111 protein-coding genes and 2 tRNA genes (2 of these 113 only partly in view) are annotated in these 110,827 nt (G+C 64.0%); 58 read left to right on the top strand and 55 right to left on the bottom strand.

Annotated features, from left to right (window positions below; genetic code table 11):
- The 4 genes in view from purQ to ACOZ4H_RS15885 are tightly spaced (at most 55 nt apart) and all read right to left on the bottom strand, a layout consistent with a single transcriptional unit that may run on beyond the window.
- Positions 1-628 carry the 5' portion of a phosphoribosylformylglycinamidine synthase I gene (gene purQ / locus ACOZ4H_RS15900; RefSeq protein WP_424330191.1) on the bottom strand. It extends 50 nt beyond the left edge of the window, so the window shows 628 of its 678 coding nt (coding positions 1-628); its start codon is at positions 626-628; its stop codon lies off the left edge, out of view.
- A 55-nt stretch (positions 629-683) separates the two neighbouring features.
- Positions 684-938 carry a phosphoribosylformylglycinamidine synthase subunit PurS gene (purS, locus tag ACOZ4H_RS15895; protein WP_424330190.1) on the bottom strand — a complete coding sequence of 85 codons (255 nt, stop codon included), beginning with the start codon at positions 936-938 and terminating at the stop codon, positions 684-686.
- Between the two features lie 51 nt (positions 939-989).
- Entirely contained in the window at positions 990-1,655 is a 666-nt protein-coding gene (locus ACOZ4H_RS15890) for a DUF7504 family protein (RefSeq protein ID WP_424330189.1), read from the bottom strand.
- Entirely contained in the window at positions 1,655-2,530 is an 876-nt protein-coding gene (locus tag ACOZ4H_RS15885) for a GAF domain-containing protein (protein WP_424330188.1), read from the bottom strand. The genes ACOZ4H_RS15890 and ACOZ4H_RS15885 overlap by 1 nt, the downstream gene beginning before the upstream one ends.
- Before the next feature lie 120 nt (positions 2,531-2,650).
- On the opposite strand from ACOZ4H_RS15885, the gene ACOZ4H_RS15880 reads away from it, so the two are divergent.
- A complete protein-coding gene (locus ACOZ4H_RS15880; protein ID WP_424330187.1) occupies positions 2,651-3,634 on the top strand; it encodes a formyltetrahydrofolate deformylase in 984 nt (327 codons plus the stop codon).
- A gap of 24 nt (positions 3,635-3,658) precedes the next feature.
- On the opposite strand, the gene ACOZ4H_RS15875 is transcribed toward ACOZ4H_RS15880, so the two are convergent.
- Positions 3,659-4,693 carry a phosphoribosylaminoimidazolesuccinocarboxamide synthase gene (locus tag ACOZ4H_RS15875; RefSeq protein WP_424330186.1) on the bottom strand — a complete coding sequence of 345 codons (1,035 nt, stop codon included), beginning with the start codon at positions 4,691-4,693 and terminating at the stop codon, positions 3,659-3,661.
- A 162-nt stretch (positions 4,694-4,855) separates the two neighbouring features.
- On the opposite strand from ACOZ4H_RS15875, the gene ACOZ4H_RS15870 reads away from it, so the two are divergent.
- Entirely contained in the window at positions 4,856-5,872 is a 1,017-nt protein-coding gene (locus tag ACOZ4H_RS15870) for a sodium:calcium antiporter (protein ID WP_424330185.1), read from the top strand.
- A 125-nt stretch (positions 5,873-5,997) separates the two neighbouring features.
- Positions 5,998-7,350: a 7,8-didemethyl-8-hydroxy-5-deazariboflavin synthase subunit CofH gene (gene cofH, locus ACOZ4H_RS15865; RefSeq protein ID WP_424330184.1), complete on the top strand. Its 1,353-nt coding sequence runs from the start codon at positions 5,998-6,000 to the stop codon at positions 7,348-7,350.
- Between the two features lie 204 nt (positions 7,351-7,554).
- Here cofH and cofG read toward each other — a convergent pair whose 3' ends face one another.
- The 5 genes from cofG to ACOZ4H_RS15840 form a co-directional block, all read right to left on the bottom strand.
- Positions 7,555-8,661, bottom strand: a complete 1,107-nt coding sequence (cofG, locus tag ACOZ4H_RS15860) for a 7,8-didemethyl-8-hydroxy-5-deazariboflavin synthase subunit CofG (RefSeq protein ID WP_424330183.1) — start codon at positions 8,659-8,661, stop codon at positions 7,555-7,557.
- 33 nt (positions 8,662-8,694) lie between these two features.
- The gene (gene cofC / locus ACOZ4H_RS15855) at positions 8,695-9,318 is read right to left on the bottom strand and encodes a 2-phospho-L-lactate guanylyltransferase (protein WP_424330182.1); all 624 of its coding nucleotides are present in this window, start codon (positions 9,316-9,318) and stop codon (positions 8,695-8,697) included.
- Positions 9,318-10,094 (bottom strand): hypothetical protein, encoded by a 777-nt coding sequence (locus tag ACOZ4H_RS15850; RefSeq protein ID WP_424330181.1) that lies wholly within the window; start codon positions 10,092-10,094, stop codon positions 9,318-9,320. Before ACOZ4H_RS15850 ends, cofC begins: the two co-directional genes overlap by 1 nt.
- The gene (locus ACOZ4H_RS15845) at positions 10,072-11,253 is read right to left on the bottom strand and encodes a tubulin/FtsZ family protein (protein ID WP_004518503.1); all 1,182 of its coding nucleotides are present in this window, start codon (positions 11,251-11,253) and stop codon (positions 10,072-10,074) included. The genes ACOZ4H_RS15850 and ACOZ4H_RS15845 overlap by 23 nt, the downstream gene beginning before the upstream one ends.
- Positions 11,254-11,390: 137 nt before the next feature.
- On the bottom strand, positions 11,391-12,290 hold the full coding sequence (locus ACOZ4H_RS15840; RefSeq protein WP_424330180.1) for a complex I NDUFA9 subunit family protein: 900 nt from the start codon (positions 12,288-12,290) through the stop codon (positions 11,391-11,393).
- 140 nt (positions 12,291-12,430) lie between these two features.
- Between ACOZ4H_RS15840 and tmk the strand changes: the two genes are divergently transcribed.
- Positions 12,431-13,018 carry a dTMP kinase gene (gene tmk / locus ACOZ4H_RS15835; RefSeq protein ID WP_424330179.1) on the top strand — a complete coding sequence of 196 codons (588 nt, stop codon included), beginning with the start codon at positions 12,431-12,433 and terminating at the stop codon, positions 13,016-13,018.
- Here tmk and ACOZ4H_RS15830 read toward each other — a convergent pair.
- Both ACOZ4H_RS15830 and ACOZ4H_RS15825 read right to left on the bottom strand, forming a co-directional pair.
- A complete protein-coding gene (locus tag ACOZ4H_RS15830; protein ID WP_424330178.1) occupies positions 13,015-13,335 on the bottom strand; it encodes a hypothetical protein in 321 nt (106 codons plus the stop codon). The two genes, tmk and ACOZ4H_RS15830, sit on opposite strands and share 4 nt — an antisense overlap.
- A gap of 52 nt (positions 13,336-13,387) precedes the next feature.
- Complete coding sequence (locus ACOZ4H_RS15825; RefSeq protein WP_004593871.1) at positions 13,388-13,618, bottom strand: Lrp/AsnC family transcriptional regulator; 231 nt, start codon at positions 13,616-13,618, stop codon at positions 13,388-13,390.
- 140 nt (positions 13,619-13,758) lie between these two features.
- On the opposite strand from ACOZ4H_RS15825, the gene ACOZ4H_RS15820 reads away from it, so the two are divergent.
- Complete coding sequence (locus tag ACOZ4H_RS15820) at positions 13,759-14,445, top strand: potassium channel family protein (RefSeq protein ID WP_424330177.1); 687 nt, start codon at positions 13,759-13,761, stop codon at positions 14,443-14,445.
- Positions 14,446-14,447: 2 nt separating this feature from the next.
- The gene (locus ACOZ4H_RS15815) at positions 14,448-14,678 is read left to right on the top strand and encodes an Lrp/AsnC family transcriptional regulator (protein ID WP_424330176.1); all 231 of its coding nucleotides are present in this window, start codon (positions 14,448-14,450) and stop codon (positions 14,676-14,678) included.
- A gap of 39 nt (positions 14,679-14,717) precedes the next feature.
- Here the strand turns inward: ACOZ4H_RS15815 and ACOZ4H_RS15810 are convergent, their stop codons facing one another.
- Positions 14,718-15,230, bottom strand: a complete 513-nt coding sequence (locus ACOZ4H_RS15810) for a DUF5813 family protein (protein WP_424330175.1) — start codon at positions 15,228-15,230, stop codon at positions 14,718-14,720.
- 390 nt (positions 15,231-15,620) lie between these two features.
- Positions 15,621-15,705, bottom strand: a tRNA-Leu gene (locus tag ACOZ4H_RS15805).
- 208 nt (positions 15,706-15,913) lie between these two features.
- Between ACOZ4H_RS15805 and ACOZ4H_RS15800 the strand changes: the two genes are divergently transcribed.
- The 5 genes from ACOZ4H_RS15800 to ACOZ4H_RS15780 are packed head-to-tail and all read left to right on the top strand — an operon-like array spanning position 15,914 to position 22,057.
- Positions 15,914-17,566: an ABC transporter substrate-binding protein gene (locus tag ACOZ4H_RS15800; RefSeq protein ID WP_424330174.1), complete on the top strand. Its 1,653-nt coding sequence runs from the start codon at positions 15,914-15,916 to the stop codon at positions 17,564-17,566.
- A gap of 25 nt (positions 17,567-17,591) precedes the next feature.
- Positions 17,592-18,590, top strand: a complete 999-nt coding sequence (locus ACOZ4H_RS15795; RefSeq protein WP_424330173.1) for an ABC transporter permease — start codon at positions 17,592-17,594, stop codon at positions 18,588-18,590.
- Between the two features lie 2 nt (positions 18,591-18,592).
- The gene (locus ACOZ4H_RS15790; RefSeq protein WP_424330172.1) at positions 18,593-19,627 is read left to right on the top strand and encodes an ABC transporter permease; all 1,035 of its coding nucleotides are present in this window, start codon (positions 18,593-18,595) and stop codon (positions 19,625-19,627) included.
- 2 nt (positions 19,628-19,629) lie between these two features.
- Positions 19,630-20,745, top strand: coding sequence for an ABC transporter ATP-binding protein (locus tag ACOZ4H_RS15785; protein WP_424330171.1), 1,116 nt, complete (start codon positions 19,630-19,632; stop codon positions 20,743-20,745).
- Positions 20,738-22,057, top strand: a complete 1,320-nt coding sequence (locus ACOZ4H_RS15780; protein WP_424330170.1) for an ABC transporter ATP-binding protein — start codon at positions 20,738-20,740, stop codon at positions 22,055-22,057. Before ACOZ4H_RS15785 ends, ACOZ4H_RS15780 begins: the two co-directional genes overlap by 8 nt.
- 34 nt (positions 22,058-22,091) lie before the next feature.
- On the opposite strand, the gene ACOZ4H_RS15775 is transcribed toward ACOZ4H_RS15780, so the two are convergent.
- Together ACOZ4H_RS15775 and ACOZ4H_RS15770 are read right to left on the bottom strand one after the other, a co-directional pair.
- Positions 22,092-22,433, bottom strand: a complete 342-nt coding sequence (locus tag ACOZ4H_RS15775) for a ferredoxin (protein WP_424330169.1) — start codon at positions 22,431-22,433, stop codon at positions 22,092-22,094.
- Between the two features lie 57 nt (positions 22,434-22,490).
- The gene (locus tag ACOZ4H_RS15770) at positions 22,491-23,276 is read right to left on the bottom strand and encodes an MOSC domain-containing protein (protein WP_424330168.1); all 786 of its coding nucleotides are present in this window, start codon (positions 23,274-23,276) and stop codon (positions 22,491-22,493) included.
- A 271-nt stretch (positions 23,277-23,547) separates the two neighbouring features.
- On the opposite strand from ACOZ4H_RS15770, the gene ACOZ4H_RS15765 reads away from it, so the two are divergent.
- On the top strand, positions 23,548-25,878 hold the full coding sequence (locus tag ACOZ4H_RS15765) for an amino acid permease (protein ID WP_424330167.1): 2,331 nt from the start codon (positions 23,548-23,550) through the stop codon (positions 25,876-25,878).
- Between the two features lie 24 nt (positions 25,879-25,902).
- Here the strand turns inward: ACOZ4H_RS15765 and ACOZ4H_RS15760 are convergent, their stop codons facing one another.
- The 3 genes from ACOZ4H_RS15760 to ACOZ4H_RS15750 form a co-directional block, all read right to left on the bottom strand.
- Positions 25,903-26,451, bottom strand: a complete 549-nt coding sequence (locus tag ACOZ4H_RS15760; protein ID WP_424330166.1) for a peptidylprolyl isomerase — start codon at positions 26,449-26,451, stop codon at positions 25,903-25,905.
- Between the two features lie 166 nt (positions 26,452-26,617).
- Entirely contained in the window at positions 26,618-27,550 is a 933-nt protein-coding gene (locus ACOZ4H_RS15755) for an alpha/beta fold hydrolase (RefSeq protein ID WP_424330165.1), read from the bottom strand.
- 58 nt (positions 27,551-27,608) lie between these two features.
- Positions 27,609-28,694, bottom strand: coding sequence for an anthranilate phosphoribosyltransferase (locus ACOZ4H_RS15750; protein ID WP_424330164.1), 1,086 nt, complete (start codon positions 28,692-28,694; stop codon positions 27,609-27,611).
- A gap of 109 nt (positions 28,695-28,803) precedes the next feature.
- Between ACOZ4H_RS15750 and ACOZ4H_RS15745 the strand changes: the two genes are divergently transcribed.
- The 3 genes from ACOZ4H_RS15745 (at position 28,804) to mptA (ending at position 31,542) form a co-directional block, all read left to right on the top strand.
- Positions 28,804-29,841, top strand: coding sequence for an Lrp/AsnC family transcriptional regulator (locus ACOZ4H_RS15745; RefSeq protein ID WP_424330163.1), 1,038 nt, complete (start codon positions 28,804-28,806; stop codon positions 29,839-29,841).
- Between the two features lie 74 nt (positions 29,842-29,915).
- Positions 29,916-30,515, top strand: coding sequence for a response regulator (locus ACOZ4H_RS15740; protein ID WP_424330162.1), 600 nt, complete (start codon positions 29,916-29,918; stop codon positions 30,513-30,515).
- A gap of 97 nt (positions 30,516-30,612) precedes the next feature.
- Entirely contained in the window at positions 30,613-31,542 is a 930-nt protein-coding gene (gene mptA, locus ACOZ4H_RS15735) for a GTP cyclohydrolase MptA (protein WP_008310878.1), read from the top strand.
- A 91-nt stretch (positions 31,543-31,633) separates the two neighbouring features.
- Here the strand turns inward: mptA and ACOZ4H_RS15730 are convergent, their stop codons facing one another.
- Positions 31,634-32,440 (bottom strand): TrmB family transcriptional regulator, encoded by an 807-nt coding sequence (locus tag ACOZ4H_RS15730; RefSeq protein WP_424330161.1) that lies wholly within the window; start codon positions 32,438-32,440, stop codon positions 31,634-31,636.
- Between the two features lie 76 nt (positions 32,441-32,516).
- Entirely contained in the window at positions 32,517-34,130 is a 1,614-nt protein-coding gene (locus ACOZ4H_RS15725) for a DUF255 domain-containing protein (RefSeq protein WP_424330160.1), read from the bottom strand.
- 81 nt (positions 34,131-34,211) lie between these two features.
- On the opposite strand from ACOZ4H_RS15725, the gene ACOZ4H_RS15720 reads away from it, so the two are divergent.
- The 4 genes from ACOZ4H_RS15720 (at position 34,212) to ACOZ4H_RS15705 (ending at position 37,485) form a co-directional block, all read left to right on the top strand.
- Positions 34,212-35,588, top strand: a complete 1,377-nt coding sequence (locus ACOZ4H_RS15720; RefSeq protein ID WP_424330159.1) for a cytochrome P450 — start codon at positions 34,212-34,214, stop codon at positions 35,586-35,588.
- Between the two features lie 74 nt (positions 35,589-35,662).
- Positions 35,663-36,220, top strand: coding sequence for an FxsA family protein (locus ACOZ4H_RS15715; RefSeq protein ID WP_424330158.1), 558 nt, complete (start codon positions 35,663-35,665; stop codon positions 36,218-36,220).
- Between the two features lie 81 nt (positions 36,221-36,301).
- Positions 36,302-36,375: transfer RNA gene (locus ACOZ4H_RS15710), tRNA-Ile, on the top strand.
- Positions 36,376-36,627: 252 nt separating this feature from the next.
- The gene (locus ACOZ4H_RS15705) at positions 36,628-37,485 is read left to right on the top strand and encodes a hypothetical protein (RefSeq protein WP_424330157.1); all 858 of its coding nucleotides are present in this window, start codon (positions 36,628-36,630) and stop codon (positions 37,483-37,485) included.
- A gap of 74 nt (positions 37,486-37,559) precedes the next feature.
- Here ACOZ4H_RS15705 and ACOZ4H_RS15700 read toward each other — a convergent pair whose 3' ends face one another.
- Entirely contained in the window at positions 37,560-37,976 is a 417-nt protein-coding gene (locus ACOZ4H_RS15700; RefSeq protein WP_424330156.1) for a low molecular weight phosphatase family protein, read from the bottom strand.
- A 264-nt stretch (positions 37,977-38,240) separates the two neighbouring features.
- Between ACOZ4H_RS15700 and ACOZ4H_RS15695 the strand changes: the two genes are divergently transcribed.
- Positions 38,241-38,402 carry a DUF7560 family zinc ribbon protein gene (locus ACOZ4H_RS15695; protein WP_424330155.1) on the top strand — a complete coding sequence of 54 codons (162 nt, stop codon included), beginning with the start codon at positions 38,241-38,243 and terminating at the stop codon, positions 38,400-38,402.
- An 87-nt stretch (positions 38,403-38,489) separates the two neighbouring features.
- Here ACOZ4H_RS15695 and nreA read toward each other — a convergent pair whose 3' ends face one another.
- On the bottom strand, positions 38,490-39,779 hold the full coding sequence (nreA, locus tag ACOZ4H_RS15690) for a DNA repair protein NreA (protein WP_424330154.1): 1,290 nt from the start codon (positions 39,777-39,779) through the stop codon (positions 38,490-38,492).
- A gap of 100 nt (positions 39,780-39,879) precedes the next feature.
- Here nreA and ACOZ4H_RS15685 point away from each other — a divergent pair, with 100 nt between their 5' ends.
- From ACOZ4H_RS15685 to ACOZ4H_RS15675, 3 genes are read left to right on the top strand one after another with little or no spacing between them, the layout of a single operon-like run.
- Positions 39,880-40,275, top strand: coding sequence for a hypothetical protein (locus tag ACOZ4H_RS15685; protein WP_424330153.1), 396 nt, complete (start codon positions 39,880-39,882; stop codon positions 40,273-40,275).
- A gap of 47 nt (positions 40,276-40,322) precedes the next feature.
- Entirely contained in the window at positions 40,323-40,919 is a 597-nt protein-coding gene (gene rnhA / locus ACOZ4H_RS15680; RefSeq protein ID WP_424330152.1) for a ribonuclease HI, read from the top strand.
- Positions 40,912-41,466: a DUF7108 family protein gene (locus ACOZ4H_RS15675; RefSeq protein WP_424330151.1), complete on the top strand. Its 555-nt coding sequence runs from the start codon at positions 40,912-40,914 to the stop codon at positions 41,464-41,466. The genes rnhA and ACOZ4H_RS15675 overlap by 8 nt, the downstream gene beginning before the upstream one ends.
- 84 nt (positions 41,467-41,550) lie before the next feature.
- On the opposite strand, the gene ACOZ4H_RS15670 is transcribed toward ACOZ4H_RS15675, so the two are convergent.
- On the bottom strand, positions 41,551-41,910 hold the full coding sequence (locus ACOZ4H_RS15670) for a PadR family transcriptional regulator (RefSeq protein ID WP_424330150.1): 360 nt from the start codon (positions 41,908-41,910) through the stop codon (positions 41,551-41,553).
- Positions 41,911-42,207: 297 nt separating this feature from the next.
- Here ACOZ4H_RS15670 and ACOZ4H_RS15665 point away from each other — a divergent pair, with 297 nt between their 5' ends.
- The 3 genes from ACOZ4H_RS15665 (at position 42,208) to ACOZ4H_RS15655 (ending at position 44,432) form a co-directional block, all read left to right on the top strand.
- A complete protein-coding gene (locus ACOZ4H_RS15665) occupies positions 42,208-42,741 on the top strand; it encodes an inorganic diphosphatase (RefSeq protein WP_004593839.1) in 534 nt (177 codons plus the stop codon).
- Positions 42,742-42,875: 134 nt separating this feature from the next.
- A complete protein-coding gene (locus ACOZ4H_RS15660) occupies positions 42,876-43,001 on the top strand; it encodes a hypothetical protein (RefSeq protein ID WP_424330149.1) in 126 nt (41 codons plus the stop codon).
- Between the two features lie 87 nt (positions 43,002-43,088).
- Entirely contained in the window at positions 43,089-44,432 is a 1,344-nt protein-coding gene (locus ACOZ4H_RS15655; protein ID WP_424330148.1) for an alkaline phosphatase family protein, read from the top strand.
- Between the two features lie 126 nt (positions 44,433-44,558).
- On the opposite strand, the gene ACOZ4H_RS15650 is transcribed toward ACOZ4H_RS15655, so the two are convergent.
- Entirely contained in the window at positions 44,559-45,632 is a 1,074-nt protein-coding gene (locus tag ACOZ4H_RS15650; protein ID WP_424330147.1) for a tubulin/FtsZ family protein, read from the bottom strand.
- Positions 45,633-45,732: 100 nt separating this feature from the next.
- A complete protein-coding gene (locus ACOZ4H_RS15645) occupies positions 45,733-46,008 on the bottom strand; it encodes a MarR family transcriptional regulator (RefSeq protein ID WP_424330146.1) in 276 nt (91 codons plus the stop codon).
- 142 nt (positions 46,009-46,150) lie between these two features.
- Between ACOZ4H_RS15645 and ACOZ4H_RS15640 the strand changes: the two genes are divergently transcribed.
- On the top strand, positions 46,151-46,681 hold the full coding sequence (locus ACOZ4H_RS15640; protein WP_424330145.1) for a type II toxin-antitoxin system RatA family toxin: 531 nt from the start codon (positions 46,151-46,153) through the stop codon (positions 46,679-46,681).
- 15 nt (positions 46,682-46,696) lie between these two features.
- Here the strand turns inward: ACOZ4H_RS15640 and ACOZ4H_RS15635 are convergent, their stop codons facing one another.
- Positions 46,697-47,356, bottom strand: coding sequence for a halocyanin domain-containing protein (locus tag ACOZ4H_RS15635; protein ID WP_424330144.1), 660 nt, complete (start codon positions 47,354-47,356; stop codon positions 46,697-46,699).
- Between the two features lie 128 nt (positions 47,357-47,484).
- Between ACOZ4H_RS15635 and ACOZ4H_RS15630 the strand changes: the two genes are divergently transcribed.
- Positions 47,485-48,234, top strand: a complete 750-nt coding sequence (locus ACOZ4H_RS15630) for a hypothetical protein (RefSeq protein WP_424330143.1) — start codon at positions 47,485-47,487, stop codon at positions 48,232-48,234.
- Positions 48,235-48,461: 227 nt separating this feature from the next.
- On the opposite strand, the gene ACOZ4H_RS15625 is transcribed toward ACOZ4H_RS15630, so the two are convergent.
- Complete coding sequence (locus ACOZ4H_RS15625) at positions 48,462-48,647, bottom strand: DUF7333 family protein (RefSeq protein WP_424330142.1); 186 nt, start codon at positions 48,645-48,647, stop codon at positions 48,462-48,464.
- Between the two features lie 383 nt (positions 48,648-49,030).
- Positions 49,031-49,780 (bottom strand): hypothetical protein, encoded by a 750-nt coding sequence (locus ACOZ4H_RS15620; protein WP_424330382.1) that lies wholly within the window; start codon positions 49,778-49,780, stop codon positions 49,031-49,033.
- 78 nt (positions 49,781-49,858) lie between these two features.
- On the opposite strand from ACOZ4H_RS15620, the gene ACOZ4H_RS15615 reads away from it, so the two are divergent.
- The gene (locus tag ACOZ4H_RS15615; protein ID WP_424330141.1) at positions 49,859-50,164 is read left to right on the top strand and encodes a MazG-like family protein; all 306 of its coding nucleotides are present in this window, start codon (positions 49,859-49,861) and stop codon (positions 50,162-50,164) included.
- Here ACOZ4H_RS15615 and dnaJ read toward each other — a convergent pair whose 3' ends face one another.
- Both dnaJ and ACOZ4H_RS15605 read right to left on the bottom strand, forming a co-directional pair.
- Complete coding sequence (dnaJ, locus tag ACOZ4H_RS15610) at positions 50,165-51,319, bottom strand: molecular chaperone DnaJ (RefSeq protein WP_424330140.1); 1,155 nt, start codon at positions 51,317-51,319, stop codon at positions 50,165-50,167.
- A gap of 105 nt (positions 51,320-51,424) precedes the next feature.
- A complete protein-coding gene (locus ACOZ4H_RS15605) occupies positions 51,425-51,724 on the bottom strand; it encodes a hypothetical protein (protein WP_424330139.1) in 300 nt (99 codons plus the stop codon).
- A 177-nt stretch (positions 51,725-51,901) separates the two neighbouring features.
- Between ACOZ4H_RS15605 and ACOZ4H_RS15600 the strand changes: the two genes are divergently transcribed.
- The gene (locus ACOZ4H_RS15600) at positions 51,902-52,417 is read left to right on the top strand and encodes a hypothetical protein (RefSeq protein ID WP_424330138.1); all 516 of its coding nucleotides are present in this window, start codon (positions 51,902-51,904) and stop codon (positions 52,415-52,417) included.
- A 77-nt stretch (positions 52,418-52,494) separates the two neighbouring features.
- Here ACOZ4H_RS15600 and ACOZ4H_RS15595 read toward each other — a convergent pair whose 3' ends face one another.
- On the bottom strand, positions 52,495-52,803 hold the full coding sequence (locus ACOZ4H_RS15595) for a HalOD1 output domain-containing protein (protein WP_424330137.1): 309 nt from the start codon (positions 52,801-52,803) through the stop codon (positions 52,495-52,497).
- A 630-nt stretch (positions 52,804-53,433) separates the two neighbouring features.
- Here ACOZ4H_RS15595 and ACOZ4H_RS15590 point away from each other — a divergent pair.
- Positions 53,434-54,243, top strand: a complete 810-nt coding sequence (locus ACOZ4H_RS15590; RefSeq protein WP_424330136.1) for a TrmB family transcriptional regulator — start codon at positions 53,434-53,436, stop codon at positions 54,241-54,243.
- A gap of 38 nt (positions 54,244-54,281) precedes the next feature.
- Here ACOZ4H_RS15590 and ACOZ4H_RS15585 read toward each other — a convergent pair whose 3' ends face one another.
- From ACOZ4H_RS15585 to ACOZ4H_RS15545, 9 genes are all read right to left on the bottom strand, one after another.
- Positions 54,282-54,599, bottom strand: a complete 318-nt coding sequence (locus ACOZ4H_RS15585; protein WP_424330135.1) for a DUF7344 domain-containing protein — start codon at positions 54,597-54,599, stop codon at positions 54,282-54,284.
- Between the two features lie 459 nt (positions 54,600-55,058).
- Positions 55,059-56,963 carry a molecular chaperone DnaK gene (gene dnaK / locus ACOZ4H_RS15580; RefSeq protein WP_424330134.1) on the bottom strand — a complete coding sequence of 635 codons (1,905 nt, stop codon included), beginning with the start codon at positions 56,961-56,963 and terminating at the stop codon, positions 55,059-55,061.
- Positions 56,964-57,127: 164 nt separating this feature from the next.
- Entirely contained in the window at positions 57,128-57,808 is a 681-nt protein-coding gene (locus ACOZ4H_RS15575; RefSeq protein ID WP_424330133.1) for a nucleotide exchange factor GrpE, read from the bottom strand.
- A 75-nt stretch (positions 57,809-57,883) separates the two neighbouring features.
- A complete protein-coding gene (locus ACOZ4H_RS15570) occupies positions 57,884-58,075 on the bottom strand; it encodes a DUF1328 family protein (protein WP_424330132.1) in 192 nt (63 codons plus the stop codon).
- 44 nt (positions 58,076-58,119) lie between these two features.
- Positions 58,120-58,740 carry a hypothetical protein gene (locus ACOZ4H_RS15565; RefSeq protein ID WP_424330131.1) on the bottom strand — a complete coding sequence of 207 codons (621 nt, stop codon included), beginning with the start codon at positions 58,738-58,740 and terminating at the stop codon, positions 58,120-58,122.
- 52 nt (positions 58,741-58,792) lie between these two features.
- Entirely contained in the window at positions 58,793-59,683 is an 891-nt protein-coding gene (locus tag ACOZ4H_RS15560) for an RNA-guided pseudouridylation complex pseudouridine synthase subunit Cbf5 (RefSeq protein WP_424330130.1), read from the bottom strand.
- A 4-nt stretch (positions 59,684-59,687) separates the two neighbouring features.
- Positions 59,688-60,266, bottom strand: a complete 579-nt coding sequence (cmk, locus tag ACOZ4H_RS15555) for a (d)CMP kinase (protein ID WP_424330129.1) — start codon at positions 60,264-60,266, stop codon at positions 59,688-59,690.
- A gap of 45 nt (positions 60,267-60,311) precedes the next feature.
- Complete coding sequence (locus tag ACOZ4H_RS15550; RefSeq protein WP_424330128.1) at positions 60,312-61,202, bottom strand: DUF106 domain-containing protein; 891 nt, start codon at positions 61,200-61,202, stop codon at positions 60,312-60,314.
- Between the two features lie 87 nt (positions 61,203-61,289).
- Positions 61,290-61,940 (bottom strand): adenylate kinase, encoded by a 651-nt coding sequence (locus ACOZ4H_RS15545; RefSeq protein ID WP_424330127.1) that lies wholly within the window; start codon positions 61,938-61,940, stop codon positions 61,290-61,292.
- A 105-nt stretch (positions 61,941-62,045) separates the two neighbouring features.
- Here ACOZ4H_RS15545 and ACOZ4H_RS15540 point away from each other — a divergent pair, with 105 nt between their 5' ends.
- Together ACOZ4H_RS15540 and ACOZ4H_RS15535 are read left to right on the top strand one after the other, a co-directional pair.
- Complete coding sequence (locus ACOZ4H_RS15540) at positions 62,046-62,498, top strand: peroxiredoxin (protein ID WP_424330126.1); 453 nt, start codon at positions 62,046-62,048, stop codon at positions 62,496-62,498.
- Positions 62,499-62,810: 312 nt separating this feature from the next.
- Positions 62,811-65,252, top strand: a complete 2,442-nt coding sequence (locus ACOZ4H_RS15535; RefSeq protein ID WP_424330381.1) for a BGTF surface domain-containing protein — start codon at positions 62,811-62,813, stop codon at positions 65,250-65,252.
- 103 nt (positions 65,253-65,355) lie between these two features.
- On the opposite strand, the gene ACOZ4H_RS15530 is transcribed toward ACOZ4H_RS15535, so the two are convergent.
- Positions 65,356-66,231, bottom strand: a complete 876-nt coding sequence (locus ACOZ4H_RS15530; RefSeq protein WP_424330125.1) for a homoserine kinase — start codon at positions 66,229-66,231, stop codon at positions 65,356-65,358.
- Positions 66,232-66,353: 122 nt separating this feature from the next.
- On the opposite strand from ACOZ4H_RS15530, the gene ACOZ4H_RS15525 reads away from it, so the two are divergent.
- Entirely contained in the window at positions 66,354-68,582 is a 2,229-nt protein-coding gene (locus tag ACOZ4H_RS15525; protein WP_424330124.1) for a histidine kinase N-terminal 7TM domain-containing protein, read from the top strand.
- An 11-nt stretch (positions 68,583-68,593) separates the two neighbouring features.
- Positions 68,594-69,952 (top strand): NAD(P)/FAD-dependent oxidoreductase, encoded by a 1,359-nt coding sequence (locus tag ACOZ4H_RS15520; protein ID WP_424330123.1) that lies wholly within the window; start codon positions 68,594-68,596, stop codon positions 69,950-69,952.
- 39 nt (positions 69,953-69,991) lie between these two features.
- Here the strand turns inward: ACOZ4H_RS15520 and ACOZ4H_RS15515 are convergent, their stop codons facing one another.
- Positions 69,992-70,600, bottom strand: coding sequence for a DUF6149 family protein (locus ACOZ4H_RS15515; protein ID WP_424330122.1), 609 nt, complete (start codon positions 70,598-70,600; stop codon positions 69,992-69,994).
- Between the two features lie 131 nt (positions 70,601-70,731).
- On the opposite strand from ACOZ4H_RS15515, the gene ACOZ4H_RS15510 reads away from it, so the two are divergent.
- From ACOZ4H_RS15510 to ACOZ4H_RS15460, 11 genes are all read left to right on the top strand, one after another.
- Positions 70,732-71,982: an NAD(P)/FAD-dependent oxidoreductase gene (locus ACOZ4H_RS15510; RefSeq protein WP_424330121.1), complete on the top strand. Its 1,251-nt coding sequence runs from the start codon at positions 70,732-70,734 to the stop codon at positions 71,980-71,982.
- Between the two features lie 48 nt (positions 71,983-72,030).
- Positions 72,031-72,258 (top strand): hypothetical protein, encoded by a 228-nt coding sequence (locus ACOZ4H_RS15505; protein WP_424330120.1) that lies wholly within the window; start codon positions 72,031-72,033, stop codon positions 72,256-72,258.
- Between the two features lie 52 nt (positions 72,259-72,310).
- Positions 72,311-72,727, top strand: a complete 417-nt coding sequence (locus ACOZ4H_RS15500) for a DUF7124 domain-containing protein (RefSeq protein ID WP_424330119.1) — start codon at positions 72,311-72,313, stop codon at positions 72,725-72,727.
- A gap of 74 nt (positions 72,728-72,801) precedes the next feature.
- The gene (locus ACOZ4H_RS15495; RefSeq protein WP_424330118.1) at positions 72,802-73,650 is read left to right on the top strand and encodes a hypothetical protein; all 849 of its coding nucleotides are present in this window, start codon (positions 72,802-72,804) and stop codon (positions 73,648-73,650) included.
- A gap of 98 nt (positions 73,651-73,748) precedes the next feature.
- On the top strand, positions 73,749-74,528 hold the full coding sequence (locus ACOZ4H_RS15490) for a hypothetical protein (RefSeq protein WP_424330117.1): 780 nt from the start codon (positions 73,749-73,751) through the stop codon (positions 74,526-74,528).
- Positions 74,529-74,582: 54 nt separating this feature from the next.
- Positions 74,583-75,116 carry a DUF5815 family protein gene (locus ACOZ4H_RS15485; RefSeq protein ID WP_424330116.1) on the top strand — a complete coding sequence of 178 codons (534 nt, stop codon included), beginning with the start codon at positions 74,583-74,585 and terminating at the stop codon, positions 75,114-75,116.
- A 49-nt stretch (positions 75,117-75,165) separates the two neighbouring features.
- Complete coding sequence (locus ACOZ4H_RS15480; RefSeq protein ID WP_424330115.1) at positions 75,166-75,927, top strand: hypothetical protein; 762 nt, start codon at positions 75,166-75,168, stop codon at positions 75,925-75,927.
- A gap of 87 nt (positions 75,928-76,014) precedes the next feature.
- Positions 76,015-76,245 (top strand): hypothetical protein, encoded by a 231-nt coding sequence (locus tag ACOZ4H_RS15475; RefSeq protein ID WP_049943992.1) that lies wholly within the window; start codon positions 76,015-76,017, stop codon positions 76,243-76,245.
- A gap of 156 nt (positions 76,246-76,401) precedes the next feature.
- Entirely contained in the window at positions 76,402-79,698 is a 3,297-nt protein-coding gene (carB, locus tag ACOZ4H_RS15470) for a carbamoyl-phosphate synthase large subunit (protein WP_424330114.1), read from the top strand.
- 108 nt (positions 79,699-79,806) lie between these two features.
- Positions 79,807-82,827, top strand: a complete 3,021-nt coding sequence (locus tag ACOZ4H_RS15465; RefSeq protein WP_424330113.1) for a PAS domain S-box protein — start codon at positions 79,807-79,809, stop codon at positions 82,825-82,827.
- A gap of 221 nt (positions 82,828-83,048) precedes the next feature.
- The gene (locus ACOZ4H_RS15460; protein ID WP_424330112.1) at positions 83,049-83,675 is read left to right on the top strand and encodes a hypothetical protein; all 627 of its coding nucleotides are present in this window, start codon (positions 83,049-83,051) and stop codon (positions 83,673-83,675) included.
- Between the two features lie 291 nt (positions 83,676-83,966).
- Here the strand turns inward: ACOZ4H_RS15460 and carA are convergent, their stop codons facing one another.
- Positions 83,967-85,013 carry a glutamine-hydrolyzing carbamoyl-phosphate synthase small subunit gene (gene carA / locus ACOZ4H_RS15455; protein WP_424330111.1) on the bottom strand — a complete coding sequence of 349 codons (1,047 nt, stop codon included), beginning with the start codon at positions 85,011-85,013 and terminating at the stop codon, positions 83,967-83,969.
- Between the two features lie 102 nt (positions 85,014-85,115).
- On the opposite strand from carA, the gene ACOZ4H_RS15450 reads away from it, so the two are divergent.
- The 4 genes from ACOZ4H_RS15450 to ACOZ4H_RS15435 all read left to right on the top strand — a co-directional run bounded on the left by ACOZ4H_RS15450 (position 85,116) and on the right by ACOZ4H_RS15435 (position 89,065).
- Positions 85,116-85,529 (top strand): Lrp/AsnC family transcriptional regulator, encoded by a 414-nt coding sequence (locus ACOZ4H_RS15450; RefSeq protein WP_004593789.1) that lies wholly within the window; start codon positions 85,116-85,118, stop codon positions 85,527-85,529.
- A gap of 150 nt (positions 85,530-85,679) precedes the next feature.
- On the top strand, positions 85,680-86,555 hold the full coding sequence (locus ACOZ4H_RS15445; RefSeq protein WP_424330110.1) for a mechanosensitive ion channel family protein: 876 nt from the start codon (positions 85,680-85,682) through the stop codon (positions 86,553-86,555).
- Between the two features lie 88 nt (positions 86,556-86,643).
- Complete coding sequence (locus ACOZ4H_RS15440; RefSeq protein WP_424330109.1) at positions 86,644-87,744, top strand: AI-2E family transporter; 1,101 nt, start codon at positions 86,644-86,646, stop codon at positions 87,742-87,744.
- A gap of 217 nt (positions 87,745-87,961) precedes the next feature.
- Entirely contained in the window at positions 87,962-89,065 is a 1,104-nt protein-coding gene (locus tag ACOZ4H_RS15435) for a sensor histidine kinase (protein WP_424330108.1), read from the top strand.
- Between the two features lie 26 nt (positions 89,066-89,091).
- Here ACOZ4H_RS15435 and ACOZ4H_RS15430 read toward each other — a convergent pair whose 3' ends face one another.
- From ACOZ4H_RS15430 to btuC, 3 genes are all read right to left on the bottom strand, one after another.
- Positions 89,092-91,551, bottom strand: a complete 2,460-nt coding sequence (locus ACOZ4H_RS15430; RefSeq protein ID WP_424330107.1) for a DEAD/DEAH box helicase — start codon at positions 91,549-91,551, stop codon at positions 89,092-89,094.
- A 70-nt stretch (positions 91,552-91,621) separates the two neighbouring features.
- Entirely contained in the window at positions 91,622-92,836 is a 1,215-nt protein-coding gene (locus ACOZ4H_RS15425) for an ATP-binding cassette domain-containing protein (protein WP_424330380.1), read from the bottom strand.
- Between the two features lie 53 nt (positions 92,837-92,889).
- Positions 92,890-93,960, bottom strand: a complete 1,071-nt coding sequence (gene btuC, locus ACOZ4H_RS15420) for a vitamin B12 ABC transporter permease BtuC (RefSeq protein WP_424330106.1) — start codon at positions 93,958-93,960, stop codon at positions 92,890-92,892.
- A gap of 58 nt (positions 93,961-94,018) precedes the next feature.
- On the opposite strand from btuC, the gene ACOZ4H_RS15415 reads away from it, so the two are divergent.
- The 3 genes from ACOZ4H_RS15415 (at position 94,019) to ACOZ4H_RS15405 (ending at position 97,885) form a co-directional block, all read left to right on the top strand.
- Positions 94,019-95,113, top strand: a complete 1,095-nt coding sequence (locus tag ACOZ4H_RS15415) for a PGF-CTERM-anchored ABC transporter substrate-binding protein (RefSeq protein ID WP_424330105.1) — start codon at positions 94,019-94,021, stop codon at positions 95,111-95,113.
- A gap of 4 nt (positions 95,114-95,117) precedes the next feature.
- The gene (locus ACOZ4H_RS15410; RefSeq protein ID WP_424330104.1) at positions 95,118-95,846 is read left to right on the top strand and encodes a 5-formyltetrahydrofolate cyclo-ligase; all 729 of its coding nucleotides are present in this window, start codon (positions 95,118-95,120) and stop codon (positions 95,844-95,846) included.
- Positions 95,847-95,932: 86 nt separating this feature from the next.
- A complete protein-coding gene (locus tag ACOZ4H_RS15405; RefSeq protein ID WP_424330103.1) occupies positions 95,933-97,885 on the top strand; it encodes an ATP-binding protein in 1,953 nt (650 codons plus the stop codon).
- On the opposite strand, the gene ACOZ4H_RS15400 is transcribed toward ACOZ4H_RS15405, so the two are convergent.
- From ACOZ4H_RS15400 to ACOZ4H_RS15390, 3 genes are all read right to left on the bottom strand, one after another.
- Complete coding sequence (locus ACOZ4H_RS15400; protein ID WP_424330102.1) at positions 97,886-99,286, bottom strand: dihydrolipoyl dehydrogenase family protein; 1,401 nt, start codon at positions 99,284-99,286, stop codon at positions 97,886-97,888.
- Between the two features lie 94 nt (positions 99,287-99,380).
- Complete coding sequence (locus ACOZ4H_RS15395; RefSeq protein ID WP_424330101.1) at positions 99,381-101,897, bottom strand: efflux RND transporter permease subunit; 2,517 nt, start codon at positions 101,895-101,897, stop codon at positions 99,381-99,383.
- 3 nt (positions 101,898-101,900) lie between these two features.
- Positions 101,901-103,826, bottom strand: coding sequence for a COG1361 S-layer family protein (locus ACOZ4H_RS15390; RefSeq protein ID WP_424330100.1), 1,926 nt, complete (start codon positions 103,824-103,826; stop codon positions 101,901-101,903).
- Between the two features lie 201 nt (positions 103,827-104,027).
- On the opposite strand from ACOZ4H_RS15390, the gene ACOZ4H_RS15385 reads away from it, so the two are divergent.
- Positions 104,028-104,648 (top strand): TetR/AcrR family transcriptional regulator, encoded by a 621-nt coding sequence (locus ACOZ4H_RS15385; protein WP_424330099.1) that lies wholly within the window; start codon positions 104,028-104,030, stop codon positions 104,646-104,648.
- On the opposite strand, the gene ACOZ4H_RS15380 is transcribed toward ACOZ4H_RS15385, so the two are convergent.
- Positions 104,645-105,229 carry a response regulator gene (locus tag ACOZ4H_RS15380; protein WP_424330098.1) on the bottom strand — a complete coding sequence of 195 codons (585 nt, stop codon included), beginning with the start codon at positions 105,227-105,229 and terminating at the stop codon, positions 104,645-104,647. The genes ACOZ4H_RS15385 and ACOZ4H_RS15380 overlap by 4 nt on opposite strands.
- 82 nt (positions 105,230-105,311) lie before the next feature.
- On the opposite strand from ACOZ4H_RS15380, the gene ACOZ4H_RS15375 reads away from it, so the two are divergent.
- Together ACOZ4H_RS15375 and ACOZ4H_RS15370 are read left to right on the top strand one after the other, a co-directional pair.
- Entirely contained in the window at positions 105,312-105,920 is a 609-nt protein-coding gene (locus ACOZ4H_RS15375; RefSeq protein WP_424330097.1) for a hypothetical protein, read from the top strand.
- A 76-nt stretch (positions 105,921-105,996) separates the two neighbouring features.
- On the top strand, positions 105,997-106,284 hold the full coding sequence (locus tag ACOZ4H_RS15370; RefSeq protein WP_004593774.1) for a hypothetical protein: 288 nt from the start codon (positions 105,997-105,999) through the stop codon (positions 106,282-106,284).
- On the opposite strand, the gene ACOZ4H_RS15365 is transcribed toward ACOZ4H_RS15370, so the two are convergent.
- A complete protein-coding gene (locus ACOZ4H_RS15365; RefSeq protein ID WP_424330096.1) occupies positions 106,281-107,132 on the bottom strand; it encodes an NAD(+)/NADH kinase in 852 nt (283 codons plus the stop codon). The genes ACOZ4H_RS15370 and ACOZ4H_RS15365 overlap by 4 nt on opposite strands.
- A gap of 109 nt (positions 107,133-107,241) precedes the next feature.
- Here ACOZ4H_RS15365 and ACOZ4H_RS15360 point away from each other — a divergent pair, with 109 nt between their 5' ends.
- Positions 107,242-108,363: a KaiC domain-containing protein gene (locus tag ACOZ4H_RS15360; RefSeq protein WP_424330095.1), complete on the top strand. Its 1,122-nt coding sequence runs from the start codon at positions 107,242-107,244 to the stop codon at positions 108,361-108,363.
- Here ACOZ4H_RS15360 and ACOZ4H_RS15355 read toward each other — a convergent pair.
- Positions 108,360-109,073, bottom strand: coding sequence for a DUF4013 domain-containing protein (locus tag ACOZ4H_RS15355; RefSeq protein ID WP_424330094.1), 714 nt, complete (start codon positions 109,071-109,073; stop codon positions 108,360-108,362). The genes ACOZ4H_RS15360 and ACOZ4H_RS15355 overlap by 4 nt on opposite strands.
- Before the next feature lie 154 nt (positions 109,074-109,227).
- On the opposite strand from ACOZ4H_RS15355, the gene ACOZ4H_RS15350 reads away from it, so the two are divergent.
- Positions 109,228-109,671 (top strand): universal stress protein, encoded by a 444-nt coding sequence (locus ACOZ4H_RS15350; RefSeq protein WP_424330093.1) that lies wholly within the window; start codon positions 109,228-109,230, stop codon positions 109,669-109,671.
- A gap of 2 nt (positions 109,672-109,673) precedes the next feature.
- On the opposite strand, the gene ACOZ4H_RS15345 is transcribed toward ACOZ4H_RS15350, so the two are convergent.
- Both ACOZ4H_RS15345 and ACOZ4H_RS15340 read right to left on the bottom strand, forming a co-directional pair.
- Positions 109,674-110,105, bottom strand: coding sequence for a universal stress protein (locus ACOZ4H_RS15345; protein WP_424330092.1), 432 nt, complete (start codon positions 110,103-110,105; stop codon positions 109,674-109,676).
- Between the two features lie 69 nt (positions 110,106-110,174).
- On the bottom strand, positions 110,175-110,827 hold the 3' end of the coding sequence (locus ACOZ4H_RS15340; RefSeq protein WP_424330091.1) for an ATP-binding protein. It continues 1,186 nt past the right edge of the window; only the last 653 of its 1,839 coding nucleotides appear in the window; the start codon falls outside the window, past its right edge — the gene reads right to left on this strand; it ends in the stop codon at positions 110,175-110,177.

Raw genomic sequence — 110,827 nt, 5'->3', positions numbered from 1 at the left:
CCGAAAGCGTCGCCCGCTCGGGGTGGGGCATCATGACGGCGATGTGGTCGTCCCCGCCGGTGACGCCGGCCACGCTGTGTTTCGAGCCGTTCGGGTTCGCCTCCGGCGTGACCTCGCCGTTCTCGTCGCAGTACTTGAACAGGATACGGTCTTCGGCTTCGAGTTCGTCCAGGCGGTCGTCGGAGATCTCGTAGCGACCCTCGCCGTGGGCGATGGGGAGTTCGACGACCTCGCCCTGCTCGTACTGGCTGGTCCAGGGTGTCTCGGCGTTCTCGACGCGCAGGTGGACGTGTTCACACTGGAACCGGGCGCTCTCGTTAGTCGTGAACGCGCCGGGGGTCAGCGACGACTCACAGCCGATCTGTGCGCCGTTACAGATGCCAAGCACCGGCGTTCCGTCGCTTGCGGCTTCGCGGACTTCCGCCATGATGGGCGAGTGGGCAGCCATCGCGCCGGCACGGAGGTAATCGCCGTAGGAGAACCCGCCGGGGAGGACGATGCCGTCGACGTCCTCGGGGAGGCCGTCCTCGTGCCAGACGAGCTCGCCGTCGAAGCCGAGTGACTCCAGAGCCTGCACGGAGTCGCGGTCGCAGTTCGAGCCGCCGAACTGGATGACGGCGATGGTCACGCGGGCCCCCTCCGTGAGACAGCACTGACCATTGCCGTCAGTTTCGAGGCGATGGTCATTCTGCCTGTGCCACCTCGATGTCGTAGTCGTGGATGGTGGGATTCGCCAGGAGCCGCTCGGCCATCTCCTCGGCGCGCTCGGCCGCGTCCTCGGTGCTGTCGGCGTCGAGGTCCAGCTCGAACACGTCCGCCGAGCGGAGGTCGTTCAGGTCGAAGCCGAGGCGTTCCAGGGAGCGCTGTGTCGTCTCGGCTTCGGGGTCGAGGACGCCCCGCTTGAGCCGGACAGTGACGGTCGCGGTAAAGGCAGTCATTACTGGCAAGCGAGCGGGCAGCGGAGAAAACGCTTGTGTTCTCCCGGCAGGTCACGTCCCGGCGCCGACCGGCGTCCAATCGGACGGCTGGTCGCGCAGGCCGGCCACACGGAGATCGAGGTCGCCCGCGTCGGCACGAACGTCGACCCGGCCGTCGAAGAACCGTGCCACGCTTTCGACGACCTGCTCCTCGTGGGCGTTCGGATCGAGCACGCAGACGCCGAGGCCGTCCGCGGTACCGATACGACCGGTGATGGTGTTGAGAAACCGGTACACCGCCCTGACATCGTCGTTGTAGACGAGCAGCGGCGTCAGCGTGATGATGCCGGACCGGACCCGCGTGTAGCCGCTGGCGTACGTCGACTCGTAGTGGCCCGAGTACTCGATACCGATGCCGGTCAGGTCCGCCGGCGTACTGACGGTAGACACGCTGTCTTCCGGCAGGTCGCCGCTCTCCTGTGCGCAATCGATGACACGGACTCTTCCGCGGTCGAGCACGCCGCCGTGGCGCTCGAAGTCCTCTAGCAGCGTCGTGGCATCGCTGTCCGTCGCGACGAGGACGGTTCCGCCGTCGGCGTCGGAGCTACAGAGCAGTCGCAGCCCCATCTCCCGCGCTCCGCTCAGAACAGGGCCGGTCACGAGCAGATTCGTCCCCGGTTCGACCGGATTCAGCGGCAGGCCGTCGAACGTGTATCGGTCGTCTCGTCGCTGTGACATCAGGTATCCCTCTGGAGCCGTCGTCGCAACAGCAGCTGTTCCTCGACCTCGTCGGCGAACCGCTGGAGGTCGTCGAGTTCGGTCCGCGTGTAACGCCGCGGCTCGCCGTCGGTGCAACAGACTGCACCGATTGCATTCCCCTCTTTGTCCGTGATTCGCACGCCGGCGTAGGACCTGATGTCGAGCTGTTTCAGCGCATCGACCTCGGCAAAGCGGGGGTCCTCGTGGGTGTCCTCGACGACCATCGTCTCGTCCGAGAGAATCGTGTGGGTGCAGATGGAGTCCTCGCGGGAGAGGGTCCGCCAGTTGGCCCCTTCACACGCCAGGAACCGCTCCTCGTGTTCGTCCATGAGGCCGACAAAGGCCACGTCGATGTCGAAGTGGCTGGTCATAAGCGCCGTCAGCCGGTCGAACGCGTCGATTGCCGCCAACTGGTCGACGTCGTACCGCTGGACGGCGGCCAGCCGCTCCGTTTCGGCCTCCGGAACGGGATAGGCCGCCTGCGTTACCTCCGCGGCAGCCATGGCAGCGACATCCGCGAGTCGCTCCCGGGACTCCGGGACCGTCCGCGGCACGTACTCGACGACCTGCTCTGGACCGCCGCGCGGGAGGTCCGAGGGCGCGTGTTCCGTATAGAGGATCACCACGCACTCCGGGTTCACATCACGGACCGCATCGACCACGTCGAACCCGTCCCCGTCCTCGAGGTCGAAGGCCGTCACAACGCAGTCAATCGACCGGTCAAGTGCCGCGTCTAACGTATCGACGGACCCGACTTCCTCCACAGCGAGTCCGGCGTCGGCAAGCGCGTCGGCCGTCTCCGCGCGCTCGTCGGCATCCGGCTGGGCACAGAGAACGGTCGGCGAATCACTCATCACGGCCGTACATACACGGACCGATACACAAAGCGTTGGCGTCCACCCTAGGTGGAAAACGAAGGCTTTTGCCGTGGGACTGCCGACTCTGGGGCAAATGAATCACGACGCTGTCCGGTGGTGGGTATCGTGACACGTGGTCTGACCGAGATTACGGTCGTCGGCGAGGACGACACGGGCCTCATCGCCGAAGTGACCTCGCTGCTGTTCGAGCGCAGTATCAACATCGAGGACCTCGACCAGGCCGTCCGAGAAGGCGTCTTCCGGATGACCATGCGCGTCGACACATCCGAGATGGTGACGACGGAGGAGAAGCTCCGCGAGGACCTCACCGAACTCGGCGACGAACTCGGCGTCGACGTGCAGGTCCGGTTCCCCGCCGACCGCGAGACCCAGACCATCGCTGTCCTCGTCACGAAGGAATCACACTGTCTGGAGGCGCTATTCGAGGCCTGGGCCAACGGCGACCTCGGGGCCGACATCGAGGTGGTCATCGGGAACCACGACGACCTCGAACCGCTGGCGGCCAAATACGACGTTCCGTTCCACGACATCGGCGACGAGAAGGGCACGCCGGACGAGCAACAACTGCTCGACCTGCTCGCACAGTACGACGCCGACCTCATCGCGCTGGCCCGCTACATGCGCATCCTCTCGCCGGATGTCGTGTTCCGCTACGAGAGCCGGATCATCAACGTCCACCCGAGTCTGCTGCCCGCCTTCCCCGGCGCGTCGGCGTACATGCAGGCCATCGAGGAGGGCGTCCGCATCGCCGGCGTCACCGCCCATTACGTGACGACAGACCTGGACCAGGGGCCGATCATCACTCAGCGAGCGTTCAACGTCCCCGACGACGCCACCGAAGAAGAGCTCCAGCAGATCGGTCAACCGCTGGAAGCCGAGGCGCTCATCGAGGCCATCAAGCTCCACCTCAACGACGAGGTGAGTGTCCACCGCGGCCGGACGAAACTGCGGGACCCCGAGGAGACCTCGGCCCAGCTCGGCGCACCGGAGAAACTCGACCAGTTGAACCCCGACCGTCCAATCGACGGCCTCGGCGAGTTCGTCGCCGAGGACGACGGTGAGATCGAGGCTGACGACTGAAAACGCGCTGTACTTGTAACTCTCTCAGAGTTCGCTAGCGGCGCTGACGGCTTTGTCGAGCGATGGCGCGTCGAACACGTCACCGCCGACGTAGGCGTTCGTGCCGGCGCAGTAGAGGTCGCGAGCGACCTGGATTACGTCCTCATCGAGCGGTTCGGGCGACTCCGCACAGAGCGATTTCCAGTCGGCGACCCCCTCCGCGTCGGCCCGCTGTTTGGCCTCGCTCACGGCGTCGACCCACTCGGGCTGGGTGCGCTTGTGGTACTGTCGGATGACCTCCTTCGAGACCTGCTGGCCCCGGTAGGAGAAGCGGTTCTCGTCGAACGTGCCGACCACGTCGGCCACGCGTATCTCCCCGTCGTAGTACAGGCACTCGATCTTCCCGTCCTCGTGGACCAGGTCGGCCTCGGCGGCCTGCTGGGTGACGATGTGGTTGACCGCGCGAGCCAGTTCTTCGAGGCGGTCGATGCTGGCCGTGCCGGCGATCCGGTCGGCTGCCTCCCGGTCGAGATACCGGTCCTGCTCCTCGTATTTCGTCGAGAACTCGACGATGGGCTCGTCGAGGTCGACGACTTCCTCTGGCCAGGCGTCATAGTCGAGGCCGTGGTCGGCCGGCTCAGTTCGGGACCGCAGCGACGACCCGACGCCCACGCGGTTCCGGAAGACGATTTCCAGGGGAATGAGGTAGTTCTCGTCGGCCCCCCGGTGGTAGGCGTCGTAGTCGTAGCTACCGCCCTCGAAGGGGAGGTCCGGGACCTGCGTGAGTTCGATGACCATCTCTTCGGGGGCGGTGTCGGCAGACAGCGCCTCGCCGAGGTCTACCACTTCGTCGCTGTCGGGGAGCCTGACGCCTTCGTAGTGTGTCGGGACGTGGTTCTCCTCCAGCAGTTGGAAGTTGTACGCGCCCATCGTACACAGGGACGCGCCCTTGTCGGGGATCTGGTCCGGCATCTTGCCCCAGTCGAACACGGAGTAGTCGTCCGTGAACACGAACGCGCCGCGGCCGAGCCCCTCGGCCGTCGCCGGTTCGTCCACACGGAATTCCTTGACGCTCGTCATTGTGCCCGCCTTTCGCGCCGGGGACAAAGACGTTTCTCATACTGTCGGCTGTAAGTCTGTAGAGAATGTCGCCACCGCGAGTATCTTACGATAGTTACAGCCGACAGTATCACTCGCGCTCGGAGGGCAACGTTTTCCGTCGGGCTGTCGACTGACCTCCTGATGGCGGCTAACCTGCTGGCCGAGGTCGTAATCATCGTCGCCGCGACGGTAGCGATATGGAAAGGGAGCGACTGGCTCGAGTCCTCGAGCGAACGGCTTGCGACGCACTACGGCCTCCCCGAAGTGGTTCAGGGAGCGATCATCGTCGCTGTCGGCTCCAGTTTCCCTGAGGTCGCAACCGTCGTGGTCGCGGCGCTCGGCGGGTCGATGCCACTGGGTGTCGGCACAATCGTCGGGTCGGCGATTTTCAATATTCTCGTCATCCCCGCAGTCGCGGGCGTCGCGACTGACGACGAACTCGAATCGAGTCGGACGCTCGTCTACAAGGAAGCACAGTTCTACATGCTCGCCGTCTCAGTCCTGCTCATCACGATGGCGCTTGCAGTCATCTACTACCCCAGCGAGGCGACGCTCACGGGCGTCATCACGCGGCCGCTGGCGGCGATCCCGCTCGCACTCTACGGGCTGTACGTCTTTATCCAGTACCAGGACACGGCCGACCACAATCCGGGAGCGGACTGGACCACCGGAATCTCGGTCGGGCGGCAGTGGCTCTTCCTCCTGCTGGGTCTGGCCGTCATCCTCGTGGCGGTGGAGAACCTTGTCCATGCTGTCGGCGTCATCGGACGCGCCGCCGGCGTCCAGGAGTTCCTGCTTGGCGTGACGATTCTGGCGGCGGCGACGAGCCTCCCCGATACGCTCGTCAGTGTCAGGGCGGCCCGCGACGACCGCGCGGTCACGTCGCTCGCGAACGTGCTCGGCTCGAACACCTTCGACCTGCTCGTGGCTATCCCGCTTGGCGTCCTCATCGCCGGTGCGTGGACCGTCGACTTCGCGATGGCCGTGCCGATGTTCGGCGTCCTGACCGGCGCGACGATTCTCCTGTTCACCGTCCTCCGGACCGACCTCGTGTTGAGCGAACTCGAATCCTATGCGCTGCTCGGCGCCTACGCGGTATTCGTCGCCTGGATTATTGTCGAGACCGCGGGCTGGATCGGCGGCGTGTTGCCGACCTGATGCGTCGCCCCGTGGCACTGCGGCCGTCGGTACCCGTTGCCGTCCTGCAACAGGGGGACCTGTCGACCCTGTGGGCCGTGTGTGGACCCATACGCTTTTGACCGTTCTTTCCCTCCTGTCCAGCAATGCCGGACGTCCCAGAGACCGTCGGTACACCGGACGGGTCCGTCGAGTTCGAACACCGTCCGACGACTGACCAGTCGTTCGAGAACGCACTCGCCAAGGCGAGAAACGGGACGCGACTGACGGTCGACGACGCAGTCGAACTCTTCACGACGGGCACCGACCGGGACGGCATCGACCACTACCGGAAAGAGCAGGTGCTCGAAGCGGCCGACCGACGCCGGGCCGAGGTCGTCGGCGACGAGGTCACCTTCGTCGCGAACCTCAACAACAACGTCACGACGGCCTGCAACACCGGCTGTCTCTTCTGTAACTTCAAGGACCGCTCCGAACAGTTCCGGAGCCAGTATCAGGAGGACCACGGCGGCTTCACGAAGACGCCGAGTGAGTCCCGCGAAATCGTGCGCGACGCCCTCGACCGCGGCATCTACGAGGTCTGTTCGGTGTCTGGACTCCACCCCGCGCTCGCGTTGGACGACGAACACAGAGAGATACTGGAGACCAGCGACCGCGGCGACCTGAACTACCGCTCGCCGGCGGAGTACGAAAAAGACCCGGCCACCTACTGTGAACAGATTCGAGCGATGCACGTCGGCGGCGTCCACGTCCACTCGATGACGCCGGAGGAGGCCTACCACGCCCGCCGTGGCACCGACTGGTCCTACGAGGAGGTGTTCACTCGACTGCAAGACGCCGGCCTCGACAGCGTGCCCGGCACCGCCGCGGAGATCCTCGTCGACGAGGTCCGGGACGTCATCTGTCCGGGGAAGATCCGCACCGACGAGTGGCTCGAAGCCATGGAGGCGGCCGCGTCGGTCGGCCTCGACATGACCTCGACGATGATGTACGGTCACGTCGAGAACGAGCGCCACCGCGCGCTGCACCTGAAGCGAATCCGCGACCTGCAGGACCGGACCGGCGCGATCACCGAGTTCGTCCCGCTCTCGTTCGTCCACGAAGAGACGCCGCTGTACGAGCGTGGCATGGTCGAATCGGGTGCGACTGTCGACGAGGACGAACTGCTGATCGCCGTCTCGCGGCTCTTCCTCGACAACGTCGACCACATCCAGTCCTCGTGGGTCAAATACGGCGACACGCAGGGACTGAAGATGCTTACCTGCGGCGCGGACGACTTCATGGGAACCATCCTCTCCGAGGAAATCACCAAGCGTGCCGGCGGCGACTACGGCGAGTTCCGGTCGTTCCAGGAGTACGCCGACATGATTACCGCGATCGGGCGGACGCCGGTCGAGCGGTCGACGGACTACGAACAGCGCCGCGTCATCGATCCCGACGCCGACGCGCTCGGGCCGCAACTCGGGCCACAGGCTGACGGAACGCCGTTGCTCGAGTAAATTAGTGGACCACGGCTGGGCACTGGCCGTGGCCGACGTGGTAGAGTATTCCGCCTGGAACTGCTGTCAGAGGCACGTCCAGGCATGATATACATTGGTGCGCCAGTGTATGTGTAGATACAGCCTAGAGGACTAGGTGGTTAATAGTCACAGTGCACAGCCCGACGGTGACAACTGCGCATACGCGGAGGCTGGTCGCCAGAGTCACACGCTCACCGGGTTCACGCCCCGGTCCAGTATCGACCGGAACCGCTCGCCAGCGTCGTTCTCGGCCTCAAGAGCCGCCTCGATGGGCTCCGAGAGCCAGCCGTCGTCAACGAAGCGGTCGTAGACGGGCAACCGCTCCGTCAGGGGCACCTCGGCGGCGTCGGCGACGGCCGTCAGTTCCTGCAGGGCCGGCCACTCGTACTCGGGGTTGATGTGGTCGACCGTGACCGGGGAGACGCCGCCTAGGTCGTCGATGCCACAGTCGGTCAGGTCCCGGGCGGGCGCGAGGTTTGGGGGGACCTGCACCGATACTTCCTCGGGAAGCGCCGCCCGGGCCATCGCTGTCACCCGGCGCATCGTCGCCAGATCGGGCGAGCCGCTCCGCCAGCGCTCGTTCTCGACGACGGGCTGGACGATGACCTCCTGGATGTGGCCGTAGCGCTCGTGCATCTCGCGGATGGCGAGCAAACTCTCGGCGCGGTGGTGCCAGTCCTCGCCGATGCCGACGAGGATGCCCGTCGTGAACGGGACGCCGAGCTCACCGGCCACGCGGAGGGTGTTCAGCCGCTGGCCGGGGTTTTTCGCCCGCGGGCCGCCGTGAGCCTGCACCTCAGTGGTCGTCTCCAGCATCACGCCCATCGAGGCGTTCAGATCGGCGACGTGAGCCATCTGCTCGCGGGTCTGATCGCCCGGGTTGGCGTGGGGGAGCAACCCCTCCTCCAGCGCGATTTCGCAGGCCTCCCGGAGGTACTCGTGGATCGAGTCGTGTCCCCACTCGGCGAGCGTGTCGTGGATCGCGGTGTAGCGGTCGTCCGGGTCGTCGCCGAAGGTGAACAGGGCCTCGGTACAGCCGGCGTCGGCCCCGCGGCGGCAGGTCTCCCGGATTTCCTCGCGGTCCATCAGCTCCGCCTGCCCCGGCGGGTCGTAGTACGTGCAGTACGTGCAGGTGTACCGGCAGGCGGTCGTCAGCGGCAGGAACACGTTCCGGCAATAGGACAGCGCCGACGCGGCCTCGACGTCCTCGGGCATCACCGACAGCAGTCGCTCGATGTCGGCGTCCGGAACCTCGATGTCGATGTCGTACGCGTCCGTGCCGGGTATCACGTCCCGGGGTCTGCACCCCACGGACAAAAACCTTCACTCGCGGCTCACGGTGACACGGCCGTCTGTGAGCGACAGACTGAAACCGGCGTCAGTGAGCCAGTCGGCGGCCGCGCCGTCGCTGTGTAACAGCACCTCCGCGAGGTCGCCCGGTTCGTCGATGTCGGTCGCGAGTCGCCGGGAGTCCACCTCGACAATTTCAGCTTCCACTTCCCGGGCGATCCGCCGGTGGTCGCGTATGGATGCGCCGTGGTAATCGACCCTGAACTCGGGATGGCGACAGACGAAGGCGTTCGTTCCGCCGCCCAGGCCTGGGGCCAGCACTACGTCGGCATCGGGAGTGAACAGCCGCTCGATGCTTTTTGTCGTTGCGAGCGGGAGGTCGGCCATCACGACAGCGAGTGCGTCATCGCTGTCGGTCACTGTCGACGCGAGCAGGTCGTTGACGAGCGGGTCAAGCCCGCGGTCGTCGACGGTAACCGGCGCGGCACAGTCGAGCGGCGCTGTCGAGATGACCTCGGGTTCGTGGCCCGTCGCGATCACCGCGTCGACGACATCCGCGAGCATTGCTTCGGTAAAATCGCGTCGCTCGTCGGGAGACAGAACAGTTGAAAGCCGTGTTTTGGGGTCAGACCCCGAGACGGGGACGACGATGCGCATTACAGCTTGGAGTAGTCGTCCTCACCCATCTGGGTGTACGCGTAGTAGCCGCCACCGACCAGCAACAGGAGGACGACGAGTCCGCCACCGACCAGCAGGAGTGTTCGCTGGGTCTGGGCGCTCTGCTGTGCCTGCTGTGCCTGACTCTCGGCCTGCCCGGCGAGGTCCTGGGCGTTCTGGAAGTTGCCGTTCTCGTATGAGGAGATGGCGCTACTGATCAGTTCCTCGGCGTTTTCGTTCCCACCGGCTGCGTCGATTGCAGCCTGTGCGTCGTCGATCGCCTGTCTGGCTGCCTGGCTCTCTTCGGTGTAGTGGTGGGCGGTGTCGTTGCGGAACTCGTCCTCGTTGTTCCCGCTGACACGATTGAGGGAGGCGACCTGGTAGTTCTGCGCCGGGTCGTACGTGTAGTTCGAGATGCCCGGCGTCGTGCCGACGAGCTCGATGCGAACCTGGTCCCCGTTGTCGTCGATGTCCAAGTCCTGCTCGAAGGACTGGTCGCCGTAGGTCTCCTGATTCACTTGGTTACCAGCACGCAACACGGTGACCGTCCAGCTGACGTTCTGGAGTTCGGTCGAGCCGGCGAGCGTCCACTCGTTCGGCGCGTCGGTGAACGGGTCGTCTATCGTGTACGTCACCGATACCTCTTCGTTGACAGCCGTCTCGGTCGGGACCCCGTCGGCAGAGACAGAGAACGCACTCGCTGTGCCGGCAGTCGCGAGCAGCGCGACAACACAGAGGAGTGCGGCGGTCTTGTTAGAACAGCGGATCAAGTTCATCTTCGTCGTCTTCGACCAAGTCCTCTAAGTTATCTTCGCTTTGGTTACGGATATCGTCGATGTTGTCCTGTGCCTCGATAGCGACCTGCTGGAGTTCCTTGATCCGCGGAACGTTGTGGACGCCGGCCAGCAGGATCGATGCGGCCACTTTCGGGGCGTTGGTCGGATAATCGCCACCGCGGACCTCCATCGAACCGGTCTGCTCCTCGAGCCACTTCCGCCCGCGCTCTATTCCCTTCCGGTTCAGGTGCTCCGGCGGACCTGCCATCACGAGCAGGGCCCGCTCCGCACCTTCGATCTCACAGGGGAGCGTCAGCCGGCCGAGCGCGGCTTTCCGGACGAGTGACGTGATGCGGTTCGTCGTGTTCGCCGTGTCCATCCCGTCGTCAGACGAGTCGTCGCCCTTGAACCGCGAGAGCAGACCGCCGCCGCCAGAGGACACCTCGACGTCCTCGGAGGCGTAGCCGACGGTGGACACGCCGCCGCCGTCGAGCGTGTTGATGATCTCCGAGGAGTCGACGACGCTCTCGGCGACGTTGTCGCCGGCCTCGATCTCGCCGGCCCCGAACAGCACGCCGAAGCGCCGGACGATCTCCTCGTTGATGTGATCGTAGCCGCCCTCGACGGACTCGCCGGTCTGTCGCCAGGCGTCGTTGTCGAACACCATCAGGTTGTCCACCTCGCGCACGAACGTCTGGAACGAGCGGGCGGCGTTGAGGGTGTAGATGCCACCCTCGTCGCTGCCCGGCAGGACGCCCAGGCCGTACACCGGTTCGGTGTAGATGCGTTTGAGGTGCTTCGCGACGACCGGCGACCCGCCCGACCCCGTCCCGCCGCCGAGACCGGCGACGATAAGGAAGGCGTCGACTTCGTGGACAGGGATGTTGTCGATCGCACCCTGAACCTCGTCGATGTCCTCTTCGGCGATTTCCGCGCCGAGTTCGTTGTCTGCGCCCACGCCGTGGCCCTTGACGCGGGCCTGGCCGATGAGCACTCGCTGTTCTTCCGGAATGTGTTCTAGCCCAAGCAGGTCTGCTTTCGCTGTATTGACTGCAACAGCCGAGCGGACGATTCCCGAGCCGGTCTCCTTGTCGTACTCGAGGAATTTGTCCACAATTTTGCCACCGGCCTGCCCGAAGCCGATCATCGCCAGTTTCATTATATGGTTCTCCGCTTAAAGGGTCAAAGAGCGATAGCGAGTATAAGTGTTTTGCCCGGCTCTCAGCCCTGAAACTCAGGCTTGAAAATTAATACTGTCTAACACGACTCTCTGTAGGGGGAGGCTACCGTCGGGACTTATCCGCGGAGGTATCCGCTGAGTGTGGTTAAAGAGTCACTACTGACGCCGAACGCGTCGATATCGTTCGTCGCCGGACTGTTATCGAATTTGAGTGAGCGGTACTGGTCGGCACCCATCGGGAACCCGAAGCTCCCCAGGACAGAGAGACCGACCTTCGCCAGCGGCATCGGGAGCGGGACGATGCTTACCGACGACCCCTCAGCATCGTACACCTGATTGGTCACATCTCTGAGCGTCAGTACTTCCGGCCCACCGATCTCGTAGGTCTCGCCGACGTGTTCCTCGGATTCGATACTGTCGACGAGCATCGGCACAAGGTCACCGACCCAGATGGGCTGGAATCTGGTCTGTTTTCCGCCGCCGGGGAGCGGATACAGCGGGACGCCCGGCGCGAACATCCCCTTGAGACGCTTCGTGAAGGAGACGAACTCCCCGCCCTCGCCGAAGACGACCGACGGCCGGAAAATGGTCCAGTCCAGCGAGGACTCCGTAACGACCTGCTCGGCCCGGCCCTTCGACCGGATGTAATGCGTGTCGCCATTGGGGTCTGCACCCAGCGCACTCAACTGGACGAACCGGTCGACGCCGTGTTCTTCGGCAGCCTCGACGCTGTTTTCGGTCCCGCCGAGATGGATCCGTTCGTGCATCTCGTCGCCGCCGTCCGGCTTGAACAGGGGCGACAGTGCGACCAGGAAATACACCGCGTCCTGCCCCTCGAACGCGCTCTCGATGCTGTCGTACTCCGTGACATCTCCGGCGACGGTTTCGACACCGCTGGGAAGCGTCGCATCCTCCGGTGACCGGGACAGTGCAGTGACAGTGTGTCCCTGGTCGTCGAGTGCACGGCACAGGTGTTGCCCGATGAATCCAGTCCCGCCGACGACAAGTACATCCATAGATCACAATACGGTCGGTAGAACCGTAAAGGTGGGCGTGTTTGTTCGGCTCATCGGCCCGCAGTCCGGTCACTTGTGTCAGCCTACGGATGAACTGTCCAGGTCGGGGCGCTTACGTCCCCCCACGCGGATTATGAGGTATGCTCGTCACGCTCGAAGGACTGGACGGGAGCGGCAAGACGACCGTGTGGGAACGGCTCCGAAGCGACGACGCGGTCCCCGATGACGCCGTGTTCACGCGCGAACCGACCGACACCTGGTACGGGGACGCCGTCCAGCGCTCTATCGACGACGACGACGCGGATTCGCTGGCCGAACTGTTTCTCTACACGGCTGACCACGCCGCACACCTCTCGAATACGGTCCGACCGGCGCTCAGCGAGGACCGGCTTGTTGTCTCCGACCGCTACAGCGACTCGCGGTACGCCTATCAGGGTGCGACACTCGCAGCTAGCGAGACGCTCGACGACCCGCTGTCGTACGTCCGGGAGGTCCACGCCCCATGGACCCGGCCGCCGGACCGGACCGTGTATCTCGATCTCGATCCCGAAACCGCCGCACAGCGCAGCGGCGCGACGAACAAGTTTGAAACCGCCGACTATCTCGCAACGGTTCGTGATAACTACGAGCGACTCATCGACGCCGACCCGGAGCGGTTCGTTCGCGTCGACGCGACCGCCGACCCGGACACCGTGTACGAACGGGTCCGAGCAGCGATTCTCGACTAGTCCATCGACGCCGGCAGTTCGACCTCGTCGGGAGCAGGCATCCAGAAGTAATCGAACGTCATCCCGATAGCGAGTGGAATAATGACGGTCACGAGGATGACGGCCGTCTGGCTCCCGAGGTTCGCGCCGAGTCTGAACACACCGCTCAATACGAGAAGGATGACGACCATGACCACCGGACAGAGGAGCAGCGAGTAGACGAGGCTCCCCCATCGCGTGTGCAAGCGGACGCGGAAAAAGCGCGTCATGAGCGCCGTCACGGCACTGTTGACCAGCACGATGACGAGCAGGCCGATTATACCGGCGACACTGACCATACCTGCCGTAGGGCGGCGAGTCCCTTTGCCGTGTCGAAACAACGCGGCTTGCTCACTCTAAGCAGATGTACGTGCGCGTGTCGGCGACGCCGTTGAGGTCCCGGACGTGACCCGAGACGGATTGCATGATGTCGTACACCTCCGTGCCCGTCGCTTCGGCGATGATGTCGTACTGCCCGGCGACGATGTGCGCCTCGGTGATACCCTCGGCGTCACGAACTGCCGCAAGGAGTTCTTCGGATTTGCCGGCAGCCGTCTTGATCATAATGAACGCGCTGACCATATTATGGTATGTCGTATCATAGCACGAAAAAGTTTCCGTCACGAGACAACAACCGTCCTATTGTTTGACAGCGCGGTCAAGACGTCCGGTGGTTCCGCCGGGTGGGTACTTTTATTCACCCCCGTCCCATAGGGGAGTGTATGCGATTCGTTATCGTGGGTGCAGGTCGTGTCGGACTGCGGACGGCTCGCGTCCTGCAAGAGAGTGGCCACGAAGTTGTCCTCATCGAGCGCGATGAGAACGCGGTCGAGCGCGCACGGACGGCTGGCTTCGAGGTGATCGCGGGCGACGGCGCTATCGAGGAGACACTCGGCGACGCCGACCTCGAAGCCGCCGACGCGCTCGGCGCGCTCACCGGCGACCTGAACGACAACTTCGTCGCCTGTATGATCGCCAAGGAACACGGCTGTCGAACCGTTATGCGTATCGACGAGGACTACCGCGAGGAGATTTACCGACGCTACGCCTCCGACGTCGACGAGATTATCTACCCGGAACGGCTGGGGGCCATCGCGGCGAAGAACGCCCTGCTGGGCGGGAACATCCGTGCGGTCGCCGACATCGCACAGAACCTCCAGCTCGTTGAGTTCACCATTCAGAAGCAGTCACCGATGGAGGGGTACTCGCTGTCGGAACTGGAGCTTCCGTCGGACTCTCGGCTGATGGCGCACGGGAAAGGCGAGGCCCCGCTTGCTATCCCGAACCCGGACGAAACGCTGGAGGCCGGCGACCGAGTCGTGATACTCGCGGACTTCGAGACGCTCTCGGACGTCCGCAGCATCGTTGTCGGTGAATCAGGTCGTGCAACCGCGCTTGGAGGTGCCTGAACATGGTCATTGCCTACGTGATGGTCAAAGCCCACACTGGTGATGCGGACCGCCTGAAAGACGACATCGAGGCCGTCGATGGCGTTGCCGAGGCCCACATCGTCGCCGGTGACGTCGACTTCATTGCGAAAGTGAACGTGGAGACGCCCGCTGAGGTCAAGGACGTGGCGGCGACGCACATCCAGGAAATCCAGGGCGTCGAAACCACGCAGACCTATATTGCGATGGATTGAACGACGCGGCCACGGTTTTCAGCCCTCAGACCACGACAGCTACAGCGGCGTGCCGCCGCGCGTTCCCTCGCTCCCGCCGGTACTCGCGGAATCGAGCAGGTCAGCCACGACGCCGACGTAGTCGTAACCCGGGATGACGCCCTCGACGTACGTCCCCTCGACGTACTCGACGAAGGTCTTGGCGACGTCCGCGGCCTGCCGCTCGCCACCCATCGTGTACTCGAACGTGACTACGACCTGCTCGCCGTCCTCGACAACGCTGTAATCGTCCAGTTCAACGGCTGTCCGGGTCGCTTTCGGCGCGTCCTCGAGCCGCCGCTCCAGCGTCTCGAACCAGCCGTCGATGACGGCGTCGCCGACCTCGTCGCTTGTCGCGGCCTGCAGGGACGGTGCTTTGACCGTGACCTCGTAGTTCGTCCGCCACTCCTCCCCTTCGGTCGCAGTCACACGGCCGTCGAAGTTCGTTGTCTCGACAGCGTAACTGTCCCCGGCCGGGACGAGCGCATCGTGTCGGTCGAACGCCTCGGCAACGTCGTCTGGCACGTCAGTCATTACGCCGGTATAGGCCGCAGACGTGCAAAAACGCGTCGTGTCCGGACCGCCTCCGTTCGAATCGCCTGCCACCCGACACTGCCGTCTGAGCACCGCACCCGAATCTGTGGTCCACACATCTGTGCCACATCTGGCGTACGCCGGACTGTCGAGTGTGTCACAGACAGACCGGTCAGGGGCACATCCGACACTGTGGCTCACGGTCCGTTCGCTACAAACGATATGGCTGGGAGCCAAATCGCGCTCACATCGATCCTCGTGTCCACTCGTCGCAGAATGCGAGGGATGGGATTCGAACTCGAATGCAAACGCTCACGCTGCTCGCGTTTCCGTAGTTAGAATCGCCATCCGAACAATTCACACGCTCTCACGGTCGTTCGAGCGGATCAATGCGAGGGATGGGATTCGAACCCACGGACCCCTACGGGAGCGGGTCTTAAGCCCACCGCCTTTGGCCAAGCTCGGCTACCCTCGCGCAGATTGAACTCTGCGGGGGCTGATGAATGGTCCTTTCGATATGCCTGTGATAACTATGGCAAATGTGGCACACCCACGCTATAACTCAGACCGCTGCTTTGGACGGATTATACGCCTTCTGCATCAGGTTCTGTGAAAGTATTACCCGAAAACAACCACTGGATTTATTATAGCTACACTTCACGATAGCGGTGTGTTACGTTAGCATGACGCTTCCAGAGTCCTCCAACCGACCCGGCGTATCACGACGAAAACTGTTACGGGCGCTCGCGGGCGGCAGCGCGGCCGCAGTCCTCGCTGGCTGTCAGGGACCGACTGACGGTGGAGACGGCGGCGGCCAGACCGGTGCGGATAGCGGTGGCGGCGGCAGCGACGGTGAAAGCGGTGGCTCGCGACTCCGGCTCGCCCAGGCGAAATCGCCGGTAGAGTTCGACCCCGTCGTTCTCAACGACGTCCCGTCGCTCGAAGTGGCGATGATGATCTTCGACCCGCTGTACGCGTACAACGAGGACGGGACCGAACTCGTCCCGAAAGTCGCGGCGGAGATGCCGACGATCGAGCGGGACGGCCAGCGGTGGATCGTCCCGCTAAACACCGACGTGACGTTCCACAACGGGAACACCGTCACTGCTGAGGACGTGAAACACACGTTCCTCGCGCCGGTCGAGGAGGAGACGGAAAACGCCGGCGAGGTCAACATGATCGACTCGATCACCGCCGTCGACGAGGAGACGGTGCAGTTCGACCTCAAATACCAGTTCGGCGCGTTCAAATACTACACGAACCGCAATATCGTTCCCAAGAGCGTCCGGACGGAGGACCGAGAGGCGTTCAACAAGGAGGACCCCGTCGGCTCCGGTCCGTTCACTCTGGAGAACTGGACCGAAGGCGAATCCGTAGTGCTCTCCCGGTGGGACGACTACTGGGGCGAGCCGATGCCGAACCTTTCGACGCTCGAGTTCGTCCCCGTCGAGGAGCCGACCACTCGCATCACGACACTCAAAAACGGGAAAAACGACGTTGTAAAGAACATCCCACCGAAGTCCTGGGGAACGGTCGAGGGGATGGACAGTGCGAGCATCGAATCCGCGCTCGGGATGAGCTACTTCTATCTCGCGTTCAACTGCAACGAAGGCCCGACCGCCGACCCGGAAGTCCGGGAGGCCATCGACTACGCTTTCTCGATGCAGACGGCCGTCGAACGGTTCGTCGAACCCTCGGGCGTGCGTGCCGTCTCGCCGATTCCCAAAACGCTCGCGGAAGCCTGGGACTTCCCGCAGGACGACTGGGCCGACATCACCCACGAGCAGGACATCGACCAGGCGAAGTCGATGCTCGACGACAGCGACAACGTCCCCGACGACTGGCAGCCCCGCATCATCGTCCCGCCGGACGAGAAGCGCGAGCAGATCGGCACCTCGGTCGCAAACGGCCTCAGCGAAGCCGGCTACGACGCCTCCGTCCAGCGCCTCGACTGGGGCGCGTTCCTCGACCAGTACGTCTCGGGGAGCGCCGACGACTACAACATGTTCACGCTGGGCTGGTCCGGGTCGCCTGATCCTGACACGTTCATGTACTTCCTGTTCGCCCAGGAGCAGATCGGCGTCACCAACGGGACGTACTACCGCAACGACGAGGTCGACTCGGCTATCATGAACGCCCGCCAGGAAACCGACCGCGAGACGCGCCGTGAGCTGTACATCTCTGCGGTGGAGACGCTCATGCAGGACCGACCACACATCCCGTCGTACACGCTGAAAAACAGCTTCGGCGTCCGCGACCGGGTGCAGGACTTCACGGCCCACCCCATAGACCAGTTCTCGCTCGTCAGCGACTTCAACAACGTCTCCGTCCAGTAGGCAGTTCGTGTTGTTTTGAATACATATGAGCCTGTTACGCTATTCAGGGAGACGGGTCGTCCAGGCGGTTCCTGTACTCCTCGGTGTCGTCGCCATCACGTTCGCGCTCGTCAACGCCGCGCCGGGCAACCCAGTCGAGATCATGCTCGGACCGTCGCCGAACCAGGCGGCCGTCGAGACGCTCAAGGCCAAGTACGGGCTCGACCAGCCGCTGCACGTCCGCTTCTGGAAGTATCTGGTCAACCTCGTCCAGCTCGATATGGGGCGGAGCATCTACTACGACGCGCCGGTCACGACGAAGATCGCCCAGCGGCTCCCACAGACGATACTGCTGATGGTGTCGAGTTTCGCCTTCGCCATCGCGACGGCGGTCCCGCTCGGTGTCATCTCGGCCAAGCGCCGGAACAAGCCGACCGACCACGTCACCCGCATCGTCTCGCTCGTCGGCGTGAGCACGCCGTCGTTCTGGATCGGGCTGATCCTGATCATCCTGTTCTCGTACAACCTCGGCGTGTTACCGGCGACGAACCTTGTCATGCCGTGGGCGCATCCCTCGACCGTCACCGGCGCGAGCACCCGGCTCGGCGTGCTCTACGTTGCCGGTGCGCACCTCCTCTTGCCGATGTTATCACTCGGGACGCTCCAGATGGCGGCGATAACGCGCATCGAGCGGTCGTCGATGCTGGAGGTGCTCTCCGACGACTACGTCCGACTCGCGCGTGCCTACGGCGTCAAGGAGCGGACGATTCTCCGGAAACACGCCTTCCGGAACGCGCAGTTGCCGGTCATCACCATCATCGGTCTGCAGCTGACGACCGCTATCGGCGGCGCAGTGCTGACCGAGACAGTGTTCGAGATCAACGGGATGGGGCGGCTCATCGTCAGTTCCATCTCGCGACAGGACTTCCCGGTGGTGATGGGGACGACGTTCGTGTTCGCGCTCGTGTTCGTCGTCGGCGTCATCATCACGGACATCTCCTACGCGTACATCGACCCACGGGTCTCATACGGTGATCAGGAGTAACTATGGCTACGACACATTCGGATTCCGAGACGATTGGCAGCGAATCGGTAGATGACGCCGAGCAGTCCGTCTCCTCCGTAGAGGCCCGGGTCGGCTGGCGCTACACGCTCGCCCAGGTGCGGAAAGATCCGACGGCCTTCGCCGGGTTCATCATCATCGCCGTCGCCTCCGTCGTCGCGGTGGTGACGACTATCGACGCCGTCGTCTTCGAGTATCTGGCCCAGTATCAGGTGTTCGCCCAGTTCGGCGTCGAGAAGTACTGGCTCGCCAAGACGGTCTGGATGAGCCCGACCGCGGAGCCGGCCGGGACGCCGACGCTGCTGCCGCCCGTCGGCATGGAGAACACGTTCGGTCAGGGGACCTGGGCGCACCCGCTCGGCACCGACGACCGCGGCCGGGACATCTTGCTCCGCCTGATATACGGGACCCGCATCGCGATACTCGTCGGCGTGCTAGCGACCGCTATCGGCCTCGTCGGCGGTATGGTCATCGGGGCCGTGTCGGGCTATTACGGCGGCTGGACCGACGACGTGCTGATGCGGTTGGCCGAGACCCTGTACGCGATTCCGTTCCTCGTCCTGGTGCTCGCGTTCATCGCCGCGTTCGGGCGGAGCATCACCTTCGCGATGATCGGCGTCGGCGTCGCATCGATACCGAAGTTCGCGCGCCTCATCCGATCGCGCGTCGTCAGCGTCCGCGAAGACGAGTACGTCGAGGCAGCGAAGGCCGCCGGCGTCCGTGACCGGAACATCATCCTCCGGCACGTCATCCCGAACAGTTTCGCGCCGGTGCTCGTCCAGGCGACGCTGCAGGTCGGGACGGCCATCATCATCATCGCCGGCCTCTCCTTTCTCGGGTTCGGCATCCAGCCCCCGACCCCGTCCTGGGGGCAGATGCTGTCGGTCTCTCGTAATTACATGATCCAGAACCCGTGGTTCAGCGTCTGGCCGGGGCTGTGCATCCTCATCACGGTAGTCGCGTTCAACATGTTCGGTGACGGTCTCAGAGACGCGCTCGACCCCCGACTCAACAACTAACCATGTCTGCTCCACTCCTCCGCGTTGACGACCTCGAAGTCCAGTTTTTCACCGAAGACGGTGTCGTCCGGGCCGTCGACGGCATCAGTTTTGACGTTCGCGAGGGCGAATTGGTCGGCCTGGTCGGCGAGTCCGGGGCCGGCAAGAGCGTCGCCGTCTCGGCGATCATGCGCTTGGTGGAGTCGCCGGGCCGAATCGTCGGCGGCCGCATCGAATTCAAGGGCGAGACGCTCATCGAAGTCGAACGGGACGACGACGGCGAGCCCTACCGCACCGACGCGACGATACCGGACGGCGAACTCCGTGAGCGGATCCGCGGTCGGGAGATCGCGATCATCTTCCAGGACCCGATGGAGTCGCTCAACCCGGTGTTTACCGTCGGCGGGCAGCTCCGGGAGTTCATCGAACTCAACCGCGACCTCTCGGAGCGGGAGGCACGGGAAACGGCGGTACAGATGCTCCGCGAGGTCGGTATTCCCGAGGCTGCCGCCCGATACGACGACTATCCCCACCAGTTCTCCGGCGGGATGCGCCAGCGCGTGCTCATCGCGATGGCGCTGGCCTGCGAACCGTCGCTAATCATCGCAGACGAGCCGACGACGGCGCTGGACGTGACCGTCGAGGCCCAGATTCTGGACCTCGTCGACGAGCTACAGGAGCGCTACGACACCAGTTTCGTCTGGGTGACCCACGACATGGGCGTCGTCGCCGAAATCTGTGACCGGGTGAACGTGATGTACCTCGGTGAAATCGTCGAGCAGGCCCCCGTCGACGACCTGTTCTACGATACGCAACACCCCTACACCGAAGCCCTGCTGGACTCCGTTCCGCGGCCCGACGAGACAGTCGAGGAACTGAACCCAATCAAGGGGGTGATGCCCGAGGCGATAAACCCCCCCGCAGGCTGTCGGTTCCACACGCGCTGTCCGGCGGCCCGCGAGGCCTGCAAGACGACGAACCCCGACTGTCGAGACGTCACCGACGGCGTCACGGAGCACCGGGCCGCCTGTATCAAACACGACGCGTTCGAGACGGCGTACGAGGGGTCTCCGCCGCTTGAGACCGGGGCCGGCGGCGGGTTCGACGTGTCCCTGTCGGGCGGTGAGACCGATGACTGAACGCGCCAGCTCGGTGTCCGACGGCGCGGACACCGCCGGCTTCGGCGAGCCGCTCGTAGAGCTACGGAACGTCAGCAAGTACTTCGCGAACGAGGAGGGAATGTTCTCCTGGCTCTCCTTCGACCGCGACGCCGACGGGCTCCCGGTCGAAACCGGCCGCGAGTGGGTCAGAGCCGTGGAGGACGTTTCCTTCACCATCCGCAAGGGCGAGACCCTGGGACTGGTCGGCGAGTCGGGCTGTGGCAAGAGCACGCTCGCACGGACGATTCTGCGATTGCTGGAGCCGACCGAGGGGAGCATCTACTTCAAGGGGACCGACCTGGCCGACCTCTCTGGCGAGCGGCTCCGGAACACCCGCAAGGACATCCAGATGATCTTCCAGGACCCCCAGTCGTCGCTGGACCCCCGGATGAAAGTCGGGAAAATCGTCGAGGAGCCGATGCAGGCCCACGGGATGCTGAACAGCGAGGACCGGGCCGCTCGGGCCCAGGAACTGCTGGAGAAGGTCGGTCTGGACCCGCAACACTACAACCGCTACCCCCACGCTTTCTCCGGCGGGCAGCGCCAGCGAATCAACCTCGCTCGGGCGCTGTCGGTCAACCCCGACTTCATCGTCTGTGACGAACCGGTCAGCGCGCTGGACGTGTCGATCCAGGCGCAGGTGCTCAACACGATGCGGGACCTCCAGCAGGAGTTCGGCCTCACCTACCTGTTCATCGCCCACGACCTCTCCGTCATCAGACACATCTCCGACCGCGTGGCGGTGATGTATCTGGGACAATTGGTCGAACTGGCCGACAAGCGGGAGCTGTTCGAGAACCCGACCCATCCGTACACGCAGGCGTTGCTCGACTCGATCCCCGTACCTGACCCGCGGGCCGACGGGCACCGCGGCGTGCTGGAAGGCGACGTCCCCTCGCCAATCGATCCGCCCTCAGGCTGTCGGTTCCGGACCCGCTGTCCGGAACTCATCGCCCCCGCGGAGTACGACCTGACCGACGGCGAGTGGGAGCGCGTGCGGTCGTTCGTGCGCCACGTCAAGCGCCGCGATTTCACTGAGACGGACCCCGACACGCTCCGAGAGCGGTTCTTCGACGGCTCGCTACCTGGCGGCGGTGCCGGGGTTCTCCTGTCTGACGCGATAGCGGACATCGCCGCCGATGACTGGGAGGCGGCGTCAGAGCGGCTGCTTTCGGGGTTTGCGGAACAGAGTGTTTGCGCGCGAGAAGAACCGGACTACGAGGTGGAACCGGAGCAGGGGACCGACCGCCATACGGTCGCCTGCCATCTCTGTCGGGACGGGCAGGACTGACCGGTGCCGGTTTCGGTCCGATTCCAGGCGGTCGCTACCAGTCGACGGAGAGGGACCCGTCGCCGTTGGGGTCCGGAGCGATTTCCTCGTTCGTCCGCCGGTCGATCACGTGGATGATGCCCCGGTCTTTCTTCGCCGGGCAGGCCTCCGCGGCCGCGATGTTGTGGTCGAGATCCTCCTCGTCGATGAAATAGGTCTCGGGCTTGGCGATGCCGGTGTCCAGGTCGAGCGTCCAGTTGCGCGACTTCTCGGCGCACTTGCCCGCGCCGAAGCACTTGTTGGCCTCGAAGATGATCTTGTAAGGCTTCTCCTCGACCGGGGGGCCGTCCTGTTCGCCGAACTCGCTCGGGTCGACGGGGTCGTCCGCGTCTGCCATTACTCCTCGTTCGAGACGGACCGTCTTTCGATTGTCGGTCTCGCCGTCGTTCGCCCGCTACGGCTCGGCCCCCGAGACGACCTCGACGGGATCCCCGACGGCGAGGTCCGCACCGCGGTCGCCCTCGGGAACGCGGGCGATGAGCATCAGGGTGTAGAAGTGGTCGAAGGCGTCCCGGTCAGCCCACTCCGGAAACGTCTCCCGCCGGCGTTCGATGAACCGCTCCCGGAACCCCGGCGTCTCCTCGCCGGTGTCGGGGTCCCGCTGTGGGACGACACAGCGACCGCAGGGGGTCACACCTTCGAAACGAACGCCGCCGACCCGGAAGGCAGGAGCGTCCGCGCCGACGAAACGGTCCTCCCAGAACGCCGGGACCCCGCCGATTTCGACGTTCGCCCGGAGCCGCCGGCGCAACCCTTCGACGGTCACGTCGTCGAACCACGACGCCACGGTTTCAAGCGTCGCGGTGCTGATGACCGACGGACCCATCTCCCGCCGGTCGACGTATCCCAGCGTCTCGTCGCGTTCGACGGTCAAGTCCACGTCGAAGAACGCGCTGAGCCACTCGGCTGCTCGGGTGCGCTCACCTGCATCCCGGAGTTCGAACGACGCGCTATCGCCGTCGGTGGTGACTGACACAGTCCTCGTGTCGGGGTCGTAGCCGGTGTCGATGTCGTGGACGCGGTCGGTCCGCTTCCCGTTGACCACGTCGCCGTCGGCGTCGAACATGGCGAACTCGCGGTCGTGGGTCAGCGTCCCACCCGGGCGGATCGATACCGATTCGCAGTCCATGCCGTCCAGTGCCTTGACGGGGTAGACGGTGAGTCGTTCGACGTGTGCCACTGTTAGTGGTTTCAGCGGCCGGGCCTATAGCAGTGTCTTGTTCTGGGACATCCCGGTGGCGTATCGATCCGGCACGATGCGAGGACACGGCTTGCGAAACTGTATCCGGGTCGTTCCGGGTCCCGCTCCCGGTCGTAAGCGAAGACGAGCGAAAACGACACGAAGCGGTCGCTCCCTCCACGTACCGTGGAAAATGAACATAAGGCGGTATTCGGATAATCGGCTAAGCGATACTATTAGGTAGCGACTGGGGTAATCAGTTGCCAGACGAATGGTCGAACACACTCGAACGCTGGACTTCAAGATCGCGTTCGCAATCGGGCTGGGGACGATGATCGCAGCCGGGATCTTCTCGCTGTCCGGCACCGCCGTCGCAGCCATCGGGTCGAGTGCCGTCATCGCGTTCGTCATCGCCGCCGTCATCGCGGGCGTCACCGCCGCCGCGTACTCCGAATTCGCATCCGTCTACTCCGAGAACGGCGGCGGCTACCTCTTCTGTTCACGGACCTTCGAGGACCGAGACCTGCTGACCTACAGCATCGGCATGTCGCTGTTTCTCGGCTACACCGGTACGACGGCGTTCTACCTCGCGACGATGGACGAGTGGGTCGTCCGCTTCATCCTCCCTGAATCGCTCCACTTCCTGCCCCACGGAACCGCCGGCGTGGCGACGGCGCTCTTGCTTGGGATCCTCAACGCGCGAGGGACCGAAGAGAGCGGGAGCTTTCAGCTCATCGTCACGGGCGCGAAGGTTGCCGTCCTGCTCGCGTTCATCGGCGGTGCCTTCGCTTTCCGCGGCCCCTCGGTGGCCGTCGGGAGGTTCGCGGGGAACTTCGGCGGCGGCCCCGTCGACATCCTCACCATCTCGGCGCTTGCGTTTATCACCTTCTTCGGCTTCTCGGCTATCGCGGCCAGCGCGGGCGAGATCATCAAGCCCAAGCGGACCGTCCCGCGCGCTATCGCCGCGAGCATCCTCACAGTCACCGTTCTCTACGCGTTCGTCATCGTCGCGATGGTGAACTCCCCCATCCCGGCCGAGGTCATCGCACAGGAAGGCGAGACAGCGATGGGTCGGGTCGCCGCCTCGTTCCTCGGCAGCATCGGGGAGAGCCTCATCGTCGCCGGCGCGATTTTCTCGATGGTGTCGGCCTCCAACGCGTCGATCCTCGCCGCGAGTAGTATCGGCTCGCTGATGGGGACTCGGGGGCAGGCCCCCCGGCGGTTCTCGCGCATCCACCCCGACTACGGGACGCCGTCCTGGAGCGTGACGACCGCGACAGCGACCATCGTCGCGCTTATCGTGGTCTTCATCGCGCTGTTCCCCGCCGAGGGCGGCCTGCTCGCCGGGCTCGGCCTCCACCTGGGGCTGAACGCTTTGACCGGCTTCGCGACGCTGAACCTCCTGTTGCCGCTTGCCGTCGTCAACGTCGCGCTCATCTACTCGCGGCGGCGGTATCCGGATATCACGCGCGGCTTCCGCGTCCCGGGCGTCCCGGTCGTCCCAGTTATCGGCGTGCTCGCGAACCTCGGCCTCGTCTACAACCTCCCGCCGAAGGGCGTCGTGACCGGGCTCGTACTGACCGGCGCGATGGTCGTCGCGTACCTCATCTGGGGTGGCGCGCCGGAGGCCGAGGAACTGTTCCGTGAGGTGGTCTCGGAGACTCCTCCGACGACTGCCGCAGCAAGCGAAGCTGAAGCGGCTCCCGAGGCCGGCGGCTTCCGCGTCCTCGTCCCCATTGCACGTCCGGACCGGGCCGCTCGCTACGTCGAACTCGCGGCGGCGCTCGCGAAGGTGTCCGACGAGGACCCCATCGTCCACGTCCTCAACGTGACGCAGGTTCCCGACCAGACGCCCTGGGAATCCGTTCAGGACACTGCGAAGGGACGAACCGAACGCATCCGGGCAGAACTAGACGAGAACGGGTACGGCGTTGATCTCCTCATCGAGGGCCACACCTGTCGCGACGTGGCCTTCGATATCCTCCAGACGGCGCGCGACGACGACGCCGACCTCATTCTCATGGGGTATCCCGAGCGCCACCAGAGCGTGACCGAGACTGTCGAGCACGAAGCGCCCTGCGACGTGTTCTTCGCCGACAAGACCACGTCTGCGGACGACCTCGACGTGATCAACATCGGCGCAGGCGGTGGCCCGCACCATCAGGCAGTGCTCCCGCTCGTGAACGCGCTCGGTCAACTGGGGAGCGACCTCCACCTCATCAACGTCAGCACTGAAAAAGAGGGGACCGACGAGGCCTCGGGCACCACGCTCGATGCGCTCGAAAGCGTCGAGACGACACAGGTCCACAACGTCCGGGCCGGGACCGTCGCCGACGGCCTGGTTGAGACTGCAGCGGAGAACGGCGGTGTGCTGGTCATCGGTGCGTCGCGGGACCGCTGGCTCAGGCAAGCCCTGTTCGGCAGCACCCCCGATGAGGTCATCGCCCTCGCCGCCGAACGGGACGTACCGGTCCTCGTCTACGCCAGCCAGACCGGTGTTTCCGGTCGGCTGAGCGAGCGGCTGTTCCCGGTCGCACGCTACCTCAGAAAGCGGCTATCGCGGTCCGGCCTGAAACAGGGGTCGAGCCCGGACTGGAACTAGCTCGGTTTCGGGGTCGACGGCCGGTTACCGGTGGATTTCGACGGATTCGAGCAGCATCTCCTCGGTCGGCGCGTCGTTTCGGTCGGTGTCGACGCTACCGATGGACTCGACGACCTCCATCCCGTCGATGACCTTCCCGAAGACGGCGTGTTTGCCGTCGAGGTGGGGCTGGGCGTCGAGCGTGATGAAGAACTGCGAGCCGTTGGTGTTCGGGCCGCTGTTGGCCATGCTGAGGACGCCCGGGCCGTCGTGACTGAGTTCGTCGTGGAACTCGTCGTCGAAGGAGTAGCCGGGGCCGCCGCGGCCGGTGCCGGTCGGGTCGCCCATCTGGATCATGAAGTCCTCGATGATGCGGTGGATGTCGATATCGGTGTACAGCGGATCGATCCGCTTCTCGCCGGATTCGGGGTCTTCCCACGCACCGGTCCCCGGGCCGATTTCGGTCCCGTCGTAGTCGTCGGCACCTTCGGCCAAGCCGACGAAGTTCTCGACGGTGGTCGGCACGCGCTCGTCGTACAGTTCGACTTCGATTTCACCCTCTGTCGTGTGGAGGGTCGCAGTCAAGTCGCTCATACTCAGTCGGAGGGAAGCCCGGCAGAAAAGCCTGCTTACTGACCGAGGGTTCAAGTACTGTAACGAGGCCATCGCCGCCATGGTTTGAGTAGCCGCCGCGTGGCGGGTCGCGGGAGCCCGACACGTCGCCACGCGGACGGAAGTGTCGGCTGTTCGCCATTCCGGGCTACGACAGGTGTGTTAGCAGGTGGTCCGACACTTGTTCGGGGGCGTCGAACTGGACCCAGTGGCTCGCTGCCGGGAGCCGCTCGACCCGACAGTCCGGAACCCACTCGTCGAGGTCCTCGGTCAGCGAAAGCGACAGCGCGTCGTCTTGCACGCCCCAGACGAGGAGCGTCGGCGCCGCCACCGGTCGGTCGCCGACGCCGCCCTCCGTGAGCGTCAGCTTTGCGTTCCGCCGGGCAAGCGCCCGGTAGTAGTTGACCGCGGCCGTGAGCGCGCCCGGCTGTCCGAGGGCTCGCTTGTATCGCTCGATGTCCGTCTCGGTGAAGGCGTCGGGTCGGGTCGGTCCTTTCGTCAGCATCCGCTCTAGCAGGGTGAAGTCGTTCCAGCGGAGGCCAGTTTCCGGCAGGACCGGGAGCTGGAAGTACAGCACGTACCACGAGCGCAGAATCTGGTCGAGCGAGCGGCGGAGTTCTCGCTCGTAGGCCGACGGGTGGGGAGCATTCAGGACCGCTAGCTGGTCGACGACATCGGGACGGTCAATAGCGGTCTGCCAGGCCACTAGGCCGCCCCAGTCGTGACCGACCACGTTGGCCTGCTCGCGGTCGAACGCCGAAACGAGGCCCGCGACGTCGGCGACCAGTTCGTCAATATGGTACGCCGCGACGCCGCTGGGTTTGTCGGAGTGGTTGTACCCCCGGAGATCCGGAGCGACCACACGGTAGCCGTCGTCGGCGAGCGCCGGTATCTGGTGTTTCCAGGCGTACCAGAACTCCGGAAAGCCGTGCAGCAGGACGACGAGGTCGCCGTCCGGCGGCCCAGCGGTCACGGCGTGAAGCCTGATACCGTTGGTGTCGACCAGCTCGTGGATACCGGCCGTCTCGGATGCGGGTACCGTCCACGCAGTGCTGTCGCGAGCGCTGGCGTGTTGTCCCATCGACACCTCTTCGCCCGCTCGGTAGAAGTGGGTTCCGCTCTTCCGGCCCTGTCGTCGATTAGAAGGCCTGGAGATCGTCGAGCGTGTCCGCCGCACTGCCGTCGGCAATCGCGTCACGGGCCTGCTCGAGGCCGTCCTGGATACTGTCGGCGTCCTCGCGGGCATAAATGCGGAGGGCGGCGTTGAGCGCGACGGCATCAGCGAACCCGTCCTCGCGCTCGCCGGTCAGCACGGCTTCGGTTATCTCCGCCGATTCCTCGGCCACGTCATCGACCTGCAGATCCTCGCTCTCGATGTCCATCCCGTACTCGCCGGTACGGATTTCGAAGTCCGCGATGTCCTCGTCGTCGGACTCCTCGCCGGTGACGGGCCATTCGGCCACGACCGTCTCGCCGGGGCGAACGTCGTCGTAGCCTTCCATCCCCTGGAAAAACAGGGCGCGCTCGACGCTGCTGGTCTCAGACCGGGCAAGCGTTCGGACCATCTTCTTCGCGAAGGCGAGGTGGTAGAAGCTGCCCAGATGCACGCTTGCATTGGCCGGGTTCGCGAGCGTCTCGACAGTGTTGACGAATGTCCGGACGCCCATGTTGTCGCGGCGCTCGAACAGGGCGTTGATGCCTGGGTTGAACGCGGGCTGGTAGTAGAAACCGAAGCCGACCTCGTCGACCATATCGGCGCTTTCGCTCGGTTCGATTTCGGTCCGGACGCCCAGTTCGTCCAGCACGTGCTTGTAGGCGTCCTGCTTCTGCGTCGGGACGCGGTCGCCGGAGTGAACGACAACGGGCGTGCCGGCGGCGGCGGCAACGACACCCGCGCCGACGCCGAGAATCGCGGACCGGCCCTTGCCGTCGTAGTTGGCCCCGCAGTCGACCGGGTCGGCTTCCGGAGTAGCTGTCTCGACTGATTCCTCGGCCATCACGTCGACGTACGCAGCCAGTTCCTCTGGGGTGTTGCGTTTCCAGCGGTTGGCGAGCCAGAACGCGCCAAGCGTCGTGTGGTCGGGTTCGCCGCCGAGGATGCGCTGGAACGCCTCCCGGGCCTGTGTGCGGGACATGTCGTCGGCCGATTTGTGGCCAGAGCCGACGACTTCCGTCATGAGTCGTTTGAGCGGCCATTCGCCGTACTCCCGGGTCGCTTGCGCCATGGAAACGTGTTCGGGCCAGAGTTCAAAAGCCCCTGCGTTTCGTTCTCAATTTGCGGGAACTGGCCGGGGTCCCGAAAGGGATACACCATTACACTCCCAATGAGAATCAATGAGTCTCCAGTCGGGCGAGTGGCGCGAGCGCATCGACGAGGTAGACGCCGCGCTCATCGACGAGTTCCAGAGCGACTTCCCGATTCAGGAACGCCCGTTTGAGGCTGTCGGTGACGCGTTGGGGGTCTCGGCAGAGACAGCACTTGACCGGGTCAAGACGCTCCGTGACGACGGTATCTTCCGTCGGTTCGGCCCGGTTCTGAATCCGCCGGTTATCGGCTCTTCGACGCTGGCTGCTGTCAGTGCTCCAGAGGACCGATTCGACGAGGTAGCCGAGATCATCAACGAGTACCGGCAGGTGAACCACAACTACGCTCGCGACCACGAGTGGAACATGTGGTTCGTTGTCACCGCGGGGTCCCGACAGCGACGCGACGAGATTCTGGCGGACATCGAGGAGCGAACCGGCTGCTCGGTGCTCGTCCTGCCGATGTTGACCGACTACTACATCGACCTGGAGTTCCCGGTCGTCAACGGTGACCGGTTCGCGCGGGAGAGCTTAGAGACGACTGACGCCAGTGCAACTCGAATCAGCGAAGACGCCGCCGCCGACCTCTCGGAGCTAGACCGGCGACTGCTGCTCGAAATCCAGACTGGCTTCCCGCTCGTCGCAACGCCTTACCGGGAGGTGGCAGCGGCCGTCAATGCCGACGTGTCCGAAGTACTTTCAGCTATCAAGCGGCTCAAGCGAACCGGTTGTATCAAGCGCATCGGCTGTGTCGTCAACCACATCGTCACCGGGTTCGACAACAACTGCATGGTCGTCTGGGACGTACCGGACGACGCCCTCGACGAGCGGGGACAGGCGGTCGGCGAACTCCCCTATGTCACGCTGTGCTACCACCGGCCACGCCGCCCGGACCAGGACTGGCAGTACAACCTCTTTACCATGATTCACGGCCGTGAAGCAACCGTGGTCGACCAGAAAATAGACGAACTCGCGACCGACCACCTCCCCTACGACCACGACCGGCTCTACTCGACGGCGACGCTCAAACAGACCGGAGCACGGTACGACGACATTGTCGGCCAGTAGGGCTTGGTAAATAAGGCAGATCGGTATAAGGCAGCCGGAACCCTTTTGAAATTCTGCTATAAACATGCTAGCTAATGACAAAGGGTCGGCGTGCGACAATCCTCGTCGTTGACGACGAGCCAGCGGTGGCCGACATGTACGCGGAACAGTTGCGGGATCGGTACACAATCGAGACGGCGTACAGCGGTGAGGCCGCCCTTTCGAAACTGGATTCGGCGGTCGACGTTGTCTTGCTAGACCGACGGATGCCGGATCTCTCCGGCGACGAGGTGCTGTCGGCGATCCGTGAGAAACGCTACGATACGCGCGTGGCGATGGTGACCGCAGTGGATCCCGATTTCGACATCATCGAGATGCCCTTCGACGATTACGTCATCAAACCGGTGTCGAAGGAGGACTTATTCCAGACAATCGAACAGTTGCGCCTGTACGCCGATTACGAGGAACGCCTGCGTGAGTGCTACTCGCTCACGGCGAAATACGCCGCACTGGAATCTTCGAAACCACAGAGCGTCCTCGACGAGAGCGAGGAGTTCACTGAACTGGAGGCTGAGCTGGCGGAGGTACGAGCGGAGCTTGACGAGATCACCGATTCGTTCGACGCCACTGACTTCGAGTTGCTGTTCCGGGACTTCGAGACGGGTGAATCGATGCCGGACAGTACACAGCTCTGATCGAGTTTGGAGCGGGTAGTTTCTGCGGTGGCGATGCTCACGGCGACCTACCCACCCTTTCGAAAGCACTAACCGATTCTCTTCCATAGAGGGGGCAATGAGTCAGCAACTCCCGGACGTGCAGGCGTCGAGTCCGGACGTAACGGTCGGTCTCAATCGCGTCGGTGTGACGGGCGTCGAAAAACTCGTCAAACTGGGGCGTCGTGACCGCGACCCCATCGTACTCATGGCGGAGTTCGAAGTGTTCGTGGATCTGCCGTCCTGGCGAAAGGGGGCGGATATGTCCCGCAATATGGAGGTTATCGACGAGACGTTGGAAACCGCCGTGTCGGAGGAAGCCTACCGCGTTGAGGACGTCTGTGGCGACGCCGCCGAACTTCTGCTGGAGAAACACGACTACACGACGAAGGCGGAGGTCCGGATGGAAGCGGAGTACGTCACCCACGAGTCCACGCCGGCCTCCGGGATGCCGACGCAGTCGACTGCTGATATCATCGCCTCGGCGACGGCGACCGAAGACGGGACGAGCGAGGAAATCGGCGCTCGTGTCACCGGGATGACCGTCTGCCCGTGCTCACAGGGGATGTCAGCCTCTCGTGCCCGCGAGACGCTCCAGCAGCTAGATGTCGATGACGACGTCATTGAGGAGTTCCTCGAAACGAACCCGCAGGCCGGCCACTCACAGCGGGGCCACGCCACGCTCACCGTTCAGAGCGAGGGCGCGCCCGAAGTCGACCTGAACGAACTCATCGAAGTCGCCCGCGACTCGATGAGTGCCCGCATCTACAACCTCGCGAAGCGGCCCGACGAGGACCACATGACCTACGAGGCCCACAAAGACGCCAAGTTCGTCGAGGACTGCGTTCGCGCGCTCGCCGAAGGCGTCGTCGAGACGTTCCCGGACCTTCCGGACGATGCCGTTGTGACGATGAAACAGTCCAACGACGAGTCCATCCACCAGCACAACGCCCACGCCGAGCGTGTGGCGCAGTTGGGCGATCTGCGGCAGGAAGTTAGCGAGGACTGAGCGCAGCGAAGTCCTCGGGACGTTGAGCGGGGAGCGTAGCGACCCGCGATATCGCGGTCGCTGGCTGTGATTCTAGCTCTCTGATTACCAGTTACGGCGGCCCGACCGGCGTCGCTTCGGCCCAGTGTTCTTCAAAGGCCTTGTTGATATCGGCAGTGAAATCCGAGTCTTTCATGTCGATGACGCCGAAGGTCTCCTCCCGGCCGAGGGGATGTGGGACCTCGATACAGACTTCGACGCCGTCCAGTAGCTCGAACGTGGTCCTGATGTTCGGGCTGGCGCGGGCGCTGTAGTTGTCGTAGTGGAAGAGGCGCTCGTAGTACTCCCGGTTGGCTTCCTCGGGAAGGCTCTCGAACAGGTCCGGTCTGACGAGCAGGGATACGTCCACGCCCCGCTCTAACGCCGCTTCGAGTTCGTCGACGATCCGCTCGGTGCCGGAGAGAATGTCCACCTGCCGGGCGGGTGCCGAGCCGACCATGATGATCTCGTCGTCGGCGGCGGCCAGCCGTTCAAGCAACAGGTCAAGCGAGTCGTTGGGGCCGACGGCGGCCGTCCAGAACGGCTCCTCGACGGGATCTGCCGACTCCAGTTGCGACGAGAGGTCGTCGACGATGTCCTCGTACTGGCCCACCTTCTCCTGGAGTTCGCGTTTCTTGTCCTCGAGCAAGCGGTCGAGGGCCGTATCCGGCTCGACCGCGACGTATTTCTTGGGTCGGCTGGCGGTCTGGCTGCGGACCAGGTTGTACGTTTCGAGGCTGTTGAGCACGTCGTAGATGCGGCCCATCGGCACGTCGCTGGCCCGGGATAGTTCCTTGGCCGTTGTCGGCCCCGTTTCCAGCAGCGACCGGTACGCTCTGGCTTCGTACTCGGAGAGTCCGAGGTCTCTGAGACTGGACATACCCGTACATCAGGGTACGCGTGCAAAAACTTATCGGGCGTTTACCGTTTGTCCACGTTTGCTGCCGTTGTTCCTGTCAGTGTTCGCCGGTCAGCGCGCCTTCGAGTTCGGATGGTGTCGCGCCCTCGGCGACTATAGCGTCGCCGTCGAGGAGCCGCGCCGTGCCGTCGCCGTCCGGCTCCGGAACGACGGTGGTTTCGTGGTCGGCCAGCCGCAGCGCCGCGCGGTGGAGGTCCGTTCCGGCTTCGGTGCCGACCGTGAGCGTCTGGGGCTGCTGGAGGCGGGCTGCGACGGTGGCGTAGCCGGCTACCTCGACGCCCATCCGTTCGGCCGCGCCGGCGAAGGACTCGACAGCTGAAAGCGCCGCGTTACGGTACCGGTCCTCGCCGGTGAGCGCCGCGAGGTCGACCAGTGCGTCGGCCAGCTCCACTGTCGCGTCAAGCGGATGGAGCGAGCGGTTACAGAGCCCCGCTCCGCTGGCGGGGCCGTCGCGGAACGCCCCGCCGTCCTGCCGGCGGTTTTCGATGGTCCAGTCGGCGACAGCTCTGGCTGGCCCCGGCTCGCCGAGGACCTGCCAGCTCGTCGTCAGGCCCTGGAGGAGCTGGGCCTGGTCCAGCAGCAGGCCGGTGTCGCTGTCCGCGCCGTCGTAGTGGGCCACCTCGCCGCCGTCGACGAGCGACTCACAGACGGCGTCGCGGGCGCGACTGGCGTACTGCCGGGCGCGCTCGTCGTCGGTGTAGGCAGCGACCCACAGCAGGGCATCGATGGCGAGCCCGTTGCGGTCGGCGAACACCGTCTCGTCGACGTTCGGAGACACCGTCCCCTCGCGCTCGCTCGGCTCCAGCCGGTAGTACTCGTCCGAACCGGCTTGACTCGCCGCGAACGCGTCGTCGGCCCACAGCGTCATCGTGAGGTAGTCGACGGTCCGCTGGGCGGCGTCCCGGTACGCCTCGGTTCCTGTGTAGCGGTAGCCGTGCGCGAACGCCCGTACCAGGGCGGCGTTCTCGTCCAGCAGTTTCTCTCGCCGGGGGTTCCCCCAGTTGCGCTCCGTCGAATACCGGAAGAAGCCGCCGTCGTAGGTGTCAAGCAGGTGCGTGCGGATCGCTTCAAGTGTCCGGGTGGCTTGGTCCCGCGCCCGGACGAGGGCGAACTCGACAGTCCGCGGGAGCGGGAACTTCACGTCGGTTCCCCAGCCGCCGAACTCGTCGTCGAACGCACCCAGTAGTTGCTCGACCATGTGCTCCTCGATGCGCGGGCGGAGCTCGCCGGCCGGCGGCGATTCGTCCTGTAACTGCCGGGGGACAGAGCCCGCCGCCGCGCCCTGTGCGTCCCACGATTCTCGCACGGAGTCTAGAATACCGCGGAACCCGTCCGGTCCGAGGAACGTCGCCCCGGTGATGACCTCGCCCTCGGGGGTGAGAAACACCGTCGATGGGAACCCGCCCATCGTGTACCGCTCTCTGACCCGCGGATTGCGGTCGGCGTCGACCCGGACCGGGACGAACCCGTCGTTGATGTTGGCCGCGATGCGTGGCTCGCCATACGTGCCTCGGTCCATTGCCCGGCATTCGGCGCTCCACGGGACCGTCAGCGCCAGCAGTACCGGCTTCCCTGACTCGGCGGCGTCCTCGAACGGGGCTGTGCCCCATTCGCGCCACTCGACCTTGGTGTCGCGTGCGTATTCGTCCATACCAGGTCTGGGCGGTGGGCGTACAAAGGCCCTCTCACTCTCGGCGAAAGACCGATTGGCGGGGCGGCACAAGCGACGACGATGGATACCCAGCAGGCGATTCCCGAACTACCGGAGCCGGTCACACCGGGTGACCAGCCGCCCAGTCTCGGTCGCATCCCGTTCGTCGACAACACCGTTGCGATGTTGCGCGACCCGCTGGGGTTCTATGACCGTGCCGGCGCTCACGAGGCCGACGTGGTGGGGTACAACGTCGCCGGGACGACGGGCTGTTTCGTCTGCCATCCCGATCTCGTCGAGCAAGTGCTGGTAACCGACGCTGATGCCTACGAGAAGGGGCGCCTCCTCCAGGATACCCTCGGGCAGTTCATCGGTGAGGGGCTGTTTCTGCTGGAGGGCGAGGAGTGGCAGCGCCAGCGGACGGCGCTCCAGCCGGCGTTCTACCGGGAGCGCATCGCCGCCTACGGCGACACGATGACCGCGTTCGCCGACCGGACGGCGACGGGCTGGGCCGACGGCCAGCGCATCGACGTGCGCCCGCACATGCAGTCGTTGACGCTGAACATCCTCGGGAAGACGCTGTTAGACGTGGACATCGAGACCACTGCGGACGCGCTGGAGCCGCTGCTGGACGCGCTGCGTAAGCGGCTGGACCCGCGGTCGCTGTCGGCATACCTCCCGCTGTGGGTCCCGACGCCGACGAACCGGGCGGTCAATCGCTCGCTGGCCGAGTTCCAGTCCACGCTCGACGACGTTATCGCCGCCCGCCAGCGCGAGGACGCGAGCGCCCGCGAGGCCCGCGACGACGTGCTCTCCCTGCTGCTCTCGCTCGACGACGAGACGATGGACCGCGAGCGGCTGGGCCACCAGCTGCTGACCTTCCTCGTCGCCGGGCACGACACGACGGCGCTGACGCTGACCTACGCCTGGTTCCTGCTGGCGAACAACCCCGAGCGCCAGCAGCGCCTGCACGAGGAACTCGACGCGACGCTGGGGGACAGCCGGCCGACGCCCGAGGACCTGTTCGAACTGCCGTATCTCGACGCCGTGCTGAACGAGGTGCTCCGGCTGTACCCGCCCGCTTTCACCGTATTCCGTCAGCCGACGGAGCCGGTGACACTCGGCGGGTATGAACTCTCCCCGGACGCACAGCTCACCCTCCCGCAGTGGCTCGTCCACAGGGACGAGCGCTGGTACGACGCGCCCGACGCGTTCCGCCCTGAACGGTGGAACGACGACCTCGAAGCGTCTCTCCCGGATTACGCCTACTACCCCTTCGGCGGCGGCCCGCGCCACTGTATCGGGATGCGCTTCGCCCGGATGGAGGCCAAACTCGCGCTGGCGACCATTGCCCAGCAGTACGCTGTCGAGGCGGTCACCGAACCCCCGCTGTCGCTGGCGATGCAGATTACGCTGAGTCCCACAGAGCCTATCGAGGTCCGACTGCGGGAACGCTGACCCGCTACCCCGGTCGGCCAACAGCCCGGTCCCGCTCTCGAAAGGCGTTTGGGGGCGGGCCTGCAAGCAGTGGTATGCTCCGGGTCATCGGGCTGTTGCTGCTCATCCCGCTGTTCGACATCGTGTTGCTGGTGACGGTCGCGATACCGTTCCTCGGCGCGCTCGTGACGGTCGCGCTCGTCGTCCTGACGGCGCTGGTCGGCATGCTGCTGGTCCGCGCCGAAGGCCGTGCGACGCTCCGGAAGATCCAACAGCGGCTCGCCGTCGGCGAACTCCCGACCGACGAACTCATCGACGGCGGTCTCCTCATCGCCGCCGGCGCGTTCTTCCTCACCCCCGGTCTGGTGACGGACTTCGTCGGCCTCCTGCTCGCGGTGCCGTTCACCCGGTACCCCGTCCGCGCCGCCACGCGCCGCTGGGTCGTCCGGCCCTACATCGACGCCAAGACCGGCGGCTTCGCCAGCGGCCAGGTGTACATCGGCGGCTTCCCCGACGACGACGGCGGCCCGACTGGCCAGGGTCCGACCGGCCCGAAGGACGGCCCCGGCCCGGGCTCCGGTTCCGGCTCCGGAACCTCTTTCGATCCCAACGACGCCACCGATGTCGACTTCGAAGACAACGACGAAAACTGAAGCCCTGACGCGGTTTCACATCCCCAACCGGCCGCGAAACGTTACCCTTTTCAATACCCCTCGGGTACAACTGAATGCGTTGGGCCAATAGCTCAATCAGGTTGAGCGCTCGGCTGATAACCGGGAGGTTCGCGGTTCAAATCCGCGTTGGCCCATACCGAGTTCTTCCCGTTCCTGGCTTTACCAGAATCGGATCCACAGCGCCATAGTTCGACGATTTCGACGGAATAGAAAAATTCTGTTGAGAGGAGTATTTGTCAACTCGCAAGGGGACCTTGCGGACCCTACCGCCGTCTGGCGTTTACTACGACTCAGGCTGTTCTCACGAGTGAGGCGTGTCTGCACGATTCCGACCACGAACAAACACACCCAGAAAACTTTCCTTCCGGTTGCCTGTCAGTAGCTGTATGCGACGACGTCAGTTCCTCGCGGGCGGAACGACCCTCCTCGCTACGGCCGTCGCCGGCTGTGGCCATCCCTCCGTCGTGCTGGATATGGACGAGGCGACAGCGGCCGATATCGCCAACCAGGTTTCGATCTCGCCAGAGCCCGGGTCGGCGGAATACACGGTCGTCTCGGCGGCCATCGAAAACGCCTCTTCGACGCGCCGGGGTCGATCCGAGTTGTTCGACCGTACCGATACGGTCCGGATCGGCGACTCCTTCTACGAGGTTTCGGAGACGCCACTCGAGAGCAGCGAAGTGACGGTGTACGAGGTGCGACTCGATTTCGATCCGGCTGATTCGACGGCTGAAATCGGCGAAATCGCTTACGAGGAGCTACCGGCAGCGGACCGCCAGCGCCTTGATCCGATCATTTCAGACGACAACCCGCCCAGCGGAGACGGGTACGACGTGGGTATTGGGTACGGTACCACCCAGGAAGTGGGTGACGGGTCAGTGTTCGTTCCGGAGCAGCAGTACGATATTATCGTCCACAACGGCGACCGATATCGGGTTGGAGTCAGTACGCGAACGACAACAGAGACCGAATACCGATACGAGGCGACAGCGGTTACGTCGGGCGTCGACTCATTCGCCGACCGGGTTCGAGATCAGTACCTGTTCACGCTCACGGGCCTTTCCGAAGCCGAGCGGGAAGTGGTCGAAGAGGCGATTGACGGCGGGTATTTTCAGGATGACGAGGCGTTCCGGTCAGTAACTAACCGCATTCGGGAACACGAGGGACTCGATGTCACGGATAGCTACGGAACGTGGCTACTGGAGTACGAACAGGTCGAGTATCTCACGTACGTCGAGTGGTAACCAGTGGTCAAGGGCCGGGGCTGCTCGGTCGACGCGCTGGGTCCCGCTGACTCCAGCGCCCGGTCAGATATCCGTTAGTCGGTGTATTCGTCGAACAGGTCGGCGACACGTCCTTCTATCTCGTCCCGGATTTCTCGCACCCGCTTGACGGACTGCCCGTGTGGATCGTCCAGCGCCCAGTCACGCACCGCGACGTCGGCGTCGAGTTCGAGCGTCGAACACCCCATCGTCGCAACGACGGTGCAACTGTTGAGTTCGTCGTCCGAGACCGCTCGCGGGACCCGGCCAGACAGGTCGATGTCACGTTCTGCCATAGCCTCGACGACCTCCGGATGCACTTCGTCCGCGGGGTCTGTGCCGCCGGTCAGGATCTCGACCGCGTCTTCGAGTCCACGACGCGTCCGTTCTCGTTCGGCAAACGCTGCGGACATTTGACTTCGGCCCGCGTTCTGAACGCAGACGAATCCGAACTTCAGGGGCGTATCAGTCATCGCGTACTAGTTCCGAGCGAGCGGAATAACCCTTCCTAAGACCGCTATTGTGGTCTATATAGTCCTGATCCTCTCCGGCTACGTCAGTGGTATTCCGGGCCGGCTATCGATTATGCGCTCGTTGGGTTGAGGCGGTATGTTTGAACGACTGTGAGGCGGTAGTACGGGGGAAGCGTTCTTCAGGCGGTACGACATCAGACCACCTATATTCCCTCTAGATTGAGGGGGCAGTTCCTTCAGCTATCCCAGTCCGTGCCTGAGTACATGCCGGAGTACCGTTTCACGTGTCCGAACTGTGATGCGTGTGCAACGGTTGACGGCGGTGTTCGAGAGCGTCTACTGGTGGTTGGGTGCCCAGTTTGTGCGGGAGCAGTTGATGCCGCGGCGTTCGTCGAAATCCCGACACACAACACCGATGGTACCTGAGCCGTCCCGTCGACCTGACGAGCAGTGATGGCTGGCGGTGCCGACGGCAGGAACTTGAGCGGCCGTTTTTGTCGAGTTCGGTCGCCGTTAGAAATCGCTTAACTGTGACTGAAGCCCGGCGACGAGTTCGGACTTGCGCCGTAACTGTCCGAGACTGACGGGAAGCTGGTCGGCGATAGCCGTCAGCGTCTCCCGGAAGGACTGGGCGGTTCCAGGCTCGCCGTCAAAGGCATTGCGGACGCCCTCACGTACCTGCCAGACGCCGACCGGCGCCCAGTAGTTCTCGGTGATCTCCCGCAGCACCAGACACTTCGCCTGTTTGCCACGCTCCTGGAGGTGTTCGAGGACGCCGAGCCGTGCCGCGTAGTACGCCCCCGCAGTCTCCTCGACGTAGGCGGTCCGGCCATCGTAGCCCTCGTGAGCACTGGACATGTAGTAGCCCGTCTCGGGGCGTGGGTTCCAGACGCTCTGGGGGGCTTTCATTTCGACGAGTTCGAACTCCCAGCGACCGGGCGCGAGCACGACCCAGTAGCGGTTCCCCATGTACTCGTTGTACCACAGTTCCGGCTTGTCGATGGTGTCGGCGTTGCGGAGCGTGCCGCGGACGTACTGCCCGACTGTGTCGTCGACGGCGGTGATCGACCACCGCGTCGGCACCAGCGACCGCTCGCTGGCCTGCCCGAGCGCCCCGGCTGAGAGAATCGTATTGATGTCGTACACGTCGAACCCACGGCGGTACAGGTACGCCATCGCGCCCTCTGCGCGCCAGTCGTCGTCCGACAGCGTCTTTTCGACGGGGCGGGCCACGTGGGGATTCTCTGCCAGGTCCGCACCAGTCGCGTGGGCCCGCGGCCCCGTCGGCGTCCCAACGTCGTCGAAACTCACGTCCATCTCGGGAGTCCCGTCGAGACCCACCTCCACGTCAACGGGATGGTCCGCGATAGCGACTTCACGCTGGACGCCGACGAAGCCGTTCCAGACGTCGTGAACCCCGCTACTGCCTCTTCCGCCCCCGGCGCTGACCGAGTCGACCGATGTTGTCTGGGTGGAATTGACCATTCCGGTCCGGCGCTGGAGGACGTCCTCGATGCCCAGCCCCTCCTGGTACCAGTCGCCGCTGGTCGCGAACCCGGCAGCGGCGGCGTCGGTATCGACCGGGGAGAGCAGTCCTGTCGAGACGTTGGGATACCCCGACCGGCCGACGAATATCTCCGGGGCCGTCGATCCGAACAGCGAATCCCCTTGCACCGCGGCCTCGAGCTGCTGCTCGATGTCTTCGAGGTGGTCCGTGATGGCGTAGGATTTCTCCGCCGCGAGGCGGCGCCGCTGTGCGGCTTCGTCCTCCTCGAACCCCTCGATGAACTCGTCGAGTTGCATCTGTCACGCTTTCGGCCCTCCCCGATAAGAACCTTTCCGGCGGTTCGTGGGAGAGTAACTCTTACGGGGTTGGGTTGAGTAACAACAGGTGTTATAAATCATGGTAGATACAACAAAGTGGTTCCTGCTCGGTGCAACGCTGGTCAGCATGGTCGTCATATTCGTCTCGGCGATCATTCCGGTCGCGTACCAGCAGGCCCTTGTCAACCTTCTCGTCGGGGAACTCGCGGCTATCGCACTCGCTCACTCTACCTACCGCGTCTCGTCCGGTAAACAGGTTAGCCCCGTCGCAGCGGCGATAGCCATCTTGTCCGGTGTTTTCCTGTTTCTCTCTCCGATCTTCATCGAGCCTGTCGACCCCATCCTGTCGGTGATGTTCGCAGCCGGGGCGGTTATTGCCGTCGGCGGGTTGGTCGGTGTCCTGGGACGGGTACTGGGCGGTGAAGAGGGTCGACAGACCGGTGCCGAACGAATCAGCCGGAACGCCGGGAACTGACAGGCCGACCACAACGTCTATACCGACGGGTCAGCCACCCTCGGACAATGCCGGTCATCGAATGCGACGAGACGACGGCCCGCGAGCGTCTGGCGGACGCGGGAGTCGACATCCAGCAGGGAAACACTGACCACGAGCGCTGGCGCGTCGAGTACGGCGACGCGACGGCAGTCGCCTACGACGGAAAAGTCGTCGTGCAGGGTGAGGGGACCGCACAACTTGAGGCGCTGTTGCGTGGCAATGACGGTGGGCGCGTCCACGCGTACTTCGACGGCGCGTCACGGGGCAACCCGGGTCCGGCCTCGGTCGGCTACGTGCTGGTCGACGACAGCGGGATCGTCACGGAGGGCGGGGAGACGATCGGAACGGCGACGAACAACCAGGCGGAGTACAAAGCACTCATCCGAGCGATCGAAGTGGCACGCGATTACGGGTTCGACGACATCCACATCCGGGGTGACTCGGAGCTTATCGTCAAGCAGGTTCGGGGTGAGTGGGATACGAACGACCCCGAACTGCGGGAAAACCGCGTCCGCGTGCGCGAACTGCTGACCGACTTCGACGACTGGCAGATCGAGCACGTTCCGCGGGAAATAAACGATCGTGCGGACCAACTAGCCAACGACGCACTCGACGATGACTGACCTGCCGACAGACGTGACCGAACGGGCCGAACGGCTGACAAGACTCGCTCGCGAGGCGGTCGACGATGCCGAGGCGGACGCCTACAGAACCGAACGCGACGAAATCCTCGCCGAGTACGACTACACTGCCCGCATCCGGAACGACGAGACGGGTGACGTACTCGTCTGCCATCCCGTCGAATGGGTCGACGACGGCGTCATCCGTCCGGAGCGAGTCGACGACATCGACCGCGGCGTGGAGATACGGCTCTCGGGTCCCGGTGACCCGGACGAGTGGGCGGAGATCGACGCTGCAAACCGAGCTGTCGTCGAGGCTATTACCCAAGCACACGGCGAGACACACGGAGCCAACGCGGAACTGCTCGCCGATTTCATGGGCAACCACTACGCGAAACCGATTTCGGAGGCGACACCGGACGAAATCCAGGAGTTTCGGGACGACTACGTCCGCCGGAACGCCTGGCCAACTGAGGAACAACAGTCGGTCCTCGAACAGTCGATTCGTCTCACTGTCGAAGAAGCCGGTGGCCGTGTCCCCGACGTGTAACTGCTCAGTACACCCGTCGGTATTCGATGTTTGTTTCGCGTTAGGAATGGATTAACAGTAGTTCGCAGGTGCCCAGGTGCGAATCTACTGCTGCGCCGCGATCAGATCACGGAGTTCGTCGGCTCGACCGTCATCGGAAATGAACTTCCCGAACACCCATCCAAGCTGGTCGAGGACTGCGTCCTTGCCCGACTCTGTCAGGGAGTACTGGTTTGTTCGCTTGTCGAGTTCGCTCTTCTCGACGAGGCTCATCTCGACGAGGTCGTCGAGGTTCGGGTACAGGCGACCGTGGTTGACTTCGTCGTTGTAGTATTCTTCCAGTTCGCGCTTGATAGCGAGACCATACCGCGGCTCCTCAGCAAGTATTACTAGGATATTCTGCTGAAAAGCGGTAAGTTCTTTTGCGATGCCCGGACTGTCAGTAACTGTTTGTGCCTCTGACATAGTTGGGTAAATGTCAGCAAGCTATTTAACACTTGTTAACTCCGGCGCACAACGCCTTCTGTGGGGCATTAACCACCACACAACTAGCGGTCGCAATAGTATAAAGAAATTTATACTTGGTGGGCTAAGGCGAATTGAGTTCCCGATTAATCTGCTTTCAGATTGTCGTTTTCAGGTAGTAAGTGTAATCTAAGAATATATCTATAGTTAGATATTATTGGGTTATATAGCGCATAATACCGAATAGCTGTGGCTATTACGAAAGGATTTTTTGACGGCGTCGCGCAGTCGGCGGTGATGACGAACCTCTGGGAAGACCTCGAAACTGGACCGAACCCCCCCGAAGAAATCTACGCTGTTGTTGAGTGCCTGAAAGGCGAGCGTAACAAGTACGAGTACGAGAAGGACATCCCCGGTGTCGTCCTCGACCGCGTCCTTCACTCGAACGTTCACTACCCGTCTGATTACGGCTTCATTCCGCAGTCGTACTACGACGACGAGGATCCGTTCGACGTGCTAGTCCTCGTCGAAGACCAGACGTTCCCCGGCTGTGTCATCGAGGCCCGTCCCGTCGCCCTGATGAAGATGGACGACGACGGCGAGCAAGACGACAAGGTCATTGCAGTCCCGATTGAGGACCCGCGCTATGACCACATCGAGGATCTCGACGACATCCCACAGCAGACCCTCGACGAGATTGACGAGTTCTTCTCGACCTACAAGAACCTCGAAGAGGGCAAGGAAGTCGAAACGCTAGGCTGGGAGGACAAGGAAGCCGCGAAGGACGCCATCGTCCACGCCCAGGAACTGTACGACGAAGAGTTCAACTGACGCTCCCGGGTCCACCACCTTTCGCGATTTTTCCTCCGCCGCCGGTGTATTTCCCGAAGTAATACCGGCAGGTGTCTCCGATTATGTATGAGCATGGGTAATCTTTTGACCGTGTAGCCGCTATCGCTACGCGTATGGCTACTGATGACACCGATGCGGCGCTGGACCACACGACTGTCGTTCCGCGAGTCGAACGGCGGTCGACACCCGGAATCGCACATCTAACCGTGGTTCCGGAGAACGCGGACCGGTCGTCGTAACCGTCGGGCCGTGACGATGATATTGCCGCTTTCGGTGACGCGGCAGCGAAAAGAAGTTTCTTGTTCCTGACCTGACTAACGGGTCGTATGGGATTATTCGACCGATTGAAGGGAGACGACGCACCGCGTGTTGCCTTCTTCGGCATTGACGGCGTACCGTTCAGCCTCATCGACGAACACCCCGACGTGTTCCCGAACCTCACGGAGATGGCGGCGGAGGGCAGCGCCGGCCCCATCGATAGTATCGTCCCACCGGAGTCCAGCGCCTGCTGGCCGGCGCTGACGACTGGCGTTAACCCCGGCCAAACGGGCGTCTACGGCTTCCAGGACCGCGAAGTCGGCTCCTACGACACCTACGTCCCGATGGGGCGTGACGTGCAGGCGACGCGGCTCTGGGACCGCGTCACCGACGAGGGCCGCAACGCGACGGTGCTGAACGTGCCGGTCACCTTCCCCCCGCAGCGGAACGTCCAGCGGATGGTGTCGGGCTTTCTCTCGCCGGGCGTGGACAAGGCCGCTTACCCGGACGAACTCCGTGACCATCTCCAGGACAGCGACTACCGCATCGACGTCAACGCCAAACTCGGCCACGACGACGACAAGAGCGATTTCGTCGAGGACGCCCACAAGACGCTCGAAAAGCGCTATGAGGCGTTCAAGCATTACGTCGACCAGGACGACTGGGACCTGTTTTTCGGCGTGTTCATGACCACGGACCGGGTCAACCACTTCCTGTTCAAGGACTACGAGCGCGACGGCGAGAACCAGGAGGCGTTCTTCGAGTTCTACAAGCAGGTCGACGCCTATCTCGGTGACCTACGCGACCGACTCCCCGACGACGTGACGATGGTCGTCGCCTCGGACCACGGCTTCACCTCCCTCGACTACGAGGTTCACTTCAACGAGTGGCTCCAGCAGGAGGGGTGGCTCGACTATGCGACCGACGACCATTCCGAACTCGGCGACATCAGCGAGGACACGAAAGCCTACTCGCTCATCCCCGGCCGCTTCTACATTAATCTGGAGGGCCGCGAACCGAACGGCGGCGTCCCCCAGGACGAGTACGAGTCCGTTCGCGCGGACCTCAAGGAGAAACTCGAATCGCTCGAAGGACCGGACGGCAAGCCGGTCGCCGACCGCGTCGTCACTAAGGAAGACGCCTACCGCGGCGACCACGACGATATCGCACCGGACCTCACTGTCGTCCCGAACCACGGTTTCGACCTGAAGGCCGGTTTCAAGGGCTCCGACGACGTGTTCGGCGTCGGGCCGCGAAACGGGATGCACAGCTTCGACAACGCGACGCTCATGGTCGACGACCCGGACGTTCGCATCGAGGACGCCGACCTCTACGACATCGCGCCGACCATTCTCGACCTGCTCGACCACGACTTCGACCGCGCGAAGTTCGACGGTAGCAGTCTCGCCTGATACGGGCTGTCGCGGATCGTTTCCGGATAGTGCCGTCCCCGGGCCCACAGCGATTAATCGCTACAACAATGCGTATGCGCCTCTTACCTAGTTGAGAAACTCCGCTATTTTCGCCGAAAATAGCGCCTAAAACAGGCCGTCCAGGTCGTCGTTCGTGAACTCGTCCGGGTCGGTCGTCCCACCCTGAGAGCTGGCCGCCTCGCGGGCGCGGTTCATGAATTCGTCGACCCGCTCGGACCGTTCGACGCCCGAGAGGACGATGAGCGAGGCGATCTTATCGGACCCGAGCGGGAAGTCTCCGCCCCGGACCTCCATGCTGCCGGTCTGGTCTTCCACCCAGCGGCGCGCCCGCTCGACGCCTTTCCGCGAAAGGCGTTCGGGATCGCCCGCGACGACGAGGAGAGCGGAGTCGGCCTTGACCGCGTTAGGCAGGCTCATGCTCGTAAGGAGGGCTTTCCGGGTGACGCTGGTGATGGTGTTGACGTTCTCACCGGCCTCCTCGCTGGCCTCGGCGCTTGCGTAGCCGATGGAGGCGATGCCGCCGCCTCTGAGCGTGTTGATGATCTCCGAGGAGTCGACGACACTCTCGCCGACTCCCTCGACTGCCTCGCCGGAGGCAAACAGCAGGCCGACCCGCTGGGAGATGGCGTCGTTAACGCGTTCGAAGCCGGCGGCGACGCTGTCGCCGCTACCCCGCCAGGCGTCGTTGTCCACGAGCAGGAGGGAGTCCGCCTCGCGGGCGGCGGTCTTGAGCGAGCGACCGGCGTTGGCCTGGTACAGGCCGCCCTCGTCCCGGCCGGGGAGAATGCCGAGGACGTACACCGGCTTCTCGTAGATACGCTTGAGTTCGCGGGTGAGCATCGGTGCGCCGCCGGAGCCGGTGCCGCCGCCGAGTCCGGCGACGACGACGATAGCTTCGGCCTCGGTCGTGATGCGGCCGTCGAGCTCGTCGAGCACCTCGGTGGCGTTCTCCTGCATAATCTGGGCACCGAGCTCGTTGTCACCGCCGACGCCGTGACCTTTCACGCGGTCCTGTCCGATGAGGGCCGTATCGATATCGAGGCTCTGGAGGTCGGCCCGTGCCGTGTTGACGGCGAGGGCACCCCGGACGGCGTCGAACCCCATGTCGTAGTCGAATTGGGCAAGAGACTGGGTTACTTTCCCGCCAGCCTGCCCGACACCAATCAGGACGACTTTCATACCAGATGTCTTGTGAGGCTGACTAATCAACGTTGTCCTCACACTGGAACGGGCGGCAAGGGGGAGTGAAACGGGTATCGGCGCAGGAAGCGGGCGCCGGTTACTCGACCTGGAGCGTGTAGATCCGTTTGCGCGCGTCGGCGAACGAAAACCGGGAGTCGATGACGCCGACATCTTCGAGGCGGGAAAGGGCGTACCGGACCGTCCGCGGCGGCAGCAGCGTCTCCTCGGCGAGTTGGCTCTGGGTCAGGGTATCGTTGTACTCCAGGACTTTCGCGACGAGTTTCGCGCTCGGCGGGAGGTCGCGAACGGCTTCCCACCCGCTGGTCTCGTGCTCGCTGTCGGTATCAGCGGATTGGATATCGGATGCACTCATGGTACTTCCCCTATATCCAATACAGAGTGATAATATTTTCTGTTCGTGATTATGCCCTGTGGAAATCTTTCGGCAAAAAACGCGGCCACGGATGGGGTGCCAGGCCCGAAAGTTTACCTTCAGTACATCCGGTGTCACAGACGTGGACGAAGTCGAGGTCAGCACGGTCGTGTACGTTCCACCCGAAGAGGTGTACGAGTTTCTGCTGGACTTTCCGGGGTACGCACGATACTCGGAGTACCTCGACCGAGTGATGCAGGACGGCGACGGAACGCCGGGCACGAACTACGACCTCGTGTTCTCGTGGTGGAAGCTCTCCTACACCGCTCGGTCGGAGGTGACCGACGTGTCGCCACCGACGCGAATCGACTGGCGCATCGTCAAAGACATCGACGCCGATGGGTACTGGGCGGTCGAGCCTGATCCGGACGGCGTCCCGGCGGACGTGGAGACGGCGTCACGGGTGCGGTTTCACGTCGCGTTCGACCCCGGGTCGGCCTCGGACAGCGCCATCGACCTTCCACGCTTGGTCTCGATGGACTGGGTTATCGAGAAAGTCAAGCCGCTCATCCGAAAGGAAGCGACCAAAATCGTCGAACGCGTCGTCGAGGACCTCGAAGGACAGGAACGGGACGTTGATCTGAAGATTCACACGGGTCCGGATTCGGTGTAACAGGGCGACGACCCGCTACTCGGGCGTCTCGTAGTCGCCGCCGTACCGGATGAAGAAGTACGCGAGTCCGAGCGTCGCGACCATCACGAACGAGGTTGCCACGCCGAGCGTTTTCGCGCTGTTTGGCACTTCCGGCGGGCCGGAGCTTCCGCCGCCGCCACCGCCGCCGCCGGTGGATTTCGTCGGGTAGTCCGTTCCGACGACAACGGCCCCCTTCATCCCGAGTCCTTCGTGTGGCACGCAGACGTAGGGGTAGATGCCGTCTTCCTCGAAGGTGTACTCGTAGTTGACGCCGGCGCTAGAGACTGGGCTGCCCGAGTCCAGCGGCCCGTCACCGTCCGAGACGACGTTGTGGCCGCCGCCGTTGCCCGTCCACTCGAACTGGACGGTCGCGCCGTTGTCGACGTGAATCGCGGGCGGGCCGAAGCCGAAGGCCCCGCCGTTGGCCTGCACGCCGACCTCCACCGTCGCCGTGTCCTGTCCGGTCGCATCAGCGACTGAGCCGTCATAGTTCCCGACCTGGTCGAGGAACCCGCCGAAATCCGGCGGCCCGCCGCCGCCACCTTCGGTGCCTTCCTGTGCGGTCGCGGTGCCTGCAGCGGCCGACACAGCCGTGGCTCCGGCCGCTGTCCGTAAGAAGCCCCGACGGGACACGTCCGCTCTACCGTCTGTCATACCTGACCGTTTGGGACTCCCCGTCCTGAATATGTCGGTTTCGAATAGAGGCAGTCGTCCGTGCGGCGACAGCGCACCAGTCCCCGGTGCCGTGAAACATTTAACGCCGGTAGAACGAAACCACCGGTATGTCTACCGGAAGCCACGGGGTCGTCGGCGGGATCCGCATCGACCTCAACCGCTTACACGAAACGTGGATGGAAATCGTGTATCCACGCCAGCGAAACGCTGACAACACCGTCCTCGGGACGTGGACACCGGACTCCTCGGTCGGAATGGCCCTCTACCGCCTCTGGTCTGCGATCGGGGTGCCAGTCATCGCGCTGGTCTATCCACTGGTGCTGTGTGGCGTCGTCCTGCGGTACCAGACCCGTCGTATCGACGGCACGGCGACCCGTCTGGGCGTTGTCGGCGTCGTTCTACTCTCTGTGCTCGTCTGGGGCGGCCTGGCGGCTCTCGCGCGGTTCGAACCGGGGAGTATCGACCTGGTGTCGGGTGGGTTCACCGCTGTCGCTGTCGCCGGCGGGGTTGCGACGCTGTCGGCCGCACTCGCCGTCACCTTCCGACGGGTCGGTGGTCGCGGAACGACGGTCGCACTGGCGTACCCGTTCGCCATGACGGCTATCTTCCTGCCGCCGGTCGTCGCGGCGCTGTACTCGACGACGGTCGCCTCGGTCGTCATTCCAGCAAGCGATTCGCTGTCCCGGTGGTTCCTCTATGAGGTGCTGGCTACTGTCGGTGCCGCCGAGTTCTTCATCCAGAACTTCGACCGGGAAGGCATCGCCTACGTCATCATCTGGCTCGGTATCTCCATCCCGCTGGGGTGGGTGCTCGGCCTGCTGGTGACGCTTGCGGACCTCGTTCGACCGACGGAGTGACCGCAAGGCCAACGTTTAGACGACCCTGGCTCCAGTGACAGACCAGTATTGAATCCGACAAGGCACTTACCGGACACGGTGAAACAGAGTCACCTGACAGGAGAGTTTTCACGCAGATCTAAATCAGTCGACACAGAGCACGTACCGGTCACCGAGTGCACCCGGAATCGGAACAATTCAGGGTAGTGGTGCCTTGACCTCGCGGACCTTTGGACCGAGATGGACTGCTACGGACTGGCGCGGAACTCACCGTGTTTCATTCCGAAGAAGAACGCAATGACCGAGAATACGATCATCGAGGGCAGCACCATCATGAACACCGTCGAGCGACCCATCATAGATGTGAGCGCGACCGTCGCGACGGCGACAATTGCGACGAGTGGGGCTACTGCGGTCACGAAGTCAAAATCCATACGTCTGCTTGTAGCCGGACAGATAAATTCTTTAAGAAAGCAGAGCAACTGCCGAACCCATTGGTCGGTGCTAGTATGAAACCAACAGCGACCAAGTGCTGGATAGTCCCTCTCTATTCATGATGCCAAAAACAGCTCTCCCAGGGATTGAGACACCGTTTCACCAGATTAGACGTCCCTTCGACGAACGCAAAACGGCGGTCGTCTGTACTGTTCGCTTCGGTGTCCTCGCCGTCAGAACGTTCATGGGTCGATGCCTATAGGCACTATTTTGACGAGCATGGTTGGCCTACTCGTGTTCTGATCACGCTTCCCATCGGCGTCACACACGGCGAGTACCGCGCGACTCGCTAAACGCCTCCGTAACGGACGTTTGACAGACGCTACGACGGTGTCGCGTCGTCCGGCCGAACAACGGTTTCTTCGGGCGCATCCCCATCGGCAACGGCGATATCCGCAATCTCGTCGCCGCCGAACACCACTGTCGCGCCGGCCCGCATTGGCGCAAGCAGTCCGGCGACGACCGCGCCCGCTGTCGTCATCGGTGCCCGGAGCGCGACGGTCGTCTCCGCGTCGATGTCGTAATCGGCGACGACGCGGCCGCTTTCGGCCATGAGTTCGCCGTGCGTGTACGTTCTGTCGGCCGCCAACACGTCGTCCTCGGGCGAAACTTCGCCCGGTGGCTGGAGCGGGTTTTCGCTCCACAACTCCCGCTCGAACTGGGCGATGGTGGGGTCCTCGACCGGGCCGCCGTATGCCAACCCCTTCGTCCCTGGCCCCTGCGTGTAGCGGTCGAGCCAGGCCGCTGGCGCGATAAGCGCCGTCGCATCGACCGCATTCGGCGGGTCCATATCCACGACCGCGCCGTCGAGCGCCGCTGCGAGGAAGGCAAGCAGTGCGTCCGGGGCGTCCCGAAGGTAGCCCGGTCGGTCCTCGTCCGTCGGCTCTTTCGGACCGACGACGACGGCGACCCGCGTCCCGTGCCGGACACCGTAGTGTCGCAGCAGATTCCCGCCTTTCCAGGCGTTCGTGGCGAAGTCGGAGTAACTGTACGGCGTCGACCGCTCCGGCGAACGAAAGAGCACGCCGTCGCGATTGCGCGCCTGCGCGACGAGATCACCGAGTACCTGCATGTGCCGTCGTTCGGTCCCGGTGATGAAAAACAGCGCGGCCACAAAGCCGATGTAGGTGGCCTCCCCCACGCTCTAGAAATGAAAAGACAGCAACAAGTTGCCGACGTACTCAGGCACAACGACATCGACACGCCGCCCGCCTACCGGCTGCTCGATGTGGTGGCTGAACTCGGCGACATCGCGGCCGAAGTCAATGAAACGACCGGCTACGGCACCGACTCGACGGCGCTGTCGATACGGGAGGACGAACTCGGCGACGCCCTGTTCGCACTGCTCGCGCTGTGTGAACAGCTCGATGTCAACGCCGATGCTGCGCTCTCGGCGGCGCTTGCCAAGTATGAAGGACAGTCTGGCTCAGACGGGACGCCGGCGAGCGGCGACTGACTACAGCGAGTTCTTCAGTTTCTCGAAGAAGCCTTCCTCGACATCGACCTCTTCGCCGCCGGCCTCCGCGAACTGTTCGAGGGCCTCCTTCTGTTCGGCGTTGAGGCTGTCGGGCGTGACGACCTGTACCTGTACGTAGAGGTCACCCCGGCCGCGGCGGCGAAGGCGGGGCATTCCTTTCCCCTCCAGCCGGAACACCTCGCCGCTCTGGGTCCCGCTGGGCACGTCGACTTCGACTTCGCCGTCCAGCGTCGGGACGGTGATGGTGTCACCGAAGACGGCCTGCGGGAACGAGATGGCCTGCTGGTGTTGCAGGTCGTCGCCGTCGCGCTCGAAGTCCGGGTGGTCGCGGACGCTCACCTCGATGAGCAGGTCGCCGTTCGGGCCGCCGTTCTCCCCGGGCGCGCCCTCTCGCTCCATCCGGAGCGTCTGCCCGTTGGCGATTCCGGCCGGTATTTCGACTTCGAGGCTCGCGTCGTTCTGGACGACGCCGTTGCCCCGACAGGTCGAACACGTCTCGTCGTACAGCGTCCCCTCGCCGTCACATCGGCGACAGGTCGTCCTCTGCTGGACGCGCCCCATCGGCGTCTGCTGGACCTGCGTCGTCTGGCCCTGGCCGTTACACTCTGGACAGGTCTGAGAGTCGGCCCCCGGCGGATGCCCGGCCCCGTCACAGTCGTCACAGGTTTCAGGTCTGGTGACGTTCAGTTGCTTCGTCGCGCCGTTGTACGCCTCTTCGAGGTCGATCTCCAGTCGCGTCTGGAGGTCCTGCCCTTGTCGCCGGCGGCTGCCACCGCGCCCGCCGCGGCCACCGCCGCCGAAGAACTGGTCGAAGATGTCCTGCATATCGAAGCCACCAGCGCCGCCGCCGAACGGGTCCCCGCCCATCCCGCCGCGGCCGCCGCCACCGCCAGCGCCGCCGCGCTTCTCGGCCTGCTCGAAGCGCTCGTGGCCCATCTGGTCGTACATCTGGCGCTTCTCCTCGTCGGTAAGGACCTCCTTGGCTTTCTTGGCTTTCTTGAACTTCTCCTCGGCGTCGGGGTCGTCGCTCACGTCCGGGTGGTATTCCCGGGCTTTCTCTCGATAGGCCTCCTTGATCTCGTCTTCGGAGGCGTCCCGAGAGACACCCAGTATCTCGTAGAAATCCTGACTCATTCGTTGTAGGATGGGTAGACGATTGAGACACTTCAAAAGAACGGGTTCCCGACCACCGGTACCGCTGTCTCGAACAGTTTGATACCGGAATCACGCGGACAGACGTCACACGATACCGAGTTCCGGGACGAAGACGGTGGCAGCGAGCACGGTCCCGAATACGAGAATCGCCGCGACACGGAGGACACCGGCTCCCCGTCGGTGCCGTTTCGGGAGCGCTTCGGCAACGCCGGACAGGGCGGCCCCGACCGCCATTCCGAGCAGCCAGCCACTCGAAGCGGCGTCGCCGACGCTCCAGGCGTACGCGTAGAGACTGAGAAAGACGAGTGCGCCGGAGAACTGGACGAGTGTCTGCGGTCGGCCGGACGGCTCGCTGAACACAATTTCGGAGACGACGGGGGGCATCAGACGGATACTCTCACTCGGCGTACAAATAGAACGGTGCCAATTCGAACAGCCGGAACCGCGGGCGACGACCGTGACAGTCTCGCTGCTCGTGGGAAGACAGCGACACGGGCCAGCTACGCCGGCGTCCGGACCGTACCGGGGCGCTTATTTCCGTCCCGCGGGAGAGTTCGGGCAATGAGTCCTGAGTCGTCGCGTGGTCGAGGTCTCGTCACGGTCGAGCGGGTCGCCGTCTGGGGACTCGCGGCGCTGGCCGTCGCCGGACTGGTCGCGCTCGTCGTCGGTCCCGGCGCGGACCTGCGGACATCGGCCCCGTCGGTCACCATCGACGGCGAGTTCGACGCCGAGACAGGGACGGTCACGCTTACCCACGCCGGCGGGGACAGACTCACGGAAACCAGCACGCACGCGCTGGAGCTCGTCGTCACCGACGCCGACCGGAACCGCTCGACCACGCTGACGTGGGCCGAGGCGGACCAGCTACCCGTCGAGTCTGGCGATACAATCGTCCTTGACGACCCGGGCGTGGATTCGGACGATGACGGTAGCTATCTCGACGGCGATGTCTCAGTCGGCTTCTTCCTCGACAGCGCCGACACCGTCGCGGTCCGCTGGACCGGACGCCCGCTCGGTGCACCGGGCGAGCGGACGACGACGCTCGGCACTGTCAGGCTCGGTAATGCGACCGGCTGACTGTTAGGTAGCAAGGCTCCCGCCGGACCGCCTCCGGTAGCCGGCTGGCGACGGCGGCACTGCTGCCCCGTGGCCGGTCACGAATGGACGTGCTTGGTGCGGACATACACGTCACCGGTTCCGGTCACGGTCACCGCGTAATCGCCCAGCCGAAACGAGAGCGATACGGCGCTGTCCGGGCCTGACGCATGCATAATCAGTTCGTCGAGTGCGTCCGGATCGAGCGTCTCGATGAGCGGCGATAGCTCTATTGCCTCCCGGTCGGCCGCGGTTGCGACCGTCTGAACGACGGCCACCGACGGTGAGGCGACTTCCCAGTCGAACTCCGCGTGGAGGATGTCTGAGCCGTCGGATGGCCGCCCGGGCCGCTTGTCGGACCCACTCATTAGTAAAAATATGTCTATCTACCATATTAATCCTACTGTCAATTTATTAGTTAGCATTATGATCTACAAAATGACTATCTGATATCCGAGTAAATTCCGGTGAAAGACCGACGACACCCAGTAATGATCTAAAATTATAAAAGCATATTGACACACTAACTGTCTAATACACTTGCCTTTTCAGGTAAACAGTTCAGCCCGAGAAGTGATATTGCAGCCGAAACACGGTCAGTAACGTACTGTTGTGGTGCATTTGACAGCAACGGTCTTCGATGAGATTGCGGCCGAGACGCGCTATTTCCGTCTCTAGACACGGTTTTGTGAAAGTAGCACGCAGCAGATGTGGTTGGGACACATAGAGTGCTGCGTGCCAACTACTCATAGTCCGGACCCATGTATAACAGTTGTGTGATTAATTGAGTAAACGAAGGTGTAGTGTTGAAATAACTTCGGTACAGATCGTCGATTACAACCGCTGGAGGCCCGTTCTGTCACAATGCGCCACCGACCGTTCGCCGAGCAACGCTCACTGAGACGAGAGCCGACAGTGTGACAGTAACAACGTCTTTTACCTGTGGGCGTCATCTCTCCACATATCCTCGGTTTCCACCGAGATGAAGGTTGGGACACATGACATCTGATGCAACACACGAAGAGGCGGTTAGTTTACTCCAGGAGTTGGGCTTGAAAGAGTATGAGGCGAAGTGGTTTGTCGGACTCTCTCGGATGTCCAGCGGCACAGCGAAGGGACTGAGTGAAGTGACAGAGGTCCCGAGAACGCGCGTCTACGACGCCGTCCGGATTCTCGAAGCGAAGGGGCTGGTCGAGGTCCAGCATTCGAGCCCCCAGCAGTTCCGGGCTGTCCCGCTCTCCGAGGCCACCGAAACGCTCCGCGACCAGTACGAAGAGCGCGTCGAACGCCTCCAGTCCGCACTGCGCGAGATGGGAGGCATCGAATCCGACGACGACGAGGCCGAGCTACAGGAGGTCTGGTCGCTTTCCGGGTCCGACGCTATCGAGAACCGTGCCGCGGCAATCATCGAGGAGGCCACTGACGAAGTGGTCCTCGTCATCGGTTCCGACGCGGTCCTCACTGAGCCGCTGATCGAGCAACTCAATTCGCTCGATACGGACACCGACCTCATCGTCGGGACCGGGTCCGCTTCGATACGGGACCGTGTGGAACAGGAAATCCCACGCGCTACCACGTTCCTGTCGGAACTGGACTGGCTCCACGGTGAGATGACGCCCGAGGAGGACGCCGCCGTCGGGCGACTCCTGCTCGTCGACCGGTCGGCGTTGCTGGTCAGTTCAATCGACCCGCCGACGGGCGACGAACAGGCCATCTTCGCGACCGGACTCAGAAACGGACTCATCGTCATCGCGCGCCGCCTCCTCTCGCAGGGCGTTGTCGAAATGACACCAATAGAACAGGATTAGCGAACAACCCAGTTCGGGGTTTTCGTCGCTCCCATTTTTCACTCGCAGTAATTCTCGGAGAGGAACGCGAGTAGCGGTCGGACCCGCTCGTACTCCGAGCCACGCGTTACCCAGTGGGTTTCCCGATCCCATTCGATGAGCCCCATCTCCGCCAACTTCGGGAGATGCCGGTGATAGAGGGCCGCCGGGATCGCCGGCTCTCCCACTGGTGTCCGACCGCCGTCAAACTCCGAGACGGATGGCCGCCACCGCTCCGCGTCACGTAACGCGAATAGTATCTGACGGCGGTCCTCGTGTCGCACCGCGTCGAGTTGGGCGCTCAGACACTGTGGCTGGATTCGCTCCTGATTGCTCACTGCGCGGCCATACGCCCGTCTATCTGATATATATGCACTATTTTCATTATCACTGACTGTTTTGATTATCAGAGTAACTAATGCGAGGATACATCTACTAATGCTTCGAATATAGCTGTATCAGCATCGGAACAGCGATGTACCCACTGTTAGCGATGATCACCTCAACATGATGGATATCAGCCATGCACTGAATTGATAATATTTCTGACCCAATTCGACCACTTCGCGAACCCGACACCACTCCGCAGGCCTGTGGACTCGGCTTCAGTACTCTTGTCCGGTTAAAAATTCGTGCCGCTCGCTCTGTGAGAGTCCGTCAGATCACGTCTGACAGGGTGGTGAAAACGACTTATTCTTTTTTTCGTCGCCTTCGAGACGTGAGCGGAGCGAACGTCTCGAAACACCGGAAGATATCGCTTCGCTCATCTTCCGAGCCGACGACTCGGCCTCGTCCTGCTAGTCCTCGTCCTCGTCGTCGACGTCCTCGAAGTCGGCGTCGACGTACTCCTCGCCCTGCTCGGCCGCGCCGCCTGCTGCGCCACCTGGCCCGGCAGCTCCGCCGGGACCGGCTGCGCCGCCCGGACCAGCGCCCGCAGCGCCGCCGGCGGCCTGCTGGGCCTGCTCTTGGTACATCTGCTTGCCGATCTCCTGCAGTTCCTCGCTCAGGGTCTCGGTGACTTCCTCGTAGTCCTCCTTCGTAGCGTCCTCGTCTTCGAGGACTTCCTCGACGTCCTCGATCTTCGCCTCGATGTCGGACTGGAGGTCCTCGTCGATCTCCTCCTCGTTTTCGTCGAGGAGCGTCTCGGCACGGCGGACGGAGGCTTCGGCCTCGTTGCGCGCCTCGATGCGTTCCCGGCGCTGTTCGTCCTCTTCGGCGTGCTGTTCGGCCTCCTGTTGCATCTCCTCGATCTGGTCGTCGGAGAGGCCGGCACCGCCCTCGATGGTGATGTCCTCCTTGTTGCCCGAGCCCTTGTCCTCGGCTTCGACGTTGACGATGCCGTTCTCGTCGATGTTGAACGACACCTCGATCTGGGGCGTGCCCGCGGGGGCCGGCGGGATGCCGGAGAGCGCGAACGCGCCGAGCAGTTCGTTCTCCTCGGCGATCTCACGCTCGCCCTGGAAGACGCGGATCTGGACCTGCGTCTGGTTGTCCTGGGCGGTCGTGAAGATCTTCGACTCCTCGGTCGGAATAGTCGTGTTCTTTTCGATGAGTCGCTCGAACAGGCCGCCCTTGACCTCGACACCCAGCGACAGCGGCGTCACGTCGAGCAGGACGATGTCGTCCACGTCGCCCGAGAGGACGCCGGCCTGGATGGCCGCGCCCAGCGCGACGGCCTCGTCGGGGTTGACGTTCTTCTTCGGCTCCTGCCCGGTCATCTCCTCGACCTGGTCCTGCACCTGGGGCATCCGCGTCGAGCCGCCGACGAGGATGACCTCGTCGATGTCGCTCTTGGTGTAGTCCGCGTCAGCAAGCGCTTGCTCCGTCGGCCCGACGGTTCGCTCGATGAGGTCCTCGGTGAGCGATTCGAACTTCGCGCGCGTGATCTTCTGTTCGAGGTCAAGCGGCCCGTCGTCCGTGGTCGCGATGAACGGGAGGTTGATGCGGGTCTCCTTGCGCGAGGAGAGTTCGATCTTGGCTTCCTCGGCGGCCTCGGTCAGCCGCTGGAGGGCCTGCCGGTCGTCGCGGAGGTCGATGCCGTGTTCGGCCTCGAACTCGTCGGCGAGGTAGTCGATGATGGCGTGGTCCCAGTCGTCCCCACCGAGGTCGTTGTCCCCGTTGGTCGCGACGACCTCGTAGACGCCCCCGCCCAGGTCGAGGATGGACACGTCGAAGGTCCCCCCGCCCAGGTCGTACACGAGGACGGTCTGGTCGGATTCGTCGTCGAGCCCGTAGGCCATCGCGGCCGCGGTCGGCTCGTTGACGATGCGCTCGACCTCGAAGCCGGCGATCTCGCCGGCGTCCTTGGTCGCCTGGCGCTGTCGGTCGTTGAAGTACGCCGGGACCGTGATAACGGCCTTTTCGATCTCGTCGCCGAGGTACTCCTCGGCGTCGTGTTTGATCTTCTGGAGGATCATCGCCGAGACCTGCTCGGGCGTGTACTCCTCCCCGTCCAGTTCCACCGTGTAGTCGTCTTCGCCCATGTGGCGCTTGATCGACTGGATGGTCTGATCGGGGTTCTTTACGGCCTGATTCTTCGCCGGTTTCCCGACAAGCCGCTCGCCGTCGTCGAACGCGACGACAGAGGGTGTCGTCCGCTCGCCTTCGCCGTTGACAATGATTTCGGGGTCGCCACCTTCCATGACCGCGAACGCGCTGTTCGTGGTCCCGAGGTCGATACCCAGAATCTTGTTGCTCGCCATCTTACCCGCTCATAGCGGATTGGGCCGGTTAAAAGTTGCTAGATGTACTGATTAGAAAAACGGTCAACAACCCCTCCTCCGGGCGGTTTCATACCCAGTTGCGTTCCCTGACCGGTGATTATTTAATGTACCGCAATACGACCGCTATACCGCCGGGTTGCCCGCTACTCCTCGCTCTCGCTGACGGTCACCTGTGCCTCTCGCAACACTTTGTCGGCCATCTCGTAGCCCGGACGGTGGACGTCAGCGATGGCTCCGTCCGGCTGGTCGCTGTCGACGCGGGCGAGCACCTGATGCTGTGTCGGGACGACGTCTCCGCCCGGCTCGGGGTCGATAACCTCGACGTTCTCGGCGTCCAGCACGTCGTCGAGCTGGCGGAGGGTGGACTCGACCCCGCCCCTGATATCCGTATCCTCGTCCTGTTCGAGCGCCCGCTCCAGATTGTCCCGGACGTCGAGCAGGCGCGTCACGAGGTCCTCGGTTGCGCGCTTTTGCTCCTGTTCCCGGCGCTTGTCCATCCGCTTCTTGTAGTTCTGGAACTCCGCCTGCTTGCGCTTGAGCTTCGACTCCAGTTCTTCGATGTCGTCGTCCTGTTGTTCGACCTGCGACTCGAGACTGTCAACGCGTGTCCGCAGCGCGGAGAGTTCCCGAGCGATGTCATCGGGGTCCGATTCGGCGACCCGGTCGACCAGGTCGTCGTCGACGTCGAACTCGCCCAGGTCAACCTCATCTGCGGAGACATCCTCGGGCGCGTCCTCGAAACCCGCGTCGCCGTCCGCTTGCGCCTCGCTCGCGGTCGACTCCTCCGTCGCGGCCGTGTCGTCGGTTGCGTCCTGCTCGGTCATACCCGATAGAAGTCGTCACGTGGATAAAAGGATTCAGAAACGGTGCGGCGATGACACTGCCCACCGAAATCGGCGTCACAGGAGGAAGCTGACGACCATCAGGACGAGGAACACGACGACGAGTATCTTCGCGATTCGCATGCTGAGCCCCGCCACGCCCCCCAGGCCGGCCAGTCCGCCGACGACAGCGAGGACGAGAAACAGCAGCGCCAGTTCGAGGAATCCGCCACCGGGCTGGAGCGGGACCGCAGTTAGTAGGTGGTTCATGTCGTTGTGTACCGCCTCATCCCGGTTTATTATAGATCCACTAATCAGGGGCCGATGGCGAACGCGCCGGGGTCGTACTGGAACCGTGTTCGATAGGCCCCCCATTCCCCGAGTTCCTCTAGTCGGTACTTCGCAAAGGGCGGGTTCCGAACCAGTTCCAGCTCCGCGAGCCGCTCCCGGACCGGGTCGAAAAGCGCCGCCCAATCGAGCTCCCGGAGTGATTCGTCCGGGTTCTCCTCGCTCGCGGTGAAGGTTAGTCCGTCGTCTGTTCGCTCGATGGTCCCGTACTGGTACCGGCTCCAGACGGTGTACTCCCCGAACGGCACGCTTTCGGTGGGGGGTGGCGAGCGACGGTACTGCGCCTGGAACCGCTGATGTGTCTCGTCGCCGCCCCATAGCACACCGCGAGTAAGGAGCTTGATTCGGCGTTTTGCGTCCACGCCGCTGTTGTAGACGATACGTGCGTGTTCGTACTCGCTGGATCGGAACTGCTCAGCGACGCCGTCGGTGTGGTGGATATCGATCTCGTACTGATACGGTAGCGGCGTCCGGCTCGCGCGTTCGAGTACCGAGACCGTCTCCCCGCCCCGACGCAGGTCGTCGTGCGGCCCCGTTCCACGCCACTGCGCCGGATCGGCCTCGTCTGGGTCGACCCACCGGTCCATGCTAGCAATATGCAGGAAATCAACTTAGCTTTTCGCGCGGTTACGGTCCGACTCAAACTAACACGCGGTCGAGTTCGACAACGAGGCCGCGCTCGGCGTCCAGGTCGCCGACGAGCGTCCCCAGACAGACCGCAGTGCCGTCGGGTGTGACACAGACGACTTGGGAATCTATCTCGGGCGTCGCTTCGCCCACTTCGGCCGGCCCGGCTCCGATAACGCCCGGCGCATACACCGGCGCGCCCTCAGCGACTTCGCGGGCCGCACTCGGTGCAATCGTGACCCGCGGCAGGTGGCCCAGCGCGCGCTCGGCCGGCTGGATGATCTCGCGCACCCGCGACTCGTCACCCTCCTCGGCGAACGCCAGCGCGTCGACGAGGTCGTGCATCGTCGAAAGCGACGCATCGTCGAAGGTGCCGGTCGCCGTCCGGCGGAGGTCGCCCATGTGTGCGCCGGTCCCCGCCGCCAGCCCGATGTCGTGACACAGTTTCCGGATGTACGTGCCCGAAGCGCACCGGACCCGCAGCAGCAGTCTACGGTCCCCTTGTTCGAGGATGTCCAGCGAGTGAATCCGTCGGGCGCGCAGTTGTCGCTTGACCGCGCTCTTCCGCGGCGGCTTCTGATAGATGTCGGTCTCGAACTCGGCGACGATGTCCGCAATGTCGGCCGGGGCCTGGTCGTGGAGTTCGAGCACTGTGACGTACTCCTTGACGGCGTCGTCGAACACTTGCGCCATCCGGGCGGCGTCGCCGAGCAACACGGGGAGACAGCCGGTCACCTTCGGATCGAGGGTCCCGCCGTGAGCGACCCGGTCCTGGCCGGTGGCGTCCCGAATCCAGGCCGCGACCTGGTGGGCCGAGGGTCCCGGCGGCTTGTCGAGGTTGACGACGCCGAAAGAGCGAAGCGAATCGAGATCCCGTTCGTCGGGCGGGGCACGGAGCGTCATCTGCTCAGAACTCGTACCGGATGTTCTCGACCGGTGCCTTCCCCTCGTCGCCATCGGGACTGTAGGACTCGACGGCGTGCAGGGTGACGCTCAGAACGCCCTGTGGGTCCCAGCGGGCGGTGTTGACCGACAGGTCGTAGATAGAGAGGTCGTCGAAATCGATGTCGTAGTAGTCGCTGTAGCGCTGGGCCTCGCTGTCACCGCGTTCACGCGTCTCTGTCTTGGCCTGCTCGAAGGGCTTGTTCTCCCGCGTCGCGATGCGGTCGGCGCGCACGTCGAGCGGCGCGGTCAGCCACAGTTTCATGTCGGCGTACTCGCCCGCCATCCAGCCGGCAAGACGGGACTCCAACACGAGGTCGTCGCGCTCGGCGGCGATGTCCCGGAGCCGGCGGTCCAGATCGCGGTCGATCTGGTCGTCCTCCTCGGCGGCTTTGTTCAGTTCGAGCGGTGTCATCCCGCGTTCTTCGGCCAGCGAGCGGAAGATATCGCCGCCGCTGACGTGCTCGTAGTTCAGGGCGTCGGCCAGGCTCTTGGCAAGTGTGCTCTTGCCGCTGCCGGCCGGGCCGGAGACGGTAATCAACATAGAGGTGTTCGGGGGGCCCCGATAGAAAGGGCTGTCTCTTCGCGCCTACCCGGTCGGCGTCGTCTCGACGTTGAGCGCCTTCCGGATGATCTGGGTGAACGATAGCGAGCACAGGAAGTACCAGACAATCCAGGCCTGAATCGGGCCGGCGACGCTGTTGCTCCACGCTTCGACCTTACCGAAGATGGGGAGCGTAATCACCGGACTCGCGTCGACGCCGGCTCCGAAGACGATCCAGTAGAGCCAGAGGAACAGCGGGATGTTGACCAGCATGATCCACACCATCGGGCGGAACTGCTGTTTGAACATGCCCATCTGGTCGGTCATCAGCTCCATCTGCTCCTCTTCGAGCCGGTCCAGTGCCTCCTGGTCGTCGCGTTCCTTTGCGGCTTTGCGGCGTTCTTTCAGGTCCTCCATCTTCTCCTGGTGGTCGCCCATCCCCGACATATCCATGAGGTTGTCCTGCAGAATCGTCGAGGTAGTCCCGGTGATGATCGCCAGTACCAGGATAACGACGTAGAACGGCAGCATGTCGTTGAGCGGCCCGAGGAAGATGTCGATGAACCCGCCCGCGATGACGTCGCGGACGGAGGTCATGGAGTAGCCGGCGAACAGGCCGAGCGTCCCGAGGCCGGCGAGCTTGTCCCACTTCGACCAGCCGCTGTCCTCGTCACCGTCGCTCGGGGCCGCGTCGGACTCTTCGAGCGCCTCGCGGACGCCCTCGGGGTCGTCGATGACGAAGCCCTCGCCGTCGGCGTCGATGAGCAGGCCGGACTCGATGAGTCGGCCCCATTCGCCGCTCGTGAGGTCGTCGCTCACGTCGCTCCAAGTGACGGTCCCGTTCTCTTCGGCCGCAGCGAGCACCGTCGAGAGCGCGTCGGTCATTGCCTCGCCGTCTTCGGCGAGTCGTTCTACCTTCGGCGCGGTACGTGCCATTGTGTGTGCTTGAGGTGCGACGGCATATCAACGTTTTACTCTGGCTGTCTCGCCGGCATCGGCCTCGAACGGCGGTCCCGGCCGGCTTCAGGCTGTCTGCGCGTCGACGGCGTCCCGGATGTCGTTCCAGACCCCGTCGGGCGTCTGCTCGCCGTCGATGGCGACGAAGCCGTCGTGGTCCTCGTAGTGGTCGATGACCGGCGCGGTGTTGTCGTCGAACACGTCCAGTCGGTTGCGGACGGACTCCTCGTTGTCGTCGTCGCGCTGGATGAGTTCGCCGCCGCACTCGTCACAGACGCCCTCATCTTCGGGCTGGTTGAACTCGACGTGGTAGTTCGTTCCGCAGTCGTCACAGACCCGCCGTCCCGTGAGCCGGTCGACCAGTTCCTCGCGGGAGACGTCCAGCGAGAGGATCACATCGAGGTCTGTCATCCCTTCGAGTTCCTCGGCCTGGTCGAGATTGCGCGGGTAGCCGTCGAGCACGAACCCATCGGCCTGGGAAAGCGCCTCCTCGACGATGGCGTTGACGACCGCGTCCGGAACGAGGTCGCCCGCTTCCATGTACTCGCGGGGCGTGTCGTACTCGGTGTCCATGTCGCTGATGTCCATGTCCTTGTTCGCCCGGAGCGCGTCGCCCGTCGTGACGTGTTCGACGCCGTACTCCTCGGCGAGGTTGGCGCTCTGAGTTCCTTTACCGGCTCCCGGCGGCCCGAGAATCAGGATTCGCGGATTCGACATAGGCAGGGTTTCCCAGGGGTCCGTTAAATGGTTGTCCAAATCCTGCCGGCGGGTCGCGCTGCCGCCACCCAAAGGCGTGTAGGCGTGCCGGGCCAACACGGAGTCATGCTCGAACCCGGAGCGCCAGCCCCCGACATCAGCGCACAGAACCAGTTCGGTGAAACCGTCTCGCCCGACTTCGAGGAGCCCACCGTCGTGTATTTTTACCCCGAGGACTTCACCGGCGGCTGTACCATCGAAGCCCGCGACTTCCAGGAACACCTCCCGCAGTTCCGCGAGGGCGGTATCACCGTCTACGGCGTCTCGATGGACGACGTGGCGACCCACGAGGAGTTCGCAGAGGAGGAAGGCCTGCTGTACGACCTGCTGGCCGACCCTGACGGGACCGTCGCCGAAGCGTTCGGTCTGGACACGAGCGGCGGCCGGACGGCCCGCCGGACGTTCGTGCTGGCCGACGGCGAAGTGAAGTCCGTCTACGACCCGGATCTCTCGGACCCCGAGGGCCACGCCAAGGAAGTGCTGCGTGACGTTCGCAACGAGTACGTGCAGGGCGGATAGGCGGCTGTTGACTACCAGAGAGCCAATCCCGGCGTACTGACGAGATGATACGCGACGGCCCTTCTGTTTTGACGCACCTGAACCGGAACGCCTAAATTTATTAGGCCGGCCTAAAATAATGGTGGGCTATCCGGTAGTATAAATATCACATTTTTTGGCTAGCCTAAAATACGGAATCTATTTATCGCAGTTTAGGCTTGCCTAAAATGCATGCTTCGTAATGCCGACAGTTCGAACAAGTCGACTCAATGGGAGTACGCTACGAACGCGCGTTGCGAACGTGGGGCGTCGCTACTCTCAATCGAGACCACGTTGTCGGGTACAGGAACGTCAAATAAACTCCGCAACCTGTTCCTCACCGCGCTGGTGGTGGCCTCTGTGTTCGCTGGGACCGTCGCCTTCTCCGGTGGTGCGGCCGCCGCGGGTAACGTGAGCGTCGAACAGGCCGTAGAATACTCCGCCGCCGATGACGGAAGTACAGTCGAACTAGCACTGAACGACACCGTAACGGACGGACTCGACGGGACCGGCGAACTCGAAGTCTACCTCGACGGGAACGAGGTGACCGACACGCTGGTTGCCGGCATTGACGAGGACGGCACCAGCGGACGTGTCGAAATCGACCTCTCGAGAGATGTGACGCCGAACCGGAACCTGACGGTGAAACTCACCGACTTCGGCGGCGGTTCCATCACTGCAGTGGATATCGATGTCACTTCACAGACGATAACGCCCGTGTCGGGTAGCCAATCAGATGTGAACGTCTACCAGGGTGGGGACCTCGCCGTTGAGGACACGGACGCTGATGCCGACACCGACATCCTGGTCGAGGACGGCGACGGGGCCGTCGTTCTCGCCAGCAGTTACGCCGACAACAGCGAGGTCTACCTCTTCGACACCGACGACCTCGACGCGGGCCAGCGCTACGATGTCACCGCCGGCTCCGACACGGCCGGCTTCCGGGTCAATGACCTCGACCTCACCGTCGAGGCGGACACCGACATCACCGATGAAGACGATATCACCGCCGAAGTGACGGCCATTCGAGGCGGTACCGCGGCAACTGCGACACTGTCAAACAGCGACGGCGACGAGGTCGGCTCCGCGGTCAAGACGCTCGACGGCACCGAGGCCATCGAGTTCGACTTCGGGAGCCGTACTGCCGACAACGCGCCGTACACCGTTGCAGTCACGGACAACCAGACCGGCGTCACGGCCACCTCGGCGGATATTAACGTCTCCGAAGCCCGAGACGGCGACGTGAGCTTCGAGGAGCGTGTCGTCTCAGACGAGCGCGGTGACGTAGTCAGCATCACGTACCATCTCAAGAACACCGACGACGCCTACGTCGTCATCGGTGACGAGAGCGAGGACAACTACGCTATCGAGGGCCAGATCACCGACGACGACGGCGACGGCGAGGTCACCGTCGAATTCAACAGCTACCTGGCCGGCGTTCCGAACAGCGGGAACGGAACCATCGCCGCGAGCGACGTTCTCGGTGCCTCCGGTGATGACGAAATTAGCGGTGTCAGCGAGAGCGGGTCGTTCGCGCGGAGCGATCTGACAGTCGAGGCGCTGGACGCGGCTAGCTACGACACGAGCGTCACCGTGGGGACGAGCAAGAGTGACGATCCCGACGCTGTCGGGACGCTTCGCCTCGAACCCCGTTCCACCGAGCGCATCGAAAGTTGGGTCGCCCCGAAGGACGCCGACCTCGCGGACGAGGGCACCGATATCTACGACCGTGTCGGTTCGAACCTCACGCAAGCGAACGAGATCGCAAACGGCGACGTCGTCGTCCACCGAATCGCCGTCTCCGGTATCGAAGGGGCACTCGACTACCGGACGGATGTCGAGGACGCGAGCGACACCACAGCCGCGTTCCTCCAGGCTACCGGAGACGGTGGTGCGCTCAATCTCTGGGCTAATCGGACGAACGTGGGCGCGAACGCCGACGAGGACCCGCTACAGCTCAACGATAGTAACGCGGTCGTTGTCGACGACCCCGACAACGACACGTACTTCGTCGCAGTCGAACTCGACAACGCGGACTATCAGAGCGGAGCCTCGATACGCGAACGCAGCGACGACGCAATCACGACAGAATTCGCCGTCTCGGATACTACCGGAGTGAGTGACGCCGACGACGGAGCGACGGTCAATTACACGCTCGTTGCGCGCGACGCGACACTCGACACGACCGCGGGACCCGTGTCCGTTCAGCCCGCCGCTGACCAGCCAGTGACCGGGACGACAACGGCTGCACCCGGATCGGCACTCAAGATCCGTCTCAGTTCCGAGAGCGACGCGAACCCGTTCATCCGCCGTCCCGAGGGGACCGTCTCGCCGAACGGAACCGTCACCGCGACGGCAGATCTGAGCGAGTACGCCGCCGGCACGAACTTCACGGCACAGATACTCGACGTGGACGGCGACGAACTCGGAAACGACGAGAGCGGTCGTATCGTCACAGCGGACACCGCGAACAGTACCACCAGGTCCGCGAACGCGAGCGCGAACTCCGGGGTGACGACAGCGGAACCGACCGAAGAAACGACGGAACAGCCGACGGTGACGGGCCGGGGTGACGAATCAACGCCGGTGTCGACCGAGGAACCAACCACGATGGCGACCACCGACGAGCCGACGGAACACGGAACAACCCCTGCCTCCGGTCCCGGATTCACGGCGGTCATCGCCCTTGTTGCGCTCGCTACCGTAGCGCTCCTTGCTGTCCGCCGCGACGGGTAACCCCGCTCCGCTCGCTGTACCGTTCTTTTTTACAGCAAAGCGATACGTTAGTGCCACAGAAATTCGACGAGTGACCGGCGGCGCGAGAGTCAACCACGGACATTCAGAAGATCTCCGCACCGCCGCCGATTCGGGTCTGGTACACGCGGGCATCGACGCCGCGCTCGCCGAAGGCGTCGAGCATCGTACTCGCGATTTTCCGCCGGTCCTCCTCGGCACAGGCGGCGATAACTGTCGGGCCAGCCCCGGAGATAGTGACGCCAGTCGCACCGGCCGCCAGGGCGGCCTCGCGGACCTGCTCGTAGCCGTCGATGAGTTTCGCGCGGGCCGGCGTCACGACGGTATCGTGCATCCCTCGGCCGACGAGTTCGGGGTCGTCGCGGTGCATCCCCGTCGTCAGCGACGCGGCGTTGCCAACCGTCTCTACCATCTGATCGACACGGGCGGTCTCGGGGACGACGTTGCGCGCGTCCCGCGTGGAAACGACGATGTCGGGGAGACACGCGACGAGGGGAATGTCGGCGTCGATCTGCGTGACGCCCTTCTCGGTCGCGATGGTGAACCCGCCCATTATCGAGGGGGCGACGTTGTCGTCGTGGGCGTCCCCGGAGACGACGGCCTCGCCCTTGGCGGCGATGGGGACCAGTTCCTCGCGGGAGTAGCCGCGGTCGTACAGTTCGTTCAGCCCGACAGCCGCCGCGGCGGCGCTGGCAGCGGAGGAGCCGAGCCCCGACGCGGGACGGACACCCTTGTCTATCTGAATGTGGGCCGGCGCATCGAGCGCCTCGGCAACCGCGCCGACGGTGTTTTTGTCGGGGTCCTCCGGGATGTACTGGCTGCCAGCGCCGGTCATTTCGATAGTGACCCGGTCGGCCTTCTCCAGGCGGACGACGTCGGCCGGACGCTCCAGTGCGACGCCGAACACGTCGAAGCCGCTCCCGAGGTTCGCACTGGTAGCCGGCGCCCGGACTGTCAGCATGCCTGCGAATTTCAGCAGTGTAGGCAAAAAGGTAGCGAACCGACACCGGGAGCTTTCGCAGTACTGAGAACCCGGCCCAAAGGCATAATACGGGGAAACCTGACGTTGGAGTAGGTATCGATATGGATGTCGACATCGCCACAGTCGCCATCCTCGGGAACGCGGGTGGGGCGCTCATCGGTTTCGCAGTTGCGGTTGTCGCCACCCGACATCAGGATGCCCCCGGCGCACGCCAGTACGGCTGGCTCGCGCTGGCCGGGGGGTGCTGGTGCGCTATCTCTCTCGGACAGGTCGTCGCCACCGGCCCTGACGTCGCAGAAACGGTGTATGTGCTGGCACGAACCACTTCGGCGCAGCTAATCGGGATCTGGGTCGTTTTCGTGCTTGTCTACACCGGCCGACGCTCGTGGCTCCGACCGTCGCGTCTCGCCCCGCTTTTGCTTGCGGCGAACGCAGACGTGCTGCTACTGCTTGTCGGCCGGGGACGCTTCGTTGAGGCAACGGCTGTCCCCATCACTCAGAACGGCGCGACGCTGTTCGCCGTTCAACGTGGCGCCGCCTACTCAACTACTCTTGCAGTCTCGTACGTCCCGTTACTGCTCGGATACGCGCTCCTGATCGAATTCCTGTTTCGGTCACAGAACATCTACCGCCGCCAGACTGCGGCCATCGTCATCGGAACCATTCTCCCGATGCTTGTCGCCGTGCTGTACGATTTCGGCTACACGCCGCACCCGGCCATCGACTTTACGCCGATGGCGTTCTCGATGAACGTACTGTTCGTCGGCTGGGTACTGTTCGAGGACGAGTCGCTGTCCGTGACGACGCTGTCGGGTGGCACCCTCGTCGACAATCTCCCCGACCCGGTCATTGCCCTCAACGACGACTGCGTCGTGATTGATTGCAACGCAGCAGCGTCGAGCGTATTGGATCACCCGAACCCTGACGGGGAGCCGCTCGAGGACCTCGTCCCGGGTCTTTCGGACCACATCGAGCATGGCGAGGTGTTCTCGTTCGGGGATTCGTTCACGTACTACAACCCACAGACGACGAGCCTCACCGATCAGTCCGGGACGGAACGCGGTCGGCTCGTCGTTCTCAGGGACGTGACCGGACAGCAGCGTCGTCAGGACCGACTCGAGGCGCTGCAGGCCGCGACCCAGCAGTTTATCGAGGCCGAGACCGCCGAGGCAGTCGCGGAGATGGCTGTCGAGTTCGCGACGGCCGTCCTGGACCAGAACGCGGCAGGCGTGTTCCTCGAAGACGACAGCGTCCTCGAACCGGCCGTCATCAGCGACTCGATTGCGGAACACGTCGAGGAAGAACTGCTGTATGCCTCGCCGACGGACGAGCCAGAGAGCAAACTCTGGCGGACGTACGAAACCGGTGAGATACAGGCCGTCTCGCTGGACCGGGACGGACTCGCCCCCCTCGACAACGCCCTCATGCTGCCGCTTGGCTCCCACGGCTTGATGGCGATTACGTCACACGACAGCACCTTCGCCACGGAGGACAGGCGGTACGCGGCGATTCTCGCACAGACGACGCAGGTGGCCCTCGATCAGGTCGAACGCGAGCGCGAACTCCGCCAGAGCCGCAGTTCGGTCAAACGACGCCGCGAGCAGATAGCGTTCTTCAACGGCGTCCTCAGGCACTCGCTGCACAACGCGATGGTCGTCATCCGCGGCCGCGCGGAGCACATCAGAGACGAGGTACCGCCGCGGAAACAGCGGCACCTCGACAGCATCAGCGACTGGTGCGGGAAGCTCACGGAGATGAGCGAGACGATACGCGACATCAACAACACGGTGACGGCGAGCGAAGCCGAGCGGTTGGACACCGTCGATCTCAACACGACGCTCCGTCGCTCAATCGAGTCGCTCCGGGTCGAATACGACGCGGTATCGGTCTCCTGCGAACTGGACGGTGATTACAGCGTGCAGGCGAACGAACTGCTCGAAGAAGTCCTCCTGAGCATTCTCCGGAACGCGGTCGACCACAACAACGCCGACACCCCGAAGGTGACTGTGTCGGTCCAGCAGGCCAGCGACTGGCTGCAGGTCCGCATCGCCGACGACGGCCCTGGCATGAGCGACGAGCTGAAGACGACGGTGTTCGAACGCGACCTCTCGCCCGACCAGACCGCCGGCGGCTTCGGCCTCTACTTCGTCTCGGTCATGATGGAGCTGTACAGCGGGACGCTCTGGTTCGAAGACAATCACCCGACCGGGACGGTCGCTGTTCTCGAATTCCAGCAGGCGGTGACATCCGGCGAGACAGAGGACGACCTCCAGTCTGGCGACAACGCGACGGCGGCGACCGAAGCGCAAACTAAATCCCACAACCGCTGATAGGTCGGGGTATGATTGGCGTCGTCGGTGGCGGTATCGCCGGCCTCTCGGCAGCGTACCGGCTCCAGCAACGCGGCCACGAGGTCCGCGTGTTCGAGGCGAGCGAGGACCTCGGCGGCCTTGCAGCGACCTACGAGACGGCCGGGGACCCCATCGAGAAGTTCTATCACCACCTCTCGAAATCCGAGGAGACCATCGTCGAACTCGCCGAGGAACTGGGCCTCGGTGACGCGGTCGAGTGGCACATCGGGGAGAACGCCTACTACGTCGACGGCGTCGTCCACCCCATGGACAAGCCCTGGGAAATCCTCTCGTACCCGCACCTCTCGCTGTACGACACGTTCCGGCTGGGGATGCTCGTCCTCGACATCGACGTTCGCGGCGGCGTCCCGTCGTTCGATACGTACGAGCGACTGGAAGACTTCGAGGACGTGCCTATCGAGGAGTTCGTCGTCGAACACACCACACGGGGCGTCTACGAGAACTTCTTCGAGCCGCTGCTCGACGCGAAGTTCGGCGACCGGAAAGACGACGTGAGCGCCGCGTGGCTGCTCGGCCGTGTCAAGTTCCGCGGCGAGCGGGACATCCTGAACGGCGAGATCCTGGGCTACTTCGACGGGGGTTTCGGCCAGCTGCTCGACGCGCTGGTCGACGCCGTCGGCCGCGAGAACATCGTCACGGGTACGCGCGTCTCCGAGGTCGATACGAGCGCCGGGGCGGTCTCGTCGCTGACGGCGACCGACGGAACCGAGACGGCGGTTCACGAGGTCGACGGCGTCGTCGTCGCGACGATGCCGAACGTGCTCGAGGAGCTGACCGGCTACGCCTGTGACATCGACTTCCAGGGGACGGTGTGCTCGGTCATCAGCATGGACGAACCCCTGCTGGATACGTACTGGCTGAACATCGCCGACGACGCTCCCTTCGGCGCGCTCATCGAACACACGAACTTCGTCTCCGCCGAGCGGTACGGCGGCGAGCATCTGCTGTACGTCGCTCGCTACATCCAGGACGAGTCCGAAGCCATCTGGCAACAGACCGACGACGAGGTCGCCGAGACGTGGCTGGGGGGCATCGAATCACTCTTCCCCGAGTTCGACCGCGACACTGTCAACTGGATCCGGACGGGCCGCAACCCCCGGACGGCGCCGGTCTACGAGCGCGGCTATCTGGAGATGGTCATCCCCTACGACCTGGGCGACGCCGTCGCGGACGGCCTCTACTACGCCGGGATGGCCTCGCGTGCACAGTACCCGGAGCGCTCGCTCAACGGCGGTATCGTCGCGGGCTTCGAATGCGCCGACCGGATCGCAAGCGGACCGACAGCGGCGACGGACCACGATTCGCCGCTTTCGGAAGCCCAGCGCTGAGAGCGTCCTGCCGAAGAAACCCTGTAATCGCCGCCCGAATCAGTCGCCAGCCGCGCCTTCCACGTCGTCCTCGTCGACGACCGGCGCGTCGGTCGGGCTCACGTCGTCCGGTTCCTCCCGGCCGCCGCCGACAATCATCTCGCCGTCCTCGGTCTCGACGTACACGTCGTCGGCGAAGCCACCGACGGCGTGGGGGTGCTCGGGTTCGTCCAGCCGCTCTAGCGTCGACGGCGCGTCGGCGATACCGCCTGCCGGTCGGAACGTCCCGAGCGGGTCGTCGATGGTGATGCCGTGGGCGTCGAAGAACTCCGCGTACCGCTCGTAGTGGGCTTCGAGTTCGTCGGCGGGGAACTCCATCATCTCCGTCCAGCCGTGGTTGTAGAAGTCGAAGTTCGCCTGAATATGGGTGATCTCTCGGGCTTCGGCTTCCGAGTAATCGGCTTTGAGCGCAGCCACGTATGTGTCCATCGTGGCGTCGAAGAAGTCATCGAGGTGGTCACGCCGCTCCTCCCGGTGGGCCTCGTCTGCCTTCCCGAGGAAGATTTTGGTGTGGAGTTTCACCAGCCCGTAGTTGGCCACCGACCGGACACCGGGCGTGGTCAGCGCCTTCTTGCTCGCCCAGTGGCGCGGGTTCTGGTATATTTTCATTTCGATCACCGATACGGGCCCCAGCGCCTTCAAATCCTCGACTATCGGCGTCCTTCGCGGTGTTCAGCGCAATATCGCAAACGATACGCAGATAGCAATCCACATTAAGCCCGATTTCGTATCGGCCGTACATGAGCACGTCGCACGTAATCATCGGTGACGGCATCGCGGGTGCGTCCGCAGCCGAGACAATCCGGGAAGCGGACCCGGACGCGTCGGTCACAGTCCTGACCGACGAGGGGGAGGCACTGTATAACCGGATCCTCATCAAGGAGTTCGCCAAGGGGAAGCTGCCGGAAGCGCCGATCTCGATCCACGAGCCGGAGTGGTACGACGAGCGTGACATCGACCTCCAACTGAACACCCACGTGACGGACATCGACCCCGACGCTCACGAGATCCAGACTCACGAGGGCGACACCTACGAGTACGACAAACTGCTCGTCGCGACGGGTGGGACGCCGGCACAGCTCCCGGTCGAGAACAGCGACGCCGACGGTATCCACCACTTCTGGACGTTCCAGGACGCGCGCGGCATCCGCGAGCACGCCGACGAGGCCGACCAGGGCATCATCGTGGGGGCGGGCCTGCTCGGTATCGACCTCGCCGCGGTGTGTGCTGCCCAGGGCATCGACGCGAAGTACCTGATGCGCGGGAACCGCTGGTGGCGCTACGCGCTCTCGGAGGACGGCGCGGAAATCATCCACGAGGCGCTCGAAGAGAACGGCGTCGAACCCGTCTTCGAGTCCGGCGTCGACCACTTCGAAGTCGACGACGACGGCAAGGTCACCGGTGCAGTCGACCCCGACGGCAACCACTACGACGGCGAGTGGGCCGGCGTCGCCATCGGCCTGAACTTCAACACCGAGTTCCTCAACGGAACCGGGCTCGAACTCGACGACGGCGTCGTCGTCGACGAGTACATGCAGACCAACGTCGAGGACATCTACGCCGCGGGCGACCTCACCCAGTTCTACGACACCATCCTCGACTCTCGGGCGCAAAACGGCGCGTGGGGCTCGGCCAAGGAGCAGGGCTCGGTCGCTGGGGCCAATATGGTCGCGGACGCCGAGGAGAAGGAGTTCCGCTGGGTCTCCTCGTACTCCATCACCCACTTCGACTTCCCGTTCCTCTCCTTCGGGCATCCGACTCGCGGCGACGACGAGGCCGAACGGAAGTACTCCGACAGCGAGTGGCGGCGTCTCGCCTTTGAGGACGGGCAGCTCATCGGGGGCGTGCTGATCGGCGACCTCTCACAGCAGTCGACGTTCAAGAAGCTCATCCGCCAGGAGCGCCAGGTCGCAGACAAGAAGGAACTGCTGCTGGAGAAGGAAGTGGACCTCGAAGAAGTGAAGGCACAGACGCCTGCGCCGGCCGAATAAGACCCGTCGACACTGATATTTTTAGGCGTTGTGGACGTAGCGGCGCGTATGCGTAACGCCCTCTCCCGCGCAGTTGCCTGGCTCACCCGTCGCGACGGCCAGTCGGATGATGCAGACGCAACAGACGATGACAGCGGCAGCTTCGCCGGCTCGCTGCTCGATGCGTCGGTCAATCGCGGGCACGGTCAGGGCGACCCACGGGCCGACAGCGAGATGGCGGCGGTGCGAGAGGAGGCCGACCGGCTCGCACAGCAGGACCAGCACCGCGAGCGGTGACCGCCCGCGGGAGAACGACGCTCTTTTTTCGGCCTAAAGCGGAGAGTCGCGTATGGATGGCGGCAGCGGCGATATGACCCTCGCGTTCGACCTCGACGCCCTCAAGCAACTGGCCTATCCCGATAGCGTGTTCAACGACGCGCGCCAGTGGTCCGAGTACGTCGGCGTCATCTCCGAACAGCCCACCTACGTCGTGACCAACTTCACCCGGAAACACCGGATCAGACAGGACTTCTTCTCGGGGCCGCGCGGCCGCGAGGAGAGCCTCGAAAACGTCAAAGAGCAGTTCGACACCGACCGGCACGTCTTTGTCGGCGCGAACGACGAGGACGCCGACCTCGCCGAGACGGCAGGCTGGGAGTACCTCCCCGTCACACAGGCCGCGGAGGCGGCCGACTGGGACCTCGGCGAACCGGAGACGCCGGACGCAACGACCGACGAGGACGAGGAGCGCGACGACTGGCCGTAGGCGGCACAGCCCCGCTGTCGGTGGGAGTCTACGCTTCGACTAGTTTTATATTTTCCCGGAGAGCGACTGGATATATGGCCCTCCAGATCAGCGATGCCTTGCGTAGCGGTATCGATACCCTTCTCAGCGAGGACGGACTCCTGATTACCGGCGTCTTCCTCCTGTTCAACCTCGGGAACACTGTCGCGAGCTCCACGTTCACAGAGGCGCTGTTCGACGATGTGATCGACATGGGCGGCCCCGGTGGGCTGGGGGGCTCCGCTGGAGCAGGTGCACCGGGGTTCTCGATGGCGGATTTCACTGGTCCGTTCAGCCTTGATGTTGCGGTACCGGTCGCCATCGCGATGGTACTCCTGCTTCTGGTCATCGGTCAGCTCATCAAGTTCTGGGGGATCAGGCTGTTCGCGGAGCCACAGGAGATCATGGACGAGAATACGTCCGAGCGGGCCGTTATGGCCGTCGTTCTCGGTGGCGGCGTCGCGGTTCTCACGTTCGCAGCCTCGATGAGTTCGACCGCGCTGAACGTCAGCGGGCGTCCGCTGCTGGGAGGACTGGCCGGGCTCGTTAGCGGTCTCCTCTCCCTGATCGTCGGTCTCGCCTTCGTCTACCTGCTGCAGTCGATCGCCCTGTACGACGGCGGCTACGTCGACACGCTCAAGCACTCCGTGGCACGGTTCATGGACGCCCCGGCACAGATCATCGTGCTTCTGTTCGTCCTGTTCCTTCTCGGTCTCATTCCCGCGATTCCCACGATGGCGTCCGTCGTGTCGATGGTCCTCCCCGGCGCGTTCGACCTGCCCTCCCAGTCGATCCTGCAGGTCACGTCGATGGTGCTGAACGCGCCGGTAAAGGCGTTCAGTCTCGCCGTGATTACGGACGCATACCTGCAGGTGCGGGCGGACCAGGATGACGACGAGTTCTGAGAACTGGGCTTGATTGTTCGCCGGTCACTGCTTCCGGGCCTTCCGTCACCGGGAAACATTCCTTCAGTTTTATATCTCGGCCGATAGGGCTGATGTGTATGGCCCTCCAAATCGGCCGTGCCTTCCAAGACGGTCTCGACGAGTTTCTCAGCGAACGCGGTGCGGTGTTCGCTGGCGCATTCATCGTACTCGGGTTAGCCAACGGCATCGTCTGGGCGTCGCTGTCCCAAGGTCTGCTTGACATGTTCCTGGAAATGCTGCCATCCAGTGCACAGGCCAATCAGGCGTCGATGGGCAGTAATACGGCGTTAGCCCTCGATATCCCGGTTGCCGTGGCCGCCGTCGGTGCGCTCGCACTGTTCGTCGTCAGCGAGGCGCTGAACATTGTTGCCATCCGGGCGTTCGCCAGCGACACTACCGATCCGATTCCGGACAGCGTCGGTCGGCGACTCGGCAAGACTGTCGCGGTCGCCATCGGGGCCGGCGTTTTTACCGCCATCGCTGTGGGTGCCGGCTTCCTCCTGCTCGTCATCCCCGGACTGGTACTCGCGCTCCTGTTTTTCTTCGTCCGACAGGAGATCGCCCTGAACGACAGCGGAGTGTTCGAGTCCATCAGCAACAGCATCAGTATCGTCACTGACAACCTCCTCGCCACGTTCGTCTTAGCTATTGTGCTCGCGGTGCTCGGACTCGTTGTCGGGCTCGTCTTCAGCTACCTTCCGGTATCCCTGCCACCGATGGTTTTGACGACGGCATCGACGATCCTCTCCAGCGTCGTCGGCGTGTTCTCGATTGCTGTGACGACTGTCGCATACCTCCAGGCGACTGAGTCCGACCACGACGTCGCTCGCGAGACCGAGTCCCTCGGCGGACTGTAGGCCGCTGCGGTTCGTATCGCGGCCTTTAACCACGCGAGCGACCAATCACGGATAATGGCTGAACCGCGCGTGCCCGGCGGGCGCGAGTCCGAACTCGAACTGCCCTGTGGCGAACGCGTCGACACGCATGACCTCCATCTGGGTATGCGGGAGTTCGAATGCGACTGCGGGAAGACACACGCCGTCGTGCTCGACCCGCACCCGCTGGCACGCTTCGTTCCGGAGTTTCTCACCGAAGTGCTGCACGCGACCATCGAGACCAACGACGACTACGACGAGTTCACCACCGTCCACCTGATGGGCGTCGTCATGGAGGAGTTCCCGGAGAAAGTCGTCGCCGCCGACACCAGCGAGGACGGGTCGGTCGGCTTCTCGCTGGCGTGGGTGAGCGACTTCGACTCCCGCCGTCTCCACGAGATCGTCGTCGAACTGCTCGTGGAACTGATGGAACACGCCATCAGCCACGCCGAGGACGACGACGTGATGGCGGAGTTCGAGGAGCAGATGCTCCAGTTCGACGTCGACGCGTTCGTCGAGCAGTACCGCGACGAGCGGAACTTCGACGGCCGGTCGGACACCGCGATCTGAGGTCGACTGCGACCTGAGTACTTAGTGGGTCTGGCTCGCACAGTGAGGTATGGCGGGTCGCGCGGCGGTCCTGCTCGTGCTCTTGCTTTTTGCGGGCTGTGGAGCCTTCGGCGGGGCGGAGCGACAGACAGTGACACCGGTCCCTGTCCCCGAGGGGTCCCAGGACGACCGGGTCGAACCCGCCGTGACAGAGGACGCCGTCGACGCCAGGCGACTCGCGGCGGCCCACCGGCGTGCGACGCGGAACCGCTCGTACGTGCTGGGGATGCGACTGTCGCTGGAATGGGGCACGCAGATCGTCTCGCTCGTCGTCGAAGACAGGTATCACTACCAGTATCGGACCGAAATCCTCGACCAGAACTACACCAAGCGGGTGTACAACAACGGGAACCGACGCTATGTCTACGACAAGCGAGCACAGGGGGCCTGGACGGCAACGAGGCGGCCAACCCCGGTCAGCGGGGTACTCGACCCTGACCCCGCGCGACTCATCGAAGCCTACCTCGCAACGGACGTCAGCGTCGAGCGCCCGAGGGATAACTGCGACACCTGTCGCGTGACGCTCACAGCCACGGAGCCGCCGGCGGCGTTCGAACCAGCTGACAATTACAGCGTGCAGGCGATTGTGCGGCCGGACGGACTCGTCCAATCGCTGACGGTATCGTACTGGGACCGCTCCAGAAACTCCCTGGTCAGCTACGAAATCCGGTACTCCGCAGTCGGCGAGACAACCCTCTCCCGACCGACGTGGGTCACACAGCGCTGGGCAAACGCGACAGACAGCGGCCCCGAACTGTCCGACAGCCACTGACACGACGCCGTCCGTTGGTTTCCCGAAATCAGCCGTCTGACTGCTGTCTGACGGTGTTATATGGTGGAAGCGGTGTTGTACCTGTGTATGGCTATGCGTGAGGGTGAGTTCGAGCGCATCCTGACAGTGCTCGAAGAAGCCGACGCGGACGGCACACTGACGGCCCGCGAGATCTGTGATCTGCTCGAAGAGCACGACGAGGCGTTCGGGAGTGCCCACCGGGTAGCGACTGTCCTCGGTCGACGTGCCCAGTCCGGCGAGGTCGAGGTCATTCAGGGCCAACCCTACCGGTATCGCGTTCCCGACCGCGACAACTGACTGTTCTCAGCACCGCTGCCGTCTGAATCCTAGCTTGAGGCTCCTATATCAGATGTCCCACCGTGTGACGCTCCCGCATTACGATATTCGAAATTAGGCTTCGAGCTTCGCATTGTTTCGCCGGGCTTATTACGATGTGTAGACTCCGCTCGTACAATGACAGCGGACGAGGACCGTACAATCCTGCTCATCGGCAGCGGACCGATCAAGATCGGACAGGCCGCCGAGTTCGATTACTCCGGCGCACAGGCGTGTCGCGCCCTCCAGGAAGAGGGTGCCCGCGTCGTGCTCGTGAACTCGAACCCGGCGACGATTATGACTGACCCGGAGATGGCGGACAAGGTGTACCTCGAACCCATCAACACAGAAGCCATCTCTGAAATCATCCGGAAGGAAGACCCCGACGGCGTCATCGCCGGCCTGGGTGGCCAGACCGGCCTGAACGTCACGGCCGAACTCGCCGAGGAGGGCGTCCTCGACGAGTACGACGTGGACGTGATGGGGACGCCACTGGACACCATCTACGCGACGGAGGACCGCGACCTGTTCAAACAGCGGATGGAGGACATCGGCGAGCCGGTGCCGCGCTCGACGACCATCACGCTCGACGAGGGCGAGTCGGTCACCGATCTGGACGAGGAATCGCTCGTGGACCGCGTCGAAGCGGCCGTCGACGAGGTCGGCGGGCTCCCCGTCATCGCACGCACGACGTACACGCTCGGTGGCTCCGGCTCCGGCGTCGTCGACGAGATGGACGAACTCATCGAACGCGTCCGCAAGGGCCTGCGCCTCTCGCGCAACAACGAGGTCCTCATCACCGAGTCCATCTCCGGCTGGGTCGAACTCGAATACGAGGTGATGCGCGACGCCGACGACTCCTGTATCATCATCTGCAACATGGAGAACATCGACCCGATGGGCATCCACACCGGGGAGTCGACCGTCGTCACCCCCTCGCAGGTCATCCCCGACGAGGGCCACCAGGAGATGCGCGACTCCGCGCTGAAAGTCATTCGCGACCTCGGCATCCAGGGCGGCTGTAACATCCAGTTCGCCTGGCACGACGACGGCACGCCCGGCGGCGAGTACCGCGTGGTCGAGGTGAACCCCCGCGTCTCCCGCTCCTCGGCGCTGGCCTCGAAGGCGACCGGCTATCCCATCGCCCGCGTCACCGCGAAGGTCGCACTCGGCAAGCGACTCCACGAAATCGAGAACGAGATCACCGGCGAGACGACCGCCGCCTTCGAGCCGGCTATCGACTACGTCGTGACGAAGGTGCCTCGCTGGCCCATCGACAAGTTCCGCGACACGGAGTTCGAACTGTCGACGGCGATGAAATCCACCGGCGAGGCGATGTCCATCGGTCGGACGTTCCCGGAGAGCCTGCTGAAGGCGCTTCGCTCCTCGGAGTACAACCCGGCCGCTGACTTCAACGAAATAGACGACGCGGAACTCGAAACGGAGTACCTCGAAAAGCCGACGCCGGACCGCCCGTACGCGATGTTCGAGGCGTTCTGCCGCGGCTACACCGTCGAGGAAGTCGTCGATATCACCGACATCAAGGAATGGTACGTCGAGCGGTTCAAGGAGGTCGCCGACGCCGCGGACGCCGCCCGCGAGGGCGACTACGAGACCGCGGCCCAGGCCGGCTTCACCGACCAGGAGATAACTGCGCTGGCCGGCGGCGAGTTCAACGACACGCACGTCTCCTGGCTCCCGGCCGACCTCGACGAGGACGGCGGCGACGAGCCGGAAGTCGAGGCAGCCACTGACGGCTCCGGCGAGGCGGCCACGCCGCCTCGGAAAGACGGTGGAACCGTCGATGGCGTCACGGTCGACACCGTCGAGACGGACACGACCGACCGCGACTTCAAGCTCGTCGACACCTGCGCCGGCGAGTTCGAGGCGACGACGCCATACTACTACTCGACGCGGGACCCGCTGTCGGGTATCGACCGCGACGAACTCCAGATCGACCCGGACCTTGAGAGCGTCGTGGTCGTCGGTGGCGGCCCCATCCGTATCGGGCAGGGCGTGGAGTTCGACTACTGTTCGGTCCACGCGGTCCGCGCGCTGGAGGACCTCGGCATCGACGCCCACGTTGTCAACAACAACCCCGAGACGGTGTCGACTGACTACGACACCTCCGACGGGCTGTTCTTCGAGCCGGTCACCGCCGAGGAAGTCGCCGACGTCATCGAAGCGACCGACGCCGATGGCGTGATGGTCCAGTTCGGCGGCCAGACCTCCGTCGACATCGGCCACCCGCTCGAACAGGAACTCCAGCGCCGCGACCTCGACTGTGAGATCATGGGGACCTCCGTCGACGCGATGGACCTCGCCGAGGACCGCGACCGGTTCAACAAGCTGATGGACGAACTCGGCATCTCACAGGCAGAGGGCGGCTCTGCGACGTCCCAGGAGGAAGCCCTCGACCTGGCCCACGACATCGGCTACCCCGTCCTCGTGCGCCCGAGCTACGTGCTCGGCGGCCGCGCGATGGACGTGGTGTACAACGACGAGGACCTCGAAACGTACATCGAGGAGGCCGTCCGCGTGAGCCCGGACAAGCCGATTCTCGTCGACGAGTTCCTCGCCGACGCCGTCGAACTGGACGTCGACGCCGTGGCCGACGAGGACGACGTCCTCATCGGCGGCGTGATGGAACACGTCGAGACGGCGGGTATCCACTCCGGGGACTCCGCCTGTATGATTCCGCCCCGCTCTCAGGAGATCAAGGACGTCATGCCGCGCATCCGCGAGGTCGTCGAGGACATCGCCGACGCGCTCGACACCGTCGGCCTGCTGAACGTCCAGCTGGCGGTGCGTGACGGCGAGGTGTTCGTCCTCGAAGCGAACCCGCGCTCGTCCCGTACCGTCCCGTTCATCTCAAAGACGGCCGGCGTCCCAATCGCGAAAATCGCCGCCAAGGTGATGTCCGGCGCGACGCTATCGGAACTCGACGTGCAGGAGCAGATTCCCGAGCAGGTCTCTGTCAAGGAAGTCGTCCTGCCCTTCGACCGCCTGCCGGGTTCGGACCCGCGTCTCGGCCCCGAGATGAAATCGACCGGCGAGGTCATGGGCACCGCCGGCTCCTTCGGCAAGGCCTACCAGAAGGCCCAGATGGCCGTCGGCAAGGCAATCCCGCTCGAAGGGACAGCCATCGTCGACCTGCCAATCCTCGGCTTCGAGGAGCACTTCGACGTACAGGACTTCGACGACTACGAGGACACCGACGCCATCATCGACGCCATCCAGAGCGGCGAGGTCGACCTCGTCCTCTCCCGCGACCGCGACGTGCTGGAAGCCTGCGTCGAGGAGACCGTGACGTACTTCTCGACCCACGAGAGCGCCGAGGCGGCGCTGGAAGCGATCAACTCCGCCGACCAGCCACTCGCGGTTCAGGCCATCGATGAACGGCCAAAGACCCAGCGCGAGTGGGGCGCTGAGTAACGCGGCCGGTTGTCTTCGGGGCCAGATCGCTCACCGCGGTAGCACTGGTTCCTGTCACTCAAGGTGACAGGTACAAATACTTATTCTTCGGACACGCACACACGAGCAATGGGCGATGCCGTACGTGTCTTGCACGTCGAGGACGATCCCGAGTTCGCGTCGGTGACGGCGGAATTTCTCAGCCACATCGATGACCGCTTCGACGTCGTCTCGACGACATCGGCGGACGAAGGGCTCACTCGGCTCAGCGAGGAGCCAATCGATTGTGTCGTTTCGGATTTCGATATGCCCGGGCGAGACGGCATCGAGTTTCTGGAATCCGTCCGAGCCGTCGACGAAGACCTTCCGTTCATCCTCTTTACCGGCAAAGGCTCCGAGGAAGTGGCCAGTGAGGCTATTTCGGCCGGTGTGACTGACTACCTCCAGAAGCAGCAAGGCACTGACCAGTATACGATTCTGGCTAACCGCATCACTAACGCGGTCGAACAGTACCGATCACAGCAAGCACTGGACGCGAGCCGGAAGCGACTCTCGCTGTTTATTGATAAGTCGCCGCTCGGCGTCATCGAGTGGGACGAGAGCTTTGAGGTGGCTCAGGTCAACGAGAAAGGCGAGGAAATCCTGCAGCGAGCGGAGTCGGCACTCGTCGGCACGGGATTTGAGACGCTCGTTCCGGACTCGTCGCGGGATGCAGTCGAAGAGACGATCACGGCCCTGCAGGAAGGCAGCGGCGGCTACTATACGGTACTCGACATCGAGACCGGTAACGGTGAGCAGATTGTCTGTGAGTGGCACAACCGCATCATCCGAGAGAACGGAGAGACTGTCGCGATATTCTCGCAGTTTCAGGAGATAACGGAGCGTCGGCGGCGACAGCAGCGCATCGAGGCGTTGCACGACACAACGCGGGAGCTGATGCACGCCGAATCACGCGAGGATGTCGCCGCACTGGTCGTCGAAACCGCACGCGACCTGCTCGGACTGCCGCTCAGCGCTGTCTGTCTCGCCGACGAGTCAGCCGACCTTCTCAGACCGGCCGCGGCGACCGACCAGGCACAGGCGATTATCGGCGAGCACCCGACGTTTAGCGAGGGTGACAGTCTCGTCTGGGAGGTGTTCGACTCCGGTGAACAGCGCGTCTTCGACGATATCTCCACTCACCCTGACCGCTACAACCCCGACACCGACATCAGCAGCGAGATACTGCTCCCGCTGGGCGACCACGGCGTGCTGGTCGCCGGCTCGACCGACGCCGCCGCGTTCGAGGACGCATCGGTCTCGCTGATGCGAACTCTCGCTGCGAACACCGAGGAGGCGCTTTCCAGACTCGACCGGCAGCAAGAACTCAGAACGCTCACAGAGCGGCACGAACTCGCGCTCGAAGGTGCCGAACTCGGCGTCTGGGACTGGAACGTCAAGACGGACGCGGTCACCTTCGACGAGCGGTGGGCCGACATGCTCGGGTACTCGCTGGACGAACTCGAACCCACGGTCGACACCTGGGACGAACTGATACACCCGGAGGACCGCGAGCGAACATACGAGGCGCTGAACGCCCATCTCGACGGCGAGACGGAGATCTACGAATGTGACCATCGGCTCAGGACGGCCACCGGTGAGTACCGGTGGATCCGCGACATCGGCAAAGTGTTCGAACGCGACGAGAACGGCGACCCGGTCCGTGCAGTGGGGATCCATCAGGACGTGACCGACCACAAAGAGCGGAAACAGGAACTCGAAGACACGAGCCGCAAACTCCAGGCCATTCTCGACACAGCGCCGACCTACATCCTGATGAAAGACACCGATAGTCGATTTCTCTTCATCAACAGCGCGGCCCGTGACCTCTACGGGATCGACGCCGACGAGTCTGTCGTCGGGATGTCTGATTACGATATTCTTCCGGACCACATCGCGGAGCAGACCCACGCCGACGATCAGCGGGCCCTCGAACAGAAAGAGACCGTCGAAGTCGAAACGATGATCCCTGTCGACGGGACAGATCGGACGCATCTGACGCGGAAGACACCGATACTCGACGAGGACGGCGAGCCCTACGCCCTCTGTGTCGTCGCGACCGACATCACCGACCAGAAACGGCGCGAACAGGAACTGGCCCGACTCACTGACGAGTACGAGGCGGTGTTCGAGAACACGAACGACGCTATCGCGCTCGTCGACATCGAGGGGTCGGCAGACGAGCCGACGTTCCGCTACGTCCGGACGAACGAGGCCTACGAACGCCAGACCGGATTCGACACCGACTCACTGACCGGGCAGACCCCGGTCGAGGCCGCCGGCCCGGACATCGGTCGGCGAATCGCTGACCACTACGAGCGGTGTGTCTCGGCCGGCGAAACCATCACATACGAGGAGTGGGACCTCCGCCCCACCGGCGTCTGGGAAACACAGGTAACACCGATCTTCGCTGACGAGGAAGTTACCCGGCTCGTTGTCATTTCTCGGGATATCTCCGACCGGATCGAGTACCGCGAGGAACTGGAGCGACAGAACGACCGGCTCGAAGAGTTCGCGAGCATCGTCAGTCACGACCTCCGGAACCCGCTCGGCGTCCTCGAAGGTTCGCTCACCCTTGCCAGAGACACCGGCGACGACGAGCAGTTCGACCGCTGTTTCCGCGCAATCGACCGCATGAAGGAGCTCATTGAGGACCTGCTAACCCTCGCCCGCGAGGGGGATACAGTGTCGGAGACGGAGCCGCTCGACCTCGAATCGACTGCACGGTCCTGCTGGCAGGCCGTCGAGACTGACGACGCTACTCTCGAAATCCCGGCTGAAAGCCCAATCCACGCCGACGAGAGCCGCGTTCGCCAACTCCTCGAAAACCTCATCAACAACGCCGTGACACACGGCGGCTCGGCCGTCACTGTCAAAATCGGTGAGCTCGACGGTTCAGGGTTCTATGTTGCCGATGACGGCGATGGTATCCCGCCAGAAAAACACGAAACGGTGTTTGAGAGCGGCTACACCACCACTGACGGAGGCACCGGGTTCGGGCTCGCTATCGTTAAGGAGATCGCAGCAGCACACGACTGGTCGGTGTCCGTGACAGAAAGCGACGACGGCGGCGCACGGTTCGAGTTCAGAGGCGTCAGGCAGGAGTCATAGCGTGTCTGTGCGTTCGCAGCTTTTCTCTGCGTACCGAACCAAGTATTCTATCTCATAACCGTTGTGTCGATATTGTGGCCATAGATAGTAGTTAGTAAGCTATTGATGACTACACGTCCTGTTCTGCGCCAATAATGGCACGTTCGTAACACTCATCTCCGGGGCTGTGACATTAGCTGTATGGATCGCGTTGCAATCGCTGTCGCTGCTCCGGGAAGTCGATGAGAGAGGACGTCACCAAGCGGGCGGAGACAGTCGCTGAGATGGCTCCCGGTGATTCGGTAACGGCGGGAGTCCTCGCTGGATACAAGAGTCGCTTCTCCGAGTCACCACCGCTGAACAACCCACCGCTGACGTACCTCGACGGGGCTGAAGCCCCGGCATATCTCCTGACCAACGGGAAGCGCGGCATCGGACGCGGGACGAAACGCAAGACCGACTCACCGGTCGGCGACCGCCGGACAGTCATTCTGGTCACCGGTCGCCGGACCCTCTGTCTCATTGGGAAAGACGAGGACGACGATGTCATCGAGATTCCACACGAGGCAGTTGCTGACGTCACCACCAAGTCCGGGTTCCGAGCGCACCGCCTCGCGCTCCGCACCCCACGGAAAATGTACCACTGCTGGGTACACCGCAAGACTGACAAAACAACCCTCAACGCGGCCGCCGAGTTCATCGAGACCCACCAGCAGGACAGCCCGGACGCAATCGACGGCGACGACACCGCCAACCGGGTGATGTATCGCGGCCGCCCCGTCGCACCGCAAGACACCACACACGAAACCGAAGACAGCGACCAGACGACGTACTATCGTGGGCAGCCAATCGACGACGACAGCGACTGAAAGACGTGGCTCAGGCGCGTGCGAATCGCGTTACTGTTCGCAGAGCACTTCGTTCCCCGTTCGGGATTCGGAGACCCCTCGCTACGCTCGGGCTCTCCCTGCTCACGGCTGCGCCGTTCGCGTCTCGCGGTTCACTCGCGTTGCTCGCTCCGAACCGCGCTACTGCTCGCGGGTCGTTCCTCCCCGCTCGCAATTCCGAGGGCCGCGCTTCGCGCGCCCCTCGCTACACCTCACGGCTCCTACCGTCGCCGTTCGGGCATTCGGAGACCCCTCGCTACGCTCGGGTTCTCCCTACTCCCCCGCCATCCCTAGCACATCATCAAAGAAGCCGAGCGAGTCGTGCGGGCCGGGGTTGGCCTCGGGGTGGTACTGGCGCGTGATGATGTTCAGGTCGTCGTTTTCCAGCCCCTCCGGCGTGTCGTCGTTGACGTTGACTTGGGTCACGTCCAGTTTGTCGCCGGGGTCGGCGACGGTGTAGCCGTGGTTCTGGGTCGTCATCACGACCTGATTGGAGCGGAGGTCACGGACCGGCTGATTCACGCCGCGGTGGCCGAACTCCATCTTCTCGGTTTCGCCGCCGAGCGCGTTGGCGACGACCTGCTGGCCGAGACAGATGCCGGCAAGCGGCACGTCACCGACGTAGGTCTCGACGAGTTCGCCGGCCTGTTCGAAGTTCTCGGGGTCGCCGGGGCCGTTCGAGATGAACAGCAGGTCCGGGTCGACGGCGGCCACGTCGTCCTCGCTGGCGTCGTACGGGAACACGTGGACTTCGGCGTCGCGTTCGATGAGCGACTCGGTGATGGACCCCTTTGCACCGCAGTCGACCAGCGCGACCGTCGCACCGTCGCCGCCCTCGTTGTGGACCTCCACGTCGTCGACGGAGACCTGCGCGCCGATGTCGGTGTGGTCGGACATGTGCTTGCACTCGTGGAGTTCGTCGAGCGCGTCCTGTTCGGTCACGTCCGGCCCGGCGGCGATGCCGCATTTCATTGCCCCCTCGTCGCGGATCTCGGTGACGATGTCGCGCGTGTCGAGGTGGTCGACAGCGGGAACGCCCTCCGATTCGAGCCACTCGGCCACGTCGTCGGTCATCTCGCGGGCCACCGCCGCGCGCGGATGGACGCGGTCCGACTCGAAGCGTTCCGCCCGGACGCCGTAGTTCCCGATGAGCGGGTACGAGAACGTCAGGACCTGTTCCTCGTAGGAGGGGTCGGTGAGACTCTCCTCGTAACCGGTGTACGCTGTTGTGAATACCAGTTCACCGCGGGCCGTTCCGGGAGCGCGAGCGCGCGCCTCGATGACGCGGTCACCTTCGATTGCCACGTATGCGTCAGCCATTACGAGATGCGTATACTATAGTCGGCCATAAGGGTTGCTTTCGAAGACGAGTTTCGAATTTCGTAATCCTCAAGTCACGACCGGTGATACTGTCACATCTCGATGGACGACCTCGACAGGGAGATACTCTCGATACTCCGCCGGGACGCCCGAACCCCGTATACTGAGATCGCGGACCGGGTCGGCACGTCGGAAGGAACCGTGCGAAACCGCGTCGAACGGCTGGTCGAGGACGGCGTTATCGAACGCTTTACCGTCGCGACGCGGACCGGCAACGTGAAGGCGATGATCGAGGTCAGTGTCGACGTGAACGTCGATACGGCCGAGGTTTCGGACCGTATCGCTGATTGGCAGGAGGTCGATTTCGTGTGGCAAGTCTCCGGCGAGGAGGACATCGTCGTCGTTGTCGACGCCGCCGACACCGACGCGGTCAACGGACTCATCACGCAGGCGCGTGAGCTGGAGGAGGTTGTGGGCACGAAGACGAGGTTGATTCTAAACGAGCGCGTCGGGTGATGCGCACGGAGTAGCCGCGAGCGGTAGCGCGATTCGAAGCGAGTGAAGCGGGTGAGAACTGCAAGACGAGAACGGGCAGGCGGAGCCGGGGTCGCCACCAGTTCGGGCGTGCCACCTTGATTTCATATCCGCCGGGGTACGAGAGACCGTATGCAGTTTCCGGTCGGTCTGGATATCGACATCGTCTCGGCGTACGGACAACTCGCGACAGACGGAGCGCAGTTCCTCGCCGTCTCGGCGCTGCTCTACGCTATCGGCCGGCTGATCGCCGTGCCGGCGGCCCGGTGGGCGCTGTCACGGACGGCGACCGACAAAACGGTCGCCAGTGCGCTGACCAGCACCGTTCATCTGATATCGGTCATCCTCGCCGTGGTCATCGGCGCTAGCGTCGCGGGCTTCCGGGGCGCGCTCGCTGGATCGACGCTGCTGGCGGCGGGCATCACGCTGGCGGTGGGGCTGGCGGCACAGGACGTGCTCGGGAACTTCGTCGCCGGCGCGTTCATCGTGACTGACCCGGACCTGAATGTCGGTGATAACATCGCCTGGAACGGGATGCAGGGCACGGTGGTCGACATCGACCTGCGGGTGACCCGGATTCGGACGTTGGACAACGAACGCATCATCGTCCCGAACACGGCGCTGGCGACGAGCGCGGTGACGAACCAGACATCGACCGGCCCCATCGGGATTTCCTACCAGTTCGGTATCGGCTACGACGAGGACATCGAAACTGTCCAGGCCATCATCGAGAACGCCGCTCGCGACCTCGACCACGTCTCGGAGAAGCCGGCACCGACAGCCAGAGTCAGCGACCTCGCGTCGACGGCGGTCATCCTGACGGGCCGGATCTGGATTCCCAACGAACGGCGGAACCGACTCGCGTCAGTCAGGGCTGCGTTCATCCAGCAGGTCCAGGAGGATTGCCACGCCGAGGGCATCGACCTCAGTGACACGACCCAGCACGAACTCTCGGGCGACATCGGCGTCCACGACAGCGTCGAGCCGGCGGGTGACCGGACCGAGTAGCCGCTGGTCGGTGCAGTGTCCGACCCCGTCTCGCCCGCGAGCCCCGTAGCGGCCGTACGTTTATATTTGTCCACAAAATGGTACGTATATGGATGAGAACCGCCTTGTCGTTGCCCTCTTCGGTTTCGCCGTCGCGGTGGTGGTCGGCGCGCTCGCGTATCAGTTCATCGCGGCGCTGACCGTCTCCGTGTTCCTCTATTATTCGACGCGACGGTACTTCGGATCGTTACGCAGGCTTCGACTCCCAGCACGGGTGCGTGCGGTCGTGGTCATGGCTTCGCTGGCGCTCCCGCTGTTGTTACTCGTCAGCTACGCGACCGTCCTGCTCATCGTCGAAGCCCGGCAGTTCGTCACCCAGTACGCGCTCATCGACGTGGCTGCGACGCACGTCAGTTGGCTCGACGGCGCGGAGTCCGTGCCGGACCTCACCGTTGAGGGGCTGTACAGCGCCTACCAATCGGGACAGCTCTCACCGTTCGTCGACTTCCTCAGCGAGAACGCCATGGTGCTTACGTCGGTCGCCTCCCAGTTCGTCCTCAATCTGTTTATCACGACCATCGTCACGTACTACCTCCTGGTGGACGGCCGGCGCATCCGCGAGTGGCTGCTTCGGTTCGATGACGGGGCCATCATCCGCGAGTACCTCGAAGCTGTCGACGAGGAACTGGAAGCGGTGCTGTTCGGCAATCTCTTGAACGTGTTGGCGATTTCGCTCATCGCCATCGCCGCATTCACCGGCTATAACGTCGTAGCGCCGGCGGCTGTCGAGGTCCCGTATCCGACGCTCGCCGGCGCGCTGACCGGTATCGCGAGCTTGATTCCCGTAGTCGGGATGAAAATAATCTACCTCCCCCTGACCGGTATCACCGCGCTCCCGGTGGTGCTTGACGGCCAGTCCTCGCTGCTTGTGTACGTGCTCGGGTTCCTCCTCGTCGCGGTGGTCGTCGTCGACACGATCCCGGACCTGCTGCTCCGGCCACTTCTCAGCGGCGAGAGCACGCACGTCGGGCTCCTGATGCTTGCGTACACGCTCGGACCGGTCGTGCTGGGGTTCTACGGGCTCTTCTTCGCCCCGATACTGCTCGTCGTCGGCATGACGTTTGCGAATACGGCCCTGCCTCGTCTGCTCGGTGCGAGCGAACCGGACGGCATCCACCCCGATCAGTTACGCCTGGAAGACTTCAGGTAGCCGTCGTGACCGAGACCGAAAGTCCACCGCGAATGGATCTCGCGGATAAACAGATACGGATGCCCATGCCGGGATGTGTATCTGTCACAGACGGAACGAACATTTATATTCAGGCCAAATTAAAAAGGTAAAAATGGGGCTGAACTCCGACTCCCCCACCTGTCAGGCCGCTGAAAACGATCAGATCGGGGAGTTATACGTAGCGACACGACGGCTGATGACAGCCGAGGACCGGTCCGAAGCCGTGACTACCGCTGTCGAGACTGCGACAGCGATCCTCGACTTCCCGTTCAGCGCCTTCTGGGAGGCCACTGACAGCGGGCTCAAAGCAGAGGAGATCTCTGACCCGCTTCGAGAGCATGTCGAGGTTCCAGACGATCCGGGACAGGTAATGCGACACGGGCGCGGGAGTTGGCTGTGGGACCATTACGAGAGTAACGAGACGCAGCGGGTCCTCGTTGAGGAAGACAAGGCGGCGTCCGACGCGCCACTCCACGGCGGTATTACTGTCCCGCTCGGGGAGTACGGGCTCTTGACAGCCGGGACAGATGATCGGGCCGAACCGACCGAGCGGGAGACGCAGTTGGCTGACATCCTCGGAAAGAACGTGCTCTCGACACTCGAACGGATCGAGCGCGAGCGGGAGCTGAAACGGCAGCGCGATAATCTCGATCTGTTGAACCAGATCGTTCGTCACGACCTCACGAACCACTTGCAGACCATCAGCGGCCGGGCGGAACTGCTCCGGGACCAGTGCAGCGGCGACGCCCTGGAACACGTCGACGGGATCCAGGAAAGTAGCCAGGCAGCCGCTGAGTTGCTTGAGACGGCTGGAAACCTCGCGACGGTAATGCGACAGACGGACTGGGAGACCGAGCCGGTGGCGCTCGAGCCAGTACTGTCCTCGGTGATCGAAGATATCACAGCGACGTACAGCGACGCACAGGTCACCGTCCCGGACGAGTTCCCGGCGGTACGGGTACAAGCCGACGAACTCCTGTCCTCTGTGTTCCGGAACATCCTAACCAACGCCATCCAGCACAACGACTCGGCAATGCCGTCAGTCGTCGTCGATGTGACCGACGACAGCGACGTAGTCCACGTCTCTGTCGCCGACAACGGGCCTGGAATCCCGGACGAGCAGAAACAGGCGGTGTTCGAACGCGGGGAGAAACGCCCGGACAGTGACGGTACCGGGGTCGGCCTCTACCTCGTCCGAACGCTGGTCGACGCGTACGGCGGCGACGTGTGGGTCGAAGACAACGAGCCGACGGGGACGGTAGTCGGGGTTACGCTGTTGACGGCAACGGACGGCTCCTGAGGCGGTTTTTCCACCGGGCGGTCACGCTACTGCTCTACCAGCCCGTCCAGCAGATGTATCGCGCCGTGTTTGTCTAGCGGGTCGTTCGCGTTCCCGCAGTGGGGCGACTGCACGCAGGCCGGACAGCCGTCGGCGCAGTCACACGAGGTCAGCATCGACAGCGTGGTGTCCATCAGCGGCCCGATGTCGTGGTAGCCCGCCCGCGATAGCCCGATGCCGCCGGGATAGCCGTCGTAGATGAAGATGGTCGGCTCGCCGGTGTGGGGATGGCGCGGCGTCGACAGTCCGCCGATGTCACCGCGGTCACAGAGGTACTCGAAGGGGAACATCGAAATCATGGCGTGCTCGGCGGCGTGGATGGCTCCCGGAAAGTCGCCGGAGTCCCCGCCGTCAGTTGCTGCATCGCCGGGCTGACCGCCGCCACTGCCTCCGCTTCCGCTCTCGCTTCCACCACCGGAGTCGCTTTCAGCCCCGTAGGCACCCTGTCGTATCTCGCGTTCCAGGTCCGATGGCACCGTATGGTACAGCGCCTTCGTCTCCAGCGTCGTCTCTGGCAAATCGAGCGACCGCTGGCCCAGCACCTCCCCGGAAGAGCCGTCGCGGCGCTCGTAGCCGGTAATCTGCTTTCGCATCGTCACGGACGCGAACCGGACTGGCACGTCCTCGCGGGTCGGCAGTCGCCGCTCCGCCAGATCCGCCTCGACAGTGATGGTCTTGTCGTGGAGGACGCGGGTGAAGTAATCAGCCCACGTCCGGTCGAGTTCGGCGACGCCCGCGTCGAGGTCGAGATCGGTCACCTCGTACCGCCGCCCCTGATGGTGATAAATCGCGCCGGGGTGGGCGTCTCGCAGCGCGTCCTCGACGGAGAGTTTGGCTATCACGTCACCCTTCGCCACCAGTTTCACCTCGCCGTCGTCGACGGTCCGCAGGTTCATGTCGTGGTGTGGGCTGCCGTTGCCGAGCCAGCGCATTCCCTGGTCGGTCTGGCGGCGGTCGAGCTTCCCGGCCGATTCGAGGTCCGCGACGACATCGGGGAACGTCTCGCCGAAGTGGCGGTCGTCGTCTGGCGAGAGCCAGTTTTCACAGGCGGCCGCGTGGACGTGGTCCGGAAGTAGCTGCTCGTTTTCGGGGTTTGTCACGGCCTGCTCGGCCCCCGTCTCGAACAGCGCGTCGGGGTTGCGCAGGACGTACTGGTCCAGCTGGTCCTCGCCGCCGACCAGCGCGACAAGTGCGGGGTCCGTGCCGCGACCGGCCCGCCCGGCCTGCTGGAAGGCCCGCATCCGCGTGCCGGGGTAGCCATCCAGCAGGACGGCGTCCAGCCCGCCCACGTCGACGCCCAGTTCGAGCGCGCTGGTCGACCAGACGCCCCGCAGGTCGCCAGATTGGAGGCCCTGCTCCAGTTCGCGCCGTCGGTCGTCGGTCAGTGCGGCCTGGTACGCGCCGACGCTGTCGGCGAGGGCGTGCTCGCCGCGGCTCCGGAGTTCGTCCGCGCTGTCGCTGGCGTAGCGTTCGGCCGTCTGGCGCGACCCGGCGAAGACGACCGTCTGGAGGCCCCGCTCGACGAGGTCGACGAACAGCTGTTTCGTCTCGACGTGGTTGGACTTCCGGCGGCCGCTCCCCCAGCCGTCGCCCTCGTACTCCGGCGGATTCCACAGCAGCCAGTGCCGCGGCCCGCTGGCGCTCGCGTCCTCGTCGACCAGCGCGAACGACGGCTCGGGCTGGCCGGTGACCGCTGCCGCGTGCTCCACTGGATTGCCGATGGTCGCCGAGCAACAGACCCACTCAGGGCCGCCCGCTGTTGCGTTGTCGCCCCTTCTGCCGTTGCTTTCGCTGCTATCTCCGCCGGCGTCGAACCGCTCGGCGATACGCTGGAGGCGGCGCATCACCAGCGAGACGTGGCTGCCGAACACGCCGCGGTAGCCGTGGACCTCGTCGACGACGACGGTTTCGAGCCGCTGGAAGAACCAGTCCCACAGCCGGTGGGCGTGGGGGAGGATGCCGTAGTGGAGCATGTCCGGCGTGGTCAGCAACACGGTGGGCTGGCGCTCCCGGATGGCCTCCTTTTCCGACTTCGACTGCCGGCCGGTGTACTGGGCGACGGAGACCCCGGAGGCGAAGCCCAGCCCCTGCGCGAGTTCCGACAGCGTCTCGGTCTGGTCGTTGATGAGCGCGACCTGTGGCGCGACGTACAGCGTCGTCGCCCGGCGGTCCAGCGCTCGCTCGAAGGCGGGGACGGTGTAGGCGAGGCTCTTACCGCTGGCCGTCTCGGTCGCGAGGACGACGTTCTCGCCGCCGCGGACCGCCTCGATAGCGTCCACCTGATGGGTGTAGAGGTCAGTGATGCCCCGGTCTTCGAGGACGCCGCCGAGCCGGTCCGCAACCTCGCAGTCCGCGGTCCGTGCGTCCCGACCGGGTACCGTCCGCTGGTCGACGATCTGTCCCTCGTAGTACGGACGGTCCCGGAGCCACGAAATCGTGTCGTCCACGGGCGAGGTACGTGGACGAGAAGTATCGGTGTTGCTGTTTCTGCCGGAACTGGCTCGGCTGGCGGTGCTCTCAGTCAGTGGTCGACTGGCTGAGTGGCGGTGTCGCGTCGCGCTCCGTTGCGGGCGGCAGGGACGCGACTGCTGCAGGGAGCGCAGTCAGCGGCACGGTGTCGTGACCGTTGCTGGTGTAGGCGCTCTCGTCTGTCTCGACGGCGAGACGGGGGCTACCTGCCTCAATAACCGCACTGTTTCCGTCACCGGTTTCGCCCGCTATCACGACGGCATCGGCCGCAGCGGCGAGGTCGGCGGCGCGCTGGCGTGCCGCGTCGTCGATGCCGGCGAAGGCCGGGACCGTGACCGCCTCGCAGTCGAGATCGGCGGCCCGCTCGGCAGCTGTGTCACCGGCGGGGACGACGCCGATGCTGACCCGACAGCCGGCCCCGACGAGCTTCGAGACGGCGGCAGCCGCTGGCGTGCCGGTCCCGACGACGTGGACGCGACGGGCGACCGACTCCCGCTCGGGCAGCGGTGTCACGAGCGGCGCGTCGGTGCCGGGCTGGGTCGTCACCAGCGTCTCCGCGTCGAAGGCGTCACGGAGCGTGTCGCTCGTGAGAACGTCAGCAGGACGGCCCGCGGCGCGGACCCCGCCGCCGGCGAGCAACACCAGTTCGTCGCAGTACCGCGCGGCCAGATTGAGGTCGTGAATCGCGGCGACGGCCGTCTTCCCGTCGTCGACGAGCGTCCGGACCAGTTCGAGCGTGCGGACGGCGTGGTTGATGTCGAGGCTCGCCGTCGGTTCGTCGAGCAGGAGCACCGGTGTCTCCTGTGCAAGCGCCCGAGCGAGGAGGACCCGTTGGCGCTCGCCGCCCGAGAGCGAGGTGAACGGCCGGTCGGCGAACCCGGTGACGCTCGCGCGCTTCATCGCCCGCTCGACGGCGCGCCGGTCGGCCTCGTCCATCCGGTCGAACCGGCCGAGGTGTGGCGTCCGGCCCATCTCCACGGTCTGCCTGACGCTGAAATCGAACGATAGCGCAGTGCCCTGTGGCGTGCTCGCGACGAGGCGGCTCACCGCTTTCGCGGACTTCCTGTGGATGGGTTCGCCGTCGACACGGACTGTGCCGGCGTCCGGGTCGAGCGTCCCTTTCACCGTCCGCAGGACGGTCGTCTTGCCCGCGCCGTTGGGGCCGACGAGACCGACGAGCGACCCGCGGTCGACGCTGAACTCGACGCCCGAGACGACAGACTGGTCGCCGAAGGACACCGCGAGGTCGGACACGTCGAGCATCGGCCCGGAGCGGTCCCGTCCCGGGTCCCCACCGTTCGATGTAGCCGGACCGCTCACAGATCGTGCACCTCCCGCTTCCGGAGCAAGTACAGGAAGAACGGCGCGCCGAGGACGGCGGTGACGATGCCGACCGGGACCTCGGCGCTGCCCGAGCGTGCCAGCGTGTCCGTCGCGACGAGGAACGACGCGCCGGCGAGCGCCGCCGTCGGGAGCAGTATCCGGTGGTCCGGCCCGACGAGCAGTCGCATCACGTGGGGGACGATGAGGCCGACGAAGCCGACGATGCCGGCGACGGCGACGCCTGCCGCCGTGATGACCGCCGACAGCGCGAGGAGGACCCGCTTTGTCCGTTCGACCTCGATACCGAGGCTCTGTGCGTCCTCCTCGCCGAGCAGCATGACGTTCAGATCGCGTGCGTACGCCAGCAACACGACGAACGGGACGGCGACGAGCACGACGCTACTAGTCACCTCGGGCCAGGAGGCGCCCTTGAGATGCCCCATCAACCAGAACAGCGCCCGGCGGATGCTCTCACCGCTGTGAAGCAACAGGAACGAGACGACTGCACCGAGAAATGTCTGTATCGCCACGCCGGCCAGTAACAGTGTCGCGACCGGTGTGCGGCCGTTCCGCGTCGCGATGAGATAGACGCCGAAGGCCGCGACCAACGCACCCGCGAAGGCCGCGCCGCGGAGGCCGAGTCCGAACGGGATCACGACCGGCGCGACGATGAAGCCGACCGCGCCGACCGCTGCGCCGGAGGAGACGCCGATGATAGAGGGGTCAGCCATCGGGTTCCGGAAGATTCCCTGCATGATCGTCCCCGCGGCGGCGAGCGAGAAGCCGACGACCGCGCCCAGCAGTATCCGGGGGAGTCGAACCTGCATCACGATCTGTGTCCGGAGGTCGCTCACGGCGTAGGAAAACACGTGGGCCGTGGTCACGTCGACGGCAGGGCCGGAAACCGAGACGCCAGTCGGGACGACGACGGCGTTGAGTAGCACTTTCCCGACAACTCCGGGCGGAATCCACACCGGGCCGATGCCGGCGCTCGTCGTCACCACGGCACAGAGGACGGCGACGAGCCCCGCCGACCACCCGACGGTCCGACCCGCGAAACGCATGTATGAAAGCCCAGTTGCAGTAGATAAGTATTTATTGCTCCTGACACCCGCCTAGGGCATGCGACGGCTTTCTCACGTGTGCGTCTTTGTCTTGCTCGTCGGCTCGCTTGCGGGTGTCGCTCCGGCCGCAGCCACACCCGCCACGCAGGTCGAGGACTGCTCGTTTCCCGTGACGATGACCGACGCGACCGGGACCGAGGTCACTATCGAGGAGCGCCCGGAACGGGTCACGACGACCAATCCCTCGGCCGCCCAGACGATGTGGGAGGTCGGCGGCCGCGCCCAGGTAGTCGGGCTCACCCAGTACGCAAGCTATCTGGATGGCGCTGAGAGCCGGACGAACGTTTCCGCGAGCTTCGGCGTCACCGTCGAGCGCGTCGTCGGCACGAACCCGGACCTGGTGATCGCGCCGAACGCCAGCGCCGGTGACGTGGCACCGCTCCGGCAGGCCGGGCTCACGGTGTATCACCTCCCAGCCGCGACAACTATCGAGGACATTCGAGCAAAGACGGCGACTATCGGTCGCCTGACCGGTAACTGCGAGGGCGCGAGCGAAGCGAACGCCTGGATGGACGCGAACGTCGACGCCGTTCGGCAGGTCACCGCGGACGCAGAAGACAGACCGACGGCGCTGTACCCGCTGGGCGGGGGGTACGTGGCGGCGGGCAACACCTTCGTCACGTCGCTCATCGAACTTGCAGGCGCAGAGAACGTCGCGGCCCGCAACCATGCCCAGTACCCACAGCTCAGCGACGAAATCATCCTCCAGTTAGATCCGGACGTGCTCTTTGTCACCGAGAACACGGCGAACATCGCGACGACCGAGCCCTACGCCAGCACGACCGCGGGCGAGACCAACTCGACGGTCGCCGTACAGGTGCGGAACATCAATCAGCCCGCCCCGCGGAGCGTGGTCTCGTTCGCACACAACGCCACCGCACAGCTCTATCCGGACCGCTACGACGCCGACAGCTACGTTCCCCGGTCGGCTGTGACGCCGGCCGTGACCCAGACGAGCGAGCCCACGCCCGCGGACCACACGCCGAGCACTGACCAGCCCACGACCGACGCCAGCGGCCCCGGATTCACCGCCGTCGGGGCGCTTCTCGCAGTACTCGCCCTCGTCAGCACGCTCTCACGCCGGAGGCCGTAGCGCCATGGACAAGCAAACCATCCGCGAGACGGTCTGGGACGCGCTGGAAGAGCGCGGTATCGCCCGGTTCCCGTTCCCGCCCCACGACCGGATTCCGAACTTCGAGGGCGCAAGCGAGGCCGCACAGCGCCTGACCGAGACGGCGGTCTGGGACGCCGCCGAGACGGTCAAGGCGAACCCGGACTCGCCACAGCTCCCGGTCCGACGGGCGGCGCTTCGGGCCGGCAAGACGGTGTATATGGCCGTTCCTCGGCTCCGGGACGAGCGGTGCTTCTACGAACTCGACCCCGACGAACTCGACGACATCGAGGCGGCACCGGCGATCTCGAACGTCGCGGACCACGCGCGACAGGTCGGCCCCGAGGCGGTCGGGAGCGTCGACCTCGTGGTGTCGGGCTCAGTCGCGGTCACCGAGGACGGCGCTCGTATCGGAAAGGGCGAGGGGTACAGCGACCTCGAATACGCCGTCCTCCGGGAACTGGGGCTGGTCGACGAGACGACGCCAGTCGTGACGACGGTCCACGAACTCCAGATTGTGGGGGGTCCCGGGGGTGTCGTCGACACCTCTGTTCCCGTCGACGACCACGACGTGCCGATGGATTGGGTCGTGACGCCGGAGCGAACTGTCGAGACGGAGACCACGCACACGACACCAGCGGGCGTCGATTGGGATGCGCTTTCGACGGACCGCATCGACGAGATACCGGTACTTTCGACCCGCCGGCCCGACTGACCTCTCAGCCGCTATCGCGGGGTAGAACCCTGGTAATGAAAGCTTACCGGCGGTACAACTTTAGCCCCACATGCCTTGGGACGCATATGGATACGCCCGTGGCCACGTCGAACCGTCACGGGGTCGATGGACCTGCTGGGCGGCTACGCGTCCTCTACGTCGACTCGGAATGTGACGATATCACGGCGGTCAAGGAGACGCTGAGCGGTAGCACCGACGAATTCACTGTAACGGTGTGTGAGACGGCGGACGACGCGCTCAAAACCCTCGAAGACGCGTCGTACGACTGCGTCGTTAGCGAGTACCGACTCCCGGACCGAGACGGCATCGAACTGTTACGGGCCGTCCGGGACCAGTCGTTCGACCTCCCGTTTCTGCTCTTCACTGACGACGGCGACGAGAGCGTGGCTAGCAACGCTATCTCTGCCGGCGTCACAGACTACGTGACGAAAACGCCGCTTTCGGAGCAGACGGAACTGCTCCGACAGCGGATCACTTCGGCCGTCGCCCGCTCTCAGGAGGAGGCGGACATTCTCGACCGGATGACGGACGCGTTCTTCGCGCTCAACGAGGACTGGGAGTTCACGTATGCCAACGAACGCGGCAGACGTGTCATCGGCCGTGCGATGGACGTCGACGGAGATACCACTGACCTGCTGGGACGGAACATCTGGGAGGCGATTCCGTCCCTGGAAGGGACGGAGTTCAGCAAGCAGTACCGGCAGGCGATGACACAGCAGGAGCCAACCTCCTTCGAGGCGTACTTCGAACCGCTGCAGACGTGGTTCGAGGTGTCCGTCTATCCGTCGCCAACCGGGATTTCGGTGTACTTCCGTGACATCACTGAGCGGCACGAGCACGAGGAAGAGATCAGGGGTAGAGAGCGGACGCTCCGGGAGATCTACCGGGTCATCTCCCGCAAAGACCTCGATTTCGAAGACAAGGTCGATCGCCTGCTCGAAATCGGGCAGAACGCCCTCGGGACCGAAACGGCCGCGCTCTCGCGTATCGACGGCGACATGTACGTCTTCGAAATTGTGCGCGACCCGACGGGAACCACCGAGGCAGGCGATGCGGTCCCGCTGGACGCGACGAACTGCGAGCGGGCCGTCGTCGAGGAGAAGACGCTGGTGCTCGCTGATATCGCCGAGGACCGGCCAGAACTGACCGACAGAGCGGGCTACACCGAGATGGGCGTCTCATGTTACCTCGGAACGCCCGTTATCGTCGACGACTCGGTGTACGGCACGTTTTGCTTCTACGGCAAGAAGCCCCGCGATTCCTTTTCGGAGTGGGAAGTCACCCTCGTCGAGTTGATGGGGAACTGGGTCAGCTACGAACAGGAGCGCGAACGCCGCGAGCAGGAACTCACACGCGAGCGAAACCGTCTGGAGGAGTTCGCCAGCGTCGTCAGCCACGACCTCCGGAACCCGCTCAACGTCGCGTTCGGCCGGCTCACGCTCGTCGACGAGGAGTACGACGGGGACCCGGAGCACGTCGAGGCGCTCCGGCGGTCGCTCGAACGGATGGACGAACTCATCGACGACGTGCTCGCGCTCGCCCGCGGCGGCCACAAGGTCATCGACGCGACCGAAACGTCGTTAGACGATATCATCACGGCCGCCTGGGACACCGTCGAGAGTTCGAACGCGACGCTCGAACGGATCGACACGGACGCGCGAGTCACGGGCGATCAGACACGGCTCCAGCAACTCTTCGAGAACCTCTTCCGAAACAGTGTGGAACATGGTTCCACAAGCAGTCGGACGGGATCCGACGACAGCGACGACCACGTGACCGTCCGCGTCGGGACGCTCTCGGACGGACGGGGGTTCTACGTCGCCGACGACGGCCCTGGTATTCCCGAGGACGAGCGCGACGAGGTGTTCGAACGCGGCTACACCACGAGCGACGAGGGGACCGGCTTCGGGCTAGCTATCGTCTCCGAAATCGTCGACGCACACAGTGCCCGGATCACCGTCTCAGAAAGCGAGGACGGCGGCACGCGCTTCGACGTGACTGGTATTCAGATCGAGTGATTAGAGCTGGTCGACGCAGTCCCGGATGAGCCCGTCGACGTTCTCGGGTAGCGTCGGGTGGTAGGCCCGGTCCGGCAGGTCACGCACGTCCAGACCCAACTCGACGATAATCTGGAATTTCTTGGCGAAACTGTCGGCGTGATAGTGCATGCCCTGCCAGCCGAGCACTGTCCCGTCGTCGGCGTCGACGACGAGTTTCGCCAGCCCCTCGGGCACGTCCTTCGATTTGAACACGCCGTCGTCGCTGGCCTGTCGCGTTGCGGTGACGATGTCGTAGCCGGCCTCCTTTGCGGTCTCCTCGCTGTGGCCGACGCGGGCGAACGGATACACGCCCAGCCCGGAGAAGATGACGTGGTGGTGGACGTTCCGGTAGTCCTTGAGCGAGCCACCGGCCTCCTGCCGGACGATGTTCTCGGCTGCGGTGAAGCCCTGCTCCTTGGCGACGTGGAGAATCGGCTCCTTGCCGTTGACGTCGCCGACGGCGTAGATGTGGTCGGCGTCACGGGTCTGCATCGTGTCGCTGGCCCAGTCGCCCTCGACTGAGATGGACGTGTTCTCTAACCCCAATCCCTCGACGGTCGGGCGACGGCCAGTGAACAGGAACAGCTGGTCGGCCTCGAACGTCTCCTCGTTGCCGTCGTCGTACTCGACGGTGAGGCGGACGCCGCCGTCCTCAGTCTCTTCGAGTTCCTTCTCGTGGCAGTTCGTCGGGATGGTCACGTCCCAGTTGTTCTCGTAGATATCCAGGGCCTCGTCGCCGAACTCGGGGTCGCCCTCGTCGATTGGCCGGTCGTCGTGCTCGATAACTGTGAGTTCCATCCCGCCGGCCTCGGCCAGATACGGTACCATCTCCATCCCGATATACCCGAAGCCCATCACGATGCCGGAGTCGGGGAACTCCGTGGCGTCGAGCACCTGGTCGCTGGTCATGAAGTCGACCTCGTCGATTCCGGGCGTGTCGGGGATGTTCACGCTGGAGCCGGTCGCGATGACGACGTAGTCGGCCTCGTGCTCCTCGCCGCCGGCCCGGACCGTGTGGTCGTCGACGAACGTGGCGGTGTCGTGGATAAAGGTCACGTCATCACGCTCGGCCATCTCGTGAATAGAGTCCCGCCGGTGACCGGCCCAGCCCAGCACGTGGTCGTCTTTCCGTTCGACGACGGCGTCCAGGTCTACCTCGGGCACGTCGCCGACGAGGCGCTCGTCGTGGCGCGCCTGAAAACGATGGGCTCCCGCGGAGAGCACTTCCTTGGACGGCATACAGCCACGAAGGATACAGAGACCGCCACCGGGCTCGCCGTTGTCGATGAGCGTGAGCTCGATATCCGCTTCCTCGACGAGTTCGCCGGCGACTGCGGCCCCGGCACTCCCGTACGCGCCGATGATAACGACGTGAGTCATACCAGTGCTAAAACGATGCCATCAAATAAAGTCTTCAGTGGCATGTCTGGCCCGGACACGACCGGCGGAGGGACGTGCGACCGGGGTTGCAGGCTCAATCGTCGCCATCGACGGGCGCGGGCGGACGCGACCGCCCGAACCCGAGTACGCCACGGACCGACCAGTCAGCGTTGAACATCCGGTCCCAGACGACGAGGGCGGAGGGGATCACAAGCAGCGACGTGACGAAGGCGTACGCAACCGACAACGCTGTCAGGATACCGAACTGGCCGATTGCAGGGAACACGGCCAGCCCGAGCACACCGATTCCGAACGTCGTGGTGAGCATACTGCCGAGCAGCGCGCCGCCGGTCCCGCGAACAGTCCGGTCCAGTGCCGTTTCGAGGTCGTTTTCGTCGAACTCGTCGGCGAACCGGTGGGTGACGTGGACCGAGTAGTCGACCCCCAGCCCGATAGTTATCGCCAGCATTGTGGCTGTGAGCGCGTTGAACGGGATACTGAGCACCCGCATCGTCCCGCCGAGCCACGCCACCGTGACGACGACGGGGATGATGTTCACGAGGCCAAGCGACGGCCGCCCCTCAAGCATATTGTAGATGAGGATGAGGAACACCGACGCTCCGACGAGCGCAATCGCCAGTGACTGGATCGCAGACTCCAGAATGAGGTCCGAGACGGCCTGGAACACGACGACTGAGCCGGTTGCTGTCGCCTCATATCGGAAGTCGTCGGCAACGTTTCTCGTATCAGCGGTCACCTCTGCGTCGGTCGCGTCCGATTCAACCGTGTAGACGACACGTGCGCTCCGGTAGTCCTCGGTGATGTACTGCAACGCCGTACTACGGGCCGGCGAGTCGAGCAGATACTCGTAGATCTCTTCGAGGTTATCGTCCGGGACCCCGTTGTCGTTCCGGTCGTTGCGCTCGACCATCCGACGGAACTCGGGGTCGTCCTCCGCGTGGTCCTGGATGACCGTCACGATAGATGTCGAGTCGGCGCGACCGTCCTCGCGGATGAACGAGTCCGGCGGGTTGTTCCCCGCCCGATACATCTGCTCGAGCGCCGCATCGTTCCGCATTGGCCCCTCTACGTACACCGTCGCCTGACTGGACTGGGTCGTGTCGAATCGCTCATCGAGGAAGTTCGTCACCTCCGTTACGGTGTATTCGCTCGGGGCGAACGGTTCCGGCAGGGCCTCGACGAAGTCCGGGTTCTCCTCGGGCGGCAGGAAGTCCTCCTGACTGAACGACGTCGAGACGCCGGTGGCGTAGTAGCTGGCACCGACCGTGGACACGAGGATGAGTACGAGGAAGATGATCGGGGTGCGGTTCGCGATGACGACGCCGCCGCGCAACACGTCACTGAGTGCGGAATCCTCTGCACCCAGCGGCGTCTCGCTGAACGTCGGGATGGGGTAGCGCTGGCGGAGTCGGTCCAGCTCCACCTTCGCGGCGGGAAGGAACACCCCGAAGATGAGGAACGTGAAGGTGATGCCGACCGAGGCGACGTAGCCGAAGTCCTGAATCGGCGGCAGCGCGCTGGTGAGATTCGCGGCGAACCCGATGACCGTCGTCCCGGTAACGATGAAGAAGGCGACAAGCAGTTGATCGGTCGTGATTCGCATCGAGTCCTGTATCGACGCCCCGGTCTCGCGCTCCTCCCGATACCGGTTGACGGCGTGAATACCGAAGTCGATCCCGACCGCCAGCAACAGCGGCGGCACGGCGATGAGCATCTGCGAGAAGGGGATGCCGGCAAGCCCCATGAAGCCGAACGTCCAGACGACGGCCATAAACAGTGCGAGCAGGCCGAGCGCCATGTCCGCGAGGTCGCGGTAGGCAATCGTCAGGAAGAACAGAATGAACAGCACTGCTGCGGGCACGGTCAAGATGAGCGAGTCGCCGACGACGTTCGAGAACTCGTCTGCGACGATACCGCTGCCGAACAGGGTGATGCCACCGTGGTCAGCGCTGGAGACAGTGAACCCGGCCTGTTTCTGAATGCTCGTCAGCGGACTCGAACCGCCCTGGCCTGACCCGGAGGAGATTCCGGCCGGGACCTCGTGCGTGACGACCCCGATGGTCGCCGACGCCGAGGCGGCTTTGCGGTTGAAGTCCTTGCTCAGTAGCGATTCGAACCGTGGGTTCCGCTCAGCCGCGCGCCCGACGGCGGAATCGATCTCACCCGGCGTCGCCGATTCGACAGCATAGATCTGCTGTTCAGTCGTCGTCGCCTCCGGGTTTAGCTGTTGGGCGACAATACTGGCGGCGCTTGATGTCGATGTGACACGGAGTTCCCCGTGCTGTTCTAATCGATGCTGTGACTTTAACATCCGTAGCAGCGCCGGCTTCGAGAGCACGTTGTTCTCCTGCTGGATGAGCTGTGTGCTCCCTGTATCCGGGGAGAAGGTCGGCGAGAACTTGTCGTTGACCTCCTGCAGTGCCTCTTCCGCCGGAAGTCCGGTCGTAAACTGCGACGTTCCGGAGTTGGTCGAGACGCTCCCGAGGCCGGCGCTGAAGATCACCGTCACGACCAGGAAGGCGAGAACTACCTTCCGCGAATCGTGGACGATGCGGTCGTCAGCCCAGTCGATGTAGCGCTGGTAGTCCATGCGTTAGCGGAACCTGAAGTAGCCGCCGATGGCCAGGGCGGCCACGAGTGCGACGCCGATAATCGCCGTGAGCGGCGAGCCGCCACCGCCGGAGTTGGTCACGGAGATCGGGAGTCGGTAGGTGTCGGACACCGGCGTATCTCCGTCCGGCTCCTCGTACTGGAAGTCGACTGAGACGGGATAGCTTTTCGTCATCGCGGCACCGCTTGCGCTGATACCGAACTCGATGGTCGCCGACTCTCCTTGATCGAGGCTGTCGATGTACGCCTGGTCATCAGACACGGAGATCGGGGACTCGGCGAACAGCTTTGCCTCGATATCGGTCAGTCGCTCACCGGCGTCGTTGGTGATGGTCACTTCGAGCGTGCTGGACCCGCCAACGTCGACAGACGCGTTCGTCGTCTCGACGATGAACTCGTCGGCGCTGCCGTCGACGCTCTGTCGGATTTCGAGCGTGTCGCTCTCGCGTTTGTCGCCCTCGTTGTTGCGGTAGTTGGCGACGAAGTCGAACTGTCGCGGACCGGCGTTCGCGTTGTCAGATACGTCGGCATCGAACGAGACCGTCGCTGACTCGCCCGGTTCGAGGTTGCCGACCGCGTACTGGGTTTCCTTCGGTGAGATGTTGTCGTGGTCGCTCGCCCAGTTCAGGACGACGTTGCGAACCGTCTGGTCGCCGGTGTTGGTCAGCGACGCTTCGATGGTCCCGTCATCGCCCGCCTGGAGGGTCGACTCAACGTCCCCCAACTCGAAAGACTGCTCTGGCTCCGGCCGGATTCCGAGTGCAATCCCGTCGTCAGCACCGGCATCGCCCTCCGGGTCTGTGTAGCCGACCGTGGCGGAAATCGCGTACCCTCTGACGGACGCGTCTTCGCTCGCGGACGCGTCAACGCTGACGGTGCGGGTCTCACCGGGTTCCCACGTCCCGATGTACTGCTCGGCGGAATCGGACTCGCCGAACGCGATTTCGCTGCTCTGTGAGCGCAGGGAGACCGTGGCATCTCTGACAGCTACTGGCCCGTCGTTGTGGAGCGTGACGTTGTACGTCCCCGAATCGCCGACGGCCACGTCACTGTCGACTCCCCGAACGCTGAACGTTTGCTCCGGGTCAGGGGTAATACCGAGCGAGGAGGCGGTCGTGCTCTTTCGCACCCCATCCGTGTCGTCGAAGTCGACCTGGAGGTCGAACTGGTACGGTTCGGCCCTGGCGTCACTGCTTGTACCGACGCGGTACCGGAGGGTACGCTGCTCACCGGCCTCCCAGGTGTCGATGAACCGGGAGCTGCTGGTGTCACTTCCGACTGTGAGTTCGGGGTTCATCGACTCCAGCGTCACCGAGGCTTCCCGAGCCGGTTTGTCGCCGGTGTTCTCGACGGTGACTGCGACCGTCCCGGTCGATCCGACGCGCGCGCCGGAGTCGACGTTTACTACATCAAAGGCCGCGTCGTCGTCGATATCGAGTTCAAGCTCTATCCGTTCAGTAGTGCTCTTTTCGTCGCGCGAGCCGTCAGCCTCGGAAATGTAGCTCGTGTACTCGTACTCGACGATGACAGGCACAGTGTAGCTCCCGGGGCTGGCGTCGTCAGCGACGCTGATATCGAAGGAAATGGGTTGTGTCTTCCCTTCCGGGACGGACCCCACGGCCTGTTTGTTCGTCGTCACCGTAATCGGGGCATCTCCGTCGTTGACTTTGACTGTGGTCCCGCGGGCGGTCGTGACCTCGCTGGTCTGGATACCCTGGGTCGAGGACCCGGAGTCGACCGTCCCGCTGTTGACGAGCACGACGTCGAGTGTCGTTTCCTCGCCGGGCGCGACGGTGTTATCGACAAACGTCGCGTCGAAATCCGGGCTCCCGGTCACGGCAGCAATCGCCGTCCCGGAGGCCATGAGCAATGCGACAACAGTCAGCGTCAGTAATGTTCGTGATTTCATGCGTAGGGACACTTCGGGCATTCCATGGATCGGGTCTGTTCGGAACGGATCGTCACAGAGAACTCGGGGTACCAACCCACATACCTCTGCGCAGACTACCGTCCGAACCGTGTACATCGAACGAACGTTCGGTCGCCTATCAACGTTGTGGTTCGGTGACAGTGGGAAGGTATTTACAGCCCGAACGAATATTCGGTCGGGATGAGTGATGGAATTCCGTTCGCCGGGGAGCCAGCAGACTCGCACGAGGCGATAATGCGAGCGACGTTCCGTGCCCTCCGGCAATACGGGTACGCCGGACTTTCGATACAGCGAATCGCGGACGAGGCCGACCTCAGCAAGTCGACGTTCTATCACCACTTCGATGGCAAGGAGGACCTGCTGCTGTCGTTTCAGGAGTTCATCCTCGCGGAGTTTAACCGCATCTTCCAGCTGGAATCGACTGGCGACCCCGAACAGGACATCAAGACGTTTGTCAGCCTGATTCTCGACGACTTCCCCGACTGCGTCGAGACGCCGGACAAGAACGCGGTGCTCGGCTCGTATGTCGAGATGCGCGCCCAGGCGGTCCAGAACCCGGACTTCCGCGAGAAGTTCACTGAGACGGACAAACTGTTCGCCCAGCAGTTCGCACAGATCATCGAGGACGGCATCGAACAAGGGGTCTTCGCCGATGTCGACCCCGAAACGGTTTCGCAGTTCATGATCACGATACTCGATGGCGTGATCCTCCAGAACGCAACGCGAAACGACGACCCTGTCTCCGACGTGCGGGACACCATCGACGAGTACATCGAAGAGACGCTGATTCTCGACACCTAGCTTCGGCTGATAGACTGGTACGTCTGTTTCAGCTCTTCGAAATCATCGTTCTCGGCTTTCAGTACCCACTCTAGCTCTCTGGCTCGTTCCTTCAGCTTGGTGTACTCGGCGCTCGATTCCAGTTGTGACGCGGATTTTTCGCGCTCCAGCACGGAGAGCTTCGAGGAGATCCGGAAGTATTCGTCGAGCCTGTCATCTTCGTCGGATCTGTCGAGGTGCTGGTCGAGCGTCGACAGGAGCGTCGACTGGTCAACCGGCTTCTGGAGGTAGTCGTCGAAGGGCATCTCCAGAATGTTCAGGTCGGCGTCGACTGCGGTCAGCATGATGATGATGCCGTCGTACCCCCGCTCGCGCAACCGCGAAAGCACGTCGTCACCGTGCACGTCGGGCATTCGCCGGTCGAGTAACACAGCGTCGAACTCCGGGCCGGCAGCGTCGAGTGCCGCCTGGCCACTGTACGCGACAGTGGTTTCGTAGCGCTCGCCGAGTTTCAGGGCCTGTGTGTCGGCGACGTCGTGCTCGTCGTCGACGACGAGTACCCGCGGCGGACCGCCTGTAGTTCTGGACACAGTGTTGGGCATCTCTAGGGCTGGCGACTGTATATGTTTTATCGGCGGCCCGCTCTCGAAAAGCGTTAACCGATGGCCCATAGAGTGTATACCGATGAGCAAGTCGTCGGCGGGCACAGGCGGCCGACACCGCCTCGGGAGCCTCGCGGCCGTGATCGGTTGGATAGGGGCAGGAGCGGTCGTGCTCGCCACCGTCGCGCTGGTGGTGCAGTCGGTGGTCTCGCCGGGGCTCTCGGAACAGGTCACCGTCGGTCTCGGCCTGGCGCTCGGCGGCGGGTTGGGCGGCGTCTCGTATCTCCTGGTGACTGATTCGCCCGGCGAGACGACCGACGAGACGGTGACCGCCTCGGCAGATACCGACCACATATCGGAGCCACAGCCCATTGACCTCTTCGACGGGCACCCGGATCCGGTGCTGTACTTCGTCGACGAGGGGCACGGCCCGGTCGTGCGTGCGGCCAACGAGGCGTTCGGGACCACGTTCGACGTGCCGTCCGACCGGCTCGACGGGACGGCGCTCTCCGAGGCGCTGCTCGTGGCCGGCATCGACGAAGTCGACGCCGAGACGGTCAGCACAGCCGACCTCGATGTCGTGGCCCTCTCGACGGCACATGACGGGCCGAGGCAGTTCCGGTTACGGACGGCCGGTGCCCAATCGACCGGCTACCTCCTGCTCACACCGCTGGGAACGGCGGCCGACTGAGCGGCCGACCGTCGCCCCTGGCTCGGCGGCGTAACGGAACTTTAAAGATTCCATCCCGGCGAAATCCTGGATAGGAATGCTCGCGTCACCGCTGCAACTCATCGATAGTTTCCTACTGAACTACACCATCGGTGATGTCCTGCTACTCGGCTTTGTCGGTGGGCTCGTCGCAATTCTCCCGCAACGGTCGCTCCGAATGCTGGGGCTACACACGATTGCGCTGGGCGCGCTGCTCGTGATTACGCCGGCGTCGGCGATGGAACCAAACAGTGCGAGCGTCCTCGCGTCGTCGTTCCAGTACAAACTGTTCGGACTGGTGCTGCTCGTCCTCGCACCGGTGCTGTACGCCGTCGGTCGGCGTTAGGCTAGCTTGTCCAGTGCGGTGAAGAAGTCCAGGGGCGGACCGGCGAGCCGGACCGGTTCGCTCGCACGCGAGACCGTTATTCGCTCCGGCGGAACCACGTCTTTTCGAACCCGACCGTCGCTGACGACGACACCGCTGTCGGCGTCCGTGAGTTCGACGGCGATTTCGCTGTCAACGTCGACGACCAGCGGCGGCGTCCCCGTTTCGTCTGCCATCCCCGTGATGATGAGACCGGCCACGTCGGGGTGGACGAGCGGGCCGCGTTCGCTGAGGTTGTACGCTGTTGAGCCGGTGGGTGTCGCCACGAGGACGCCGTCGGCGTGGCCGGACGTGTACAGGGAGTCGTCGACGTACACGTCGACCGTCGCTCCGCCGCCGTGACCGCGGCGCTCGCCCTGGACGACGATCTCGTTTAGCGCCGGCGAGAGCTCCCAGTCGTCGCCGCTGGCCTGGAGTCGCGGCTTGGCCCGCGTTCTGGCGCTGCCGGTCTTCTGGATGTGTTCGACCTCCGCGACGACCGTCTCGACGGCTTCCTCGGGTGCGATAGCGTTCAGAAAGCCGACTTCACCGAGGTTGACCCCCAGTATCGGCGTCGACCCCGCGCCGCGGGCCGCGTACAGAAACGTCCCGTCGCCGCCGATGCTCACGACGAGATCACAGGCGGACATTTCATCGACCGGGGCCGAATCGGGCACGGCGGCCTCCCACGCGTCGTGGTCTCCCAGCGCCCCGGCGGTCGTTTCGTCGACGACGACGGCCGCCGACGTGGCGCGCAGTCGGTCACACAGTGTACTCGCAAGCGACATGGCCCGGTCGTTGTCCCGCTGCGCGACGATACCGACAGTCATTACCCGGACGTTCCGGCCGGCCGTATATAAACCCTCTACGACGGCAATTATATCAGTCCCGACGCGTATCCCCTTCCATGGGCCGTTCGTGTAGCTGGTGGTCGTGTGTATGAGCGGGGACGACGGGTCCGACGACGACTGGTTCGAAAGTGCGCTGGACGACGAAGACGGCGACGACGGACCGGCGGACACCCCGGCGGCACCGTCCGAGAGCGAGGCCGAGGAATCGGCGTCCGCGGACACAGGGCCGTTCGACGCCGACAGCGACGACGGACAATCCAAGCGCAGTGGTGGCGGCAGCCCCTTCGACGACGATGGGGACACTCCCTTCAGCGAGGAGAGTGACAGCAGCCCGTTCGACGACAGCGGCGATGACCCCTTCAGCAGCGGGGGAAGTGGGGCCCCCGATGCCGACGCTGAGTCCCCCGACGACGGCGGCGGTGGACTCTTCGACGACGACTTCGCCACCGCGTTCGAGTCCGCCGGCAGCGGTGACGGTGCCGGCGATAGCGACTTCGAGGAGGAGTTCGAATCCGACATCCCGCGGGTCGACATCGGTATCGAGGGCCTCGACCAGATGATTCAAGGCGGGATTCCACAACGCCATCTCATCGTCACCATCGGCTCGGCCGGCACCGGGAAGACGACGTTCGGGCTGCAGTTCCTCCACCACGGCCTCCGGAACGGCGAGAACGCGGTGTTTCTGACCCTCGAACAGTCTCACGATGCGATACTGGACACTGCCAGTGAACGCGGCTGGGGGTTCGAGGAGTACGAGGAACAGGGCCAGCTAGCGATTGTCGACCTCGACCCGGTCGAGATGGCGAACAGCCTCGACAACATCCGGGGCGAACTCCCGGCGCTCATCGAGAAGTTCGGTGCCGACCGGCTGGTGCTCGACTCCGTCTCGCTGCTCGAGATGATGTACGACGACCAGTCCCGTAGACGCACTGAAGTGTTCGATTTCACCCGGTCGCTGAAACAGGCCGGCGTGACGACGATGCTCGTCTCCGAGGCCAACGAGAACAACCCCTTCGCGTCCAGACACGGTATCATCGAATACCTGACTGACGCGGTGTTCATCCTTCAGTACGTCCGGTCGGACACCGGCGAGACGCGACTCGCCGTCGAGATTCAGAAGATACGGAACGCGAACCACTCGCGGGAGACGAAACCCTACGAGATAACGAACGACGGCATCTCGGTTTACCAGCAGGCCAACATCTTCTAAACTGTTGCCGTCCCGACCGATTCCGATTCTTCCCGCTCGTCGAGTGCAGCGTTGTAGCCGCCGGCCCAGAGGTCCGTCGCAACGACCAGCACGTAGAAGGTGGCAAACGGGCTGAGAACCACGGCGATGAGTGAGCCGATGAACGGGATGACGTTGAGCAAGTTCACCACGACGTTGGCGGCGATGAACAGGGCAATCGAGACCAGCCACGGCGTCGCGTACTCCGGGGACATGACTAACTTCCGTAGCGTCTCGAAATCGAACCCGGCACCGAACTCGCCGGTACAGGCGAAGTGGATGACGGCCGCCGTCGCCACGTAGCCAAACACCAGCGACAGGACGAACGAGATCGCCAACCCGCCGAACAGGCCGGCCAGGCCGGCACCCGCCCCGGCGCGGGTCCCGGTCGCCATCGCGAACAGGCTGCCGCCGACGGTCACTCCGAACACGACGAGCGGGACGAGCATGTACACGATGCCGATGATCCAGGCTTTGACGCCGTCAACGAACAGCTCGCCCCAGTCCTCGAACGCCGGTGGCTGTGTCGCCCCTTCGGCCCGCTCGCGGACTGCCTGGACGAGATAGCCGTACACGAGGATGCCGGGCACGACGAGGAACGAGAGGAGGCTGAGGACGCCGCCGATGAGGACGGTCACGGTCCAGTCGTCGTCTTCCATGGGGTACGTGAGTGCATCGTCTATCGAATCCATGTTCATTGATCACATTCCTCACAGTTAGTTACAGACACCTTGCCGGGCTATTCGCTCGGCTTACCGGCGGGCAGCGATGTGTCGACTCCCACGCCTGTCTCATATCGTGTCGGCTTGCGGAACCAATAAATCACAACCGGGCGACAGGTGGGGTATGGTACTACTCGTGCCCTTCGACGGCTCGGCTCTGTCGCAAGCCGCGCTAAAGCGGGCGACGGAGTTCGCGGACTACCGCGACGAGGAGATAACCGCGCTGTCAGTTATCCCGGACGATGCGGCATACGCGCGGGAACACGGCTGGCTCGACGCGGACGAGGCGTTCGCTGTCGAGGCCCTTGCCGACCGCATGCGAGAGCAGGTCGAGTCGGTCGCCCCGACGGCGTCGTTCCGCTACGAGGTCCCGGAAGACGTGAGCTCGATGGCATCGACGACGACGGATATCACCCGGACTATCAGAGAAGTCGCTCACGAAGAGGGGGCCTCAATCGTGTTCATCGGCAGTGAGAACGCCGGACGGGTGTCGACACCGGTCTGTAGCGTCGGCTCACCGGTGTCCGAAGACCCCCAGTACGACGTCCATATCGTCCGGCACCCGTAGCCCTATCTGACGACGGTTACAGGGACGGACGCTCGTCTGACGACGATTTCGGCGACGCTGCCCAGCAGGATTCGGGACATACCCGAGCGACCGTGACTCCCCATGACGATCTGGTCGATGTCGTGGTCGTCCGCGTACTCCACGATAACTTTCGTCGGTCGGCCCACCTCGATGACGCGCTCGACGGACTCGACGCCGGCCTCGGTCACCGCCGCTTCAAGATCGTCGAGCAGGTCCTCCGATGTGGCCTTCTGTTTTTCGTACCACTCCTCGGAGAAAGAGGGGATCGATGCCTCCGCGCTGTAGCCGGCCTCTGCGGGGTTGATGACGTGCAAGAGAACGACCGTCGCGTCCGGATACTCCTCTGCTGCGAACTCACACGCTTCCGTTGCTTGGTCGGAGCTGTCGACCGGTACGAGGATTCGTTTTGCCATACGCCCCATTCCGTTGGGGTCGGTTTGAATCTTCGGCCCGCTGCAATCAACGAGCCGGCCTGCAGTCTGTCAGTCTCGCCCGTGACGGGTCACACACGTCGACAGGCCGATCAGTTCGACCGGCTCGGAGTTATCGGGCGAGTAGACGACCCGCTGGCCCTTCTCCATGTAGGGAACCTTCGATTCGAGGTTGCTCGGGATGTTCACGGCCGAGATGGCGTCCTCGTCCCCGAGATTGAGCACCATCGTCGTGTTGATCTGCTTGAACACCGGGTCGGCGATGTCTTGGGGGTCCTGCGTGATGAGATACAGGCCGAGGCGCTCCTTGCGGCCCTGTTTGGCGGCCTCGGTGAACTTCCCGATGACCTTGCGGCCCTGGACGCTGTCGGCGTCGGTGAGGAAGTTGTGGGCCTCGTCCATCCCGAGCACGAGCGGCGTCTCCTTGATGCGGTCGTAGTCCGGGTCGTTCGAGAGCTTCTGGTCGATGAGCAGGCTGGAGACGGCCAGCACGATGGTCGATGCGGTCCGGGAGTCCGTGATGTGATACGTCGGGATGACCGTCAGCCCGCCGTCGCGGACGAACTGCGATATCTGGTCGGTGATGGGGCGGGCGTCCTGGTCGAAGACTGCGCCGAAGCCCTGGACGCGGCGCTTGACGGCGTCGAACGTGGCCTCGTGGACGTCGCCCGCCTCGTCCAGTTCCTCCTTGAGCGCGGGGTCTC

Source organism: Haloarcula amylolytica, assembly GCF_049705545.1.
In the GTDB taxonomy this organism is placed as follows: domain Archaea; phylum Halobacteriota; class Halobacteria; order Halobacteriales; family Haloarculaceae; genus Haloarcula; species Haloarcula amylolytica_B.
This window is presented reverse-complemented; position numbering and strand designations above follow the sequence as displayed.

Excerpts from the sequence above, each read along its gene's own strand:
- purS (WP_424330190.1), bottom strand. The coding sequence starts at position 938 with ATGACTGCCTTTACCGCGACCGTCACTGTCCGGCTCAAGCGGGGCGTC.
- ACOZ4H_RS15890 (WP_424330189.1), bottom strand. The coding sequence starts at position 1,655 with ATGTCACAGCGACGAGACGACCGATACACGTTCGACGGCCTGCCGCTG.
- ACOZ4H_RS15885 (WP_424330188.1), bottom strand. The coding sequence starts at position 2,530 with ATGAGTGATTCGCCGACCGTTCTCTGTGCCCAGCCGGATGCCGACGAG.
- ACOZ4H_RS15875 (WP_424330186.1), bottom strand. The coding sequence starts at position 4,693 with ATGACGAGCGTCAAGGAATTCCGTGTGGACGAACCGGCGACGGCCGAG.
- ACOZ4H_RS15870 (WP_424330185.1), top strand. The coding sequence starts at position 4,856 with ATGGCGGCTAACCTGCTGGCCGAGGTCGTAATCATCGTCGCCGCGACG.
- cofH (WP_424330184.1), top strand. The coding sequence starts at position 5,998 with ATGCCGGACGTCCCAGAGACCGTCGGTACACCGGACGGGTCCGTCGAG.
- cofC (WP_424330182.1), bottom strand. The coding sequence starts at position 9,318 with ATGCGCATCGTCGTCCCCGTCTCGGGGTCTGACCCCAAAACACGGCTT.
- ACOZ4H_RS15850 (WP_424330181.1), bottom strand. The coding sequence starts at position 10,094 with ATGAACTTGATCCGCTGTTCTAACAAGACCGCCGCACTCCTCTGTGTT.
- ACOZ4H_RS15845 (WP_004518503.1), bottom strand. The coding sequence starts at position 11,253 with ATGAAACTGGCGATGATCGGCTTCGGGCAGGCCGGTGGCAAAATTGTG.
- ACOZ4H_RS15840 (WP_424330180.1), bottom strand. The coding sequence starts at position 12,290 with ATGGATGTACTTGTCGTCGGCGGGACTGGATTCATCGGGCAACACCTG.
- tmk (WP_424330179.1), top strand. The coding sequence starts at position 12,431 with ATGCTCGTCACGCTCGAAGGACTGGACGGGAGCGGCAAGACGACCGTG.
- ACOZ4H_RS15830 (WP_424330178.1), bottom strand. The coding sequence starts at position 13,335 with ATGGTCAGTGTCGCCGGTATAATCGGCCTGCTCGTCATCGTGCTGGTC.
- ACOZ4H_RS15825 (WP_004593871.1), bottom strand. The coding sequence starts at position 13,618 with ATGGTCAGCGCGTTCATTATGATCAAGACGGCTGCCGGCAAATCCGAA.
- ACOZ4H_RS15820 (WP_424330177.1), top strand. The coding sequence starts at position 13,759 with ATGCGATTCGTTATCGTGGGTGCAGGTCGTGTCGGACTGCGGACGGCT.
- ACOZ4H_RS15815 (WP_424330176.1), top strand. The coding sequence starts at position 14,448 with ATGGTCATTGCCTACGTGATGGTCAAAGCCCACACTGGTGATGCGGAC.
- ACOZ4H_RS15810 (WP_424330175.1), bottom strand. The coding sequence starts at position 15,230 with ATGACTGACGTGCCAGACGACGTTGCCGAGGCGTTCGACCGACACGAT.
- ACOZ4H_RS15800 (WP_424330174.1), top strand. The coding sequence starts at position 15,914 with ATGACGCTTCCAGAGTCCTCCAACCGACCCGGCGTATCACGACGAAAA.
- ACOZ4H_RS15795 (WP_424330173.1), top strand. The coding sequence starts at position 17,592 with ATGAGCCTGTTACGCTATTCAGGGAGACGGGTCGTCCAGGCGGTTCCT.
- ACOZ4H_RS15790 (WP_424330172.1), top strand. The coding sequence starts at position 18,593 with ATGGCTACGACACATTCGGATTCCGAGACGATTGGCAGCGAATCGGTA.
- ACOZ4H_RS15785 (WP_424330171.1), top strand. The coding sequence starts at position 19,630 with ATGTCTGCTCCACTCCTCCGCGTTGACGACCTCGAAGTCCAGTTTTTC.
- ACOZ4H_RS15780 (WP_424330170.1), top strand. The coding sequence starts at position 20,738 with ATGACTGAACGCGCCAGCTCGGTGTCCGACGGCGCGGACACCGCCGGC.
- ACOZ4H_RS15775 (WP_424330169.1), bottom strand. The coding sequence starts at position 22,433 with ATGGCAGACGCGGACGACCCCGTCGACCCGAGCGAGTTCGGCGAACAG.
- ACOZ4H_RS15765 (WP_424330167.1), top strand. The coding sequence starts at position 23,548 with ATGGTCGAACACACTCGAACGCTGGACTTCAAGATCGCGTTCGCAATC.
- ACOZ4H_RS15760 (WP_424330166.1), bottom strand. The coding sequence starts at position 26,451 with ATGAGCGACTTGACTGCGACCCTCCACACGACAGAGGGTGAAATCGAA.
- ACOZ4H_RS15755 (WP_424330165.1), bottom strand. The coding sequence starts at position 27,550 with ATGGGACAACACGCCAGCGCTCGCGACAGCACTGCGTGGACGGTACCC.
- ACOZ4H_RS15750 (WP_424330164.1), bottom strand. The coding sequence starts at position 28,694 with ATGGCGCAAGCGACCCGGGAGTACGGCGAATGGCCGCTCAAACGACTC.
- ACOZ4H_RS15745 (WP_424330163.1), top strand. The coding sequence starts at position 28,804 with ATGAGTCTCCAGTCGGGCGAGTGGCGCGAGCGCATCGACGAGGTAGAC.
- ACOZ4H_RS15740 (WP_424330162.1), top strand. The coding sequence starts at position 29,916 with ATGACAAAGGGTCGGCGTGCGACAATCCTCGTCGTTGACGACGAGCCA.
- mptA (WP_008310878.1), top strand. The coding sequence starts at position 30,613 with ATGAGTCAGCAACTCCCGGACGTGCAGGCGTCGAGTCCGGACGTAACG.
- ACOZ4H_RS15730 (WP_424330161.1), bottom strand. The coding sequence starts at position 32,440 with ATGTCCAGTCTCAGAGACCTCGGACTCTCCGAGTACGAAGCCAGAGCG.
- ACOZ4H_RS15725 (WP_424330160.1), bottom strand. The coding sequence starts at position 34,130 with ATGGACGAATACGCACGCGACACCAAGGTCGAGTGGCGCGAATGGGGC.
- ACOZ4H_RS15720 (WP_424330159.1), top strand. The coding sequence starts at position 34,212 with ATGGATACCCAGCAGGCGATTCCCGAACTACCGGAGCCGGTCACACCG.
- ACOZ4H_RS15715 (WP_424330158.1), top strand. The coding sequence starts at position 35,663 with ATGCTCCGGGTCATCGGGCTGTTGCTGCTCATCCCGCTGTTCGACATC.
- ACOZ4H_RS15705 (WP_424330157.1), top strand. The coding sequence starts at position 36,628 with ATGCGACGACGTCAGTTCCTCGCGGGCGGAACGACCCTCCTCGCTACG.
- ACOZ4H_RS15700 (WP_424330156.1), bottom strand. The coding sequence starts at position 37,976 with ATGACTGATACGCCCCTGAAGTTCGGATTCGTCTGCGTTCAGAACGCG.
- ACOZ4H_RS15695 (WP_424330155.1), top strand. The coding sequence starts at position 38,241 with ATGCCGGAGTACCGTTTCACGTGTCCGAACTGTGATGCGTGTGCAACG.
- nreA (WP_424330154.1), bottom strand. The coding sequence starts at position 39,779 with ATGCAACTCGACGAGTTCATCGAGGGGTTCGAGGAGGACGAAGCCGCA.
- ACOZ4H_RS15685 (WP_424330153.1), top strand. The coding sequence starts at position 39,880 with ATGGTAGATACAACAAAGTGGTTCCTGCTCGGTGCAACGCTGGTCAGC.
- rnhA (WP_424330152.1), top strand. The coding sequence starts at position 40,323 with ATGCCGGTCATCGAATGCGACGAGACGACGGCCCGCGAGCGTCTGGCG.
- ACOZ4H_RS15675 (WP_424330151.1), top strand. The coding sequence starts at position 40,912 with ATGACTGACCTGCCGACAGACGTGACCGAACGGGCCGAACGGCTGACA.
- ACOZ4H_RS15670 (WP_424330150.1), bottom strand. The coding sequence starts at position 41,910 with ATGTCAGAGGCACAAACAGTTACTGACAGTCCGGGCATCGCAAAAGAA.
- ACOZ4H_RS15665 (WP_004593839.1), top strand. The coding sequence starts at position 42,208 with ATGACGAACCTCTGGGAAGACCTCGAAACTGGACCGAACCCCCCCGAA.
- ACOZ4H_RS15660 (WP_424330149.1), top strand. The coding sequence starts at position 42,876 with ATGGCTACTGATGACACCGATGCGGCGCTGGACCACACGACTGTCGTT.
- ACOZ4H_RS15655 (WP_424330148.1), top strand. The coding sequence starts at position 43,089 with ATGGGATTATTCGACCGATTGAAGGGAGACGACGCACCGCGTGTTGCC.
- ACOZ4H_RS15650 (WP_424330147.1), bottom strand. The coding sequence starts at position 45,632 with ATGAAAGTCGTCCTGATTGGTGTCGGGCAGGCTGGCGGGAAAGTAACC.
- ACOZ4H_RS15645 (WP_424330146.1), bottom strand. The coding sequence starts at position 46,008 with ATGAGTGCATCCGATATCCAATCCGCTGATACCGACAGCGAGCACGAG.
- ACOZ4H_RS15635 (WP_424330144.1), bottom strand. The coding sequence starts at position 47,356 with ATGACAGACGGTAGAGCGGACGTGTCCCGTCGGGGCTTCTTACGGACA.
- ACOZ4H_RS15630 (WP_424330143.1), top strand. The coding sequence starts at position 47,485 with ATGTCTACCGGAAGCCACGGGGTCGTCGGCGGGATCCGCATCGACCTC.
- ACOZ4H_RS15625 (WP_424330142.1), bottom strand. The coding sequence starts at position 48,647 with ATGGATTTTGACTTCGTGACCGCAGTAGCCCCACTCGTCGCAATTGTC.
- ACOZ4H_RS15620 (WP_424330382.1), bottom strand. The coding sequence starts at position 49,780 with ATGCAGGTACTCGGTGATCTCGTCGCGCAGGCGCGCAATCGCGACGGC.
- ACOZ4H_RS15615 (WP_424330141.1), top strand. The coding sequence starts at position 49,859 with ATGAAAAGACAGCAACAAGTTGCCGACGTACTCAGGCACAACGACATC.
- dnaJ (WP_424330140.1), bottom strand. The coding sequence starts at position 51,319 with ATGAGTCAGGATTTCTACGAGATACTGGGTGTCTCTCGGGACGCCTCC.
- ACOZ4H_RS15605 (WP_424330139.1), bottom strand. The coding sequence starts at position 51,724 with ATGCCCCCCGTCGTCTCCGAAATTGTGTTCAGCGAGCCGTCCGGCCGA.
- ACOZ4H_RS15600 (WP_424330138.1), top strand. The coding sequence starts at position 51,902 with ATGAGTCCTGAGTCGTCGCGTGGTCGAGGTCTCGTCACGGTCGAGCGG.
- ACOZ4H_RS15595 (WP_424330137.1), bottom strand. The coding sequence starts at position 52,803 with ATGAGTGGGTCCGACAAGCGGCCCGGGCGGCCATCCGACGGCTCAGAC.
- ACOZ4H_RS15590 (WP_424330136.1), top strand. The coding sequence starts at position 53,434 with ATGACATCTGATGCAACACACGAAGAGGCGGTTAGTTTACTCCAGGAG.
- dnaK (WP_424330134.1), bottom strand. The coding sequence starts at position 56,963 with ATGGCGAGCAACAAGATTCTGGGTATCGACCTCGGGACCACGAACAGC.
- ACOZ4H_RS15575 (WP_424330133.1), bottom strand. The coding sequence starts at position 57,808 with ATGACCGAGCAGGACGCAACCGACGACACGGCCGCGACGGAGGAGTCG.
- ACOZ4H_RS15570 (WP_424330132.1), bottom strand. The coding sequence starts at position 58,075 with ATGAACCACCTACTAACTGCGGTCCCGCTCCAGCCCGGTGGCGGATTC.
- ACOZ4H_RS15565 (WP_424330131.1), bottom strand. The coding sequence starts at position 58,740 with ATGGACCGGTGGGTCGACCCAGACGAGGCCGATCCGGCGCAGTGGCGT.
- ACOZ4H_RS15560 (WP_424330130.1), bottom strand. The coding sequence starts at position 59,683 with ATGACGCTCCGTGCCCCGCCCGACGAACGGGATCTCGATTCGCTTCGC.
- cmk (WP_424330129.1), bottom strand. The coding sequence starts at position 60,266 with ATGTTGATTACCGTCTCCGGCCCGGCCGGCAGCGGCAAGAGCACACTT.
- ACOZ4H_RS15550 (WP_424330128.1), bottom strand. The coding sequence starts at position 61,202 with ATGGCACGTACCGCGCCGAAGGTAGAACGACTCGCCGAAGACGGCGAG.
- ACOZ4H_RS15545 (WP_424330127.1), bottom strand. The coding sequence starts at position 61,940 with ATGTCGAATCCGCGAATCCTGATTCTCGGGCCGCCGGGAGCCGGTAAA.
- ACOZ4H_RS15540 (WP_424330126.1), top strand. The coding sequence starts at position 62,046 with ATGCTCGAACCCGGAGCGCCAGCCCCCGACATCAGCGCACAGAACCAG.
- ACOZ4H_RS15530 (WP_424330125.1), bottom strand. The coding sequence starts at position 66,231 with ATGCTGACAGTCCGGGCGCCGGCTACCAGTGCGAACCTCGGGAGCGGC.
- ACOZ4H_RS15525 (WP_424330124.1), top strand. The coding sequence starts at position 66,354 with ATGGATGTCGACATCGCCACAGTCGCCATCCTCGGGAACGCGGGTGGG.
- ACOZ4H_RS15520 (WP_424330123.1), top strand. The coding sequence starts at position 68,594 with ATGATTGGCGTCGTCGGTGGCGGTATCGCCGGCCTCTCGGCAGCGTAC.
- ACOZ4H_RS15515 (WP_424330122.1), bottom strand. The coding sequence starts at position 70,600 with ATGAAAATATACCAGAACCCGCGCCACTGGGCGAGCAAGAAGGCGCTG.
- ACOZ4H_RS15510 (WP_424330121.1), top strand. The coding sequence starts at position 70,732 with ATGAGCACGTCGCACGTAATCATCGGTGACGGCATCGCGGGTGCGTCC.
- ACOZ4H_RS15505 (WP_424330120.1), top strand. The coding sequence starts at position 72,031 with ATGCGTAACGCCCTCTCCCGCGCAGTTGCCTGGCTCACCCGTCGCGAC.
- ACOZ4H_RS15500 (WP_424330119.1), top strand. The coding sequence starts at position 72,311 with ATGGATGGCGGCAGCGGCGATATGACCCTCGCGTTCGACCTCGACGCC.
- ACOZ4H_RS15495 (WP_424330118.1), top strand. The coding sequence starts at position 72,802 with ATGGCCCTCCAGATCAGCGATGCCTTGCGTAGCGGTATCGATACCCTT.
- ACOZ4H_RS15490 (WP_424330117.1), top strand. The coding sequence starts at position 73,749 with ATGGCCCTCCAAATCGGCCGTGCCTTCCAAGACGGTCTCGACGAGTTT.
- ACOZ4H_RS15485 (WP_424330116.1), top strand. The coding sequence starts at position 74,583 with ATGGCTGAACCGCGCGTGCCCGGCGGGCGCGAGTCCGAACTCGAACTG.
- ACOZ4H_RS15480 (WP_424330115.1), top strand. The coding sequence starts at position 75,166 with ATGGCGGGTCGCGCGGCGGTCCTGCTCGTGCTCTTGCTTTTTGCGGGC.
- ACOZ4H_RS15475 (WP_049943992.1), top strand. The coding sequence starts at position 76,015 with ATGGCTATGCGTGAGGGTGAGTTCGAGCGCATCCTGACAGTGCTCGAA.
- carB (WP_424330114.1), top strand. The coding sequence starts at position 76,402 with ATGACAGCGGACGAGGACCGTACAATCCTGCTCATCGGCAGCGGACCG.
- ACOZ4H_RS15465 (WP_424330113.1), top strand. The coding sequence starts at position 79,807 with ATGGGCGATGCCGTACGTGTCTTGCACGTCGAGGACGATCCCGAGTTC.
- ACOZ4H_RS15460 (WP_424330112.1), top strand. The coding sequence starts at position 83,049 with ATGAGAGAGGACGTCACCAAGCGGGCGGAGACAGTCGCTGAGATGGCT.
- carA (WP_424330111.1), bottom strand. The coding sequence starts at position 85,013 with ATGGCTGACGCATACGTGGCAATCGAAGGTGACCGCGTCATCGAGGCG.
- ACOZ4H_RS15450 (WP_004593789.1), top strand. The coding sequence starts at position 85,116 with ATGGACGACCTCGACAGGGAGATACTCTCGATACTCCGCCGGGACGCC.
- ACOZ4H_RS15445 (WP_424330110.1), top strand. The coding sequence starts at position 85,680 with ATGCAGTTTCCGGTCGGTCTGGATATCGACATCGTCTCGGCGTACGGA.
- ACOZ4H_RS15440 (WP_424330109.1), top strand. The coding sequence starts at position 86,644 with ATGGATGAGAACCGCCTTGTCGTTGCCCTCTTCGGTTTCGCCGTCGCG.
- ACOZ4H_RS15435 (WP_424330108.1), top strand. The coding sequence starts at position 87,962 with ATGACAGCCGAGGACCGGTCCGAAGCCGTGACTACCGCTGTCGAGACT.
- ACOZ4H_RS15425 (WP_424330380.1), bottom strand. The coding sequence starts at position 92,836 with ATGCTCGACGTGTCCGACCTCGCGGTGTCCTTCGGCGACCAGTCTGTC.
- btuC (WP_424330106.1), bottom strand. The coding sequence starts at position 93,960 with ATGCGTTTCGCGGGTCGGACCGTCGGGTGGTCGGCGGGGCTCGTCGCC.
- ACOZ4H_RS15415 (WP_424330105.1), top strand. The coding sequence starts at position 94,019 with ATGCGACGGCTTTCTCACGTGTGCGTCTTTGTCTTGCTCGTCGGCTCG.
- ACOZ4H_RS15410 (WP_424330104.1), top strand. The coding sequence starts at position 95,118 with ATGGACAAGCAAACCATCCGCGAGACGGTCTGGGACGCGCTGGAAGAG.
- ACOZ4H_RS15405 (WP_424330103.1), top strand. The coding sequence starts at position 95,933 with ATGGATACGCCCGTGGCCACGTCGAACCGTCACGGGGTCGATGGACCT.
- ACOZ4H_RS15400 (WP_424330102.1), bottom strand. The coding sequence starts at position 99,286 with ATGACTCACGTCGTTATCATCGGCGCGTACGGGAGTGCCGGGGCCGCA.
- ACOZ4H_RS15395 (WP_424330101.1), bottom strand. The coding sequence starts at position 101,897 with ATGGACTACCAGCGCTACATCGACTGGGCTGACGACCGCATCGTCCAC.
- ACOZ4H_RS15390 (WP_424330100.1), bottom strand. The coding sequence starts at position 103,826 with ATGAAATCACGAACATTACTGACGCTGACTGTTGTCGCATTGCTCATG.
- ACOZ4H_RS15385 (WP_424330099.1), top strand. The coding sequence starts at position 104,028 with ATGAGTGATGGAATTCCGTTCGCCGGGGAGCCAGCAGACTCGCACGAG.
- ACOZ4H_RS15380 (WP_424330098.1), bottom strand. The coding sequence starts at position 105,229 with ATGCCCAACACTGTGTCCAGAACTACAGGCGGTCCGCCGCGGGTACTC.
- ACOZ4H_RS15375 (WP_424330097.1), top strand. The coding sequence starts at position 105,312 with ATGAGCAAGTCGTCGGCGGGCACAGGCGGCCGACACCGCCTCGGGAGC.
- ACOZ4H_RS15370 (WP_004593774.1), top strand. The coding sequence starts at position 105,997 with ATGCTCGCGTCACCGCTGCAACTCATCGATAGTTTCCTACTGAACTAC.
- ACOZ4H_RS15365 (WP_424330096.1), bottom strand. The coding sequence starts at position 107,132 with ATGACTGTCGGTATCGTCGCGCAGCGGGACAACGACCGGGCCATGTCG.
- ACOZ4H_RS15360 (WP_424330095.1), top strand. The coding sequence starts at position 107,242 with ATGAGCGGGGACGACGGGTCCGACGACGACTGGTTCGAAAGTGCGCTG.
- ACOZ4H_RS15355 (WP_424330094.1), bottom strand. The coding sequence starts at position 109,073 with ATGGATTCGATAGACGATGCACTCACGTACCCCATGGAAGACGACGAC.
- ACOZ4H_RS15350 (WP_424330093.1), top strand. The coding sequence starts at position 109,228 with ATGGTACTACTCGTGCCCTTCGACGGCTCGGCTCTGTCGCAAGCCGCG.
- ACOZ4H_RS15345 (WP_424330092.1), bottom strand. The coding sequence starts at position 110,105 with ATGGCAAAACGAATCCTCGTACCGGTCGACAGCTCCGACCAAGCAACG.